Raw genomic sequence first — 115,343 nt, forward strand, 5'->3', positions numbered from 1 at the left:
CATGTATTAGGCACGCCGCCAGCGTTCGTCCTGAGCCAGGATCAAACTCTCCAAAAAGTGTTTGATTGCTCAATTGTCTCTATGTAAGATGACAAGCATCTTACATAGAAGTTTCTTGCTTAAACGTTGACGTTTTTATTGATTTTGTTCAGTTTTCAATGTTCAATTCGTTCTGCCGTCTCTTCGACAGCTATAACATCATACCATTAACTCGATTTGAATGTCAATACTTCTTTCGAAATAATCATTTCGGAAAAGCACTTTATCTTCTCTGTTTCAGATTCAAACATAACTTCTGAATGACAGGCGTTAATCATAGCATCTTTCATAATAACAAGTCAATCATCTTTTCTAAAAATATCCCTGAGAATTTTCCGGTGATTATAACTTGTTGATTAGCACATCACTCTTCTTAATTGTTCTCGAGCGACGCTAAATAATATATCATCTTTTCAAACTTGTTGTCAATTACTTTTTTTATAATAAAATCTCCCCACAGCCTAATTTGACTTTGGGGAGATTTTATTGAAAAGAAGGATCATTTTAAGACCTTTCACCAAACGTGCCATAGCATCTGTTTCCTGCTGCTTTGTTTGTTCTAGATCTTTTATATAAGAAAGCATCTTCTGCTTAACATCGATTTCTTTTGTTCCGTTAAAAAACCCCATCCTCGCTCCCCCTTTTCTTTCATTGTAAAGGGAAGCACGGTTTGGGGCATGTATAAAGTTAAACAGATGCATGAGAATGAACCTCTTTTCTTGATTCCGACGCGTGCAGCATTCTGAAAACTGGCGGAAGCAATAAAATAACAGCGATAATCCGCAGTACTTGAACAGCCACAACAAATGTTGCGTCTGCGTTGAGTACGACAGCCGTTGTCGCCATTTCCGCCACGCCTCCTGGTGCAAAGGCAAGCGCAGCCGTCATAAAAGCAAGCCCAGTTGCTTTGGAAACAATGTATGCACAGCCAAACATCGCCCCAATAAATAAGACAGTACTGACAAATGAGATCGCGATCGTTTGTTTTAACCCAACAAACATTTCTTTACGGAAACGAGAGCCGATCGATGCAGCAATGACGATTTGTGAAAGAATCATCACTTCATGCGGCCAATAAGCTATTACATCGTGTCCAACAGCAGTCGAAGTGCCCGATTGAATAACAGCTGTGAACAGCATACTTCCAAGCAGCCATGGTGCCGGGAACTTTAATTTTTTCCCGATGTGATAACCTGCGTATGCCGTAATAGAAAGAACTGCTGTCCATAGAAGCCCACTCCATCCAAATGCTGGTGCAGCCGCTTGTATGACTGGTTCCACAGACGGATGAAAAACAAGAGCGGAGACGACAATTGGAATGATGAAAATCACGAGGAAGACACGCATCGTCTGTAAAATGCTGACAACTGCCGTATTGGCGCCGACCTCCTCGGCAATTCCCGGCATGGCGGATAAACCGCCTGGCGCTGTGCTAAAAAAGCTAGTCAGCATATCCGTTTTACTGAACTTCCATAAAATCACACCCGATAAAAGTGAAAAAGCAATCGATAGAAGCAGCATAATTAAAATAACCGCCCAATCTTTTTGAAAAACATTGAGTACAGATAAATTTATTTTTTGACCGAGTTCAATGCCTAAAATACATTGTCCGATGTATAGCCAATATTTCGGAATTCCTTTCTCCCCTAAAAAATCTGGCTTTATGAAGGAAAGGAGCATAGCGGCCAGCAGTGTCCCGAGCATCCACCCGATGGATAAGCCCGTCAATGACAGCAGGAAGCCGCCGATTGCACTTATCGCAATAAACAGCCACTTTGTTTCTTTCATTTCTATTCCTTCTTTCTGTTTCCTGTACAATTTACTATAATATACAATAAGAAATAAATAAAATATGGATTTTATATGCTTAATGATAATTTTTTTTTATGTCTAAAAGAGGAGTAATTTAAAATGGATGAAAGAGACTGGCTTATTTTACAAACGCTTTATAATCATAAAAACATCACACACGCAGCACAGGTACTGTACCTTTCACAGCCAGCTTTAACAAATCGGCTGAAGCAGATGGAGAAAGAATTCGGGGTTCAGATTGTCACACGCGGCAGACGCGGCATTCAATTTACGCCCCAAGGAGAGTATTTAGCCAAATGCGCCGAAGATATGATCCATCGCATGCAGCGAATCAAAGAAAATGTGCTCAATATGGAAAAAACAATGTCCGGCACACTGCGTCTCGGCGTCTCAACTTTTTTTACCGATTATAAGCTGCCTGGCATTTTAAAGCTTTTTAAAGAGGAATACCCGAACGTCGAGTTTAAAGTGACGACTGAATGGAGCAGCCATATTACGCATTTAATTTACAATCAAGACGTGCACGTCGGGTTTGTCAAAGGGGATTATGGCTGGAAAGATCAAAAACGGCTTCTCTTTGAGGAAACGATCTGCATCGCGTCAAAAGAAGAAATTGACTTAGCTCATTTGCCTGACATGCCGCGGATTGATTACCGAACCGATCAAAACTTAAAGATGGTTGTAGATCACTGGTGGGCAGAAAATTATGCAAAGCCGCCGTTAATCAGCATCGACGTCGATAAAGCTGGAACATGCAAAAACATGGTTGCGAATGGTCTCGGCTATGCGATCCTGCCGAGCATGATTTTAGATGATTTAGAGGACCTTCATAAAATTGAATTGAAGAATGCAGCCGGCGAACGGATTATTCGAAAAAGCTGGATGTTTTTTCATGAAGAATCGCTGCAGCTTAATATCGTAAAAGCATTTGTCGAATTTATTGAACGAGTTGATTTAATGAGCATCCATTAATATGAAAAGCGCAAGACGTCCGTTTATCAGCGACAAGCATAAGACGAGCACTGTCGGAGGCGTTTTGTGCCTCCAGAAGGGCTGGGCTTAGAGCAAAGGTTAAAAACGCAGCGTCCTGCTGCAACACCTTTGTGACTCACATCCTGTGAACCCTCGAGCTGATGGCGTCTGGAGCTAGACATCCCTCGAAATAGATACTTTGAAAACACTAAACAGCCTTTCCATCGCTGGAAAGGCTGTTTACATTAAATATTTTTCAACGCTTTGCTAATGGTTTGTTCTCCGGAAACTAAATCAAACGAGCGGTTGAACGTATGCGCCGCATCAAGAGCGTGAAAAATCACCGCTGCGACATCCGCGCGGGGAATCGATCCCCGTTCAAGCTGCTGGCCGACTTCTACTTTCCCTGTACCCGGTTCATTTAATAAGCCGCCTGGGCGAACAATGGTATATGTTAATGAGCTTTGTTCAACAGCTCGGTCCGCATAATGCTTCGCCGCATAGTATGGACGCATTTTATCGTTCCAGTTTTCGCGGTTGTTCGCTTGTAGCGCACTGACCATAATAAATCGTTTTACGCCGACTTTTTCCGCCGCTTCCACCGTTTTCACCGCTCCATCTAGGTCGATCAGGAGCGTTTTATCCGGACCCGTGTGACCGCCGGAACCAGCCGTGAAGACAATCGCATCACAGCCTTGAGCAGCATCTGTCAGCTCATCAACGCCGCCTTCAAGATCCGCGATCACCGCTTCAATGCCTTTTTCTTTAAACGCTTCCGCTTGCTCTTCTTTACGTACCATCGCACGCACTTCATGTTTATCGCTACCCTGTAAAAGTTCAATCAGCTTTTGTCCGATTTGTCCGTTTGCTCCAACTACTAACACTTTCATCTTATGAGCACCTCTTTCCAAATCATTTCCTGCTCATTGTTTCAAAAATGGCGTTCGGAAGCAAATAAGACGTCTTATGACTCGGATTTGCCTGTTGTTAAAAAAGCAGCTAATTCTTTACTATGCTTTTTATGTTCTTTCCGCTTTTTTGCCCGCAGTGGTGCCGTTTCATGCAGTTTTTTTTCTTCGTTACTGACTGGAATGACTTCCGGTACAGGTGCTGGACGGCGGTCGTCATCGAGCGCGACAAACGTTAAAAAAGCAGTCGCGGCAATTTTCCGATCACCGGTTTTTAAATCTTCAGACACAATTTTCACAAACACTTCCATCGAGGAACTGCCTGTCCACGTGACAAAAGATTCGAAACAAACGGAATCGCTTGGACGGATCGGGTGTAAAAAGTCAACTGAATCTGTCGAAGCTGTCACGCATTCTTTCCGGCTGTGGCGCGCGGCAGAAATAGACGCCACCTGATCAACATCGCTCATAAGCCGTCCGCCAAATAATGTATTATGATTGTTGACATCATTCGGAAAGACCCGGCTCGTGCGGACAACCCGGGATTCACTGCATTTTTTCGGCTCCATCATTCATCCACCCGCTTATCTATAAATTTAAAATATGCGACTCATTATAATCTGAAGATACTGAAAAACAAAGACTTTTTTTAGAAGATAACGCTTGCTTAAGGAAAATTTACACAAGCTCAACAAAACCCTGCTGTTTAGATAGCAGGGTTTATCTTTTTCTGAATAATGCGTGCCACACCGTGTTCTGTATTTTTCAGTGTCGTTATCATCGCTTTTTCTTTTACTCCATCAGGCGCATTGCCCATCGCAACACTCGTGCCTGCAATTTGAAACATGGAAATGTCGTTGAAATTGTCACCGATCGCCATAATCTCTTCTTTTGAAATATCGAATTGATCCGCTTATGTTCAGAAAAGACTTCATAATAGAATCCCTGCTCTGTGAAATAAGCGAGAATTTCATCAGTGTCTTCTTCGCTGACGGAGATCGCCTATACACATGTACCATTCGGATCGTGAATCGTTGCTCCATTTGCACCGATTATCCATGTCGTCAACCCTGCATCTTTCATCAGCTGGGCTGCATCAAAATAAGCGCGGCCGGTCGCAATAACGACTTCAATTCCGGTCGATTGAGCCTCACGGACTACCTGAATGTTTTCAAGCAGAATTTGGTTTCGGTCGTTCAGAAGCGTCCCATCCATATCAATCGCAATCAGCTTCATTTTGTTTCCTCCAGCAATGCAGCAAGTCCACTTGCCGCCTGCTTTTGTCCAAACATCATATACGGTCCGGCTGTCTCCATCACGCCGCCTGCTTCCGTGACGAGCAGCTGCCCTGCCGCAATGTCGTAAAATGCCGGGTTCATGTAAAGCGCCGCGTCCCATTTTCCAGCCGCGATATACGCCAGAGTGACAGCCGCCGTGCCAATGATTCGGACACGGTATACATCGTTTACTATTTTCGCCAACAGCTCCAAACGCTGGACATTCGCTTCCTTATTACCATCTTTCGCGAAATCACTGTGAGAAATAAACGACTCTGATAAAGGAACATCCCGCACGTGAATCGGCGTGCCGTCCTTAAATGCGCCGCCGCCTTTTGACGCCCAATATGTTTCATTTAATCCTGGCAAATCGATGACGCCAACAATCGGATCCCCTTTATAAGTAAGTGCAATCGACACACCGTATTGCGGCACACCAATGCTGTAATTAATTGTACCGTCGATCGGATCAATCACCCATTTATAATTACTGTCGGCTTCAATCGTTCCCGCTTCTTCACTGAAAATACCATGCTCCGGGTATTTCGCCTGAATACGTTCAATAATGAGTGCTTCCACCTCCACGTCCATCTCTGTCACAAAGTCCTTCGCCGCTTTCATCGTCTGGCCGCCAGCTTTCCCCGCATTCGGCAGCAAAAAAGCGCCTGCTCCTTTCCCAAGCTCAATCGCAAAAGCTAAATAATCCTCGTACATCCAATCGCTCCCATCTTTATATTTATCTACGCATCATATCAAAAAAAGGGCCTGTCCCTCCAGCAGCGGGGGACAGGCACCATTTAATAGACGCCGCGAATATGCTGTTTTACTTCTTTCTCATAAAACTCTTTAATCCGCTTCTGCTCTTCTTGTGTAAAAGAAGGGGTACGAAGCGCCTGCAAATTTTGCTCGACTTGTTTTGCGTTTTTAAATCCAGGGATGATACACGTCACTTCCGGATGATCCAAAATCCACCGAAGAGATGCTTCCGCCATCGATCCCCGTTCCTCAGCGATCCATTTCAGCTCATCTGAGAGTTCCACTCCTTTTTTAAAGCCAAGGCCGGCAAAAGTTTCTCCGACGTTAAATGCATTGCCATCATTATTGAAATTCCGGTGGTCGTCTTCTTCAAACGTATCGCTTTGCTTGAATTTGCCGGTCAACAGGCCGCTCGCGAGCGGCAGACGGACGATGATGCCGACGCCCTGCTTTTTTGCTTTTCGGAATAGCTCTTCTGCCGGCTTTTGACGGAAAAGATTAAAGATCACTTGCAGGCTTTTTACATTGTTATGCTCCAGGCAAATAAGTCCTTCTTCCACACTTTCGACACTGACGCCATAATGACGAACCTTTCCTTCATTTTGCAGTCGGTCGAGCACGTGAAACACGTCGCCCTCTTTTAAAATTTGCGTCGCCGGGCAGTGAATTTGATACAAATCTATCTGTTCGCGTTCCAATCGCTTTAAGCTTGCTTCGCAATATGCACTCACTTGTTCATATGAATACGTTTCGGGCGCGAAAATATCGCCCTGCCGGCAAAATTTTGTGGCAATGTGTATCTCGTCTTCCCTGCCTTTTGTTGCTTTCGCTAGCAGCCGTTCACTGTGGCCGTCGCCGTACACATCGGCTGTATCAAAAAAATTCACACCTTGCTCCATCGCAAAATGCAGCGCTTTTAATGATGCTTCATCTGTCGTTTTCCCCCATGAGCCGCCAATCGCCCACGTGCCAAAGCTGACTTCACTTACGTTCATGCCTGTGCTGCCTAATTCACGGTAATTCATTAAGTCCCCCCCTAAAAAAGTAAACGCATTCATTTAGTAAACATAGTATAGCGGAAAAACAAAGTTAAAAAAAGTTTTAGCACTTGTAAAAAAAATGCCCGTCCCCGCTTCGTTAACGAGCAGGAGACAAGCATCAGGTTTAACCGCCAATATAAGACATTCCGATTTTTTTCCGGCTTGTCGCCGTCTGTTCCGTCCGTTCATCTGAATAGCGGTCGCCTCGTTTTTCCCAAACGTTCCGAATGGCTTCAGCCAGCTGATTGTCTGAAGCGCCGGATCGGATTAAGCTTCTCAAATCAAACCCGTCCGTTGCAAACAGGCACGTGTAAAACTTCCCTTCTGATGAAAGCCGTGCCCGTGTGCAGGATGAGCAAAACGATTCGGAAACAGATGTGATAAAGCCAATCTCCGCATCTGCATCTTTATAACGGTAACGTCCGGCTACTTCTCCGAAATAATCGGCATCGACCGGCTCGAGCTGTTCTGTTTCCTGAAGACGCGCTAAAATTTCTTTTTTCGTTACGACTTGTTTAAAGCTCCAGCCGTTGTCGGTGCCGACATCCATAAATTCAATGAATCTGAGTGTGACGCCTCGTTCTTTAAAGTAAGCGGCCATCGGGACTACATCGTGATCATTGACGCCTTTTTGCACGACCATGTTCACTTTTACTTCAAATCCGAGTGACTTCGCATACTCAATGTTTTCAAGAATCCGCTCCGGTACGATGCCGCGGCCATTCATTTTGCCAAACGTTTCCTTTGATAATGAATCCAGGCTCACATTCAGCCGGCGCAGTCCCGCTTCATATAATGCCTGCCCGTGTTGCTTTAGTAAAAGGGCATTTGTTGTCAGGCCAATATCTTCTAACCCGTCAATCGCCGTCAGCATACCGATCAAGTCCGGCAAATCGCGGCGGAGCAGCGGTTCCCCGCCGGTTAAACGCACTTTTTTTACGCCGAACCCCACAAACAGCTTTGCCAGCCGAGTCATTTCTTCAAATGAAAGCAGCTCATTTTTTGGCATAAACGCGTAATCATCACCGAAGATTTCTTTCGGCATGCAGTACGTACAGCGAAAATTGCACCGGTCCGTTACCGAAATACGCAAATCACGCAATGGACGCTGAAGAGTATCGGTTATGTTCAAAGCGCTCAGTCCTTTTCAAATAGTTTTGGTTATCCTCCGCTTACCGGCGGAATAATTGCAACGTGATCGCCCGGTTTTACAGGCTCTGTCCCCAGTACATATTCTTCGTTCACCGCAATCTGTACGGCTGAAAAATCAAACGCCGGATACGATGTTTTTGCCCATTGTAGCACATCTGCTGCCGTACCGTCTTCCCATGGCAGACTTTCTTCCGCTTTTCCCGCTGCGTCTTTTAAGCCGGCAAAATAATGAAGATGAATCATGCTTGTTCACTCCCTGGTTTATACGATTGGTCTCCAATCCACTCTTCTCCGTCTTCCCACATTTCTTTTTTCCAGATCGGCACGACTTTTTTTATTTGCTCTATCGCATACTCATTTGCCTCATATGCGGCTTTCCGGTGCGGCGATGAAACCGCAATGACAACAGCGATATCTGAAATCACCAGCTCCCCGATCCGATGAACAATTGCCACGCGTGAGCCCGGCCATTTTTCGGTTATCTCGTCCCCGATTTGGGCGAGCTTTTTTTCAGCCATCGGCACGTACGCTTCATACTTTAAATACATCGTTCGCTTTCCGTTCGTCCATTCGCGGACCGTGCCGGCAAATAACGTGACCGCACCTGCTTCCGGATGAGTGACATACTCCATATACAAAGCCGGTTCAAGCGGCTGGTCCGTAACGTGAAAAGGTTTTAATTCAGTTCCCATGATGACACTCCTTCCTCTGATCCTATGATCAAGACATCGACTTCATCGCCTTTTTGAAACCCGCGCGTGCCGCCCGGCAATACAATAAAGGCATTTCCTCTCGCAATCGATGTGACAGAATTTGATTTGTTAAAGCCGGCCGGGCGGACAAGCGAACCGGAGAGTGTTGATTTATATACCGCACGGATAAACCGATTAAACGGATTTGGCTTTGGAAAATCCACATCAAGCACTGCTTTTTCATAAGGCAAAAATGGCTTTTCATTACCCATCATCGCTAAAAAAGCAGGCCGTGCAAACAATTCAAAGCCGACAAAGCAGGCCGATGGGTTCCCCGACAATCCGAAGAGAAATGTATTATGCGCATACGCAACCGTTGTGACACTGCCCGGGCGCATCTGTACTTTATTAAACAAAACGTCTGCACCAAGGCGCGCATACACAGCCGGCAGAAAATCAAAATCACCGACTGACACGCCGCCGGTTGTAATGACGGCATCACATTCATCCACTGCTTTTTTCACAAGCTCAAAGCATGCATCTTCATCGTCCGGCAGAGAACCAAGCAGCCGGCAGCCAATCCCCATCCGTGCCAGCTGCGCGGCAATCATCGGGCCATTTGAATTGCGGATTTTGCCGGGCTCGAGCGGCTCGCTGACATCAACAAGCTCAGTTCCTGTCGCCAGCAGCCCAACGACCGGTTTTTTGGCTGCTTTCACTTGCCCATACCCAAATGTGGCCAGTACGGCAATGACGCCAGGGTGAATAAATGTGCCGGCTTCAACAATTATCTCGCCTTTCTGTGCGTCTTCTCCTTTTAATGAAACATTTTCAAGTGGTTCAAAGGGCTTGCGGATCGTAAATCTATCTCCAGTTATCACTGTCTGTTCCAGCATAACAATCGCATCGGCTCCGTCCGGCAGCGGTGCGCCAGTCATAATCCGGACTGCTTCTCTTGCGCCGACTGTACACGTCGATACTGATCCGGCACCAATATGGTCAATAACGCGAAAGGAAAGACGTGAGTCTCCCGAAGCCCCTTTTGTATCAACAGAGCGTACCGCAAACCCGTCATAAGGAGAGCGATCAAACGGAGGAACATGATGACTCGCCCGAACCGGCTCCGCTAGAATTCGTCCGTATGCCTCTTCAAGCGGCACCATCTCTTTTGATAAATGTGTCACCCGTTTCATGACTCTCTCGATTGCCTCTTTTACGGGAATCGGCTGTCGTTTTTCAACCATTCTCTTTTCCTCGCTTTCTTTTTCCCATGCTATACTAAAATTATCTGTTAATCGAAAGGATGACCTGTATGTCTGAATTCACTCATTTTAATGAACAAGGCCGCGCCAAAATGGTGGACGTCTCTGAAAAAGCGGAAACGGTCCGTCTGGCTGTCGCCCATTCTTCTATTGAAGTAAACCAATCTATTTATGACCAAATTTCAAGCGGTACAAACAAAAAAGGAGACGTGTTCGCTGTCGCTCAAGTTGCCGGCATTATGGCTGCCAAACAAACGTCTGCTATTATCCCGATGTGCCATCCGATTCCTCTGACCGGGGTCAATATTTCATTTGAATGGGATCTAAACGAAAAGATAAGCCGCTACATTATTTTAATCGAAGCAGAAGCAAAAACAAAAGGCGTGACCGGCGTGGAAATGGAAGCATTAACTGCTGCTTCAGCCGCCGCATTAACAATTTATGATATGTGTAAAGCGGCGGGCAAGGAAATGGTCATCGGACCGACCTATTTACAGAAAAAATCCGGCGGTAAAAATGGAGATTACGAACGCGCTCGCGATTAAGCGGCGTGTTTTCGTTTTTCCGCATATGTGACAACATATAAAAACAATGCAGAAATGACGATGCTGATGGTCACATATATCCATGCGGTTATATCTTCCCCTTTTTCAAATGCAGTGTAAACGGCAGTCGGCATCGTCACCGTCACCCCGGGTATGTTGCCAGCAAACATAAACGTCGCGCCAAATTCACCAAGGCCGCGCGCAAAGCTAAGAGTATACCCTGCAATAAGACCGTAGCGGGCAGATGGAATGTATGTATACCGCAGCACATCAATCGGGTTGTTCGTATATTGCTTGGTCACTTCCACGTAGCTTTCCGGCACTGCCTGAAACCCGGCCTTCGCCGCCTGGTACATAAGCGGAAAAGCCACAACAGAAGCCGCCATCACTGCCGCAGTAATTGTGAACATCGGTGAAATATGAAACCATTCATATAAAAAAGTACCCACTACGCCGGTCCGTCCAAACAGCTTGACGAGCAAAAAACCGATGACCGTGGGCGACAGCACGATCGGCAGCATAAACAGCGTTTCCCATAGCCACTTGAGAGGAATCGCCTCGCGTATAAAGAAAAAAGCGAATGAGACTGCTGAAACATATACAATTACAGACGCGGCAGCCGCCACAAAAACAGATAACACGATCGGTTCCATAAACGTCATTTTTCTTCACCACCTGACTGAAACCCGTACGTTTCAAAAATGCGCATCGCTTCCGTTGATGATAAAAACGCTTCAAAGACGTCCGCCTCTGGATGAAGCGATTCTGTGACAATACCCGCATTGTAAACGATCGGATCATGAACAGCAGAAGAAAACACATGCGTGATTCGGACATCATTTGAAGACATCGCATCTGTTTTATAAACAATGCCTGCATCTGCCTCGCCGGACGATACCCACATTAACACGGACGACGCATCTTTTGCGTAAATCCTTATCCCGTCCCATTTCATGCTTTCAAGCACCTGTTCCGCATATGTTCCGACCGGCACGGCGCCCGGTGTTCCCATTACGACTTTTTGCACAGCCGGCCAATGCGCCTTAGAACGATCGGGTTCAATCACAACGAGCCGATTTGTTAAAAAACCGTCCGCCCGTTCCATTTGAATAAGCCCTTTCTCTTCAAGAGAATCGGCTTCTTTTTTGGACGCGAGCATGATAACGTCAATTGGGGCATACGCTTCTACCTGCCGGGCAATCATGCCAGACCCGCCTGTATGAAACCGGACATCTACCTGCGGATATTGCGCCTCAAAAGCCGCTTCAAGCTGATCAAGTACAGGGTTAAAGCTTGCTGCAGCCCCAACGATAAGAATCGACTCGTCTGTTTCTCCTTTGAATGCCTGGACACCCGATCCAACGGCAAGCATCATAATCAGCATACCAGCCCAGCGCTTCTTCATTTTCTTGCTTCATGAAGCAGATGCGCTGCTTCCGGTAAAATCAGTTTCCGCATGGCGAGATCGACCGCACCTCGTGAGCCGGGAAGAGCAAAAAGCAATTTTCCTTCGCCTGCTGTTCCGGCCACAGCCCTTGACAGCATGGCCCGCGTGCCAATGTCTTCTGTTAAGCTTAAGTAACGGAAAAATTCACCAAATCCAGGAATTTCTTTTTTCAAAAACGGCTTTACCGTTTCAATTGTAATATCACGCGGGGCGATCCCTGTACCGCCGGTTGCGATGACAATATCGACTTCTTCATCCGCCAGCCACTTTTGAATCACATGACCGACTGCTTCTTTTTCATCCGGTACGATTGTATATTGAACGGCGTGATGGCCATTTTCTTGAAGAAGCGCCTGAATATGTGCGCCACTTTTATCTGTGGCTGCTGTCCGTGTATCACTTACCGTCAGCACTGCGGCTGAAAATCGGATTTTACTTGAAAAATCAACTGACATCGTTTTCCTCCTGTCAGCTAAACAGCTGGTTATATAATTTCAGTGCCTGATTGACGTCCTGAATGCCATGAAAAAACAAACGGCCATTTTCAAAAAGGACAATCCGGCTTTCATCTGTCGTGATCTGCAGAAAATAAGGCGTTCGCTTTTGTTTTAATTGCAGCTTTTCAGCGATCTTTTCACCGTCTTCAAGCGTCAGCGTCCGACCGGCACCCGGCGTTAGCTGGACAGTATCACGTCCGCACAACAAAGCGGCTTTTGTTTCTTCCGACTGATTCAGCGCCGGATAAATCCGCTCCAGGCCACATGATGGACAGTCGTGCCGCTTCATTTTACGGATGCCAAACGAATGCTGCTCATTTGTCCACGAATCAATTCGGAGCATCTCTCCTCGAACCGCTTCATGATTTCCCGTCAGCCATTTCATCGCTTCCGCACATTGATAAGCGGACGTAATATAGACAGCTGGCGCTATCACACCACTTGTGTCACATGTTTCGTTTGAAGATGGAAGAACTGGAAGCAGGCAGCGAAAGCACGGACCTTCGCCCGGCACAAAAGGCATGACAACGCTTGTTGAGCCGACACAGGCCCCGTATATCCAAGGTGTGTTATGCTTCACGCTGGCATCATTCATAACAAGACGCGTTTCAAAATTATCTGTTCCGTCAATGAGAATGTCGCTTTTTTGCGCCAGCTGTTCGATCAGCGCAGCATCCGCGTGGTCCATCCACGTTTCTATCTGTACTCTGCTGTTAACAGATGACAGCCGTTTTTTCGCCGCCTCAACTTTCGGAATCATGTCACGCGCGTCCGCTTCTGTGTAGAGTGGCTGCCGGTGCAAATTGGACAATTCCACGTAATCCCGGTCAACGAGCAGCAGCCTCCCGACGCCTGCACGCGCCAGTGTATCCGCGGCTGCGGAACCGAGCGCCCCGCAGCCAATGATGGCAGCCGTCGATTGCGCCAGCTGTTCTTGGCCATCCATGCCAATCGGATAAAATTTTTGCTGTTTCGCAAACCGTTTTTCCATTTTCCCACCACTTCTTTCTCAAACCCTGCCTATACGAGCAGTTTTATTTATTTTCTTGAAAATCTGAATCCTGTTTTTTTATTTTACCATACTCTTATTTTCCTGGCGCTGTTAAGCATACAATGAAAAGGGCGCCTCATGGATTATGAGACACCCTTGTTTACCATCAAGCTTTTGACAGTGTAAATTTATCAATCGTCCGCCTCAGCGCTTCCACAACCAGGGAGCTTTGTTCTGAATCAAAGCGGACTTCTTTAATGAGTTCCACCATTTTTCCGGTTGATCCGTCCACCTGCTCGACCGTCCGGGCGTTTTGTTCATTGATCACGGCGATATTTCCGATAATGTCTTTCATTTGATCGGTGACATCGGGCTGTGAATCTGACGTTTGTGCCATCGAAACGAGTACATTTTGAACATTGTGGACGACGTCAACCCCACTTGCCACCTCTTGGCTGCTGTCCCCAATCGCTGAACGGACCCGTGCAGAGCTATGTTCAATTTGGTCAAGTGTGTCACTAATCTCTTTTGTTGCACGCGTTGTTTGATCGGCGAGCTTGCGAATTTCAAGCGCGACGACACCAAATCCTTTGCCATATTCTCCGGCACGTGCCGCTTCAATCGCCGCATTTAGCGCCAGCAGGTTTGTTTGATAGGCAATTTCATTAATCGTGCCGACAATGCTGTTAATGCTGTCGGATAATTCTTTAAACTGATCGGTCATCGTCATCGCTTCATTTACTTTGCCGACGATCACATCCATTTTGTCATTAATGCCGGCCACTTCGTTTTGCGCGTGCTCAATTTGATCTTGGGACTGCTGTTCAAGACCGGACAATGTGCTGCTCACGTGGTCAACCTGCCCCATTGCCTGCTTCACATCTTTTACTTGCTGCTGAATGGCTTCAAGCATTTCGCTCATTTGTTCAATGACGAGAATCGAATCACTTTCGGCAAAGCCTGCTTTTTCACGAAGAGACTGATTTGTTTCTTCTACGTCCAGCGCCGCAGCTTTCACTTTGCCCATCAATTCGTCCTGGCTGTCAATCAAATTGTTCACCCAGCGGCCGAGCGCACCGGTTTCATCGTGAAATAACAACTTCGAATCGAGCCGGCTCGTTAAATCGCCGCCCCCTTCCGCTATTTCCCGGGTAATATCGGTCATTTTGCGCAGCCTTTCAATGATGGGCTGCAAGCTTTTTTTATAAAAAATCGTTGATGCGCCTGCGCCATAGGCAAGCCCAATGATGACATCCGTCCAGACCGGCATAAATGGAAGCATCGTGAAAGATTGCTGAAGAAGAATGCCAATGAATAAAAAAAACATAAATTGCTTAATGAGCCGCCAGCCAATCGACCGCGTACGATACACTTCCTCTAAATCCCCTTCGCACATCATTCCCCATGTGTCAGAAGACCCCGGCATCTGAAACGTCACGCCTTTTCCGATAACCGGAATGTGACGGTAATCGGAGTAGCCCGGAAACTCAACAAACAAATTGCTTCCGTTCCGTATTGTATTGGCCACGCCCGGATGAAGTTCATTTGTTGCAGGATCCGTAAACCGGATTTCGAATTCAGTATGGTTCTGAATACGAACTGATCCCCCATTCTTCGTGTGAATCCCGTCTTTTAAATTCTCACCGTGCGTGAATGTCCGATCTTCAAAACGACTGCGTGATAACGCCGTACCAGGCGCAATTGACGGGTTAAAATTGGATTTTGCCATAAACAAATAATTATCGCCGGAATCCGGATAAATATGGCCCGCTTCACGCTGAATCAAATCACCGAGCACATCATTCGGAATGCGCGCGGCAATCAATCGCTTTACACGTCCGCCCTCCATTACCGGCTGTAAAAATAGAAGTGTGACATCGTCGTGAAAATGTGAAGACCCTGGACCGATTTTCCCTGTATCCGGATCTGTATAAGGACCAAATAAAAAAGGCTTCTGCTGGCGAAATGCCTCAACTGCCGCTTTATAGATTTCCGTACCCGACTGTTTTCCAGCACGTCCAGAAAACGTTGAATAATCAATTGAACATGTGTCGTCTAAGATAAACAGTTCTGTTATATACCGGTTTTTTTTCAGTTTTTTCATTAAATAGGTATTCTTTTCGTTTGGCAAAATATGCAGCCATTCCTGAGACATCTGCTGAAGGAAATACCATTGTTCTTCTGCCCATTCCGTTAAAAGTGTCATCCGGGTACGAGCGATACCTTCAAACACTTCTTCTACGGATTCTTTTGTGCCCCGATTTAAACGATAGGACCACCAGAGAGGAATTCCTTCTTTTACATCTAACCAGCCAAACATCCCCATTTCTCTCACCGCTTTCAATTATGTCACAAAATATTACACTGTTTTGTTATAAAAGTTATTATATTCTGGAATTTTATCAAATTCAAGACTTTATTCCTAAAAAAACGGATATTTTAGCAAAAATTCACTAAATTAAGTATTTTTATTTTTCAAAAGCCAAATTAACCCGTTCTTCCGGAAGAGAAGCTTGACTGCTCATTGCCGTTAATTCCATTTCCCATCTACTATATGGCGATATTTTACTTTTTTTGCGTTTTTTCACAAAAAATAGTTCAGGAATCGGTGCAGATTCGCAACGCTTCCTGAACGATCATTTTGGTGACTATTCATACTCTCCAATAATCTTGACGGCTTTTTCAGTTATGGCAGTATCAATTGCTTCGTCAAAATTGAATTCCCCGCGAATCGCTCCATTTTCTTTATACATTTCGTACTGATCGCGAATGTCGTCAACGAACATTTCGCCGTTCGGATCAAGCCCTGTCACAAAAACATCTTCCCATACGGCCGCTTCTTTTAAAGCCGTATATTGCGTCATAATATCAATGATTTTATCTTTGCCTTCGTCTTTTTTGAAGGCATCATTATAATCACGAACTCCTTTTAAATACGCGGCCATGAAGCGTAATGACACATCTTGTTCTTCTTTTATAAATTGCGGCGATCCAAGCACCATGGCAATTTGTGCTTCCGGGGCGAAATCGGTTGCGTCACCGAAACGAACGTGAATGCCTTCTGCTACACCTTGTGTAATGAGCGGCTCAATTTGCAGCGCCGCGTCAATCGAGCCATTTTCGATCGATGCCAGCATGTTGCCGAAGTCCGGCATAAGGACAAATTCCACATCTGTTTTCTTTAAGCCTGCTTCTTTAAGCATTAGCTGAAAAATGTAATCATCTACTGCATGTTCCGTGGAAACGGCGACTTTTTTCCCTTTTAAATCACTGTACTCTTTTAATTCATCTTGTTTATCAGCGTCAATTACAAACGTGAAATATGATTTTCCTTTTTCGTTATGGCCTTTATCGGCAATGATTTTCACGTCAATGCCCTGGGCAATCGCGTTGAAAAAGGACGCTGAAGAGATCCCTCCCGCAATATCCACTTCACCGGATGCAAGGGCTGGCAGCATATCGTCGCTATTCGCAAATGTCGCGAACTCTACTTTAATATTGTAGTCATCAAAATAGCCTTTTTCATTCGCAATATAAAACCCCGCGCCCGACGCTGAACCATCTTCTGCAATAACCACTTTTGTTTCTTTGCTTAAAGGAGCCAAATCACCGGACGGATTGTCTTTGCTTACGTCGTCATTGACCTTCACCGCTTCTTCTTCCGCACACCCTGCCAACAAGAACAGCATCCCTAACATTCCAATCCACTTTTTCATCGATTCTCCTCCTTTACAATCTTGATCCTTGAACTTCTGTTTGCAAGTGCTGCCAAATATATAAAAAGACATCTGCCATTTCCGGATTCGACCGAATGTCTTCCAGTTTTCTTGGCCGCGGGAGATCGATTTTGATCTCCGCCGTTATCTTCCCGGGCTGTGCACTCATCAGCAGCACCCGGTCGCTTAAGTACAATGCTTCATCTATGCTATGTGTAATAAACAAAACGGTTTTTTTCGTTTCTGCCCAAATGGATAACAGTTCTTCCTGCAAAATATGCCGATTTTGTTCATCCAGCGCTCCAAATGGCTCATCCATTAATAAAATCTCGGGATCGTTCGCAAATGCCCTTGCAATGCTGACCCGCTGCTTCATCCCGCCGGACAGTTCTTTCGGATACATGTGAGCAAATTTAGTAAGTCCTACTTTATTCAAAAAATAGTCCGTTCGTTCTTTCACTTGCGCTTTAGGCAAATGGCGCATATTAAGGCCGAATGCTGCGTTTTCTGCGACTGTCAGCCACGGCAGAATGCCACGCTCTTGAAACACCATCGACTGGTTCGGACGATCCATGTTGCTTTTTTGGATTCGGAAACCGCCTGAACTTTGATTTTCAAGTCCTGCTACTATACGAAGCAGTGTTGTTTTTCCGCAGCCGCTTGGTCCAACGAGGCAAACAAATTCTCCTTCTTCGATATCGATTGAAATGTTTTCAAGCGCAGTGACGCTATTATGTTTTTTATAAAATACTTTCGTCAATTCATGAATCGATATTTTGGGTTTTGGGTTCACGTCGTCACCTCCACGGTATTAGTTTTCGTTGCAGCCACCGTAATAACAGGGAAAAGATATAACCAAAAAACGAAATAAGAATCAGTCCAACAAACATTTCTTTTAATAAAAATGCACTGTAGGACGTCCAAATCAAATAACCGATTCCTGACCGTGCCCCCATCATTTCAGCTGCGACAATCGTAAGCAAAGCAATAGCCTGCCCCATTTGAATTCCTTCGAGCATAACTGGAAGTGAGCCGGGCAAAGCGATTTTTAAGAAGAAATCTCTTCTGCTTGCTCCATAATTTTTTGCTACATCCAAGTAAATGGAGTCGATGGAGATGACACCAGCAACTGTATTGATCACAACGGGGAAAAACACACTTCCCGCAATGGTGACGACTTTTGATACTTCGCCAATTCCAAAAATGATTAAAATAATCGGTAATAAAGCAAGTGTGGGAATGGGCATTAACGCCATAATAAGAGGAGAAAGAAAGTGCCTGATTGGTGCATACAAGCCCATACACAAACCAAGGATGATCCCAGGGATGACACCAAGTAAGAAGCCCGCAAAGATTCGAAACAAGGAAATGTTTATGTGATGAAACAATTGACCACTTGTGAGCAATTCAATAAATGTGGAAATAATAGCGGTGGGCGGTGGGAAAAATCGTGCATCAATCAGCCCGCTTCGTGATAAAACTTCCCAGATGAGCAAGAGAAAAACAGGGGAAAATATGGTGAGCCCCGTCTTTAACCTTTGCTGGTTCTGCCGCTTTCGCCATTCTTGTTTTTCCGTTTCAACTGGATTTTTCAGATCCTTCATGTTCACCACCTCTTATTCAAAATAATATGCGGGCTGCCGAAAATGTGTGTCCAAAACAGACAGCAGCCTTTTGGCAAATCGAGATAAAAAAACAGCCGGCTCGTATAAGAAGCTGGCTGCGTTTTATTTTCACTTTATACGGTTATTAGCCTTGGTCCCCAAATAGTTTTATTATGTCTATCCATTTTTGTTCCAGCTTTTCAAGAGTCCGTTTATTATCAAAAAATCCTGTCTCTGTTTTTTTATTTTTTAAAGAATGTCAAATAGAAACTTTTCAACACTGTTCTGATATATCCATCTCCCTAAACATACTCTTTAAATGTTTATTTACAGATTTATTTTTTTCAATAAAAAAGCCCCCTGATTAATTAAGGGCTGATTCTGCAAGTTGGAATGGCGGCAGCGGGTCTTTAAATCCCGTCCAATCCATTTTCATTTCTTTATCCGTCAGCAAACAACGGTCTAATTCGTTTTCTATTGTTTCACGATGCATCTCCAGGCCGATCATAACGATTTCTGTGACCCGGTCACCGTATGTGTCATCCCATCCGACCAAGAGTTCCGGCTCTTCTTTCAGCGTCTGCTCACGCTCCTGCTCCGGGTAAGAAGCGACCCATTCACCGGCACCCTGGATTATAATGGACGGTCCCGCCTGCGAGATCATCCCCGTTATATTGTTCCGTGTTGCCAGCCAGAAAAAGCCTTTCGCCCGAACCACTTCCACCGGCCAGTTTTCGAGCCAGTTCATCCAGCGCTCCGCATGAAATGGACGACGGCGCCGGTAAACAAACGATGCAATGCCATATTCATCTGTTTCCGGCACATGCTCTTCATTTAATTCTTTGATCCAGCCGGCTCCTTCACTTGCTTTCTCAAAGTCAAATAAGTGCGTGTCCAATACTTGTTCAATTTGCACTTGTCCGAAAGATGTTCGGATAATGCGCGCATCCGGATTCAATTTTCGAAGCACGGCATGAAGTTCCTCAATATCAGCTTCTTGGAGCAAATCTGTTTTATTCAAAAGCAATACATTTGCAAATTCAATTTGGTCAATAAGCAGATCGACCACTTCTCGTGTATCCGCTTCATCTGTTGCTTCTTTCCGGTCAAGCAATGTTTCACCTGAAGCAAAATCATGCCAAAAGCGATTGCCATCCACAACAGTGATCATTGTATCCAAGCGGCAATATTCGGATAAATTAATTCCTATTTTTTCATCAATGTATGTGAATGTCTGAGCCACCGGAATCGGTTCGGCGATGCCTGTTGATTCAATGACGATATAATCGATATCCCCCTTCTTCGCCAGCCGTTCCACTTCAATCATCAAGTCTTCACGAAGTGTGCAGCAAATGCAGCCGTTTTGCAGCTCAACGAGTTTTTCTTCTGTTTTAGAAAATCCGCCCTTTTTCACAAGCGCTGCATCAATGTTGAGCTCACTCATATCATTTACGATGACTGCAATCCGTTTGTTTTGTTCATTCTTTAAAATATGATTCAGCAGCGTTGTTTTTCCCGCACCTAAATAGCCGCTGAGTACTGTAACTGGAATTTGATTCATTTTTCACTTTCCCCCGATTTACTCTTTCTGTTTTTATAAATTTGCCACAATTCGTTCTGCCGCCTGTCTGGCACCTGATATATTTCGCGCGATTGGACCGATTTCAAGCTCAGCTAACGGACCCATAACGAATAAATGCGGGCACCACTCCAATGATTCGTTTACAATCGGATAGCCGCAATGAGCACATTGCAGGTTTTCATTTAAGATCAGTTTTTGCAGCCACGGCTGTGAAGGCAATGAAGACTTGAACCCCGTCGCTAAAATAACAGTTTTCGCCTGAATGTTAGAATGATCCTTCATTGTGATCGTTGTTTCATTCATTTTAACGGGTTCTCCATTTATAATTTGAAGTTCATTTCTTTTTTGAAAACGTGCAAGTTTATAAAACAACTCCTGCGTAATAGATCCTTTATGACGCGCTGCTTTGATCACTTCTCTGCGCTGCTGGTAGTCTTCTATTTTTCGGAATCCGGTTTGATTTTTCGGTCCCAGCCACCCCGGGTCACTATCAAAAAAATGTACACGGAAAGGATGCCGCTTTAAAAGTGTCGTTTTTCCAGGAAATAACTGGCTGACTGCCACAGCTGTATGGGCTGCCGTGATGCCCCCACCTACAATGACAACAGGAGGTTTTAGTTTTTTGAAGTCTGGTATTTGTTCATCAAAAATATGAAAAGCCCGTTTATGTGCCCATTCAGGAATAATAGGTTGTTCATTAACACTGATTGCAACTATAATATTTTCCGCCATTATTTGTTCGCCTGATTCGAGCGTAAGAATCCAGCGTTCATTTCGTTTAACTGAAACGACTTTCCCTTGCTTCCACGCTTTTTGTACGTTTACCTCATACAAAACGTTTTCCGAGTGATCATTGAAAAAATCGAGCTGCGGCCGCTTATAATAACCGTAAAGATTTCTACTCTTTGCCGAGTCACTGTATTTTTGCAAGCTTAATGGATGAACATCGATGTGATGAACAACTGGCGAGCGTAAATATTCCATGCCAATCCGTTTCGTATTTCGCCTCCACCTAGCCATTGGTTTGTCATAAAGATCAATGATTCGAAGACGATCAATTGAAGTCTTTCCACTTTTTATTAAAAAAGTTGCTGCTGTACAGCCATGGATGCCACCGCCGATAATCGCCCACTCAATCAATTCCTTCCCCTCCTTCACAAAACGTAATTGTTACGATTTAAATAGTAAAACGAAATAATTACGATTTAAATCATAATACATCTTACAGTTCAAGTCAACTCAAGAAAAATCTTTAACCGGCTGAATAATTGTATTCAACTTACAAACATTCAGGCGTCTTGTTTCCATCAAACGGGCTGAGTAGCCGGTAAAAATCACCAAACTGAATGAGTGGCCGTATTTTTTTATACTGCGCAACCTGCCGCTTAACTTCTTCTTTTTCATCCTCTGTTAATTTCGTCAAATTCAGCTCGTAGCCAAGGTTCCCTGATGCCGCTATATCCCCACGCATTTTTAGTGATGTGGTTCGGGTTCACCTGGTGATTTGGCACATCTGATACGCGCGCCTATTGAGCTGATGGGATACACAAGACTTAGTTTTCAAGCTGCACCTGTACGATCGGCGCCCGGTAGTCTGTTGTACCATAGACCGGGAACTCCTGAGGCAGCGTATCCAGTGAAAAGGTCCGGTTTTCAGGTGGATGCGGATTGCCAGAGAACGCCCGGTCAGTAAACTGCAGCCGATTTGCAAACCGGTATTCTTTTATCTTTTTCCTCCAATATAAGTGCGTTAAAAAACCCTTATTGACCACTTGCATCACGTAGCTTGAATCGCCCGCCTGCAAATGAAAAGTTTTCTGCGAATCATGATAGTAAATAGTCAATTGTTTTCCTCCCTATTTTAGTATCTTTAATAGATAACGCTTTCAAATATCATAATAGACTATTACCTAAAAAAACAGGTGTTTTATTGGTTACTTTTAGTAAAACATTTTTCTTTTTTGCAAATTGTACGGGTTTTCTATCATATTGTATAGTAGATACAGAGAAGAAATGGAGTGAATAACCATGAAAACGATTGCAGATATTGCCAAGATCGCCGGCGTGGCAAAAAGCACGGTATCACGCTATTTAAACGGCGGTTCGGTAAGTGAAGAAACAAAAAAGAAAATTGAACTGGTTATCGAAGAAACTGGCTACGCGCCAAATGCGTTTGCACAAAGCTTAAAAGCAAAAAAGACAAATATTATTGGCACGATTATTCCTCGCCTCGATTCATATGCCACCTCACGTACACTGATGGGCATCGATGAACGGCTGCGCGAATTGAATTACCACATGCTCGTTTTAAATACCGGCCAGAATTTAAAACGCGAAATTGAAAATATTTATACGCTGGCCAAGCAAAAAGTCGCCGGTATTATTTTGCTGGCAACGGAAGTAACGGACGCCCATTTAAAAGCGTTTCAAGAAATTGATATTCCGGTCCTGCTTGTCGGGCAGCAGCATGATGACGTCTACAGCCTCGTCCATGATGACGAAACAGCTGGTTACGCGATCGGCAAGTATATCGCGCAGCGCGGACATAAAAAAATTGCGTTTCTAGGTGTCGGTGAATACGATGTCGCAGTTGGCTTGAAACGAAAAAAAGGGTTTGCTCAAGCGGTCAGCGAACACACAGCAGATGTGGAAGCACGCTTTTTCGAAACAACCTTCAGCATGAGCGATGCGGCAGAGCAGGCCCGGCAGCTTTTCGACGAATTTTCCCCTTCAGCGGTCGTCTGTGCAACGGACAATATTGCCATTGGTGCTGTAAAAGCGGCGTATCAAAAAAAACTCCGTGTACCAGAAGATGTCTCGATCACTGGATTCGGCGGCTACGAAGTAACAGCGATGATGAACCCCTCTTTAACGACTGTTCATATTTATTTTACAGAAGCAGGGCATACGGCTGCCAATCATATCGTCAAGCTTGTCAAAGGTGAAGAAGTGCCAAGGCTTGCCTATTCCCGCTTTGAAATTATTTTACGGGAAAGTGTTGACATTCGGACAAACCATCTTTTATAATCTAATTGAAACCGGTTTCTATAACCGTTTTCAATTTTTAAATTTTATTTGGAACCGGTTCCTAAAATCCGTTTTTTATTTACTTGTTTGCGGAACCGGTTCCGTTTATTTTATGCATCTATAAAGGAGGAAGTAGTATGAACTACAATGATATTGCCCGTGAAACGCTCCAAGCCATTGGCGGCAAAGAAAATGTCGCTGCTGCTGCACATTGTGCGACTCGGCTTCGTCTCGCTTTGCATGACGAATCACTTGTTGATCAGGAAAAACTAGAGGCGATGGACAGTGTGAAAGGTACGTTCTCTACCGGGGGACAGTATCAAATCATTTTTGGCTCCGGTACAGTGAATAAAGTCTTTGCGGAATTTTCTAAAATGACCGGTACGGACGGCATGTCGACAACGGACGTAAAAAGCGCCGGCGCGAAGAACATGAACCCGCTTCAACGTTTTGTGAAAATGCTGTCAGACATTTTCGTTCCAATTATTCCGGCAATCGTCGCCGGCGGTTTGTTAATGGGAATTAACAACCTGCTTACTGCTCAAGGATTGTTTATCGACGGCCAGTCACTCGTCGAAGCGTATCCGAACATGGCCGATCTCGCGGCGCTTATTAATACATTCGCGAACGCTGCCTTTGTCTTTCTGCCTATTTTAATCGGCTTCTCAGCGACGCAGCGGTTTGGCGGAAATGCGTATCTCGGGGCTGCTCTCGGAATGATTATGGTTCATCCGGATTTACTAAACGGCTGGGGATACGGGGGCGCGCTTGTAAGCGGCGAAATTCCGGTTTGGTCTATTTTCGGATTTGAAATTGAAAAAATCGGCTACCAAGGCACAGTGCTTCCAGTTTTAGCCGCTTCGTTTATATTGGCAAAAGTGGAATTATCATTGCGCAAAGTAGTTCCTTCCGCACTCGATAACTTGCTGACACCTCTTTTGACGATTTTTATTACCGGGATTTTAACATTTACACTTGTTGGACCCCTTACTCGTTCAGCCGGCAATCTGCTTTCTGACGGCATGATTTGGCTGTATGACACAACCGGATTCGTAGGCGGAGCACTTTTTGGTCTTCTTTACGCACCCATCGTTATTACCGGCATGCATCACAGCTTTATTGCAGTTGAAACCCAATTACTTGCCGATATTGCCAAAACAGGCGGTTCGTTTATCTTTGCGGTTGCGACAATGTCGAATGTCGCACAAGGCGGGGCAACACTGGCTGTTTTTACAATGACGAAAAACAAAAAGCTAAAAGGCACCGCATCAGCAGCCGGCATCTCTGCCCTGCTCGGTATTACCGAGCCTGCAATGTTCGGCGTTAACTTGAAGCTTCGTTATCCATTTATTGGCGCCATTATCGGCTCTTCTGTTGCCACAGCTTATGTGACGTTCTTTAAAGTAAAAGCCATCGCGCTTGGAGCGGCCGGTCTTCCCGGCGTTATTTCCATTCAGCATGAAGGACTTGTTCAATACGTGATTGGCATGATCATTGCCATTGCGGTCGCGTTTGTGGTCACCATCGTGCTTGGAAAGCGTGACGAGAAAAAACAAGCGATACAAAATGCTGCATAACAAACTCATGATGGAGGAGCAATCCTCCATCTTATTTTTATATTAACGAGGTGATCGAATTGCAATGGACAACAGAACAGCGTTACACACGCATTGAAGATATAGCTGAAAAAGACTTAACCGCTTTAAAAGAAAAGGTCGATCGTTCTCCCTGGCGCCAAACGTATCATATTCAGCCTGAAACGGGATTGTTAAACGATCCGAACGGCTTTTCTTTTTACAACGGCGAATATCATTTATTTTATCAATGGTTCCCGCTTGGCCCTGTCCACGGAATTAAATATTGGTATCATACAAAGTCAAAAGATCTCGTCCACTGGGAAAATGCCGGCATCGCCATTCGGCCAAACGATGACATTGACAGCCACGGGGCATACTCCGGCAGCGGCATTGAGCATAACGGCCAGCTTTATTTAATGTATACCGGCAATACGCGCGATGATCAATGGGTTCGCCATCCAAAGCAGAATATTGCGGTAATGGATGAAAAGGGCGTCATTGAAAAATGGAAAACACCCGTTATTGATCATGTGCCAGATGATTACACCGATCATTTCCGCGACCCGAAAGTATGGAAAGAAAACGGCACATTTTATGCTATTATCGGGGCTCAGCGGACCGACAAAACCGGCTGTGTCGTGCTATACAGTTCTCCTGATATGGAAAAATGGACATTTGAAGGTGAAATAAAAACCGGTCTCCCCCGCTTCGGCTATATGTGGGAATGCCCGGATTATTTTACCGTGGATGATCAGGGTGTTTTCATTTTTTCACCTCAGGGCATTGCGCCGGACGGCGATCACTATCATAATATTTATCAATCGGGTTATGTACTCGGGAACCTGGATGTTCATACACAAACGATACAGCACAGTGACTTTCATGAACTGGACCGCGGCTTTGACTTCTATGCGCCGCAAACGATGGAAACGCCGGACGGCCGCCGGATTATGGTCGGCTGGATGGGGCTTCCGGAAATAGCTTATCCGACAGATGCACATGGCTGGGCCCACTGCCTGACACTGCCACGCGAGATCACGATCGAAAATGGCCGGCTCATACAGCGGCCGGTGCGGGAGCTGCAAAGCTTGCGCGGCATTCAAATGGAAGCAGCAGCTGAACTGTCAAATGAAACAAAGACGTTTGACAGCTTTAGCGGCACATCGTTTGAACTGATTTGTTCGTTTACTATTCACGACGCCGCATCATGCGGCATTGAAATCCGTGTCAATGAAAACGAAAAAACGGTGATCACTTATGATGCGGTCCAAAAGAAGGTCATTTTGGACCGGACATTTTCTGGCTCTCCCTTCAGTACCGACTATGGAACTGTACGCAGCTGTCATTTAGATGCAGAGTGCGTGACCTTTCAGTTGTTTGTGGACTCCTCTTCATTGGAATTGTTTGTGAACGATGGATTAGACGTATTTACGAGCCGTATTTTTCCGAGCGACGACTGTACTGGAATCCGCTTTTTTGCGAGTGGCGGCCGTGCATCTTGCCGGGCGGTTAAATGGACGATTGGGGGATAAAAATGGGAACGTTATATTCAATTGGAGAAGTGTTAATTGATTTTATTCCGATGCAAAAAGGACAGGCACTCAAGGATGTAGTTTCATTTGAGCGCGCGCCGGGCGGGGCTCCAGCCAACGTAGCGGCTGCTGTGTCAAAGCTCGGTGGAAAATCGGCGATGATAACTAAACTCGGAGCCGACGCGTTTGGCGACTTTTTACTGGAAAAACTGGATGAAGCCGGCGTAGAAACAAAACATGTCATCCGTACAAACGAGGCAAACACTGCTCTCGCTTTCGTTTCGCTTCGTGAGGACGGGGAGCGTGATTTTTCTTTTTACCGAAAGCCTTGTGCTGATTTGCTGATGACGGCAAATGAAGTAGATGAATCATTGTTTACTTCCGGCGATATTTTGCATTTTTGTTCCGTTGATTTAGTCGAAAGCCCGATGAAGCACGCGCACGTCAAAGCCATCGATTCAGCTAAACAGCGCGGTGCTTTAGTGAGCTTCGACCCAAACGTCCGACTGCCGCTTTGGGACAGTCCTGACGCGTGCCGTGAAACGATTTTAGCTTTTATTCCGAAAGCGCACCTTGTGAAGATTTCGGATGAAGAGCTTGGATTTATCACCGGCATTTCAGAAGAAAAAGCTGCGATCGAATCGCTGTTTACCGGCGATGTGCAAGCGGTCGTGTATACGCGTGGTGCGGAAGGAGCAACGCTTTATGTAAATGATACCAAGATCCAGGCTGATGGTTTTTCCGTACAAGTTCAGGATACAACCGGTGCCGGCGACGCGTTTATCGGTGCTCTTCTTTACAGGCTTCTTGATGCGGCCGCCGATCAAGAAAATGTACAAGCCGTTCTCGAACAAAATGGCGAAAACATGCTGAAATTCGCCAACGCTGCCGGCGCCATCACGACGACCGGCAAAGGAGCCATTTCCTCCCTGCCCTCGAAACAACAAATGGATGACATGCTAAAGCCCCGCTAAACACGGGGTTTTTTTATGGTAAAAAACTAGATCTAAAGATAAATACCCCGTATACCAAAGCTTTTTCAAATCGCGAAAATGAATCGCCCCTCTTATCCATTAACCTTCTGGTTATAAAACGACGCCTGGTTTTCCCCATTCTTTTTAGATACATACAGTGCCTGATCTGCCAGCCGAATAACATTAAAAATGTCTTTATCATCTTGCGGCCAAACAGCGCCGCGGACACTCGAGCTAATTAACAGCGTTTCAGTATACAGGGAAAAAGCCCATCTTTTTCACCATAAACAGAACAAAAAAGCAGCGCATCGTTTGCGCTGCTTTTGGACTATTTAGTTTGCATTCATTGCGTTATAAATTGCAACTGTGAATGCTTCACGTGTAGTATTATGTGTTCCATAAAACTTATCGCCTTTGAAAAAGCCTGTTTTATCAATCGATGCCATTGTCACAATGCCTTCATATGCCCAGTGGTCTGCGCTAATGTCCGTATAGCCTACACTTGCGGCTGCCGTCTGTGAAACATTCAAATGAAATGCACGTTGAATAATTGAAGCCATTTCATTTCTAGTCATTTCTGCATCCGGACGGAATGTTTTATCTTCAAATCCATTAATGATGCCAGCTTCGCGAATTGCTGCAATGTCCGCCGCAAAGCGGTTCGTTTTCGGTACATCAGTAAAGTGGCTCATCACTTCCGGTTTTAAGCCAAGCACACGGTTTAAAATCGCCGCTGCCTGTCCGCGTGTTACTTTTTCTTCTGGACGGAATGTGTAATCTTCAAATCCGTTAATAATCTCTTTATCTGTTAATGTTTTAATTGCATTATATGTTGCGGCCACTTCAGTTACATCTACGAACCATTCCGGCGCTTTTTCCGTTTGTACGGTTTGATCAGCTAATACACGTTTTGATCCTGCATATTTCGGACCCCAGTATGAATCATCCATTGAAACAAGCGCAATGCCTTTGCTTGATGTTGCATTTAATACTTGGTTATTGCCTGCGTATACCCCAACGTGAGAAATGCCTTTTTTATATGTATTCGCATAAAACACAAGGTCGCCGACTTGCAAATCACTTTTTGCCACAGCTGTACCAACATTGTATTGCTCGCCTGTTGTACGCGGCAAAGAAATATCAGCAGCGTTTCTGTAAATGTATTGAATGAATCCGGAGCAGTCGAACCCATTTGGTGTCGTTCCGCCAAATACGTACGGTATACCCATGAACTTTTTCCCGTAAGCGACAATCGACTCACCAACAGATGCGGCTTCTGTTTTGACAGATGTCAGCGGGGACATGCTTAAAAACAATATTACAGCTAAAAATGAAAGAACTGCTTTCTTGCAACTGTTCACCCTGTACCTCCCAGATTCTCATTCTTTTTTCTCTCTATATTCCTCATAAATCTTATTTTAGCAAAAATAAACATTACATTGTTTTACGTTAAAGTTACAAATTCGATTATTTTCGTAACAATTGAAACTTAAATTTCCAGAAAAACAAAAAAAGGAGTTCTTTTCAGCTCCTTTTCCGTCTAATTCTTACCTTTTTGACGTAAATTGTATTTCAATCGGTCCGTGCCAGTCACTTATATCCGGTACGGCACGGATGATATTTTTATGCCCTTTTATCAACATCGCGGCACATGCCACTTACTGCGTATGCCTGATTCACTGTATACCATATTAATATTTTTTGTGAAAAAGAGCTGATCGGAATCAGCCCCACTTTATTATGAGTAAATAATTTCACTTTCGTTTTCACGGCTCCATGCACTGAATCCGCCTTTTAAATGTGTAACATCTTCAAATCCTAGATGCTTCATGACACTCGCCGCAATGGCCGAACGGACGCCGGATTGGCAATGAATAAGCACTGGTTTTGTTTTATCAAGCTCTTCACCTGTTTTACGAAGGAGTCCGAGCATTTTGTGCTCTGCGCCTTTCATATGACTTTGCTTCCATTCACTGTCGTTCCTTACGTCAATCACTTGAGTGCTTTCTTTCAGCTGTTCAAATTGAGCCACTTTTACCGTTTCATATGTTTCAGTTGCGGCACTTGCCATTGTATGAGGTGCGGCTAATTTGACGACATCATCGAGGTGAATCGACCGAAGCGCAATCAACGCTTCTTCCGCATCTGCTTTCTCGACAATAATAACTATTTTTTCATCGTAACCAATCAGCCAGCCCGCCCAGTTTGCGAGCATCTTGCCGAACGGAATATTGATGGCGCCTTTTACAAAACCTTTTTCAAATTCTTCAGCCGGACGCGTGTCCAAGAGGACATGTTTGTTTTCTTTTGCCCATTCAATCACTTCATCGGCGCTGCCTGCCCATGCGGGTTCGCCTGCTTCCACAATCGCCGGGCCTGCTTTGTTCACGCGCTTCATTTCTTCGAAGTACACAGGGGCTTCCGGCTGATCTTTCAACAGTTCTGTGACAAACTCTTCTTCATTGTTTATCTCCATCGCCCAGTTAAATTGTTTTTCATATCCAACCGTTGAAGTTGGAACCGCGCCGAGTGATTTTCCGCATGCGCTGCCCGCTCCATGCGCCGGCCATACCATCATGTAATCTGGCAGCTGTTTAAAGCGCTGCACGGATTGAAACATTTGCTTTGCTCCTCCGTCGGCCGTCCCTTGAATCCCTGCTGCTTTTTCCAGCAAATCCGGACGGCCAATGTCTCCGACAAAGACGAAGTCACCGGTAAAAATGCCCATTGGTTTTGACGCACCGCCGCCGATATCGGTTAAGACAAATGAGACGCTCTCCGGGGTATGTCCCGGCGTATGCATGACTTTAAATTCGATGTTTCCGATTTTAAATTTCATTCCGTCTTTCACCAATTCGGCATTAATACCGTCTATATATTGATATTTCCAGTTTTCATCGCCTTCATCTGACAAGTACAGTTTCGCGCCGTGCTTAACCGCTAATTGGCGTGCACCGGAAACGAAGTCTGCATGGATATGTGTCTCAGCAGCTGCTGTGATCGTCATCCCTTCTTTTTTTGCTTCTTTAATAATGTGGTCAACGTGACGTGGTGGGTCGATGATGATTGCTTCTCCTGTGCGCTGACATCCTATCAGGTATGTGTATTGAGCTAACTTTTCATCAAAAATCGAACGAAATAACATGTATATGGTTCTCCTTTCATTTTTGGAGGTTAATATACCCTAAGAGGTATATTTATGCTAACACGGGTATATTCCGTTTGCAACTCTTTTATTTTTAAATTTTTTCAAGAAAAAATAAACGTGACATATAATCCAAACATGAGCATCGTTGCAACTATAATTCCGGTCAGTGCCAGCACACTGTTCCTTTCCGGCTTGAACACTTCATCATCAATCGTTTTAATTTTTGCAAAATAACTATACGTCGAGAACCCAATCACAAAAAGGCCTGATACGACCGCAATAATACCGATCATATTCGCCATTACATCTGCACGTGCAGAATGCTGCGGCAAAAAATTAAAATGAAGGTTAATGACAAGAAACCCGATGCCGATAATCGCAATCGCTGTTCTCACCCAAGCAAGATATGTTCGTTCATTAGCCAAATGCTGTTGAATAAATTTAGAACTTTTTGTTTTTTCCATTTCTTCACCTCTTTTTTTATATACCAAAAAGGGTATATATCGTAAAATGATTTGTTTAGACTATATACAATACCCTTAAAAATGGGGAACATTTCTTAAATAGAGAAAGATGATTAACGAATCCTGTCATATCCTTTATAATAGAAGTGACAATGAGAAAAGGAAGGTGAGCAGCTATCGATGCGCTGCAAATTGCAAACGACTTAAAGAAGAAGATGGATGAACGATTAGTGTATTCACTGTTTCCATTGCGTAAGCATACGTATACGAAAACTGGCGGAACGGCAGATGTTTTCGTTAAGCCTAAACATATAGACGACCTGCAAACTGTTATCCATTATGCGAAAGAAAACAAGATCCCGCTGACGATTCTCGGCAACGGCTCAAACGTGCTCGTGCGCGACAAAGGATTGCGCGGCATCGTGATTGCTCTTGAATATTTTGACCAGATTCATGTTGACGGGCCTTCGATCACAGCCGGAAGTGGAGCGAAAATTATTGATGTTTCCCGCACAGCGCTTGACCATCGTTTAACGGGTCTTGAATTTGCATGCGGCATCCCTGGCTCAGTCGGCGGCGCACTCGTCATGAATGCCGGTGCATACGGTGGTGAAACATCCACTGTGCTTACAAAAGCGATCGTTCTTTCTCATGACGGTGACCTGATTACATTAGGTGAGAATGATTTCCATTTCGGCTACCGAAAAAGTGTGTTTACAGAAAAAGACTATATTATTTTAGAAGCCGTTTTCGAACTGAAGCCAGGCAGCTATGAGGAAATTAAAGAAGCAATGGATACATTCACTGCGCTTCGTGAATCCAAGCAGCCGCTTGAATATCCTTCATGCGGCAGCGTATTTAAACGCCCGACCGGCTACTTTGCCGGGAAATTAATTCAAGACAGCGGCCTTCAGGGAACGCGGATTGGCGGAGCAGAAATTTCCACGAAACATGCCGGCTTTATCGTCAACGTAGATGGCGCTTCCTCAACTGACTATTTAAACCTGATTCGGTATGCGCAGGACTGCGTCCGTGAAAAGTTCGGTGTCGAATTAGAAACAGAAGTAAAAATTATTGGAGAAGAGTAATCGAAAAAGCCGCTTCGTCAAAGGAAGCGGCTTTTTTGTGTGAGGGGATAGTGGATTGTTTACAAGCAAAATGATTGCTTCTTTTAATGAACTTGAAACAGCCATTTACCAATACGTATCGAAAAACGAAAACAACGTTATTTACATGCGCATCCGTGAGCTGGCCGCTGAAACACACGTCCCAACTGCTGCCATTGTTTGAAGAATCAAATATTACAGCACAAGTGTCTGTTATGTATATTCTTCAATCACTCGCCTGGGAGCTGCACGGCTGTCCCAGCAGAAAAAATAAACATACCAGATTGCTTCTAAGGCAATCCGGTATGTTTTTAAAGTTCTTCGCCATTTGTCGTAATAACGTTCTGGTACCAGGCAAAGCTGTCTTTTTTACTTCTTTTTAATGTCCCATTACCGTCATCGTCAAGGTCTACGTAAATGAATCCGTACCGCTTCGACATTTCGGACGTTGAGAAGCTATAGAAGGTTAGTACCATCTATAAATTTATTCAGAAGTGATGTTCATATTTAAATCATTTATTTTATAGAACAAAAAAAGAACTCTCCTTGAGAGTTCGCAGACTGTAGACAAATAAAATTTTTGACGGAATCTCCTTTTGTTTCTTCACATGAGGGCTGTTTTGACGGGAGGCGACGGGCGTGCGGCTTCGCTTTCTTTGGGGCAGGCGCTGAGCTCGTCTCCGCCCGCCGCCTGTGCTTTTAAACGAAACAGCCATGTCTGGCAGGTCCATACATACAGCCTATCAGGACTTGCTTCCTCTTGCTGGTTTTCTAAAACATTTGGTGAAGCTGCATGCACGGACGAAGACTCCTGCGGGACGTACAGTGAGTCGGGAGATCCCGCAGGCGCAGCCGAGGAAGCGCCTGCACTGCCCGCGGAAAGCGAAGTCCGGGTGGTTTCCCCTGCCTGCTCCAGGTAAAAAAACGAGCCTGCTTCTCTCAAAGATACCTGCCTTTTTCGGTAATAGAAATTTTTGTTAAAAAGACGAATGTTGACTTTGTCTACACTCTGAGAACTCTCCTTGAGCGTTCGATTGTTGAATAATAAACGTTTATTCAGCCGCTTTTGTCCAACTATGCAGCTCATACTGTGTGACGAGTTTATCAGGAAACACTGTGTCGAATTCATTATTCGAAAAAAAATAAATGTAAACAACTTTTCCTGATTCTAAATTCTCCTGCTGCTCTCGAACACGGCCAATTGTGGCAAAGCTGCAATGGCTGGATGCTGCTTCACGCTGAATTATTTTCTCCACTTTTTTGTCCAGTGACTCTAATGTAGCTTTAATATTTGAAGGTGTACCGGATTCAAGCGAAAATCTCTCTTTCCTGAAATAAAAATCTTTCCCATTAAAACGTGTACTGGCTTGATTTTTAATCTCCAACGATTTAACAATCTCCCCCATTGTTTTTGTCGGTAAATTGATTTTCATCTAACCACTCCTTTTCGTCAAAAAGTAAGAAAGCACGTTTTTACTCATTCACCCAATAACCTGAACCTTTTATATTTATTTTATTTCCAGCTTATGCACATTATTCGATTAAAAATGCGCTGGCCAGTTTAAAAAGCTTTTCGTTTGATCAGCCGAAGTGGAGCAACCTAGCGTATAGAGTACCAATTAGCGGTGCCGGTCTTGAATTAACGAAACAAGAAAGCTTATTACTCTCTTCATTAAAGAAAAAGAACAGTACGTAATATTTGACTTTGTATAAGAATAATAAGTTAAACTTATTATTAGAAGAAAAAATCTAAATTTTCGATCATTTCCCGAACCATTGCCACAAGACGGATCGATTGATTTTAAATAAGGTAGGAGGAAAAGAATTGACGAACCGAATACATCCTGGGATTGAAAAAATCCTTCAAAATATTGAAAAAGTGATAACAGGAAAACAGGAAGTGGCTAAATTAAGCCTGGTGGCGCTGTTAGCTGATGGCCATGTGCTGCTTGAAGATGTGCCGGGTGTCGGAAAGACGATGGCCGTTCGGGCGCTTGCGAAGTCGATTAGCGCAGAGCTGCGGAGAATTCAATTTACACCTGACTTGCTGCCCTCTGATGTAGTGGGCGTGTCGATTTATAATCCACGGGACATGGATTTTCAGTTTTATCCAGGTCCTATTATGGGAAATATCATTCTCGCCGATGAAATTAACCGGACGTCGCCTAAAACCCAATCCGCCTTGCTCGAAGGAATGGAAGAAAAAAGCATTACAGTTGATGGCGTCACTTACAACCTCGAAAAACCGTTTTTTGTGATGGCTACGCAAAATCCAATTGAATACGAAGGGACCTACCCTCTTCCGGAAGCTCAGCTTGACCGTTTCCTGCTGAAAATGAAAATGGGCTACCCCACTCTGGATGAAGAAATGGAAGTATTACAACGGGCGCAAAAAGTCCCCCCTATTGATGACCTGCAGCCGGTTATCAGCCTTCAAGAACTTCGGCAGCTGCAGCTCGATATAAAAGAAGTGTATGTTGATGAATCAATTAGAAGATATATCGTCGAGCTTTCCAGCCATACCCGTTCACACGAAAATGTATTTTTAGGTGTTAGTCCCCGTGGTTCGATCGCCCTGATGAAAGCGTCACAGGCGCTGGCCTTCATTCATGAAAGAGATTACGTGCTTCCTGATGATATTCAGTATCTTGCCCCGTTTGTTTTTGCCCATAGAATCATCCTAAGACCAGAAGCCCGTTTTGAAGGAGTACAAATAGAAGACGTGATTGAGCAAGTGATCAGCCGGGTGTCTGTGCCAATTCAAAGGCACGTGGCAAAATATGAATAAAGCGTTTTTGAAGATGAAAGAATCTGGCGGATTTATTTTTTTAATCGGATTGACTATTCTTGCTTTCTCGTATGCTATGTTTCAAGGAGGATTTGTCAGCTGGTTTTTATTTTACAGCTCCCTTCCATTTATCATTTATGCGTTCAGCTTGTTTTTTTATCCTTTGTCCTGTACAGCTGAAAGAATGTTATCGAAGCAGGAATTTATTTTTAATGAATCTGTCCGAATTCAATTGACCGTCGTCAGAAAGAGCCGCTTTCCGCTTTTTTACATGATCCTGGAAGAGCAGGCGGAAGAATCTTTCACGCTAAAAGAAAAACAGCAGCAGAAAATACTTTTGCTGCCCGGCTTTAAAAAAACGCTTCAATTCGAATATGAGATTGATCAGCTGCCGAGGGGGGAACACCATTTCACTGGGATTCGTATGAAAACAGGAGATTTATTTGGATTCATTGAAAAAGAAAAGCTGATTCCACTGGAAAATAAAATAGTGGTTTATCCACTTTACGAAGAACTGAGTTACCGTCCGTTTGCCGGCCAGGTTGATCAAGGTACAGCCATTACAAATAGACGAGTTTATCGAGATCAGGATATGGCTATGTCTGTTGGGATTCGCAACTACCTGCCTGGCGACCGCTTATCCTTGATTAACTGGAAAGCGACCGCTAAACGAAATGACCTGATGACAAAAGAGTTTGAGCAGCACCGGTCCCACGATTTGATGATTGTGATGGATTGCACCCCTGCTCCGCAATTTGAAACGGTTGTTTCGTTTACCGCTTCTGCCATCAGAGGCATGATACGGACAGGGACACAAGTTGGCTTGCTGACGGTAAGTGATGAACGGCGCAGTTTCACGATTCGCGGTGGAGACGTGCAGGGGCAGCGGCTTTTTTATCATCTGGCGAAAATTAAGGATAAAAGTGCTGTTTCGTTTGCCCGGGTGCTGGAGAAAGAAACTTTTCTTGCTCAGCAAGGCCGTACACTCATGCTTGTAACATCCCAGCTGACCGAAGAAGTTGTCGAAAGGGCTCGCTATTATTCTCGCAGAAGCCAGTCCGTCATCATCTTTCTGATCAACGGCAAACAAGGGGCTGGGCCAGATATACGAATAACTGCTGCCACTGGAATCCAGATCCGAGTTGTACAAGAAGGCCAATTCGGGAAAACCTTTTCGGAGGTGAATGGCAGATGAATCAAAAGAACACAAAACGGAATATCGATTCTTTTCTTTTATATGTTTTTAGTTTTCTTCTCCTATGGGAATGGTTAAGACCGGTAGAACAGCTAACCGGCACGAGCTCCATCAACATTTTTCTTGGTTTTATTTTTGGATCACTGCTGCTGGCTTTTTTGGGCCTCCCGTTAGTGCCAACTGTTGTTTTAAAGCTGATTTATATTCTTTTGACGATTCAATACATTTACTTTGAAAATGTCGACACATGGATCGACTTGTTTTTAAAGGATTTCTTTCAAAATGCAGGATCGATTTTGAAAGGCCAGTGGACAGAGATGTCAGATTCATTTCGAACGTTGCTGTTCTTTGCCCTCCTGTGGATAACAACGTATTTACTCCGCTATTGGCTGATTGACCGTAAAAATATCTTGTTCTTTTTTCTCGCGACACTCATTTTTATTACGGTATTGGATGCTTTTTCACCATATGAAGCAGATGCAGCCATCATCAGATCGGTCCTGACCGGATTTGCCATGATGGGAATACTGACGTTCCGCCGGCTGGCCGATTCCGAGAACATTCAAAAAAATAGCAGGATCAAGCGGAAATGGATGTTTTCTTTGGCAGCCGTGATTGCCGGGAGCGCAGTCACTGCTTTTGCCGTTCCAAAAGCAGATCCTGTCTGGCCTAATCCTGTTCCTTTCCTTAAGTCACTGAGCGGTTCCGGGAATACAGCTGTAAATGAGACGAAACGAAGCGGATTAAGGTCGGATGATTCCGAACTTGGCGGCCCGTTTTTGCCTGCTAATATGGTCGTGTTTACAGCTGAAGTAGAAGAGCCCCATTACTGGAAAGTGGATACGAGAGATGTGTATACCGGAAAAGGCTGGATTTCTTCCAGTCGAGACGGGCAGCCGCTGAATTTCAGGCGGAACGTCCCGTCTTCTCTTTTCTCCTTTACAGAAAAGGTTCCTTCAGAAGAAAGGACAAGCATCGTATACAACGAAGAAGACCATGCGCATATTCAATATCCGCATGGCTTACAAAGAATTGATGCGACTTCTTCTTACCGTTACCAGCTGAATCAGCAGACAAATGGAATAACGGCGCTCAATGGCGCTGAACAAGAAGCTCCTGCATCGTATTCTGTTCAGTATGAGCACCCCTCTTTTCAGGCCAAGGATCTTGAAGCAAGTTCACCTGAGAAAGCCGATCGCTCTTTTCAGGCTATTGCCGATACGTATACCCAGCTTCCCGAAAACGTGCCGCCGGAGATAAGAGAGCTGGCGTTAGACATTACGCGGGGACAAGAAACATGGTTCGATAAAGCAAAAGCGGTTGAAGCGTATTTCAGCTCCAGCGGCTTCGCCTACGAGCAAGTGGATGTGCCTGTTCCGTCAGAAGACGAGGACTATGTCGCCCAGTTTTTATTTGATACAAAACGTGGATACTGTGACAACTTTTCCACTTCCATGGCTGTCTTGCTGCGAACGCTTGATATCCCCACACGCTGGGTAAAAGGCTACACAGAAGGGACATACCTGGAAACAAATGAAGCCGAAAATAAAATCTATCAGGTAACCAGTGAAAATGCCCATTCATGGGTGGAGGTTTATTTTCCAAACATTGGCTGGGTCCCTTTTGAGCCTACACAAGGGTTTACCAATGAAGACGTGCCTGAATTGGAGGAAACAACAGAGACACTCGTGGAGGAAGAAACAACAGAGAATATAGAAACACCGGTCGAAACGCCAGAGCAGCCTGTAGCAGCAGAGCCGGAACCGGAAGAAGAGGTAAATGATGCTTCTCAGGAAGCGCCGCAGCCGAATGTAGGCTTATTCCTGAAAACAAACTGGAAAAACATCGTTGTCCTCGTTGCTGCAGTTTTCGTCATGGCCGCTTTGAGCCATCGGTCCCGGAGAAAATGGCTGCCTTTCTATTATATTTTCATTTATAAACGAGATCGACAGGATCACCATTTCCCCAAAGCGTATCTCGTTCTTCTCACTCAGCTTGAGCGCTGTGGGTTAAAAAGGAAAGCTGGGCAGACATTGAGAGAATACGCCAAGGAAATTGACTTGCTTTTCTCCAGCAGCTCAATGACCCAGCTTACAGGTTGGTATGAACAATATTTATACAGAGGCAGTCTTCCTAAAGGAACGTGGGAAAATGCAAGGAATGAATGGGAATCCCTTATGAAGAAAACACGCTAAAAAATTTTTTGTTCCATTAGGGCCGATAATATAATTTTCAGATTCTATATAAGTTGAACAAAGATTTTTACTTTAGAAAACAGTGGCTGTTTGAGCTAGTGCGTTTCGTGTAGAGGCAAGGCTGATCACCGATTTGTTCTAGGTCAGCTCTTCCAAATAACACCTTAGTTTTGCAGGCATGGATCGGTCTTGTAGAGAATGTCTGATGTTTTGAAAAGGAGCCGATAGGTGAAGCCTGCGGGATCTGCCGACTCACTGTACATCCCGCAGGAGTCTTCGTCCGTCAGGCCTCACCAAGTAGCTTTGAAGGGCGGCGACTATTCAAGCTGGGAGTTCCGCTTTTATTGGCGCAGCGATTGTCCCCTTTTGTTTTAGAAAGAATCAGGCTAAACCAGCCTTTCCTTTTTTTACATTCACTCATGAAAAAAGCAGAGGCGGCGGGTGTGCGGCGCAGACTCCAGTGGGACTAGCCGGACAGATGAGATCGGTGCAGCCGCAGAGCGGCGGAAACGAGCCCAGCGCCTGCCCTATGGTGCGCGAAGCCGTGCGCCCGCTGCCATTTCGGCTCTCGTTAAAAGAAGCAGGCCAAAACGCTCCTCACACAAAAGAGACCGTAACAGTGGGTATGAAGCTGGTTTTTGTCAGGCAGGCCACTCTTTAGAGGGTGGATCGTTCCCCCGGGTGGCAGAAGGCAAAATGATAAGGTCAACTTACATAGCGTGAAATATTCCAGCACAAATAAAAAGCCGTCCAGAATTTTCATTTCTGGACGGCTAAACCTTTTATTTTTTCTGATTGTAAAACTCCGCTGGAATAGAGGCAAAATGGCGGCGGTGATACAGCATTGGGTCTTTGCCTGAATCGATTTGGATATCTTCCACTTCTCCGATTAAAATCGTATGGTCCCCTGCTTCAACCGTTTTGAAGGTTTTACATTGAAGAACCGCAAATGCGCCTTCAATAAGTGGCAAATTGTGCTCAGGTGAGAAAGACCATTCACATGTGCTGAAGCGGTCTACGCCTTTTGTTGCAAAGGTCATGCAGACATCCTGCTGATTTCCTGCTAAAATATGAACGGCAAATTTTCCGCCTTCCACAAACTCTTGAATCGTTGACACTTTGTGATCAATGGACCACAAAATTAATAGCGGATCGAGTGAAACAGATGCGAATGAATTAACGGTCAACCCAATCGGTTCACCATTAGCGGATGTTGCAGTCACAACTGTAACCCCTGTCGGATAATTGCCCATCGCGTCTTTAAACAATTGCTGTTTTTGTTCGTTTGCCATTCTATTTCCCCCTTTGATTAATAATCCCTTTTATCGTATCGTTCCTTTCTATTCTTTGCCACTTTTAAATTCCAAAAAGCTGCCTCTAAAAATGGAGACAGCTCTGTTTTGGGGCGGAATATTTTATTTTAAGCCGGAATGTACTGCGTCTGGGCCGGTAAAACTTTTTTCCGCCCCAAGCAGAACAGAAACCGGCCTAAATTTGAATAAACCGCCCCAAATACTTGATTGTTATGTTATTTTTCTTACTTCAATCGGGATCAACATTTCTTCAATCTTTTCCCGATGAATTTCGTACTGTGACGGCAGCTTGAGGCTTTCGCCCATTTTATCTACTGATTCATCGATCGCAAAACCGGGCGGATCAGTGGCGATTTCAAACAAAATATGACCTTGTTCTCTAAAATAAATAGCATTAAAGTATTGGCGGTCTGTGACCGGTGTTACCCCGTAGCCTTCATCCGCGACAAGTTTTTGCCATTCCAGCTGATCCTCGTCGTCTTTTGCCCGCCAGGCAATGTGATGAACGGTGCCTGCACCCATTTGTCCACGCCCGGATGGCGTTGTTTTCACATCAATCACGTTGCCGATATCCCCTGCAGCACGGAATCGGATCAAGCCGCTCTCTTCAGCCACCCGCTCCAATCCCATGACGTGTTGAAGCAAATGGGCCGTTTTTTCCGGCTGCGCAGAAAAAAGAATCGCACCTCCAAAACCTTTAATTGCGACATCCGGCGTCACACCATTAAATGCCCAGCTGTTGTGTCGGCCTTCTGCCCGTTCTACAATTTCAAGCTGAAGCCCATGTGGATCATCAAACGCCAAATATTGCTCTGCGAACCGTTCTTGTTTTGAGAAGGGAATGGAAAAGGAATGAAGCCGCTTTTCCCAGAACGAAAGCGCACCAGCTGGTACCACATAGGTTGTTACACCGACCTGTCCGTCTCCGATCATGCCTCTTTGTGCGCCGGGCCATGGGAAAAACGTGATGATGGTTCCTGGACTCCCCGCTTCGTTACCGAAGTACAGATGATACGTGCCGGGATCATCAAAATTGACTGTTTTTTTCACTAAACGCAAGCCGAGAACAGCTGCGTAAAAATCAACGTTTTCCTGCGGATCGCCAACGATCGCCGTAATATGATGGATACCTGCTGTTTGCTTCATGTTTCTCTCTCCTTTTTTACCCTAATAGGGCGTCAAATGCATAACGGCCGGGACCAGTTAAAGCGACACCGATTGCTGCTGCAATCAAAATCAGGTTATACTCATAACCGTTTTGTGTGCTCCAGAATCCATTCGGCGCGTGTACTTTTATAATAGCCATGATCATCGTTACTGCAATCAGAATGCCCGCAAGCGGCGTCAGTAAACCAATGGCAAACAACGCGCCGCCTACAAATTCCGCAAGACCCGCCAAAAGCGCCATCTTAACCCCCGGCTTCATTCCGATCGAATCAAACCAGCCGCCTGTTCCTTTCAATCCATAACCGCCAAACCAGCCGAATAATTTCTGTGCGCCGTGACCGACAAACGCTAAACCAATGACCAACCGAATAAGTAATAAACCTGCATCTAACATATTTTTTTCCTCCTAAGGATTTTATCTTGAATTCGAGATATATAATTAAAAAAAATCGAAATGCTTTTTTGAATTTATTTGTGATTTTATCTTGAATTCGAGATAATAATATCAGCTTTTCAAAAGGTCGTCAACCTGTTTCTTGATACTTTTTATAAATTGGATAAATTAATTCAGGAAAAATAAATCATTCAGCTTAACCTCAAACGCTTTCGCCAATTGAAAAGCTCATTCAATGGGTGGATCATACTTGTTTGTTTTCTATGATTCGCTCTCACTATCCGGTCTTCTTCCCGGCTTCTTTAAAGCAAAAAACCACCTCTATTGAAAGAGATGGTTCATGACATCTTTAAGCGATTGGCTTCTCAGTTCCTGTTCCATTGCGTTTTGTACACGGGTAACTGTGACATTGAGAGACGACTGAATATTTTTTCCAACCGGGCATTCCGCATTCGGTTTTTCATGAACAGCAAATAACTCATCTTTTGGTTCAACTGCTTTGAAAATATCCAAAAGGGTAATGTCTGATGGATCTTTTGTGAGTTCTCCCCTGTTTTTCCCCCACGTGAGGTCAAAAGCCCTCCTTTTGCAGCATTCCCATCATTCGTCGTATAATGACCGGATTTGTATTCACGCTGCCTGCCATCCATCCCGATCAAAAAGTTTCACGAGGATTGGATGCAATTAAAACCATTTATTTCTTTACTTCAATCATTATCGCATCGCCCTGTCCGCTTCCGGAACAGATCGCCGCAATCCCGATGCCACCGCCGCGACGGCGCAATTCATATGCGAGTGTGAGAATAATCCGCGCACCACTTGCACCAATTGGATGGCCAAGCGCTACTGCGCCGCCATTGACGTTTACTTTTTCCGGTTCAATGCCGGCAATTTTACTGCTGGCCAGCGCCACTGCCGCAAATGCTTCGTTAATTTCAAACAAATCAATGTCGCCCACTGATTTCCCTGTTTTCCTTAAAATTTCATTAATAACGAGACCCGGCGTTTGCGGAAATTTCTCGGCTTCGACTGCGATTTCAGCATGTCCAATGACTGTGGCAAGAAAGACCTTTCCTTCTTTTTTGGCTCTTTCATCGCTCATCAATACAAGAGCTGCGGCACCATCATTGATTCCTGGTGCGTTACCCGCTGTAATGGTGCCGTCTTTTCCGAAGGCTGGACGAAGTTTCGTGAGCACGTCTTTTGTTGTGTCTTTGCGTGGTGCTTCATCTGTATCAACAACGATCGGATTCCCTTTTCGCTGCGGTACTTCCACCGGCACGATTTCTTCCGCTAATGTGCCGCTTTCAATCGCCGCAACTGCACGTTCATGGCTGCGGACTGCCCAATCATCCTGCTCCTCGCGGGACAATTCTAATTCTTCCGCTGTGGTGTTTCCATAGGTGCCCATGTGCACACCGGTAAAACTGCATGATAAGCCGTCATGAATCATTAAATCAACCATCGGCACGTCACCCATTCGCGCCCCCCATCGTGCTTTGAACACTGCATACGGCACGTTCGACATCGATTCCATGCCTCCGGCCAAGATTATTTCTTCATCACCGGCGCGGATAATCTGATCAGCCATTGTTACGCTGCGAAGACCGGACGCACACACTTTATTTATCGTTTCCGTTTTTATTTCCCAGGGAATACCGGCCTCGCGTGCTGCCTGGCGTGAAGGAATTTGTCCCTGGCCCGCCTGCAGCACATTCCCGAAAATAACTTCATCCAGCTCTTCCGGTTTTATATCCGCCCGCTTCAAAGCTTCTTTCATCGCAATGCCGCCGAGTTGTGAAGCCGTTAACGATGCGAGAGAACCGCCAAATTTTCCGACCGGCGTACGCGCTCCTTCAATAATGACCGTTTTCACCATTTACTTCACCTCTGCAAGTTCCGGCGCCACTGTAAAAGGCACCTCTATTTTTTCTTTGACTTCATCTTTTTTAACTTGCTTATTTGTCAAAAGGAGCCTAAGCCCCCAGTCATCTACGCAGCAATTGCTTCTGTGAATCGTTAAGTCTTTCATTCCCTGCTCACGCAGCGCTTCGATTGTTTTCCCCTTAGTTTTGTATAAACGAAAGCGTTTACATAAGTAACATCATTACTTTGCTTAAAATACAGTCCCCCTCCTTCATTTTGTTATGTAAGAGTTTACATTGTAACGATCTATAAGTAAAATACATAAAATGAAAAGACCGCTTTTTGACCATAAAAAGCGGTCCGGTTTCTACTTTTCATATTGTTCGTAAAGCGCATCAAGCACTTGATCAACGACATTTTGAATTTCACTTGCAAAGTTAATGAAGATGAACTGCATTGCTTCTGCTTCTTCCATAAACCGCTCACCGTCTGCTCCGTGTACGCTGAAAAATGGAACGTTAAAATAAACGTCAATTTCTTCATTTCCGTCCCCTTCACTAAAGCCTTTGACGATAAAATAAATATCCAGGTCCCCAACATGTTCCTGCTCCCGGTCTTTAAAGCTGACCGTCATCCGATACGTGCTGTTGTGCTGTCCCTGTTCGATGGCTGTTTCGATCGCATCTTTTTCTACAACTGGTTTAATTCCGCTCGCTGAAAGCATTTTTATCCATCCTCATTTCGTTTTTGAATAACCGCTTCCTGTTTTTGATCGACTGTGATTAACAGGTCCACCAAACCTATAAACAGCCCATTTTCCACAACGCCTGGGATCAGATTAAGGTTCAGTTCAAGCTTTTCAGGTGACGATATCGCCGCAAACTCACAATCGAAAATATAGTTTCCATTATCTGTAACAAACGGTTTTCCTTCGTTCATCCGCAGTTTTGGCACTCCTCCGATAGACTGTATTTTCTTCCCGGTCAATGGATATCCGAACATTTCGACTTCAACCGGGATAGGGAACCGACCGAGTTGTTTTACCATTTTAGAAGAGTCCGCAACGATGATAAATTCCTGAGCAGAAGAAGCAATGATTTTCTCCCGAAGCAAAGCCCCTCCCCCACCTTTGATCAGATTGAATACGGCATCGACTTCATCGGCACCATCGATGGCCACGTCAATGACATCAATATCGGCCAGATTTACAAGCGGAATGCCGCATTCCTTCGCCAGCTGTTCCGTTTGAATCGATGTCGCGACCGCTGTAATGGATAGGCCATCTTTGACTCGTTCACCGATTTTTTTAATCGTATAGAGTACAGTCGATCCCGTCCCAAGTCCAACAACCATGCCATCTTTAACAAACTCTGCTGCTTTTTCCCCGGCGATCTGCTTCTCGTTTTTCATCGTCCAATCAATTCCAGACTGAAATCACCTACTGCCCCTTCTTCATACAAGTTGGTCACAGACGTGGAGTATGCATGAATTGTCGCGGGAAAGTCTAGATTTTTTTCCGGTACCTTCACCTGAAAATCCATTTCATAAAGAAGCGTTGTAATATCATGATACGCTTCATTGGTCACTTTAAATTGAAACTTAATTTTCGGTACAGATTTGCCTGTTTCTTCATTGATGATCATTTCTTCATGGTAATCTGTCACCCGGATCGGTGTATCATTTAGAATAACGGTTTGCACCATTTTCATTCAGCTCCATTCTTTTATTTGTTTTAGAGCAATTATATCTTTATTTTCCGATACATCAATTATTTTAACCTGCAAAAATAAACCGGAGACTTCTTAAGATCTCCAGCTTTCTGGTTATTTTATGCTTCAACGGCTGGCGGCCAGCGCTTCCGCAAATCTGGCAATGCCTTCATTGATCACATCCGTCTCTTCCCGGCCAAATGTGAACCGGATATATCCTTTTTGTGAACCAAAGACACTGCCCGGTACAAATGAAACGCCGCGCTTCATTGATTCTTCGAGCAGCTGCTGTTCATTGACAGGCTGTTTTAATCGGCACCAAACATGAATACCGCCTTCAGGGATAAAATAGTCAACGTCCTTTTTTAAAAAGCGATCAAGACTTGCAACAATCGCATCACGCCGCTCTTTTAATTCTTTGCGGATCATGTGAATATGGTTGTTAAATGATGCAGATTTTAAAAATTCATTGGCGGCCCATTGCGGGAAAATACTGTGCCCGAAATCCACCTGCTGTTTTGCATCAGCCAGTCGTTCAATGACATTGGAAGGGCCGATCACCCAGCCGATCCGAAGTCCTGAAGCGACGATTTTTGATAGCGAACTTATGTACAAAACATTTCCGTTTTCGTCCATTGATTTAAGCGTGCTGCTTACTTCTCCATTAAATGACGTTAGAGAATACGGGTCATCTTCAATAATTGGTATCCCAAGATTTGATGAAATTTCAAGTATTCGTTTTCTGCGGACCAGGCTCATTTTCACTCCAGTCGGATTTTGATAGTCCGGATTTAAAAACAGCATGCGAATGCGGTGCTTTTTATGAAATTCGATTACATCATCCGGATTGACGCCATGCTCATCGACCGGCAAAAGCAGCGTCTTTAAGCCCGCAGACTGAAAGACCGGCAATGAATAGCAGTACGATGGATCTTCAATAGCGATCGTATCACCCGGTTTCAGCAGGCACTGAATAATAAGATGCAGCGCCTGCTGGGCACCGGACGTAATCAAAATCGAATCCGCTGACACATGGATGTTTTTGTATTGATGCACATGTTTCGTAATGGTTTCCCGCAGTGCCTCGTTTCCATGCGGATGATCGTAGCCGAGATGATCCAAAAATGGTATATCCGCCATGATCGACTGAAACTGTTTACGCGGTAAAAGAGCGGGTGCCAATTCACCGCTTGATAAATTAATGACATGCTGATTTTGATTTTCGTTCCGAATACGCTGCACGAGCGGCAAATTCGGCAAAAAGGAGCCATCTTCCATGTAACGGCCCCAATTCGGTATGCGCTTATGCGAAATACCCCAAATATCGGTACTGACGCGTGTGCCGCTCCCTTTTCTTCGCTCCACAATCCCGAGCGACTGCAGTTCATCGTATGCCGCTACAATTGTGCTTCGATTGACACCGAGCTCTTTTGCCAGCAGCCGTTCCGACGGCAGCACGCTTTCCGGGGAAAACAGACCAGTGGAAATCCCTTTTTCAATGTAATCTGCAATTTGCTTATACACCGCTTTTTTCGCGGTCCGATCCGGTTTCCACTCCATTTTCCATCACCTTCTTTTACGATGTAGCCGACACGATAAACCACACTGTGCCAACCGCAAGCAGAAAAAACGTAATAGCATAAATAATGGTTAAATTCATTGTGTTTCGCTTCGTCGACTCTCCGTATTTTGCATCCTCACTTTTCATTACAAACAGCGTACCACCCACCGCGCAGAGCAGTATAAGCACAACAAGTCCAATCGCAAAATTCATCCGGGTCCCCTCCAATTCCTCATTATTTCCTCATCCTTTAATCATAAAAAAGATCCTTGAAAAAGGACCATCCAATTCTACTCTATTTTACTCATCCAATCCAAAAACCCTTTCCTCTATCATAGCAGGAAAGGGTTTTTGAAGTATTACAGATTTCCGAACTGTGCTTCATGAAGACGGCGGTAATGACCGTTTTGTTCCAGAAGTTCGTGGTGACTACCCTGCTCTTCAATGCCTGATGGTGTCACAACAATAATCCGGTCCGCATGCTTAATCGTTGCCAGCCTATGGGCAATAACAAGCGTTGTCCGTCCAACTGAAAGTTCTGCCAGCGCCTGCTGAATGGCAAGCTCTGTTTCTGTATCAAGTGCGGACGTTGCTTCATCTAAAATTAAAATCGGCGGGTTCTTTAGGAAAATCCGCGCAATGGCCAGGCGCTGCTTTTGCCCGCCGGACAATTTCACACCGCGCTCGCCGATGACGGTTTCAAGCCCGTCCGGCAATGAATAAACAAATTCTTCAAGACGCGCGCGTTTTAATGCATCCATAATCGCTTCATCTGACGCGCCGAGATCGCCGTATAAAATGTTCTCCCGAATTGTTCCGGAGAATAAGAAAACATCCTGCTGAACGATCCCAATTTGGCTTCTGAGGGACGCGAGGGTCATGTTTTTTGTATCGATTCCGTCAATCGAAATATAGCCTTCTTCTGCATCATAAAAACGCGGCAGCAAACTGCACATCGTCGTTTTCCCCGCACCGGACGGCCCGACAAACGCCACTGTTTCACCCGCTTGAATCGATAAGCTAATGTTTTTCAGTACCGGTTTTTTCCCTTCGTATCCGAACGTGACATTATTGTAGCGAATGTTGCCATTTACGGCGTCCACTTCAATTGCATCCGGCGCATCCGCCACATCCGGCTCCGTATTGAGAAGCTCCATATACCGCTTAAAGCCCGCGATACCTTTCGGGTAGCTTTCAATAATCGCATTGATTTTTTCAATTGGCCGGAAGAAAATGTTCGACAGCAAAATAAATCCGACAAATTCACCATACGTCAGCTCGCCCTGCATCACAAAATACGTTCCGCAAATAAGGACGAATAATGTGACGATACGCATCAGCATATAGCTGATCGACATATTTTGCGCCATAATTTTGTAAGAGACAAGTTTCGTCAAACGAAATCTTCCATTGTTTTCTTCAAACTGCTGTTGCTCATGCGTTTCATTGGCAAACGCCTGCACAACGCGAATACCGCCCATGCTGTCTTCAATGCGGGCATTAAAGTCGGCAATATCGCCAAATAAACGATGAAAAGCACCAGTCATTTTTTTATTAAAGAAGACCGCCATCCATAACACGCCCGGCACGATAATAAACGTTAACACAGCCAGCTGCCAGTTGATTGTCATCATAATGGCAAATGCACCTGTTAAGGTCATGAGCGCGATAAATAAATCTTCTGGTCCGTGATGCGCCATCTCACCGATTTCCATTAAGTCGCTTGTCATCCGAGAAATAAGGTGTCCCGTTTTTGTATTGTCAAAAAAGCGAAACGACAGCTTTTGTACATGGGCAAACAGCTTGCTGCGCATATCGGTTTCAATGTTAATGCCCAGCATATGTCCCCAGTACGTTACAATGTACTGCAGGCCGGCATTGATAACATAAATGAGCAATAAGCCAATGCCTGCAGCCAAGATTAAATTCCATTCTCCCTCCGGTAAAAGGGTATCAATAAAGTAATTTACAACGAGCGGGAATGCGAGCTCTAACAGCCCGGCCAGCACCGCACAAAAAAAGTCCAAGAAAAATAGCTTCTTATATGGACGATAATAAGAAAAAAATTGCTTAATCACACAGTCACCCGCTTTATCTATTTACATTTACCGGCTGCCTGCCAGCGCAAGCTCCGGCGCTTTTATTAAATCATATGTTAAACAAACCGGTTTTCCGGAGCGCGGATCCCGCACAATGTCGGCATCAATTTGGAAAACATCGCGCAAGTTTTCCTTCGTCATCACGGCTTCCGGCGTTCCTTCACATATGATGTCGCCGCTTCTCATCGCGACAAGGTAGTCGGCAAAGCGGGCTGCATGGTTTAAATCGTGCAGCACCATCACGATTGTCCGGCCTTCACGCTCGTTTAATTCCTGTAATAGCTCCAACACTTCGAGCTGGTGCGCTAAATCCAAATACGTCGTCGGCTCATCGAGTAAAATTAAATCCGTTTCCTGCGCGAGCGCCATGGCGATCCAGACGCGCTGGCGCTGGCCGCCGGACAGAGCATCAATTTCGCGGTTGCGGAAATTCTCTGTTCCCGTGACACGCATCGCCCACTCAATCACTTCTTTATCGTGTGTATTTAATGTACCGAATCCTTTTTGATGCGGAAAGCGGCCATAGGAAATGAGTTCGTAAACGGTCAAACCGGCCGGTGCTTCCGGTGTTTGCGGCAAAATTGCCATCTGTTTTGCAATTTCTTTCGTAGACAGCCGCTGAATATCAGCCCCATTTAAATAAATCGCGCCGCTTTTTTGATTTAACAGGCGGGCCATTGTTTTTAATAGTGTAGACTTTCCGCAGCCATTGGGCCCAATAATAGTCGTCACTTTTCCGGCTGGGATATCAACCGTTAAATTTTCCACAATCGTTGCTGCCCCGTAGCCGATGTTTACTTGTTCCGCGCGTAGTTTGCTCATTCTTTCCACCTCATTTACATTTTTATCTATAGGCGTCCGTTGCAATTGATAATCAGTTTCAATTAAAAGTTACCATAAATTCGCCGCTTATGTCCATACTTTCACGAAAAAAGCCTTGAACGAATTCAAGGCTTCAGGCTGTCGTAAAAGTCGTCAGTCTTTTTTTGAAAGGGCCGATAGGTGAAGCAAAAAGGACTTCGCTTTCCGCGGGCAGTACGTGAGCCTCCTCGTCGCTCCCGCTCCTGCGGGGTCTCACGTTCACTGCTGTTCCCGCAGGAGTCTGCGTCCTTTTTGCTTCACCCCGTTTTTTTGGAAGAGCAGTGAATGTTCGTGCCGCATATCGGCTCCAATCAGAAAGCCATAAACCGTCATCACCAAAGAACAAGGATGAAGAAGAAAAATCAAATGTGCTGACAAAAGGTTTTATTTGTCTACACTCTGAAGCCTTGAACGAATTCAAGGCTTCATCTGTTTCATCCATTGCTCCAGCAAAAAAGGAAGCTGTTCAAATGCATGTTTGATATGAAGGCGTTCGGTCCGTTTATGAGCGTCTTTTCCGAATGGCCCGATGTTTATAACAGGTGCCTGAAGCTCCGCCATTTCCGCAAACGGGACGGAATACACATCCTTCCAAACCGGTGTATTACGCTCAAACGACTGCCATCCCTCTCCTTCTCCGCTTCCATTTACGTAGCTTAAATCACAAATGCCGTTAAAATAATGAATACGTTCAATCGGCATTGCATATTCCTTTTCGGCAAGTTCTGTGAGAAAAACAACGGCTTTTTCTACCAGTTCATCTCCGGATGAATTCACGGCTGGATAAAAAGGCGGCGCAAATAATAAAATAATTGCCGGCGCGAGTTCCTGTGACTGGATAATTAATTTATCGGCAACCCGGAATGACTTTTCCCGGTCATCCCATTCTTCGTTTGCGTAGACATCCGCTTTGACTTCTTCGACAAACGCTTCGCCGAATTTTTCAATTGAATGGCGCAGCAGTTCTTCGTAGCGGAGGACACGTACCTTTCCAACCGCCTGAACACGATTCGCCCTGCAGATGGACTGATACGCTTTGCTGCATTCTTCAGCGGCAATTTTTGCCGTCTGTTCAAAGGTCTCCATAATCTCCTGTGCCGTCTGCTTCATCGTAAACACATTATAAAGTGCGGATGAACGATACGGTGTCTGGGTCGAATATTCAAGGCGAAGATCTTTTTGCTGCAGTGTGACCGGCAACGGGGTCGTTTCCCCGAGAACCGTTTCCTGAAATAACGGATTCCATTCCATTTTCCTCGTTAAAAAAGACGCAATATAGGGAGACGTCAGCCCGCTAAACGGCTCACCCGCATGTGTTTCCCTGCCATAAAACAGCGCACCTGGCATAATTTTGCCGATTGTGCCGGAGTACACTTTGAATGTTGTATCCCCCGGTTTCTGTGTAAACACCGGTTCGCTGTTCAAAAACAGGCTGTATGTAAGGCCAAATTCTTGCTGAATACCCAAAAGCTTTGGTACAGCGGCGCGCATCCCGGCTGAATTCACTTCTTCATCCGGCACCGTCAGAAGAAGCAAATTAACCGGCCACTTTTCCACACTTGCTTTTTCCAACAGCTGCATATGCAAAGCCAGCCCCATTTTCATATCCATCGTGCCACGTCCGAATAAATACTCGCCGGACTGCAAGTCTTCTAGCGCATCTTCCGGCAAATCATTCGGCCGCTCCATCCAATACGCCGTCAGCTCTTCCGGCTGCGTCGCAAGCGGCTCTAGTTCCCCGTATTCTTCTGTGCTGACTGTATCAAAATGGCTAATTAAACAAATGGTTTTCACAGCGGCCGGATGCTTGTAAAGCGCCGTTAAAAATTTCCGGCGCATATCGGCTGCATGAAGGGATAAGTGCTCAGGATTATTTTGGAAATAGTCAAGACCGAGCAATTTCGATTGAAGCTTCATCGGAAATTGCCGTTCATCGTCTGTCAGCGTCATACTTTTCCAGCTGACGAGCTCACCAAGCAATGCGCGAAGTTTTTCAGATGAATCCCATAATAATGTAGACATAGCGGTCATTTCCCTTCATTGTAAAATAAAAAAAAGAATGTCTCTCCATTGTGAGACATTCTTTCCAAAAATTCAATTTTACAGGTAAAAAGAATGAACCATTCATTTCCCCTACAAAAGCTGTGTTAAAATTTTTGTTTCATTCATTTTTTCAAACCGCTTCTTTGCTTCTGCTTCATTGTCAAACTCAAACATTTGAATACGTTTGTATAAAAAAACAGTAATGACCCACATACTTTTTACACCCACCCTCTGAATGTTGCTGCTTCCGCTACGCGCTTAACCCCGACAATGTAAGCGGCCAGCCGCATATCGACTTGGTGAACCTGTGCCGTTTCGTAAATCATCTCAAAAGACTCTACCATGCCTTTTTGCAATTTTTTCTTCACTTCTTCTTCTTCCCAGTAGTAGCCCTGGTTGTTTTGTACCCATTCAAAATAAGAAACTGTTACACCGCCGGAGCTTGCCAGAATATCTGGCACAAGCAGCACACCACGCTCTGTCAACATTCGCGTCGCTTCAAGCGTTGTCGGCCCATTGGCTGCTTCAACAACGATCGCCGCCTTGATCTGATCCGCATTTTCTTCTGTGATTTGGTTCGAAATCGCCGCTGGAACGAGAATATCACAATCAAGCTCTAACAATTCCTGATTAGAAATCGTTTCGTCGAACAGGTTCGTCACCATACCAAAGCTGTCACGACGGTCCAGCAGGTAAGGAATATCCAATCCATTCGGGTTATAGATGCCGCCAAGCACATCCGATATGCCGATGATTCTGGCCCCTTCATCGTGCAAAAACTTAGCAAGGAAGCTGCCTGCGTTGCCAAAACCTTGAATGACAATTCGCGCTCCTTCAAGCTGCATGTCTTTTTTCTTTACCGCTTCTTTTAAGCACATCGTCACCCCTTGTGCTGTCGCTGTTTCACGGCCATGCGAACCACCAAGTACAATCGGTTTACCGGTAATAAAAGCCGGTGAATCAAACTCACGAATATGGCTGTATTCATCCATCATCCACGCCATAATTTGCGCGTTCGTGTATACATCCGGTGCCGGGATATCTTTTGTCGGCCCGACAACCTGGCTGATCGCGCGTACGTAGCCACGGCTGAGTCGTTCCAGTTCGCCCAATGACATTTTTTGAGGATCACAAATGATGCCGCCTTTTCCGCCGCCATAGGGCAAGCTGGCAATGCCGCACTTTAACGTCATCCAAATGGATAGTGCTTTTACTTCTTCTTCTGTCACATTTGGATGAAAACGAACACCGCCTTTTGTTGGTCCGACCGCGTCACAGTGCTGCGAGCGAAAGCCGGTAAACACTTTGACATGCCCATCATCCATTCTCACTGGAATACGGACCGTCAGCACGCGCATCGGTTCTTTTAAAAGTTCATATACACTTTCCGAATAACCGAGTGTATCGAGTGCTTTTTTAATAATCTTTTGAGTGGACTGAAATAAGCTGGATACTTGTTTTTGTTCCTGTTCTTTCGGAAGGGCTGCTGTTTTTTTGACAAGCGGCATTTTTTTCACCTCATTTTTCAACATTGGCTTCACTATCACCTTTCTTATTTGGTTTTCTCTTTTTTTATAGATGCAAATAGTGTGCCAAACATGAAAACCCTTTATTTAGCGTTTTTTTGAATACATTCTTAAAAACGGAAAAGAAATTTTGCATTCAATCGCCAAATTTCTTTTCTTTGAGCAAACAAAAAAGCCAGCGGGTGCTCCGCCGGCTTTGTGTCACGCAAATATCTTTTCAATTTTTTCAATCGCCCAATCCAACTCTTCTTTTGAAATGATTAAAGGAGGCGCGAAACGAATGACTGTTTCATGTGTTTCTTTACAAAGCAGGCCTTCCTGCTTTAGTTGCTCGCAATATGGACGAGCCGCTTCTGTGAGTTCGACACCGATAAACAAGCCGCGGCCGCGCACTTCTTTAATGGATGGATGCTTGATTTCAGAAAGTCTTTCTTTAAAATACGTTCCAAGTTCAAGTGAACGGCTGACGAGCTGTTCTTCTTCAATCACTTTAAGAGAAGCAAGTGAAACAGCACATGCCAGCGGGTTGCCGCCAAACGTGGAGCCGTGCGATCCGGGATTAAAAACACCTAATACGTCTTTGTCCGCGACAACGCATGAAATCGGGAATACCCCGCCGCCAAGCGCTTTTCCGAGAATGAGCATATCTGGATTCACGTCTTCCCATTCGCAGGCAAACAGTTTGCCGGTACGCGCAAGGCCCACCTGGATTTCATCTGCAATAAACAACACATTTTGCTCTTTGCAAAGTGTTGACGCCGCTTTTAGAAATCCTTCGGGTGGAATAACAATTCCTGCTTCGCCTTGAATCGGCTCGATTAAAAATGCGGCTGTATTTGGTGTGATCGCCGCTTGGAGAGCGTCAATGTCACCGTATGGGATCAGCTTAATGCCAGGAAGCATCGGACCGAATCCGCGTTTATATTCCGCTTCAGATGAAAGAGAGACAGCCGTCATCGTCCGGCCGTGGAAGTTGCCGATGCAGGCGATGATTTCCGCTCCATTTTCCACCACTCCTTTTACATCATAAGCCCAGCGGCGGGCTGCTTTAACGGCTGTTTCCACCGCTTCTGCTCCTGTATTCATCGGCAGCGCCATTTCTTTGCCGGTCAATTCGCAGATTTTTTCATACCACGGGCCAAGCTGGTCGTTATGAAACGCACGCGATGTCAATGTCACACGATCAGCCTGGTCTTTCAGCGCCTGAATAATTTTCGGATGGCGATGCCCCTGGTTCACAGCAGAATACGCACTGAGCATATCCATGTACCGGCCGCCTTCCGGATCTTTCACCCATACACCTTCTGCTTCTGATACAACGATTGGCAGCGGATGATAGTTATGCGCCCCAAATTGTTCTGTTTGCTCAATGATTTTTTCTGATGCATTCGTTGCTGCTGTCATCTCGGTCTCCCCCTTTATCAATTAAAACATTTCTGAAATGGTTTTCCCCTGCATATGGTGAATCAAGTAATCCGGGCTGCCCGCTTTGGAGTCCGTACCCGACATGTTAAAGCCGCCAAATGGCTGGTAGCCGACAATCGCGCCTGTACAGCCGCGGTTAAAGTACAAGTTTCCGACATGGAATTCCTTCCGAGCCCGATTAATATGGTCACGATTGTTTGATACGAGCGCCCCTGTCAGCCCGTAATCTGTATTATTGGCAATTTGGAGCATATGATCAAAATCTTTCGCTTTGCAAAATGCGACGACCGGACCGAAAATTTCTTCCTGCATTAAGCGGTCTTTTTCTTTTACATCTGCGATAATTGTTGGCTCGATAAAGTAGCCTGTTTCGTCGCTTCCCCTGCCGCCTGTCGCAATACATCCTTCCCCTTTGCCAATTTCAATGTAGTCCATAATCTTTTTAAACGCCCGGTCATCAATCACAGGTCCCATGTACGTCTCCGCTGCTTCTGGATTATCCATTTTCAGTGTTTTTGTCAGCTCCACAGCTTTTTCGAGGACTTCATCGTACACATCTTCATGGATAACGGCACGCGAGCCCGCTGAACATTTTTGACCAGAGAAGCCGAATGCTGAATACACGATCGAAGAAGCCGCCAGATCAAGATCTGCATCGCTGTCGACAAGCATTGTATCTTTCCCGCCCATTTCTGCGATGACGCGTTTCAGCCAAATCTGGCCTTCCTGCACTTTCGCCGCACGTTCGTAAATGCGGCAGCCGACTGCACGGGAGCCTGTGAATGACACGAAGCGTGTTTTCGGATGTTCAGTCAAATAATCACCGATTTCCGCGCCGCTGCCTGGAATGTAGTTTAAAACGCCTGCCGGCAGACCCGCTTCTTCCATCACCTCAACAAATTTAGCCGCGACAACCGGTGTTGGTTCAGCTGGTTTCAGCAATACTGTATTTCCTGTCACAATGGCCGCAACCGTTGTTCCTGCCATAATCGCAAGCGGGAAATTAAATGGTGAAATCACAATGCCCACGCCAAGCGGGATGTAGCCAAATTCGTTGTACTCCCCCGCGCGGCTTTCTACTGGCGATCCATTTTTCAGCTCATTCATCTGGCGTGCGTAATATTCAAGAAAATCGATTGCTTCTGCCGTATCCGCATCCGCTTCCCTCCACGGTTTTGCGGCTTCTTTTACGAGCCAGGCAGAGAATTCATGCTTTCTGCGGCGAATGATCGCTGCTGCACGGAATAAAATTTGAGCGCGTGCGGATGGGTCTGTATACTGCCATGTGTCAAACGCTTTAAGTGCCGCCTGCATCGCCTGCTCTGCTTCCGCTTTTCCCGCCATTGATACTGTGCCAATTGCCTCTTCTTTACGTGCTGGGTTTATTGACGTTGTTTTTGTTTCTGTCGTTACTCTTTCTCCGTTGATGACAAGCGGATATTCGCTGCCAAGCTGTGTATTCACGTAATTAAGCGCCTCTTGAAACGCTTTTTTGTTTCCTTCTTTTGAAAAATCCGTGAATGGTTCGTGTTTGTATGCAATCACCATGTTTATCCCTCCAGCAAAATAAATTTTGTTATAAATCTAATTGCAAGAAGCATGCCAACTTTTAAGAAGCGTTATTTCCAGCCTTTCAAAATAAAAACGATCCATCCCGCAAAAATATTTTGCGCCAACTGCAATTTTTTTGCCTTTCCAGCCGAATTTTTTTGCCTTATAGTGAATGGGAGCAACGTATCTGAAACGGAGGTGTCCTATATTGAAACAGAATCAGCTGCATTTTATGAATGCCCTTCATGAATATATTATGAATCAAGTAGATGTTGGGATTCATGCAATTGACGAAGAAGGAAAAACAATCATTTATAATAAAAAAATGCGTGAGATTGAAGCGATGGATACACATGATGTACTGCATAAAAATGTGCTGGATGTTTTTATGTTTCAGGAAAATCAAAACAGCACGCTCGTCCGCGCCCTTCAGCATGGCAAGGAAACCGTCAACGTAAAGCAAACGTATTTTAACAATAAAGGGACGGAAATTACGACGATCAACCATACATTTCCGTTCAGTGTAGATGATCAAATTCAAGGCGCAGTTGAAATTGCCAAGGATGTCACAAAAATTGAACGGCTCATGCGCAGCAGCACTCGAAAAGAAGACACCCGCTTCACATTTGAAAGCATTATTGGTAAAAGTGACGCCATCCAGGAAGTAATTGAGCTGTCTAAACGTGCCACCCGCACATCGTCTTACGTACTCGTTGTTGGCGAAACAGGTACAGGTAAAGAATTGTTTGCCCAAAGCATTCATAACGGCAGCGCGCGTGCAGCCGCACCGTATATTTCTCAAAATTGTGCCGCGCTTCCTGATAATTTGATTGAAGGCCTCCTGTTCGGCACCACAAAAGGAGCCTTCACCGGAGCGATTGACAGCGCCGGCCTTTTTGAGCAGGCGGAAGGCGGTACACTTCTCTTAGATGAAATCAATTCTATGAACGTTCACTTGCAGGCAAAGCTGCTGCGCGCTTTGCAGGAGAGAAAAGTGAAACGGATCGGCGGTACAAAAGAAATTCCGGTCGATGTCCGGATCATTGCCACGATCAATGAGGACCCGATTGATGCGATCGCAAACGACCATCTCCGCAAGGATTTATATTACCGGCTTGGGGTCGTGACGATTTTTATTCCGCCGCTGCGAGAGCGTCCGGATGACATTCCGCTCCTCATTGAGCAATTTACCGCCAAATACAATGCGCTGTTTCAAATGAACGTGTTAGGTGTAGAGCCTGAAGTCCTTGACGCTTTTTACGCTTATCACTGGCCTGGAAATGTTCGGGAGCTTGAGCATGTGATTGAAGCATCGATGAACTTGCTTCTGGATGAAGAATGGATTGAATATAATCATCTTCCCTACCATTTCCGCAACAAATCAACAGGACAAGACCCGACCGCATCATCGTCGCGGCTGGCTTCATTTTTGAGCAGCGACGAAGAAGGCACCACTCATTTGAAAGATCAGCTCGAAAAATTCGAACAGTATTACATTGAACATTATTTGCATAAAAATAATTTCAGTGTTTCCAAGACCGCGAAACAGCTCGGACTAAGCAGACAAAGCCTTCAATACCGATTGAAAAAAGTTGGAATCACTTCAAAAACTGAATAAAATAGTATAAATATTCAAAAAAATGTCTACTTGAACCATTTCCTTTTTTATGTTTTTAATTAAAGGGCGAATTAATTACGATACAAGGGGGTCTTTCACATGGAAAAGAAACAAGTATCAATCATTGGTGTACCAATGGATTTAGGGCAAATGCGCCGGGGAGTCGACATGGGACCAAGCGCCATTCGCTATGGTGGACTGTATGAACGGCTGACGGATCTTGGATATGCAGTGCACGACAAAGGGGACATTACCGTTGATATCCTTGAAAACGCAGAGCAATCAGATGCAAGCAACTTAAAAAATTTAGAATCTGTCACTGAAGCGAGTGAATGTTTGGCAGGGAAAATCGAACAAACCATTACGGACGGCCATTTCCCGCTCGTATTAGGCGGCGATCACAGCATCGCGCTCGGAACACTTGCGGGCGTGGCGAAAAAACATAAAAACCTCGGTGTTATCTGGTATGACGCGCATGGTGACTTAAATACCGCCGCTACATCTCCTTCCGGCAATATTCACGGCATGCCGCTTGCTGCAAGTATTGGAATCGGTCATCCCGCTTTAACAAACATCGGCGGCTTTTCACCAAAAGTAAAGCCGGAACATGTCGTCATTATTGGGGCGCGCGACCTTGACGCGGGAGAGCGTGAACTCATCAAAGAAAAAGGAATAAAAGTATACACAATGCACGAAATCGACCGTCTTGGCATGACAACGGTGATGAAAGAAACGATTGATTATTTGCGCGAACGAACCGAATACGTCCATCTGTCATTGGATCTTGATGGGCTGGATCCGACAGAAGCACCAGGTGTCGGTACACCGGTCGCTGGCGGCATCAGCTACCGGGAAAGTCATTTAGCGATGGAAATGCTTGAAGAATCGAACATTATTACATCAGCCGAGTTTGTGGAAGTGAACCCAATTTTGGACGAGAAAAACAAAACAGGCGACGCTGCTGTCGCACTCATCGCTTCCCTGCTTGGCGAGAAACTGCTTTAATCTGAAAAAAGCCGCACATAATTGTGCGGCTTTTACTTTTTTAAGTGGAAGCGTGGGTCACTGCCATTTTGTTTTTACGAATACGTTCCTATTATAAAAATAAAGCTAAAAAGCCCTGAATACGAATTCCGGAACTTTATCAAAGAGTATTTAACTTACTAATTATTCAGTGGTCCTTATCCAATCATGATTTTTTCTTCTGCATAACGGAAAGAGTCTGGACGGCGATTCAACGTAAGCGCAATGGCCAGCGTTAAGGGCCCTAATCTCCCAACAAACATCGTCATAATGATGATGACTTTTCCAACAGGGGATAAATCTGGGGTGAGCCCCATCGATAATCCTGTTGTCGCAAAAGCAGAGGTCGCTTCAAACAGAATCATTAAAAACCCCTTGCCCGGTTCTGTGACCGTTAAGATCATCGTTACGATGATGACAACAAACAGGCTGATCAAAATAACGGTTAAGGATTTATAAATCAGCTTATGGTCAATTCTTCTTTTGAAAAAAACAACATCTTCTTTTCCTTTAATTTGGGACAGCATTGCTCCGACCAGCGTCGCAAACGTCGTGGTTTTAATTCCTCCTCCTGTAGAACCGGGAGAAGCACCGATGAACATTAAAAAGATAATCAAAAACAATGTCGTATCCGTTAAGTCAGGAATGTTCAGTGTATTTGAACCAGCTGTACGGGCCGTGACAGACTGGTATAAAGACCCAAGAAATTTTCCCATCCAGGACAATGGCTCCAGCGTTTTTGGGTTATGGAATTCTAGAAGAAAAATTAAGATTGTTCCCATGCCAACTAATACAGCAGTAGTCAGCAAAACGACTTTCGTATGTAGAGATACTCTTTTCATTTTTCGATATTCATATATCTCATTAATGACGACAAACCCGATTCCCCCAACAATAATTAATGCACAAATTACTACTACCACCAAAGGATCATCTACATAATCAGTCATGCTTCTATATTCGCCCATAAGATCAAATCCGGCATTATTAAAGTTGGAAACCGCATGGAAAAATCCGTAATAAACTGCCTTTCCGATCGGCATATCGAAAGAGAAACGAATGGCCAGCAGGGTGCCGCCAATTACTTCACAGACTAAGGTGAAGAGCACGACTCTTTTGACCATCCGGACCACGCCTTCTATCGTTAAATAATTAAAGGCTTCCTGCAGAATAAGACGCTCTTTTAAGGAAACTTTTTTTCTAAATAAAAAAGCAAAAAGGGTTGCAAACGTCATAAACCCCAGCCCGCCAATTTGAATAAGGTTCAAAATAACCAGCTGGCCAAAGGTAGTAAAGGTTGTCCCCGTATCGACGACAACCAGGCCGGTTACACAGGTCGCGGATGTAGACGTAAATAGAGCATTCAAGAAAGAAAGACCTTCTCCATCTCTTGTGGCGACAGGGAGCGTCAAAAGATAAGCACCTAAGAAAATAACAAAGGCAAAGCCACTAACTAATATTTTTGGAGGATCTTTTGGATAGCTGAATTTACGTTTCACCATTATCTCTCCCTCGCCTGCTCAACATAATGAGGGATAGCTCTACATGATGTAAAGCTACCCTAGAACTCTTTTTTATGGTTTTATTTCTTCAAATGGTAAGGTACCGTTGTGACAACTACATTCCTCCGGTAAAGCAAGAATGCGCGAATCAGTAAACTGGATTGGTTATGAAGAAAGTTATGCCAGCCTTTTTTCGGAATAAACTGCGGGATAAGTACCGTGACCCGATAGTTCGACTCGCTTGCTTTATGTTCAACTGTATCCACAAATTTTGTTAATGGCTGGATGATGCTTCGGTAATGTGAGTGCAATGTCACAAGCCTAATATCAGGCTGCCATTGTTTCCACTTCTCTTCAAACTTCTTTTCGTCGCCTCTTTCGAAAGCGACGTACACGGCAATAATCCGTTCTGGGTTCAAGGATTTCGCATAGTTTAGCGAATTTTCTACTACATGGGTAATCCCGGAAACGGGTACAACAATCACATTTCCTTCAATCGGTACAGAAGGCTCACACGTTGTAATCCGCAGCTGGTCGCCTACTGCATCATAATGCTTTCTGATTCGGTGAAAGATATAAATGATGATCGGTAAAAACACTAAAACCGACCAAACCTGTGCGAATTTAGTTAAAAAGAACACGATGGTAACGACAAAGCTAATCAAAGCACCGGTTGAATTAATGATTAACTTTGTGACCCATCCTTTCGGCTTTTCACGAATCCACTTCACCATCATCCCTGTCTGGGACAGCGTAAATGGAATAAATACACCAACAGCATAAAGTGGAATCAGCTGTTCCGTATGTCCTTTAAATGCAACAATGAGGAGAATGGAAGAAATCCCCAGCGCGATAATTCCATTGGAATAGCCCAGCCGGTCTCCTCTAAATGTAAACATTCTTGGTATGAACTTATCATTGGCCAGGTTAACCGCCAGCAAAGGAAACGCCGAATATCCTGTATTGGCAGCCAGGATTAAAATCAACGCTGTTGTTCCCTGAATAAAGAAATACATCGCATTCCGACCAAATGTTTCTTCCGCAATCTGTGAGACAACCGTTACTTCTGCAAGAGGTGTAATACCATAATAATAAGCAAGATAAACGATGCCGGAAAATAATAAAGCAAGCAAGATCCCCATTGCTGTCAGCGTTTTAGCTGCATTGTTAGGAGCCGGATCTTTAAAGTTTGGAATGGCATTGGAAATGGCTTCAATCCCTGTTAGGGCAGAGCTTCCGGATGCAAAGGCTCTTAAAAGTATAAATAAGCTGATTCCCGCTATTGGTGTGCCAACTGGTGTATGCAAGTTAGGTGGAACCTCACCTGTTGCAATGTTGTATATGCCTACACCAATTAGAATAAATAACGCTAAAACAAATAAATAGACCGGATAAGCCAAAACAGCAGCCGACTCGGTTACCCCCCGCAGGTTCAAGATGGTCAGAAAGATCACAAATATAATGGCAATAACCACATTGTAATCATGTAAACCTGGAAAAGCTGATGTAATGGCATCTGTACCGGCAGATACACTTACTGCCACAGTTAAAATGTAATCCACCAACAAAGACCCTCCAGCGATTAACCCAGGGTTTATACCAAGGTTTGTCTTTGAGACGATATAGGCGCCACCACCGTGAGGATATGCAAAGATAATTTGCCGGTAGGATAAAATCAGAGCCGTCAACAGAATTAGTACACCAACCGCGATAGGAATGGAATACCAAAACGCCGCGGCACTCACGGTAATGAGAATAATTAATATCTGCTCCGGGCCATAGGCAACGGATGATAAAGCATCGGAAGAAAGAATGGCTAACGCTTTCGTTTTGTTTAGTTTCTGTTCCCCTAGCGCATCTGATTTTAATGGTCGCCCAATTAAAAATCGTTTTATGGAAGAAAACACTGATTTTCACCGTCCAATAGTTTATTTATATACTTCCCTGCTAACGAAAACTTCATTATCCATACGAAAACCTTTCTTTTTAGAATAAAAAAGACCAATGACGTTTTTCTCCGCACAAAAACAAGGAAAGATGCTTCCTGTTTTGTTAAAGAAAAAGACATCATTGGTCTACGTAACGCCCAGCAAGCATTTCTGCTCTCTTTGCGTTCAGTCTTCCAAGCTGTTTTTCTAAAGATAGGCACAATAAAAAGACCTGATTTTTTGCTCAAGCTGCTTCTTTTCGCCGCAATATACTGCCACAAAAAAAAGCCCCCTGAATAAAGGTGGTCTTTAGACCTCCTTCGCTTTAGCCGACGAAGTTAGCTGACGGGCAGGATGGCGAAAGAGTTGCTCTCATCCTTTCTACTTAAACTGTAGAATTAGCCCCAAAAAATTGGTTCCTCCGTTCCCGCTGACGGGACTAGGCCGAGGTATATAGTTGTTGATGAAGTTATTCTACTCTGCTTATTTTTTTGAGTCAACACTATTTTATTCAGCAGCGAATAATTTTTCCAAATTGCGGTCCATAATAAATACTTCGATGTGCTCTCCTGTTTTTGTGCTCATATCACTATGACTGGAAATAACTTTACAGTTTGTATGCTTTTCCACAATTTCTTCAAATTGAGCACTGTACATTTCCCGGAGTACCTGGCGCATTTCTTTCACTAGCTTCCTTCCGTCTTGGTGGCCGGCTAAATGCTTTTCTTCCACCGTCATGACTCCTTTGAAACGGGCAATGACCATATCCTGGACAATATGCGTTTTTGTTTCCTGGGGGCCCCGGCCAATCAATTCACGCTGTAATTTAATGAACGCCTCACTCAGTTCTGCTTCAAGCTTTCTTTTCTGTCCCGCCACTGCTGCCCCTCCATTTGTGAAAATCAACCAGGTCCTATCATACGTTGAACAATAAGCGCCTGTAAAGAGGGCCGGATATTTATTATACGAGTGTTTGCATGCCGGCTAGAACAAGGCCAATGACAAAACCGCAGACAGCACCATTTACCCGAATCCATTGAAGGTCTTTACCGATATGGTTTTCCATCATGTTGACAAGCGTTTCATTATCTAGTTTGTTTAAATTTTCTTCTACCAGCTTGCCTATTTTCGAATGATTTTCTTCCACGAGAACGGCGATTTGTTTTTGAATCCAATTTTCCATACGGCTGATTTTATCCGGATTTTCTGCCACATTCGCCAGCGTTCGTGTCATAAATGGAAGAATGTAAAGATTCATACATTCACCGCTTTGAACGAAGGCCGACGCTTTTTGCTGAATCCCGATCAGAATTTCTGTTATTTTCCCAGACAGATCCCACTCGGCAACTGCTTTCTGTTTTCTCTCTTCAATGACATTCATCCATTCTTCCCGTTCTGTGATGCTCTGCATTTCTTCCCGTACTTTTATTAAAAACGCCTGTCTGTTTAAGTCATCAGACTGATTTAGATTCATAAGCGCGTTCCGCAAAAGATTTTGCAAGAGGTTTCCAAGCTTTTCTTCGCTCAGCATTTGCTGAAACGACTTTAGGGCAAACTGCATAAACCCGTCCATTTCCAATCCTTCGATTGCTTTTAACGCTGTTCGGCCAAGCTGGCGGCTGGTTTCACTTTTGCTGATCCAATTTTCAGCGCGGCCAAGCAAATAATCGAAGGCTTTTTCATCGTATTTGTGGTCGATCAGTTTTTGAACCGCTGCTTCAATCACGCTGCTGGCATTAATGGATGAAAGTGCTGCTTTTAACTCTTTTTCGATGAGCGGCGTTATTGTTTCCACGTCAACGGAACGGATGAGTTGGTCGAGAATCGCGTTGATTTCTTTTTGAACCGGCTCTGACTGAAGTTCTTTTTGGATAACAGGCAGCAGTTTTTCAATCACCTGCACGCTCTCAAGCTTCGTTTGAATGCTTTCTTTCGAGAGCCAGTCGTTTTCAAGCGTCGTGACGAGCGCGCCAACTATTTTTTTCCGGTTTTTCGGCAAAAGAGCGGTATGCGGGATTGGAATTCCCGCCGGATGGCGAAATAAAGCCGTCACGGCAAACCAGTCGGCAAGCCCGCCGACAAGCCCTGCTTCAAATCCCCCATGCAAAATCCCGCCCCAGACCGGTCCCTGAAAAGGAATGGTCGCAGCGAAACCGCCGCCCATTACGGCAAGCGATAAACTGGCTAAATGTTTTGATTGTTTTGGTTGTTTAGTTTTCATGTTTTATTCACCTTTTACACATAATTTTCACTCTATTATAACAATAAAAGAAAAGATTTTAATGTGAAGCAACTTTTTGCCATACTATATTGACATAACTAATTATTATTTGTTATTCTCAAGTTTGTAAAAATTGAATAATAAAATCCTCATGGCTGTCTCAATGAGGTAGAGGTTGCGATAATTAAAAGTAGTGCACTGGAAGCCTGATGGGGCTCGTGATGGTGTTTGAAAGGAATTGTTGCCGAAGCTCAAAGGATCCATTTTATCTTTTGAGCTGGGTTTGCATCGAACAGGTGTAAAACTGTCACAGGACTATTCTGTGGAGAACTATAAAGAGACAGAGGATGAGGGTTATTTTAAAACACAAGTGTCCCGTACATTTGTGTTTTTTATTTAGGAGGAAAAGAAATGGAGAAAAAATGGGGATTGTGGCTTCTGACAGCCATTGTTGTTGGGAATATGGTCGGTTCCGGCATTTTTATGCTTCCAACTACGCTGGCGCAAATGGCCAGCCCTTTAGGAGTAGCACTTGCCTGGCTTCTGACCGGCTTTGGCGTTTTAATGATTGCGCTCGTTTTTAACGCATTGTCCGTCCGCCAGCCTGACTTAACCGGCGGGCCGCAAAGCTATGCACAGGCGCTGTTTCAGTCACCGAAGTATGGAAAAACAGCCGGTTTTTCTATGGTGTGGGGTTACTGGGTGGCCAACTGGATTAGCAATGTAGCCATTATCACCAGCTTTGCCGGCTACTTGTCTGCATTCTTCCCTGTGATGAGAAGTGAGCACATTCTTTTTTCAGCAGGCTCTCAGGAAATTGCACTCGGACGGGTTTTGACATTTGTTGTTTGCAGCTTATTGCTTTGGGGCACTCATCTTATCTTGATCACAAGCATTAAAAGTGCTGGTAAATTAAACTTTATCGCAACCGCCTCAAAAGTGATTGGATTTATGCTGTTTATTACAGCCGCTTTGTTTGTTTTTCAGTTATCAAATTTTGGGGATTTATATACGCCGATAGTGGATAGTGAAGGCGTGTCCCACGGATTGTTCAGCCAGATGAACCTAGCCGCGATTTCTACATTATGGGCTTTTGTCGGCATCGAATCTGCCGTCATCCTGTCAGGACGCGCCCAGTCTCAGCGTGATGTCGGACGCGCTACGGTGTTGGGCCTTTTGATTGCACTTGTTATTTATATGGCGCTTACGCTCATCATTATGGGTGTATTGCCTCAGGAAGTATTAAAAACATCTGACAAGCCGTTTGTTGATGCTCTTTCTGTTTTAATTGGGGACACCGGGGCGACTGTAATGGCTCTCCTGGCGGTAATCTCCTTATTCGGTTCAACAATCGGATGGATTTTGCTTAGTTCAGAGGTGCCTTACAACGCAGCCAAAACGGGCATCTTCCCTGCTTATTTTGCCAAGTTAAATAAAAAAGGAAGTCCGGCCCGGGCTTTAACGGCCACAAATATGATGTCGCAAATTTTTATTTTCTCAACAATTTCTGGCACAATCAGTGAAGCGTATACGTTTTTAACGACATCCGCCACACTTGCTTACTTGATTCCTTACTTAGTATCAGCGTTGTTCCTTTTAAAGCTTTCACTAAAAGGAGATATTTACGAACCGGGAGACAAGTCGCGTTTGTCCCACGGAATAATAGCGGCACTCGCTTTTATTTACTCTATATGGGTGATCAAGTCCGGTACGGCTGATTGGACAACTTTTTCGTTAGGCATGGGATTGTTTTTATTAGGGGTTGTTCTCTACCCTCTTCTCATACGTCTTCAATTGGTTAAATAATGCGCTTCGGCGAGTATAATAAAAAACCCGTCCCGGTTTTCGGGACGGATTTTTTATTACTGATTTAATTTAGAGCGTTTTTTTGAATAAGCACAGTAAATGACTACGCCGATCACCAGCCAGATAGCAAAGCGAATCCATGTTTCCGCGCCAAGCCGCAGAATTAAGAACCCGCAGAACAAAATGGCCAAAATAGGCACAAGCGGCACGGCCGGACAACGAAAAGCACGCGGCAGATCAGGCGGTTTAACCCGTAACACAATAACGGCCACTGACACTAAAATAAACGCGGACAAAGTTCCGGTGTTAATAAGTTTTGCCAGTTCATCAAGAGAAATAAACGCGCCCAGCAGCCCGGCAATTAATCCGAAAAACCATGTAGCAACATAAGGTGTTTGATACTTTTTATGCACTTTCGACAAAATCGGCGGCATTAACCCGTCTCTTGACATAGAAAACATAACCCGTGTTTGTCCATATAACATAACGAGCATGACCGTTGTCATGCCGAGGATTGCTCCAAGATCGATCACACCGGCTACCCAGTTTTGACCGGAAACCTGTAAAGGCAGCGAAATCGGATGAGCGACCCCTTCAAATTGCATGAAAGGAACAACACCCGTCATAATAGCTGAAACAGTAACGTAAAGCAGGGTACAAACAAATAAGGACGAAAGAATCCCGATCGGCAAATCTCTTTTTGGATTTTTTGTTTCTTCCGCAGCAGATGCGACGGCATCAAACCCGATAAAAGCAAAAAAGACGAGCGTCGCAGCCGCAAAAACGCCATCAAAACCAAATGGCATAAACGGGTCCCAGTTAGCGGGCTTTACATATCCAGCCGCAGCCACAATAAACAGCAGCACAACCGCAATTTTAATGATAACCATGATATTATTGACCCGCTTCGATTGCTTAACGCCAATCGAAAGCAAAAACGTAATCAGCATAACAATTAAAAATGCCGGAAGATTAAAATACGTTGTCGTTCCTTCAATCGTGCCCGGAGCTGCTGTTAAAGCAGCCGGGATATGCAGCCCGAACCCTGCAAGCAATGACTGGAAATAGCCGGACCATCCAACTGATACAGCACTTACCGCCAGTAAATACTCAAGTACTAAATCCCACCCGATTATAAAAGCGATAAATTCGCCAAGCGTCAAGTAGTTGTATGTGTAAACAGAACCGGAAACGGGAACTGTTGACGCAAATTCCGCCTAAGACTAAGCGGCAGGCAAGAGCGGCAATGACAAATGATATAATAAGCGCCGGCCCCGCTGTTAAGGCACCTGTGCCCGTTAAAACAAAAATACCTGTTCCGATAATGGCACCGATTCCGAGCATCGTTAAATCAAATGCACCCAGTTCTTTCTTTAATGCACTGCCTTTAGACGGTCCATTTATTAAATCTTTAATACTTTTTTTGCGAACAAAGAATTACTCATATTTTTTCCTCACTTTCTGAAAATTTATTATATTAGAGTAACAGTATAATTAGTAACAAAAAAACCAAAATTATTTCTTGAAAATTTAACTAAAAAAATTACGTTTGATTAGTTCGATTTATATAAGTCTTTATCCCCTCTTTTATCCGTGTCTACACCGGAGTAATTTAATGTTTTGTAAAGATTCAATTGCATGTCTTGAAGGAATTTAAAAATTTATGCTACTTTTAATTTAGGAATAAAAAAACAGGTGAACTGGTTAAGAAAGTAACGACTAAAGGAGATGACGATGCAAAAAATCAATTTCAGCACGCTAATGGAAATCTTTCTTGTTTCAACCCGGCTTGGGTTTACGTCTTTTGGAGGCCCGGTAGCCCATTTAGGTTATTTTCATGAAGAATATGTACGCAGGCGCAAATGGATGGATGAAAAAAGCTACGCTGACTTAGTCGCGCTGTGCCAATTTCTCCCTGGTCCGGCAAGCAGCCAGGTTGGGATCGGTATTGGTGTGATGCGTGGCGGCGTTCTTGGCGGCATTTTGGCGTTTCTAGGTTTTACAATGCCCTCTATGATTGCGTTGATTGTTTTTGCACTTGTACTTCAGGAGGTGGATATTGCCGACGCCGGCTGGATTCATGGGCTGAAAATTGTGGCCGTGGCGGTTGTCGCCCATGCGATTCTTGGCATGGCTGGGAAATTGGCGCCGGATTTAAAACGAAAAGCGATTGTACTCGCCGGGTTGGGAATTGTTCTATTATGGCAGACTGCCTTTACGCAGATCGGTGTCATTGTGATCGCCGGACTCATTGGCTTTCTCCTGTACAAAGATCATAAAACGGATTCGGTGCCTTCGTTTTCTTTTCCACTTTCCCGTACGTTTGGCGTGATGTGCCTCTCCCTCTTTTTCGGATTGCTCGTTCTTTTGCCGATTTTGCGGGAAGCAACATCATTAAACTGGGTTGCCCTGTGCGACAGCTTTTATCGAAGCGGCGCGCTCGTTTTTGGCGGCGGCCATGTGGTGCTTCCGCTGTTAGAGCGTGAATTTGTATCTGCCGGCTGGCTGACAGCTGAGCAATTTTTAGCCGGCTACGGAGCCGCTCAGGCAGTACCAGGACCGCTTTTTACATTTGCTGCTTATATCGGTGCGGTTATTAATGGCTGGCAGGGTGGATTATTAGCAACATTTGCGGTTTTTCTTCCGGCATTTCTGTTGATTCTCGGCGCTCTCCCTTTTTGGGACACACTTCGCCGTAATCCAAATATTCAAGGTGCGCTTATGGGGGTAAATGCAGCCGTTGTCGGTATCTTGATTGCTGCATTTTACACACCGATTTGGACAAGCACAATTGTCGATGCGATTGATTTTGTGTTCGCTGCTATCTTGTTTAGTATGCTTGTGTATTGGAAACTTCCCCCGTGGGTAGTGGTCATTGTTGGTGCTCTTGGCGGAGCGCTAATTAGTTTGTTTATGTAAAGAAAAAGGACTGTCTCGGCATGAAAAGAGACAGTCCTTCTCTATAATTGGACATTCACTGCTTTTTATCAATATACTTTCCATAGTCGGGAATGGCTATGTTGTTGAATTCTTGAACTAATTTTCCCAGCCCTTCTGACAACTCTTCTCCTATCACCGGCAATCCATGTCCCGTAACGGCCACAGCTGGTTTCAGGCTTGCTAACTCCTGCACAGATTCCTTCGCAGCTTTCCAATCAGTAGTAAAGTATCTTGGCGGTCCATTCACTTCCTGTTTCTGTGTTAAGACTTTATAAAGAGAATCTTGTTTAACTGTTACAAACGCGTCCCCCGCCAGTAGAGTCCTGTCTTTTTCTCTAAACAAAGAAACGTGTCCCGGTGAATGCCCCGGGGTATGAATCCAGCGAAAATCCGGCAGGTGCGGCACCGTTTCATCCATTGGCAGCTTCAGTACATTGCTTCCTAAATCGATCGGTTCATATGGAAACAGCGGAGACATTTTGGCGACCATGCCTCCTTCTACAGTTGGGTCTGGTTTAGGATAACTCGTTTGCCCTGTTAAAAAAGGGAGTTCCAATTCATGCGCATAAACAGGAACTTCCCAATGTTTCACTAATTCAATAATTGCCCCTACATGGTCGAAGTGACCATGTGTCAGGATAATGGCTTTCGGGCGGCTGTTTGCGCCGAAATATTTTTCGGAAACTGAAACGATCTCGTCTGCAGAACCAGGCATTCCGGCATCAATTAATACAAATTCCTTTGTTTCCGGATTTCCAGCTAAGCAAATATTGACGATTTGAATCGTATGACAGAATAAATCCGGCAGTACTTCAATCGATTGGCCGCTTTTTATAGAGGTGGCAGGAACAGGTTTATAATCACTGCCATATTTCATATTTTGGTCCATTTTTCATCCTCCGTTATCACAAATGACTATAGATATTATTCCTCTTTTTAGATGAACTATTTACGGGAAATTCACAAGTTCATTCTTCAAATAATCGGATAGGACCAATCATATCTTGGATTACAGTAATAAGGGGGCCTCGAACCCACTTTAGGCACTTGATAGGTGGAAGGATTCGCCGTATAGACGATCTCTTCTTTTTCATCTGATTCGTTTACCAGCAATAGCTTTACTTCATAATTAACTTGACCAGAATGCATGATACCGCCTCCCTCGTCTTTTCTTACTTTATTCAAATACCCTCCAGCTTTGCGTCTATACCGAAAAATTTCACTTTTATCAAAATCTTTTATTAAAGCTGCGATGATGCATCGACAGCAGACATCCATCAGACATAAAGTGATGTTAGCTCTTATGTATGGTGAGGAGGGGATTACCATTTCAAGTAATAAAAAAGAGATGAACAAGAAACAACACCATCAGACATATCCTCTTTACCCTAATTACGGAAAAATAACACAATATCAAGACGTTTCACTTACCGTACCCGAACAGCGCCAGCTTCGTCAGCCAGGCTTAGAAAAATTGATGGTTCCCCAGCCTATCATTGAAAATCCAAATTATAAAGGAAGTGAAAAACTAAAAGGAAAGGTTGCGCTTATCACAGGGGGAGACAGTGGGATTGGCGCGGCGGTCGCGATCGCTTTTGCAAAGGAAGGGGCCCATATTGCGATTTCTTATTTAGATGAGCATGAAGATGCGGAACGAACAAAGACAAGAATTGAAGCATTGGGACAACGTTGTTTATTGTTACCGGGTGATGTAAGAAAGAAACAGCAATGCACCGACATTGTAGAAAAAGTCATTCAAAAATTCGGAAAACTTGATATTCTATGTAACCACGTCGAGATCCAGTTTCAGCAGCTAAGCCTGCTTGATATTACGGATGAACAATTTGATGACACCTTTAAAGTGAACATTTATTCCCACTTCTACACAACCCGGGCCGCCCTTCCATACTTAGAGGAAGGTAGTTCGATCATTAACACATCCTCCGTTGTCACGTTTATTGGACATAAAGAATTGATTGACTACACAGCTACAAAAGGAGCAAATATTGGGTTTACACGCGCATTAGCCAACAACCTATCAGCAAGGGCATCCGTGTGAATGCAGCTGCTCCTGGACGAGTATGGACGCCGCTTATTCCCGCCAGCTTTTCAGCAGACCAAGTGCCACTTGTCGAAAACCCGATGGAGCGTCAAGGGCAGCCGTTTGAACTGGCCCCCACCTACGTCTACCTCGCTTCTGACGACTCACGTTTCGTCACTGGACAGACGCTTCATGTAAATGAAGGAGAGTGGACATCTTCTTGATTAGCAAGATTCCTTTTACAAGGCAAAATGAGTTTTACGGTATGCAGAGTAAAAGCCGTGAGTATGTCTCACGGCTTTAATCCAATTATTCTCCTGTTTTGGCAAAGCGTTCAATCCGTTCGCCAATTTCATCGCGAACACGCTGGAACACAGCCCATTTTTCTTCTTCCGTTCCCTGCGCTTTGGCCGGATCGTCAAAGCCCCAATGCTCGCGTCGGACAGAAGGGGGTGTCACCGGGCATTTGTCTGCTGCGTCGCCGCATAATGTCACAGCAAGCGTTGCGTTATTTAAAATGTCCGAATCGATAATATCCGATGTTTGATTTGAGATGTCGATACTGACTTCATTCATTGCTTTTACGGCATTTGGATTTAATCCGTGCGCTTCAATACCTGCGCTTTTCACCACCCATTCATCGCCCAAATGTTTTTTCGCCCAGCCTTCCGCCATCTGGCTCCGGCATGAGTTTCCAGTGCATAAAAAGTATATTGTTTTCTTTGACATGTAAATCGTCTCCTTTTATGAAATAATGTGCAGCCATATATACAAACCGACAAGTGTGATAAACAGCGTCGGGATAGTTAAAATAATGCCTGTTTTAAAATATGTGCCCCACGAGATTTTCACCCCTTTTAAGCTTAATACGTGCAGCCATAAAAGCGTGGCAAGAGAACCAATTGGGGTGATTTTCGGCCCTAAATCCGAACCGATCACATTCGCGTAAATAAGCGCTTCGCGAATCGTCCCGGTCGTATTCGTATCGGCAATTGCCAGCGCATCGATCATGACAGTCGGCATGTTGTTCATCACCGATGATAAAATCGCGGCGATAAAGCCCATGCCAATTGTGGCGGCAAATAACCCTTGATCTGCCGTTGCTTGAATCACATCCGACAAAATCGTTGTTAAGCCCGCATTACGCAGCCCATATACGACGACATACATGCCAATGGAGAAAAAGACAATAGCCCACGGTGCGCCCTTAACGACGGATTTCGTGTGAACAGCCGGACTTTTTCTTGCTATCACCAAAAAGAAAATCGCCACGACGCCGGCAATAATCGAAACCGGAATCCCAAGCGGTTCGCTCACAAAATAGCCGACAAGAAGCACGCCAAGCACGTACCAGGACAAGTGAAACATTTTAATGTCCTTAATGGCGGCTGTTGGTTCCTTCAAGTCAGACAAACTGTAGTTTTTCGGAATGCTTTTACGGAAAAACAAGTACAGCACAAGGATGCTTGCCCCTAATGAGAAAAAGTTTGGAACAATCATCCGCGATGCATATTCAACAAAACCGATGCCGAAGAAATCCGCTGACACAATGTTGACGAGGTTGCTGACAACGAGCGGCAGCGACGTCGTATCGGCGATAAATCCGCTTGCCATAATAAACGGGAAAACCATTTTTTCTTCAAATTGCAAATTCCGCACCATCGCCAAAACGATTGGCGTTAAAATAAGCGCCGCACCGTCATTGGCGAAAAGTGCCGCGACAACTGCACCAAGCAGAATGACGTATACAAACATTTTGACACCATTCCCGCCGGCGGCTCTCGCCATATGTAGGGCTGCCCATTCAAAAAAGCCGATTTCGTCTAAAATAAGCGAAATTAATATAAGGGCGACAAACGTTAACGTGGCGTTCCATACAATAGATGTCACATCGATGACATCGCCAAAATCAACAACGCCCACAATCAAAGCAATGGCTGCTCCGATGCAGGCTGACCAGCCGATCGACAAATTTCTCGGCTGCCAGATGACAAATAGGAGTGTCACCAAAAAAATAAGAGATGCTGCGATAACTGAAAACAAATTTCTTTCTCCTTTCTATTCGCAGGAAATGCGCCGTCCCTGCGCTTCCAGCTCTACAAACCGTTCCTGTTGATCCGGCAGGTGATTCAATAAATTCTCAATAAGCTGCGCGTATTCGCTATGCGGATTCAGCGAATAAAAAATCCACTGGCCCCGGCGTGTTTCCTGGACGATGCCCGCATCCTTCATTTTACGTAAATGCTGGCTGATGGCGGGCTGGGTCATATCAAATAGTGCCGTAAACTCACAGACGCAGCACTCATGTGACTGAAGCAGCTTCATCATTGTCAAGCGGGTTTTGTCGCCCAGCAATTTCAATACGTGCGCTGTTTTTTGAATATCCAATTGTTTATCGGCGTTCATGATCATTCCTCCTGTCTCGAATCATCATATAATAATGTGCTTATATAAGCAATTACGAATATGAAAAGCCCATTCAAAATAACTGAATGGGTTTTTCATGAAATCAATCATCATCATCGTCTTGAGCATCGTCCCCGTCGTCCTGATCATCCTCGTCATCCTGTACTGGAGCGGATGGTTTGGAGACTGGGGCTGGTTCCGGATCTGGTTCTGCTTTTGGCGCAGCAGCCGGGGCTGATGGAGCATTAACGGGTTTTGATTCTGGTTCAACAGGCGCTTCCTTTTTTACATGGTTAAATCGCGAAATAGACGACACTTTTGCGGTAGCAGCCTGGACATATACGTGAGCGCCTCCATCATCATTTTCCACTGTCACTTTGTAATGATCGCCTGAGTTTGTTTCAACCGTTTCAATCCTGGTGACATTTCCATCCACTTCACGAGCGGCAGCCTCTTTCGCAGTTAGTTCTGAAACAACAAATGGTTTTGCTTCCTGGGGGACCGTCATCGCGTCCGCGACTTTGATTTCATCAGATGAGACTGTTTCTCCTGTTTCCAAATTGAAGACAAACCGGTAGTTCGTTCCATTTTTATCCACAATCGCTTCAGCTCTCGGTTCTCCATCACCCGTTATATCACTGATTGATGTAACTATACCATTTGAATCCCCCCTAATTTGTTCTCTTGCTTCTTCAAGTGTCAATGTGGTTTGGCTCTTCTCAAGCAGCTTTACATTGCTGACTTTTTTCGACTGTCCGTCAACAGACAACGCGTATGTACCTTTATCATTTTCAAGCACAATTTCATATGCCTGCCTGTCTTTGTTCCATTCGATCGACTGGACTTCACCGTCATAGGTTGATACGGCGAGCGATTCCGCTTCTGCTTCCGACACCGCTGCCGGACGTTCGACGATATATCCTTTATATAAAACAACAACAAGACCAATAAAAATAAACGCAGTCAAAAATAACTTCATCTTCATTCTTTACGCCTCCGATTTGGGCAAAAGCACAGTAAAGACAGACCCTTCCTGTTCCGTGCTGCTCATCTTAATCATGCCGCCGTGCTGCTCGGCAATGCGTTTCGCGATTGACAACCCAAGCCCGGAGCCACCCGTTTTTCTGCCTCTTACTTTATCTACCCGGTACAGCCGGTCAAATATATATGGCTGCGCTTCTTTCGGAATGCCAATGCCGTAGTCCTTTACTTGAAGCTGAATGATCTCATTATCCTGAGCGAGTGACACGTGAATTACGTCGTCGCTGTATTTCCTCGCATTATCAAGCAAGATCACAAGCAATTGTACGAAGCTTTGTTCATGCACATCCGCCATGATGACCGACCGTTGAATGGTATACTGAATGTCATTTTCATACATGACTCGAAGCCGTTTTATCGTCTGTTTAACAAGCGGTGAAATGTTCATTTTTCCCCGTTCGTTTTCAATCAGCTCTTCCGACACCGCTAACTGCAAAAGCTGCTCCGTTAAATAACGCATTCGACCTGACTCCGATTCAATTGCTGACAGCGCTTCTTCCATCACGTCCGGCCGGGTTGTTCCCCATCGCCGGAGAAGCTTTACATAGCTGAAAATAACGGTGAGGGGCGTTTTCAGCTCATGAGAAGCATCCGAAACAAATTGCTCCTGCTTTATGTAGCTTGCTTCAAGCCGATCAATCATCCGGTTAAACGTTGACGCTAAAATTGCCAGCTCATCCTTTGTTTCTCTTTTCACATCAATTCGTTCGTATGATTCATTTTCTTCAATCGTTTTCATCGTGTACGTCAGCTCTTGAATCGGCCGTGAAATCCACTTGCTGAGAAACCAGCTTACTAAAAACAATATGAATGCCAAAACAATAGACGTCACGATCAGCACCCATCTCAAATCGTCGATTGTTTCATAGAGACGGTCGATATTTTCGACGATCTGCAAATTGATAACCGCTCCGTCATCGCCAATGACCGGTACAGATACGAGAGCAAAACGGGCGTCACGAAATGTGATCACCTGCTCGAATTGATCATCTTTAAACGCTGTTTGAATAAAGAAAAAATCATTGTCGGTTGACACCTGATCAACCGGCGTGCCGTCTTCAAGCACAATGCGAATGAGTCCGTTGCTGATTAAGTACGTTTGAAGCACCTGCTCGGTGGTCTGGTCTTCACGTGAATTCAGTTTTTCAATCACCGTTTCAGCAATGCCAATCAGCCGGTCCTGCTCTGATGAAATGCTGCGGCTTTCAAACAGCAAATAAATAGCAGTGTTTGCGGTCAGCAAAAGCAATACAATAAGCCCTGTAATCGACAGCTGTATGCGTGTACCGAGTTTCATCTGCTCAATCCTTTATCATGTAGCCGACGCTGCGAACGGTTTGAATAAACGGTTCGTTTTCTGTGTGATGCAGCTTTTTGCGAAGATAGCGGATGTAGACATCGACCACATTTGTGTCGCCAAAATAGTCATACCCCCATACCTCATTCAAAATTTGGGCGCGTTCAAGCGCATGATTTTTATTGAGAGCTAAATAAAGCAGCAAATCATATTCACGCGGCGTTAACTCGACAGCTTTGTCATTTGCAAATACTTCACGCGTATTTGGATAAATGGTTACATGCCGGACAGACAGCACATTTTCTTCTGCTTGTTTCACATGAAACCGCAAATGTGAGCGGATTCTCGCCAGCAGTTCCTCAATTTCAAATGGCTTAGTCATATAATCATTTGCTCCAGCATCAAGACCACTTACTTTATCAAAAACCGAATTGCGTGCTGTCAGCATAATAATAATTAATGCGTCATTGATCGATCGAATGCGACGGAGCACTTCCATGCCATTCAACTCTGGAATCATAACGTCCAGCAAGACAAGGTCTATCGCTTCTTGCTCAACGATAGCCAAGGCGTCACGACCGTTGTAAGCTGTACTTGTCTGAAACCCTTCGTATTCAAGCTCCAGCTGAATGACACGCGCAATTTGTTCATCATCTTCTACGATTAAAATATGACCGCTCATTTTTTCACTCCATTCAAATTGACAGACCCGTCCAGCTCCAATACGTAAAGTAAAATAGCAGCATGACCGCGATGTAAAGCGGCAGCAAATACAAGCTCATTTTCAATAAATCTTTTGCTTCATAAGAAAGGTCTCCTTCTTCATAAAAAAGCAGCAGCGCCTTAGAGCTTACCGGAAACGTCACACAATAATTCATGCCAATTAAACTTAAAAACACAATACTGGATACATCGCCATCAATCGCTTGTCCAAACAAAATGAGACTCGGAATAAACACGATCGCACGCGTCGTGTGTGATGTGATGTATAGATGACTCGTTGTTGTCACGAGTAAAATCACTATTACGATAAGCCATTCCGGCATTTGTGTAAATACGCCTAAAATCCCCATTATTTCCCGGTCCAGCCACTCTACGACTCCTGAGGTCACAAGCAACGTGCCTAAAGCGGCAGCCGCTGCGACAAATAAAATCAAATTCCACGATACTGATTGGACACCCTGCTTCCATGTCATAACACCATAGCGCGGCAGCATAAATAACAGAGCGCCGACAATAGTGGTAAAACCCAGTTCGTATCCATGAAGGCTTTCGGTCATCCAAGCAGCCACAATGATGCCAACCAGCCAGGCTGTTTTTTTCTCTTTTTCCGAAAGCGGTTCAGATCCTGTTTCTTCTATTGATATTTTTTCTTCATGTGCCTCTTTTTTGGGCCATAACCGCCATTTCATCATATAAAAGGACAGGAATGTAATAGTCACTGTAAATGGGACACTCCATACAAGCCATTGAACGAATGAAATGGTTTCACCAACTGCTGTTTCTAATAATCCTACCCCAATAACATGCGAACCGGCACCTATCAATGCAGCCGATGTGCTCATTAAAATAATAACCGGTGCCATTATCGCTAACGCCTCATTTTCCTTTTGGGAAAACGAGAAACGAATCTGCTTCATCATAGGCATTGATAAAGCGGCACGGCCGGATGTGGATGGAATAAAAAAAGCGGACAGCAATAAAATCGATGTGAAGCGGCTCAAAACAGAACGTCCGCTGCGAAGCACCATCCTGCTAAATCGCTCTGCCAGCCCCGACCGTTTAACCGCTTCACCAATCATAAAAGAACCGATCATCAGCCAGACCACTTCTTCCGATAAGGATGCATACAGCAGCTCAGGAGTTGACGCTTTCATTAAAATAACAAAAACGAGAATGCCAGTAGCCACCAATCCTGCCGGTATCTTTGTCGCTACCCATAGGGTCATCGCGGACAAAAAGGCAAATAACGCTATTTTTCCGCTGTACGTAAGCGAATCAATAAATGTAATAATTAACGCGTATAAAACAATTAAAGCCAAGATGGACAGCGCCCTTGTTGAGCACATATCAAGCTGTTCCATCAGCCATGGCTTGCGCTTTGCGCGCAGGGCGGATCGCTGCATCATGCTTTCTCCTCCTTATGTACCGGTTTGCTTAACGCCAATTTTCATGCCGATCGACACTTGGCGTAATATACAATCCACACTTTCTTCAATCCATTGCGGTGCTTTAAAAATTGCTTTTTCAAGTGTTGACGGCTTTTGAATAATGCTTATATACGCATCAATTCCCGCTTCGTAATTGAGCTCGGCTCCACGGCCAATCGTGCCCGTAATGACAATGACCGGAATGCCGTATTTTTTTGCAACACGGGCGACTTCACATGGAATTTTGCCTTGCGGAGTTTGAAAGTCGATGCTCCCTTCCGCTGTAATCACAAGGTCTGCGCCTGCGATTTTTTCCTCTATTTGAATAAAGTCCCTAATCAAGTCAAAGCGCGGATACAGAATTGCGGGTGTAAAAGCAAGAAGTGCCGCCCCGAGCCCCCCGGACGCACCACTCCCCGGCATATGGCCTACTTGGATGCCCACTGTATTCTCAATTAGCTTTGTGTAATGATCAAATGCATCACTTAACAGCTGTACTTGTTCGGGAGATGCCCCTTTTTGCGGTCCAAACACACGTGCAACCCCTTTTTCTCCGCATAAAACGTTCGTCCAGTTGCACGCTACATCAATTGGGGTATCTTTCAGACGGGGATCCACCATAGACAGGTCGATAGAATGAACGTGAAGCAAATCTTCTCCCCCAGCCACATGAACGACTTCACGTTGTTTATTTAAAAAACGGACTCCGAGCGCCTGCGCCATGCCTGCTCCGCCATCGGACGTTCCTGAATCCCCGCATCCGATCATAATTCGATCCACTCCGAGACAAAGCGCGTCCCGAATAAGCTCTCCAACACCGTATGTCGTTGTTTTCAGCGGATTGCGCGCATTTCTCGGTACAAGCTTTAGCCCGGCAGCCGCGGCCATTTCAATAACGGCGATTTGTTCATTTTCTTCTACATAAACTCCGTAATGGCTGACAATCTGTTTTCCGGTCGGATCAGTTATCCTTTTATGAATTAATTCACCGTTCTTAATGGCCACTATCGCTTTCGCAAAACCCTCCCCGCCATCAATCATCGGCACGAGCTCCGTTTGAATGCACGGATCAAATCGCTTTGCCCCTGCTTCCATTGCTACAGCTACTTCATCCGCATCCATACACTCTTTAAATCCTGATGGAATCATAACTACCTTCATCGTATTTCCTCCTCGTTTTCTTCGTTACGATTACAATAGCCAACAATTCCTAATGCTTTCTAAGAAAATCATTAAGATTTAATGAGAAAAGTAGTTTGATAAAAATATTAAATCAGAAAATATTTTTATTAATAATTATTATAAATAAATATTGACTTTCGTTTGAGAAATGTTATCATTACAATATAAGCAAGACATTAACTGATGAGGTGATTCATGTGATCGAAAAAAACAATCGTTTGACGACTAGCTGGGGTGCTCCTGTTGGCGATAACCAAAACTCACAAACAGCCGGACAACGCGGACCAACATTAATTCAAGACGTTCATTTGCTTGAAAAATTGGCGCATTTTAACCGGGAACGTGTACCTGAGCGCGTTGTTCATGCGAAAGGTGCCGGCGCACACGGCTATCTGGAAGTAACAAACAGTGAAATCTCAAAATATACTAAAGCGGACTTCTTGTCAGAAGCAGGAAAACGCACACCGATGTTTATCCGTTTTTCAACTGTAGCAGGCGAGCTTGGTTCTGCGGACACAGTACGTGACCCGCGCGGCTTCGCAGTGAAGTTCTATACAGAAGAAGGAAACTATGATTTGGTCGGAAATAACACACCTGTGTTTTTTATTCGCGACGCGATTAAATTCCCTGACTTCATTCATACACAAAAACGCGATCCGCAAACTCACTTAAAGAACCCAACAGCGGTTTGGGATTTCTGGTCATTGTCACCTGAATCCCTTCATCAAGTAACGATTTTGATGTCTGATCGCGGCATTCCAGCAACACTTCGCCATCAGCACGGCTTCGGAAGCCACACATTTAAATGGGTCAATGAGCAAGGACAAGCCGTTTGGGTGAAATACCACTTTAAAACAGACCAAGGCGTTAAAAACCTTGACGTAGACTTAGCTGCAAAACTAGCAGGTGAGAATCCTGATTATCATACAGAAGATTTATTTAACGCAATTGAGAATGGCGATTTCCCTTCATGGACGCTTCATGTTCAGATTATGCCAGTGGAAGACGCAGACACATACAAATGGGATCCGTTTGATGTCACAAAAGTTTGGTCTCAAAAAGATTATCCATTAATCGAAGTTGGTAAAATGGTGCTGGACCGTAACCCTGAAAACTACTTTGCGGAAGTAGAGCAGGCTACGTTCTCACCAGGTGCATTCGTTCCTGGTGTCGAGGCATCACCGGACAAAATGCTTCAAGGCCGTTTGTTTGCATATTCTGATGCGGCTCGTTACCGCGTCGGTGCGAACCATAACGCACTGCCAATCAATGCGCCAAAAGCGCCAGTAAACAACCACCAGCGCGATGGACAAATGCGCTTTGACGGAAACGGCGGCAAGTCGGTTTACTACGAGCCAAACAGCTTTGATGGACCAACTGAAACACCAGAAACAAACGTAACGCCATTTGATATTCATGGACAAGCCGGCACACATGCTTACAGCCATGATGATCATTACACACAAGCCGGCGACCTTTACCGTCTGCTTTCAGAAGACGAGCGTACGCGCCTTGTGAATAACATTGTCGGCGCAATGAAGCCGGTTGAACGCGCTGATATTAAGCTTCGCCAGATCAGCCACTTCCACAAAGCGGATCCAGAATATGGAGCACGCGTTGCCGAAGGACTTGGCCTCGCTGTACCTGCTGAGTAAAAAGCGTAAGGCGCCCGTTAATCGGCGACAAGCATAAGACGAGGACTGGCGGAGGCGTTTTTTGCCTCCAGAAGGGATTGGCTTATGATCTCGAGCCGACGGCGCCTGGAGCTGGACAATGTCCAAAATTATATCCTATTTATTTTGTGCAAATAAAAAAGAGGTATCCTGCGCGATCGCCGGATACCTCTTTCATTTTTAACATAAGGAGCGAAAACAGATGAAAAACAAATTAATTTGCCCGAATTGCCAAACTCCCATGAAAAAACTTAAACATAGCACATTGTGCGGATGCGGCAATAAACTGACAACCATTAACCGGTCAAAACGTTAACGAAACCGTTCTGGAAAATCAGTAATTATCGCCTCAATCGGTACACCGCTTTCGTTAATCCGGTTCCATTCCTTCACTTCATTAATCGTATAAAGGCGAAGGAGCATCCCGCTGTCTATCGCTTCTTTCCCGTATTCACTGAGCGCAAATGAGACCTGCGTATGAAGCGCCGTCAGCCCAAGATCTTTCGCTTTATCCAGCACATCACGCCGCATTTTCCAAACGAGCCCGGCCACCGCAATATACGGATCAAGTTCAACGACCCGTTTGATGCTGTCAAAGTTAAAAGAGGAAATAATGACTCTTCCCCGCATGTTATAGTGCTCAATCAAATCCAGCACTTTTTTTTCAATCCCATGATAGGGCACTTTATTTGTTTTTAATTCCACATTGATTTGCAGGCTGTTGCCCGATGCCCATGCAAAAAATTCATCCAGCGTCGGGATTTTTTCCCCTGCAAATTTTTCGTGGAACCAGCTTCCTGCATCAAGTGATGCTACTTCTTCTGCTGTCATCTGTTCAATCGCACCTTTTCCATCTGTTGTCCGGTTTACCGTTTCATCATGAATAACGACCATTTCCCCATCGCTTGTCAATTGCACGTCAAGCTCAATGCCGTCCGCTCCTTTTTCTACGGCTGCTTGAAAGGCCGTCATCGTATTTTCCGGATGCGTTCCACTTGCGCCGCGGTGAGCAAAAATGACCGGCTGCTGATTCATGTAAATCTCTCCTTTACTAACATCGTCCCTCTTATCTTATGTCAGAAAGGCGAAGAAACGCCACTTTCACTTGATATTCTCCTCTGATTCATCCAAATGAAATTCAGAAAATAGCGGGGTAAAGGTTTCTTAATGAAGTCGTTTTCCTTTTTGTTTCTCTCAAAATCAGTTACAATAATAAAACCATCACGTGACAGTTTGGAGGGGTTAACAATGCAATTGGGAAGGTGAAAATCGGCGAATTTGCTGAATTGGCCGGTGTATCCAAACGAACCGTTGACCATTACACGAACATAGGTTTACTGGAACCAGAACGTTCCGCTTCCGGCTATCGATTTTATGGAAAAGCTGATCTGGAAAAAATAGCGCTGATCGAGCAGAAAAAAACGGAAGGTCTGGCGCTTGAAGAGATTAAAGCCGAACTCGGTGCCACGCCCCTGCAGACAGACAGTGCGGAATTAATCGGCAAAAAAATGGAGACCATTCAAAAGGAATTAGACGAAGTATTACATTTATTGAAGAAAACAGACCTTGATCAGGCCGCAATCAAGCTGGAAATCAGCCATGAAAAGCTGGCAATGCTTCAGTCAATTCTTCATTTATTTTCTTAATTACTGGAGGAACCAAATCAATTGGAAGACATATTAAACTTATTTTTAGTTGCATTACTAATCGCATTAACCGGCTTTTTCGTCGCGACCGAGTTCGCTGTCGTCAAAGTTAGAAGTACAAGAATTGATCAGCTTGTAGAACAAGGGAAACCGGGTGCACAAGCAGCCAAGCACGTCACGAGCCACCTGGATGAATATTTATCCGCCTGCCAGCTTGGTATTACTATTACCGCACTCGGCCTTGGCTGGCTTGGAGAACCAACTGTTGAACGATTGTTAGGCCCATTGTTTACACGTTTGGATTTAAGCGAATCAACATCTCACATTCTTGCGTTTATTATCGCGTTTGCGTCTGTCACATTTTTACACGTAGTCGTCGGTGAACTGGCGCCAAAAACCGTCGCCATTCAAAAAGCAGAAGCAGTGACACTTTTGTTTGCCAAACCGATTATTTGGTTTTACCGAATTATGTACCCTTTTATTTTTGTCTTGAACGGATCGGCTCGTCTTTTAGTGGGCCTTTTCGGTATAAAGCCGGCTTCAGAGCACGACTCTTCCCACTCAGAAGAAGAACTGCGCCTCATTTTATCGGAAAGCTATGAAAGCGGTGAAATCAATCAGTCTGAGTACAGCTACGTCAACCGGATTTTCAAATTTGACGAGCGAATCGCGAAAGAAATTATGGTGCCGCGTACGAGCATGGTCACGCTTGATTACCATGCGACGCTTGCCGAAAGCCTTCCCCTTATGCAGGAAGAACAGTATACGCGCTACCCGGTCATTGACGGCAATAAAGACAATATCGCCGGTGCTGTACATATTAAAGAAATGATGACGAAAGCATACAGTGGGTTAAATCCAGAGGCACTTACTGTTAAGGAATTAACACGTCCTGTTATTCGGGTCATTGAAACGATTCCCATTCACGATTTACTTTTAAAAATGCAAAAAGAACGTACACAAATTGCGGTTCTCGTGGATGAATACGGCGGCACATCCGGTTTGGTAACAATTGAAGACATTTTAGAGGAAATCGTCGGCGACATTCGGGATGAGTTTGACGAAGATGAAGTAAAAGAAATTCAAAAAATGTCCGATGATCATTACACATTTGATTCCCGGGTGCTCATTTCTGAAGTGAATGACCTGATTGGCGTTCATTTGCCTGAGGAAGACGTCGATACAATCGGCGGCTGGTTTATGACTAACAATTTCGACATCACGATTCACGATCCGATCGAAATAGGCGGCTGGCTTTTTGCCGTCATCGAATACGATGATGAACAGATTGGCCGCATTGAAGCGCGCCGAGTATAAACAGAAGATTAAAAAATGAAAACCAGCTTCCGAATTCGGAAGCTGGTTTTCATTTTTTCATAACCTTCACGAAAAAGACTTTCAGGTAATTGCCTTCAGGGAAAGCAGCAATCGTCCGGAAATCATCCGGCAGCGCGTATTGTTCCAAAATATCATACGCGACACCTTTTTCTTTACAGGCTGTTTTAATAAACTGTTTGAATGTTTTCACATCAACGGCGCTGCTGTTTGTGGAAGCGACAATCACTCCGTTGTGTTTCGTTAACTCAATCGTTTCTTTCAACAGCTTCGTGTAGTCCTTCGCTGCACTGAACGTACGCTTTTTCGTTTTGGCAAAACTCGGCGGATCGACAACAACTAAATCAAATGTCCGTTCCTTTCTTGCCGCGTATTTAAAATATTGAAAGACGTCATCCACGATGATTTCTTGCTGTGACGCATCTAAATCATTGGCCTCAAACTGCTGAATCGTTTTTGGCTTGCTTCGATTGGCAACATCAACACTCGTCGTTTTTTTCGCCCCGCCAAGCGCTGAACAGACTGAAAAGGCACCCGTGTAGGAAAACATATTGAGCATTCCCGCTCCGCTTGAGTACCGCTCGCGAATCGCTTTTCGCACCTCACGCTGGTCGAGAAAAATACCAGTCATCGCTCCATCATTTAAATCTACTGCAAATCGGACCCCATTTTCTTTCACGATCATTGGAAATTCGCCACGTTCTCCTTCCACAAAATCATCGTCTTCAATGTACTGTCCTTTTTGATCAAACCGTTTTTTCTCATAAATCCCTTTAAAATCAAGCTTTTCACGCACCGCTTTTAAGACGTCCTCACGGAACGAATAAATGCCTTCACTATACCAATGAATTACATAAAAACCATCATAATAATCGATGATCAAGCCGCCAATACCGTCTCCTTCACCGTTGAATATCCGGAATGCGGTCGTATTCGGATCATTCATCAGCTCTTTTCGATGCTGGACGGCTGTTTCGATTTTTTTCGCAAAAAATGCGGCATCGATGTATTCTTCCGGCTCCCGTGTAACGATCCATCCGACTCCTTTATTTTGCACACCGTAGTAGCCCGTCCCAATGTAATTCTTTTTATCGTCTAAAATCCGGAGAATAGCGCCTTCTTCTTTCAGCACTTTCGGGTTCTCGATCGCTTCTTTTTCAATAAGCGGATACCCAGTACGGAGCTTTGCCGCTGCTTTTTTGTTCACCTTTACGTTTATCAGTGTTTTCATTACGGCCCCCAGAAGTTTTTTTCTTTATCTTATCAAAATCCAGAGGTAAACGGTATGTTTTTAAGTGTATGGTACAATGAGAAAAAAAGGATATTGAAGGGATTTTAACATAATGATGAGAATGACAGCGGGTTCATTGCAATGGGCCGTTTTTTTAATTGCTTCATCCATTGCTGCACCGGTTGCCATCGCGGCGCTTTTCCATTTAGACGCGGCGGGCACCGCGGACTTTATTCAGCGCACAATGCTTGTACTCGGCATTGCGGGTATTTTGCAAAGCTTATGCGGACATAAGCTGCCAATCAATGAAGGGCCCGCTGGATTATGGTGGGGCGTTTTTACTATTTACGCCGGATTCTCCGGTATTTTGTATGTGAATGACGAGGCAGCACTTCAAGTGCTGCAAAGCGGAATGCTGTATGCTGGTGTGTTATTTGTTCTCTTCGCCGCGTCAGGACTGATGGACCGGATGAAGGGTCTGTTTACACCAACGATTACATTTGTTTATTTGCTGCTCCTTGTTTTGCAGCTGAGCGGTACATTTGTAAAAGGGATGATGGGACTGCCTAATGAAGACGGCCATGTGGATAGCGTCGTTATTTTCGGCAGCCTGCTGACACTTGGTTTTACCTTTTGGATCAGTGGACATCGAAGTCCGCTTTTGCGGCGTTATTCCGTTTTAATTGCTATTTGCGCCGGCTGGCTTGTTTTCGTTTTGCTTGGAAAAGGCAGTTTACCAGTTGCAGGTGAGATTCCCCTCTTTTCACTGCCGGACATATTTGCATTCGGTCCGCCAATTTTGGATAGCGGCATGATAATTACGGCGTTTTTTATTACACTTTTGCTTATTGCGAATATGATGGCGTCTATACGTGTGATGGAAGGAACGCTGCACCGGGAATTCCGAGAAAATGTGCCGAATCGAATACGACAGGCCGGCTTTTTCGCCGGTATAAATCATTTTATTGCCGGCGCGTTTTCCGCTGTTGGTCCTGTACCGATATCTGGTGCAGCCGGATTTGTTTCCGCCACGAAAATGCGCTCAATCTGGCCGTTCATCGCTGGATGTACACTGATCGTCATCGTCACGTTTTTTCCGGCAGCAATGCTTGTGCTATCTTCACTGCCCGCTCCTGTCGCGTATGCAGTAACGTTCGTTATTTTTACCGGCATGGTGCGAATGGCTTTTCACGAACTGAGCAGCACAAGTGATTTAGAGCGCTCGCTTAAAGTAGCCGCGATCGGACTCATGACCGGCGTCGGCTTTATGTTTCTTCCGCCGGACAGCGTTTCGGAGCTGCCAGTCGCGATTGCGGTGACGTTGTCGAACGGTCTCGTCACCGGCACCGTTATCGCACTTTTGTATGAACAATGGCTTCTCTGGCGTGCGCGTTCCTGATTGGATTGAGTGTACATAAACAGCGGTCTCTGCCTTTTAGGCAGGACCGCTATTCACCGTTTCTTATTTTGTTTTTGACGATTTAAATTCAAATTGAACAGTACCGTCGTTTTTATCCTTCCAAATAAGATAGGCGTCAAAAGGACGCTTTCCTTTGAACCCCTTAATCAAATTTGTTTTTCCTTTGTCGAGCAATTTTTTCACGTTTGCTGCACTGATTGATTTTCCAAGCATTTTTTTGCCAAGCGTAAAATCACACTTTGATGATTGGTAAGCAGAGCAGCCATAAAATTTAATTTTCTCTACGACCGGACTGCCGCATTTCGGACATGGACCAAGCGGCTGATTGGATGGCGGTGTGGATTTGGACGGTGCATCAAATGTCCATCCGGCAGAATGCTGCACAGCGTCCCGAACGATTTTCTCAGCAAGCCGCTTTGACTGTTCAATAAACACATTCGCCTGCGCTTCTCCTTTACCGATTTCTTTTAAGCGCTGCTCCCATCTTCCCGTCAGCTCAGGCGAAGCAAGCAGCGTATGTTCAACCGCGTCAATTAAAATAAACGCTTTGGCCGTTGGAGCAACCCGATGCTGCTCAATATTCATATAGTCCAGCTGCTTCAACCGCTCAATAATGTTTGAACGTGTGCTTTCCTCCCCTAGGCCAGATACGGATTTCAACACGCTGCCGATCTCTTTATCTTCCATCGCGTACCCGACATTTTTCATCGCGGTAATCAGTTCACCTTCTGTATATCGTTTCGGTGGAACGGTCTTCCCTTCTGTAACCTTTACATCTTCCGCAATGCCATGCTGTCCTTCTTTCACGTCCGGCAGCAGCACGTCGTCTTTTTCGGCTTCAAACAAAACCGGGCGCCAGCCCGGCTGCAGCAGCCGTTTGCCGTTTGTCATAAACATGTGCGGGCCAATGTCCGTTTGAATGCTCGAGTGCGCAAAAACAGCCGGTCCATAGTGGGCGGCGATCAGCGAACGAGCGATCATGTCATAGATTTTCTGTTCGTCGCTGCTTAACGAATGAAGGGACGGCACTTTTTCCGTCGGAATGATTGCATAATGGTCACTCACTTTTTTCGCATCCACATAGCGCTTGTCCGCCATGATTGAGCGCGTCGTTTCAGAAGCGAACTTTTCATATGGCGAAAGGGCAGCAAGCTTTTTTAAAATACCCGGAAATGCTTCGGCTTCTTCCGGGTTTACATGATTGCTGTCCGTGCGAGGATATGTTACATAAGACCGGTCATATAAAGACTGCGTAACTTCCAGCGTTTTCTTAGGAGAAAAATTAAATCGTTTATTTGCCAGCGCCTGTAATGTGGATAAGCTGTGGAGAGTGGGCGGCGGAATATGTTTATTTTCGGTTTTCACTTTGACAACATCCGCTTCTTTCCCAACACATTCCTCGCGAATCACTTCAGCGTCTTCTTTTTGATTAAACCGGGTTTCTTTATCTTTCGTATATTTGCCTTCGTAGACAGCTCCGTCTATGTTAAAAGTTGCTGTCACTTCATAAAATGGCTTGGACACAAAATCAAGAATTTCCCGTTCCCGCTTGACGATAAGAGCCAGCGTAGGCGTCTGGACACGCCCAACTGCGTATACGTCGCGCCCCGCTCCTTTTGTCTTGGATTGAATAAGCAGCGTGTATGCACGGCTCGCGTTCATGCCGATCAGCCAGTCTGCGTAGCTGCGCGCCATTGCCTCATGATAGAGCGGCATCGTTTCCTCAATTGGACGCAAATTTAAAAAAGCCTGTTCAACCGCTCTCGGTGTCAGGCTGCTTACCCAAAGACGCCGCATCGGCTTATTAATGCCGGACATACGGACGACGAGCTGTACAATCAATTCTCCCTCGCGAGCCGGATCGCCTGCAGCAATAATTTCCGTTACACCCGGGTTTTTAATAATATCTTTTACCGCCTTAAAACGGCTTATTTTCGATGGGATTACTTTATATTTAAACGTTTCCGGAATCATTGGAAGCGTTTCAAGATGCCACCGCTTTAATTTCGGGTCCATTTCATGCGGCGGCACAATTTCAAACAAATGACCGCTGCACCACGCGAGCAGCGCTCCATCCCGAAATGTATCGCAAGGCGCAATTTCAATATGCGTACCCTTTTTCACGTGCCGAAAAGGGGCGGCAAGCGCTTGTGCCTGTGATGCTTTTTCTGCAATAATCGCCTGCATATTTTCCCCTCCGATCAATAAAACAAACGTTCGATACATATATTATAAAGGGGCTTCGCTTATTTAGCAAACATGAAAAAAGCAAAGCCTCAACGGACTTCGCCTACTGCTTTTTATTAATCTTTCTTTCTGCTTCTCCAATCGCCTGCAGAATCAAGCTTTCAGGTTCACGAATCATGTTTCCATGTCCGACAACAAGCAGTCTCGGCTGAAGTGATTGAATCCGTTTCGCACTTTCAATCGCTGACTGTTTATCCCATGTGGCAAGTGCCGGAAAAGGAAACAACGGCTTAACGGTCCCACTCACAGCCACACCGCCTTTTGTTTGAAATGCATCGCCAGCTATAAGAGACCCATTCTGCGCGTCAAAAAAAGACATCGATCCCGGTGTATGTCCTGGTGTGAAAACCGCCTCAAGAGAGCCAACGCGGTCTCCTTCTTTCAATAGTACATCCGGACGCGTTTTCATTCTTTTCGGTACGCCGCCTTTGATCGGCTTTTGTGGTTCATCTGCATCAATTGATAAATCGCCTTCAAGCAGCCTTGTATCGCGTGCAGACAAATAAACGGGCACGTCCGGCAAAAACTGCTTCAGCGCATCAACGGCTCCAATATGATCCTCATGCGCATGCGTTAACACAATATGCTCAATCGGCTTGTCCAGTTGTCTTACCATATTCATAATCGCTTTAACACTGTACGGCAGCGCTGCGTCGACCAATGTTAAGGATGTTTCTTCTTCAACAATGTAGCAATTAACCGGAAAAAAGGACGGCATGAATGATAATTGATACAAGCGGCCTGCTTTTTGAATACGAACCATTAAAATCTCCTTCCGATGAAAAATAGCCCCCATACGTGATGGAGGCCATTTTTTATTTGTAGTACGGGTTCACACTGTACCCTTTTGCTTTGTAGTAATCAAGGATGCCATTGTAAATTGCGGTCGACATTTTATTCATTTGTGCATCAGACGCCATTTTGGCGGCGTCTCCCGAATTTGAGATGAAACCCAATTCCAGAAGCGCTGCGGGCATCGTGTTTTCACGAAGAACAGATAAGTTTCCGGATTTTGTGTCCCGGTCGCGAAGGTTCCAAGCGGCCAGCATACGCGCTTGAATCTTTTCACCAAGCAGCTTGCTGTCAGCCACGTGTGGATTAGCCGCCGAATAATAGTACGTCTCGGTACCAGTCGCCGAGGCCGAGGCCGAATTGGCGTGAATGCTGACGAAAATATCGCCGCCCTGATTTTTCGCAAATTTTGAACGGTCTTTCAATTCAATAAAAACATCGGTAGAACGTGTCATTTTAACGTTAAACGGTGTTTGTTTTAATAAGTTGTTCACTTGAAGACCCGTTTTTAAAACAATATCTTTTTCTTTCAGGCCGTTGCCCACTGCACCGGAGTCTTTGCCGCCATGACCCGGATCTAAAATAATCGTCTGCCCGGCAAGTCTTGAATCACTGCTTTCCGTTACTGGAGGCGTTGTAACGGTACCTGTAGATGTACGTAAATAATAGGTGCTGATAAAGCCTGTTACCGAACCGGATTTTACATACGTCCAGCCGCCAATTGAATGTGCGCCGGCTACTGCTGTATTCGCCCCAATCTTTCCAACAGTGGCATAATCTGTTGAAGGACCGGAGCGAATATTCAAGTTACTTGTCGTGGAGACAAGTTTCGAATTAAAAGACGTCGTTGATTTCAAACGGTAAGATGGATTCACTGCGCGAGCAAGAAACACTGCAAAATCAGCACGAGTAATCGTTTCGTCCGAACCAAAGGTACCATCCCCCATTCCGCTTGCAATTCCAAGGTTCAAGAGCGCCTGCTCAGGATTACCGGAATAACCGAATGCTTTTGACAGAATAACTGCCATTTCGCCGCGCGTAACAGCTTTAGAAGGAAGAAATTTATTGTCGGACGTACCGGACATAATGCCTTTGCTTACGACAGACTCTACGAAGCCAGAGGCAGCATTTCCTTTTCCTAAATCTGAAAATCTCGTATCACGTTGATCACCATTCACTTGCAATGTACGCCCAATAAAGGTCGCCACCTGCCCTCTTGTGAGAGTCGCTTCCGGGACAAATGACGTGGACGTGACACCATAAATAATTTTTCCTTCGTTTAAATAATTTACTTCCTTTGCTGCACGCGACGGAACATCGTTAAAGCCTGCTGCCTGAACTGGCCCCTGAATTCCTAAAAAGGAAAGAACCATGCAAAATGCTAAGACGAAAGTCATCCACTTTTTCACTTTGTTGCCTCCATTCGAAAAATATGCCGCTTTTACCTATTACATCGGTATCGTTGGTTTCATTTTAACGTGTTTTTCGAGTCAATTGTATTTCATTTGTGTTACAGACCTTTTATTCGACGTTTAAATGAAGCGGCATATAAATCGCGGCGGGCATGTAAAACAGGGTCATCCGGACATTCAATTCCAGCTGGAACAACGGTCGGATCAAACATAACCTGATCATTCGGATGCTGTATTCTTCCGCTTATCTCAAGACGGCCGATGGCGAAGGTTGTTCGTTCTTTCGGCCATGATGCTGTCGAATCCTCGACGGCATCACCTTCTTCTCCCAGTGTAATGTACAGTGTAAAACCAACCGGCAGCTGCTCATTCAGCTCCTTTTCTAAGTAGTCCATTGCATGGATCGCTGCTTCTTTTTTAGCTCCCAAGCTAAACGTTTCATCCGGTACCCATTCATATTTGACCGCCTGCCGTCCCCCTTGTCCATTCACAAAGTAAAAGGCGTGAATCGGGTAATAGCGGCTTGTTGAGTAGCTGAGAAAAGGTTTCGTATGCTGAATAATGCGAAATGCCGCTCTGCTTTCAGGATACTTTATGAACATTTTCACTAAATCCCGTGGACCCGGTTTTTGGGCCGCCAGCCGGATGATTTCGACAAATGCTTCCGGTGTTTTTGTTAAAAAAACAGGCACGGTTACACCGACTAAATACGTCACCTCTTCGTTTGGCAAATGGAACTGAACAGACATTCCTTTCACTGGTGACAGCCCGTCAATCATTTTTGGGTTTGGCGAGCTGTCTGAAAAACGGACAATCGCTTTCACCGACTCTTGCTGCAAGTGAGCCGCTGTTGTGTACGGAATTGCTTGTCCATTTGGTATAAAAACAGCTTCATAATAGCTTCCTTTCGCGTGCGCACGTCGATAGCCCGGGTGTGTCCCTGCTATTTTCTCAATGGACTCAATCGCTGTTTCGGCTAAATCCGAATAATTCTTTTCCATATGATTGCCTCCTTCTCGTATTCATCCATACCCCAAAAAACCTTCATTGATCCAAATTCGACCAACAAAGGCTTTCCATTTTTCTGCAAACTCTTTAATTGATATTAACTTTTTAAAAACACTAGCAGCTCTTGATTGAATGTTTCCCGTTCGTCATAAAATGAACCATGTCCACTGTTTTCAAACGGAACGATCCGCGAATTTGCAATGCCTTTATTCATCTCACCAGCGAATTCGTATGGACAGACCTGATCTTTTTTCCTATGAAAGATGACAGTTGGCACAAGCACTTTATCTAAATCACCGCGTAAGTCTTCTTCCCGAAGCGCAACAGCTGACTTAATCGTTGAATGTCCGCCCGCCTGAGGTGCATCACAAACATTTCGTTTTCCTGTATACTGTTAATGGCTTTAAACAAAAAAGAAGGTGATTTTGCATGATTCGAACTGCAGCAATTACAACCGATCAAACCGTTTTATATAATGTGCCGCTTGAAGACTTACGCGGTGGAAACATTCTCTGGTATTGGGTAGATCTTGATCAGCCTACCAATGAAGAAACGATGATCCTGCAAGACTTTTTTGCATTTCATCCGCTTGCGATCGAAGACTGCCTGCAATTTATTCAACGTCCAAAGCTTGATTATTACGACAATCACAGCTTCATGATCATTCAGTCCGTTAACCTGAAAACACTCGATCCAGAAGAGATAGATATTTTTTGGTGCGCCAATTTCATCGTGACATTTCACCACAAAAAATCCGTTGAAGTCGATACGGTCTGGGAACGGCTGCTTGATGCGAAAAAAATAAAAAGCTTAAATCCGGTTCAGATTTTATATCACCTTCTCGATAAAGTCGTCGATTATTTTTTCCCGAGTGTGTATCAAATCGAAGACAGCTTAATTCAGCTTGAAGCGGAAGATGCGGATCAGCTCAAAACAGATGACTTATTTGATATTCGAAAAGAATTGCTGAAGCTGCGCCGAATTATTTTTCCAATGCGAGAGCTTTTGTATCGTGTTCTTAACTCAGAGCGTATTCAACTAACGAAAAAAAACAAAGTGTATTTTAAAGATATCTATGATCATTTGCTTATGCTGACAGAAATTGTTGAGTCAAACCGGGAATTGACGAAAGACATGCGGGACAGCTACTTGTCTGTTAACTCGAACAGGATGAACAGCATCATGATGACATTAACCGTGATCACGACGATTTTTATGCCGCTCACGTTCATCGCCGGGGTTTACGGAATGAACTTCGATAATATGCCCGAGCTGCACTGGAGTTATGGCTACTTTATTATCCTTGGCGTTATGGCGGGCATATCATTGTCGATGTTTGTTTTTTTCTGGCGCAAGGGCTGGTTTCGACAGGATCATTGATAAGCCGGTTTCTTTACAGCGGTATCTTCACGCCAATTTCATACAGACGCTATTAATCTTCTTTAAAAAGCATCGGGTTTTAAACCGATGCTTTTTCCATTTTCCAAAACTTTTTTTCGAAACATGCCGGTTACATCCTCCATCAATCAGGTAAAAAAACAGATCCTGCTGCTTAAAAATTTCTTTCACTTTTTGTTTTTATACCCAAATAACACAAAAAAGTTTTGTTTTTCCTACAAACATTTTTTTTACAAATTAGTGTTAGAATTAGCACGAGCATGAATATGAAAGCGTTAACAATTCAAGCGCCTTCTGGCATTAGCCGTTTTGATGTTCATTTAAGAGCCATTCTGTGCGTTGAATACAGTGAAGGTTACTGCTTTTTTCCTTGCAAATCAAAACTGCTCAACGCTAAAATGAGTAGGTGTTTTAATTTCTTGGAGCAGCACAAAATACTTATTTCCATTTTTAGTTCTATTTTAAGGAAAGGAAGAACATCATGACACAACAACTAGACTCAAAGAAACTAACACCTAAACAAAACGGGCAAACGGAATTGCACCGTGGATTGGAAGAAAGACATATTACGCTGATGTCACTCGGGGCTGCTATCGGAGTCGGTCTGTTTTTAGGCTCTGCTACCGCCATTCAGCTGGCTGGTCCCGGCATTTTATTCGCGTACGCATTCAGCGGTATGATTATGTTCTTTATTATGAGGGCACTTGGCGAAATGGCCATTCAAAACCCGGTCGCTGGTTCATTCAGCAAATATGCCCGTGATTACCTGGGGCCTCTTGCTGGTTACATAACAGGCTGGAATTATTGGTTTTTATGGGTTGTTACATGTATGGCGGAAATCACAGCAGTCGGCGTTTATATGGGCCTTTGGTTCCCTGATGTTCCCGCCTGGATTTGGGCATTAAGCGCACTCATCATTATGACAACAGTTAATTTTCTAGCTGTAAAAGCGTACGGAGAACTAGAATTTTGGTTTGCACTTATCAAAATTGTAGCCATTCTTTCTATGATCTTAATCGGTGTCTTGATGATTGTATTTGGCATCGGAAATGGCGGTGTCGCAACCGGAATTAGCAATTTATGGGACCACGGCGGCTTTTTCCCGAACGGCATCGAAGGAATTCTTTTGTCGCTGCAAATGGTTATGTTTGCTTATCTAGGCATTGAAATGATTGGGGTTACAGCCGGTGAGGTGAAAAACCCGGAGAAATCTTTATCGAGAGCGATTGACTCTGTTTTTTGGCGGATTTTGATCTTTTATGTGGGTGCTTTATTTGTCATCATGTCCATTTATCCATGGACTGAAATTGGCACACAGGGAAGTCCTTTTGTGCTGACATTTGAAAAAATCGGTATTCCTGCTGCTGCCGGAATCATCAATTTTGTCGTACTGACAGCCGCTCTTTCTTCCTGCAACAGTGGTATTTTCAGTACAGGACGGATGCTTTTTAATCTCGCAGAGCATGAAGAAGCGCCCGCTTCTTACAAAACACTGACAGGAAATGGGGTCCCGGGCAAAGCGGTTTTAGCTTCTGCTTCTGTTTTATTGATCGGGGTTCTTCTGAATTATCTGGTGCCTGCCAAAGTCTTTACTTGGGTAACAAGTATTGCAACATTCGGGGCCATCTGGACATGGTCTATTATCTTGCTTTCTCAAATCCGTTACCGGAAAAGCCTGCAGCCCCACGAGCAAAAGAAGTTAAAGTATAAAATCCCGTTTTTCCCATATACATCTTACCTGTCGCTTGCTTTCCTTGCAGGAGTAATTGTTGTGATGGGATTTAGTCCAGATACTAGAATAGCGCTGTTTATCGGCCCGCTCTGGCTTATCTCTTTAACAGTTGTTTACTATGCAAAAGGGTTCCATCGAAAAAACAGCCAGTAATCATTCATTCAAAGCACAAGGATAACAAAACAATGGCCGGCTTTCTTTTGAAGCCGGTCATTTCTTTTCAGAAATCGCCTGTTTACAGAATATTTTATTGCCAAAATCCTTTATCTTATCCAGAGTGTAGACAAATAAGAAATTCTTGTAGATCCTTCTTTTTTTCTTGTTCACTGTGGTGCGCGGTATGTGTATGAATGATGTCTCTTTGATGATTTTGTATAGGAGCCGATAGGGCGGCGGGCACGCGGCTTCGCGTTCCGCGGGGCAGGCGATGAGCCCGTTTCCGCCGCTTTGCGCCTCCACCGATCTCATCCGGCCCGCTAGTCCCGCAGGAGTCTACGCCGCGCGCCCGCCACCATTGCTTTTAGAAGAACAGAACGTATAAGAGGCAGTACGATGCCCCATCGTTTTTCGTGAATAAACTCCTGACAAAAAACGGCGTGAAAGCTCGCTGCTCTTCCCAAAAACGGAGTGAAGCAAAATGGACGCAGACTCCCCAGCTGTGCGAGACCCTGCAGGCGCATAAGCGACGAAGCGGCTCGCTGGTGGCCCGCGGAAAGCGGAGTCCATTTTGCTTCACCTATCGGCTCTTTTCATAAAAAGATTCTTCCCGTCACTATGCTAGTTCGTTTACGGCAATAGACACTTTCTTCAAAAAAAGAGTGATGATTTTGTCGACAGTCTCTATCTTATCTCCTTGTGAAACAAAAAAATTTCAGCCATACTTTTTCTGATGCACTTTTTTCAGCTTTAAATAATCCTCATCTTCGCGTGCCATTTTCCATTTCACTTCAAAAATGGCCGCGGATTTTGCTTTTTCCTCGTCAATGTTCCGCTCGTTCACATTCCCGTCTTTATCGTACTTCCGACCGCCTTTATAATTTGTGTAACGGCGGGCGCGCGTATACCCCATCTGCAAAAACTTCCGGGCCATATCCATGCCGACAAAATCATCCTTTTCCTTATATTCCAGAAACATATCGTATATTTTCTCGGACGATTCTTTTGCAATGGCCGGCGTTTTAAAACGCCAGTGCGGCAGAATTTCACTTTTATACGGTTCTACCATCAGCACTCCCTGCTCCCCGCGTCCCACACGGTATTTCTCCGATTCTTCCCGAAAGTCAATGTTGTCAAAATCAAGCGAATAGTCAAATGACATAACGTCTCCCTCCTTTTCTCTATTTTTACCCGTCCCTTAAGTGACCAAACAGTGGAAAAATTATGTTTAAAACTGTTTCATTCGTCAATATTAGTAAGAAAAGAACACAAAGGAGAGTTATTATGAAAAAACCCTATTATGCTGCGGCTTCTTTTTTATTGACAGGAATGCTGGCTGCTGGCTGCGGAACTGACGAAAGTGAACAGCCTGTTTTAGATACGGAAACGGATACGATTGAGGAGACAGCACGTGATATGCCAAGTAAAATCCAGAACGTGCAAAATACATTGGTTGAGTTGAATACGCATATTGATGCTTCTGAAAGCATTGAAGAAATTCAAACGACCGGGAAAAGCCTGGAGGAGCATTGGGATTTAGCGGAAGCTGAAATTGAAGAACAGTATCCGGAGGACTATGCTGCGATTGAAGAAAGCCTGTACCCGCTGATCGATGAAACAAAAAAAGACAGTCCGGACACGGAAAAAATGAAACCGTGGGTGGAAGATTCAAATAAAAAGTTGACGGCTCTTTTAGAAAAAGCAACGGAACCGAAAAAAGAAGAAAATGAAGTAGAGTTAGACCTTGACCAAGGAAATAAGTAAACCGTTAATGGCTGCGGAAAGGAGCTTTATGGATTGCCTTTAGAATTTAAAGAAACAAACCAACGCCCTTTTCCGCTTCCTGCTTCTCCATGGGTAATGAAGCAGCGCTGGGATTACATGCTTTTTCTTCATTGGCCAGTTTCTGCAAATCTTTTGGCGTCCCATATCCCGGCTGCTTTTTCACTCGATTTGTTTCAAGGAAGATCCTGGATCAGTATTGTTCCTTTTTGGGCTCGGAATACCCGGCTGCACGGTCTGCCGCCCTTTCCTTTTTACCATTCATATTTGGAATTAAATATACGGACCTATATCACGTACAATGGCGTCCCTGGTATTTATTTTTTTAGTCTTGGTGCGGATAAATGGCCGGTTGTGATTGGAGCAGGAGCGGCCTCTTTTCTTCCGTATTACCATGCACAAATGAACATGTACGTACACAATAAAACGGTTCACTTTCAGTCCAATCGCATTCAGTCTGGAAACAGACCAGAAAGGTTTCAAGCATCTTACTCTCCTTCTTCATCGATTTTCCTGCCAAAAGAAGGGACCTTGGACTGGTGGCTGCTGGAACGCTACTGCTTTTGGGTCCAAAAAGGCAGCCATGTTTTCCGCGGAGATATACATCATAACCGCTGGCGTGTGACAGAAGCCGCATGTGTTATTTATGATCAAACAGCACCTTCCTTTTTGCCGCATCACGTTTTCAGCGAAAAACCATTAGCTCATTTTTCCCATCAAAAAAACGTGTTTACCTGGCCCTTAAAAAAAGAGCGGTAAACACGTTTTTCTTATTCTGCTTCTGCCGCAAAAACAATATTATTTTGCTTTCGGGCTTCTTCTGTAATGTGAATAACAATTTCACTGATATTCCGATAATGCTTGTACATTTCCCGGTTATTTGACTTGATGGCCGATGCAACGGCTTCTGCCTCATACATCATATCGTTTTCTTCTTCCTGTACGGCCAATTGTTCTTTTTGACCCGAACGGCGTTCTGTAAATTCGATGCTGGAAATTGGCGCAACATGGTCAAGAGTGATCGTCCCGTTTTCGCCACTAATTTCACCTGGCAAATAGGAATCAGTGATTTTTGAAAACATTGTTGTACATGTATGTGTTCCATAATCAAGAATAACCGAGCCGCTTCCATCCACACCCGTTGGCAGCATAGTCATATGGGCAGTAACTTTTTCCGGCTTTCCGAATAATGAAACAGCCAGGCTGATCGGGTATACGCCTAAATCGACCAAAGCACCGCCTGAGAACTTTGGAGAAAAAATATTTGGTTCTTCTCCCGCCAGCACGTTGTCGTAGCGTGATGAATATTTCATGTACTGTAAAAATGAATGGCGGAGGGGACCGACTTTCGCGATCGCATTCTTTAACCGCTCGTGATTTGGCGTATAAAGATTGCGGAACGCTTCAAATAAAAAGACGCCGTTATCATCCGCTGTTTTAAAAGCTTCCGCCAGTTCTAAAGACGTTGAAAACATTGGTTTTTCGCAAATAATATGCTTTTTATGCTTCATCAGCAAAAGCGCCTGCTCAAAGTGAAGCGAATTGGGCGAAGCGATGTAGACAACGTCGATCGACGCATCATCAGCCAGTTCGTTAAAATCAGTGAAGATTCGCGGGGCGCCCAGTTTTTCCGCTTTGTCGGCAGTGCGTGAATAGGCCCCGGCAAACGTCAACACATCTGTTTTTCCAATCGCGTCCACAAATCGCTCAGTAATGGTACTCGTTCCAATTGTTGCAATGTTCATATGATTCGTCCTCTCTTTTCACAAAAGTTGGTTCATTTACAAACTCAAATGCAGATAAAACCTGATAATATATTTTGTCATTCATCATTCTACCGTACTTGCCAGTAAAATGAACAGAATGAAAACAAAAAAGCCGTTCTGAATCTGAAGAACGGCTTTATATTTATGTGACTGCTTTTTCTGTACTGTGGCCGCCAAATTCATTTCGCAGAGCAGCAACCACTTTTCCGGTAAATGTGTCTGTTTCCATCGAACGATAGCGCATCAGCAGCGACATCGCGATGACAGGTGTGGCTGTTTGTAAATCCATCGCGGTTTCAACCGTCCACTTGCCTTCACCGGAAGAATGCATCACGCCTTTAATTTCATCTAACTTCGCATCCTTGGAAAAAGCATTCTCTGTTAACTCCATTAGCCATGATCGAATGACCGAGCCGTTATTCCAAACCCTGGCTACTTGTTCATAGTCAAAATCAAAATCACTTTTTTCCAAAACGTCAAAACCTTCACCGATTGCTGCCATCATCCCATATTCGATTCCATTGTGAATCATTTTCAAGAAATGGCCGCTGCCTGATTTCCCTGCATAGTAGTATCCTTTTTCCACCGCCGTATCCTGAAAAAGTGGTTCGACCGTTTTCCAGGCTTCCGGATCCCCTCCGACCATATAACAAGCTCCATTTCTGGCTCCGGCCATACCGCCGGATGTCCCAACATCCATAAAATAGACTCCCGCTTCTTTTAACTGTTCAGAACGCCGTATGGATTCTTTATAATGTGAATTCCCGGCTTCAATCACGATGTCCCCTTTATGCAGCAAAGGTGTAATATCACTCAAGACAGAGTCAACAACCGAGTGTGGAACCATGATCCAAAGAACCCTTGGCTGCGGCAATGATTGGATAAGTGCAGCTAAACTGGATATTCCCTCAGCTCCATATTTTTTCATTTCTTCAACCGCATGTTCATTCAGATCGAACGCGGCCACATCGTAGTGATGATCGATTAAATTTCTTCCTATATTCAAGCCCATTTTTCCTAAACCAACTAATCCGACTTTCATGGCATTCGTCTCCTGTCTACTTGTTTTGTTCATATACGTGATCCCACCAGCTAAACCCATCTTCTTTTAATAATTGTTGAGACGCATCCGGTCCCATTGATCCCGCCGGGTAAACATGTAGAGGAATCTTGTCTTCTCCGAACGCATCTAAAATGGGCTGAATCCATTCCCATGACAATTCAACTTCTTTCCAATGCGCAAAAAATGTCGGGTTGCCGCGCAAAGCGTCGGACAATAAAAGTTCGTATGCTTCCGGCACGTCTTTTGAATTGGCTGAAAAATCGATGACTACAGGCTCAATTTGATTATTAAATGGGTTTTTCATATTTAATTGAAATGAAACGCCCTCAAATGGATTAATATCTATTGTTAACAAGTTAGGGGCGGCATCCGCTTTTCCCGAATGTTTAAATTCAATCACGATTCGTGTCGATTTATCCTTCATTCTTTTTCCTGTACGGATATAAAACGGGACACCCGCCCAAAAATCATTATCCACCCATAAACGGGCCGCGATAAATGTATCGTTTCTTGAAGACGTGTCTACCCCCGGCTCTTCAAGGTAACCACCTGCAGGCACATTTAAAATTTCCCCAGGTCCATATTGGCCTCGGATCACATTTGCCTCAACATCTTCTTTTTGCAGCGGACGAAGATATTCCATTACCTTTCTTTTTTCCGCTCTGACCTTTTCCGCATCGCTATCTTCAGGCAAATGCATGGCTGTCATCATGAGCAGCTGCAGCAAATGATTTTGAACCATATCCCGTATAGCACCAGCTCGATCATAATAACCGGCTCTTTCTTCAACACCAACCGTTTCGCTGGCCGTAATCTGTACATTGGTTATATGGTCCCTATTCCACAAAGCCTCAAGAGCTGGATTAGCAGATACCAGTGCTTCAAGATTTTGAACCATTGGCTTCCCGAGATAATGATCAATTCTGTAAATTTCATTTTCTTCAAATGATTCACTGAGTTTTGCGTTTAAGGTCCGCGCAGATGCAAGGTCATGTCCGAATGGTTTTTCGATAATGAGCCGCTTCCATCCATTTACAGAACCAAGTCCGCTGCTCTTAATATTTGCTGTAATGGTATCTACAAGATCAGGTGCAACCGATAAGTAAAACAGCCGGTTTTCAGGGATGCTTAACTCGTTCTCCTGTTTTTGGATATCATTCAGCAGCGTTGTATATGCCTGCTGGTCTGTTACATCCACAGCACTGTAATGAAATGCATGGAGAAATTGATTCATTTTTGGGTTATTTTCCATAATACGTCTGGAAAAAGATCGAATCGATTCCTCTACATGTGTTTGAAATTTCTGATCAGACCATTCTCTTCTCCCGAGACCAACAATTGAAAAAGAATCAGGCATCTTTCCGTCCAGAAATAAATTATATAATGCAGGGAAAATTTTTCTTTTTGCCAAATCACCTGTTGCCCCAAACAAAACAAATATCATCGGGCTCACTTTCAATGTTACTGGATCAGTAAAAGCAGTGTTCTCACGATTATGATGATTGGAAATCGTCATGTTATTCATTACATCTTCCTCCTGCTGTTTTTTAACGACTTTATAATAGGACCCTCGTTAGTATTGGCTTTCTTGTGTACATTCATGATTATATTTCGTATGATTAATAAAAGTAAGTACGCATTTATAATTCATATAGTATCAAAAAATATACTGTTAAAATTTTTGGAGGCGGTAATATGGGACATGTTTGCGCAAAGGAATTTAATTGTGAAAAAGAATTAACGCTTGCTGTAATTGGCGGCAAATGGAAAATGCTGATTCTTTGGCATTTAGGCAAGGAAGGAACGAAGCGATTTAATGAGCTGAAGTCGCTTATGCCGGGCATTACACAGCGGATGCTTGTCAATCAGCTTCGTGAACTGGAATCCGATTTTATTGTTCACCGGGAAGTCTATGCGGTTGTGCCGCCAAAAGTGGAATATTCCCTAACCGATCAAGGACGGACGTTGATGCCCATTTTGGAATCGATGTATGACTGGGGCAAGAAATATAAGGGTTTTATTGAAAAACAAGTAGATGAACCTTCTGTCAAAATCGGACATACTAAATAATCAGAAGAGCGTACTGGGACACGTTCTTTTTTGTTCCACAGTATACTTTTTAGCACTATATGAATTAAAAGTGCGTACTTCTTTTTTTTGCGACAATATTCTACAATGAACTGGAGACAAAACAAAAAGGAGAGACATCATGAAATTACAATTAGCACTTGATTTAGTAAACATTCCAGAAGGCATCGAGCTTGTGAAAGAAGTACAAGAACACATTGACATCGTTGAAATCGGTACGCCGGTTGTCATTAACGAAGGTCTTCACGCAGTGAAAGCAATGAAAGAAGCGTTCCCGAACTTAGAGGTTCTTGCGGATCTTAAAATTATGGACGCGGCAGGCTATGAAGTATCACAAGCAGCAGCGGCAGGCGCTGACATCGTCACAATCCTTGGCCAGGCAGAAGATGCATCCATTAAAGGCGCTGTAGAAGAAGCGAAAAAACAAGGCAAACAAATTCTTGTTGATATGATCGCGGTTAAAGACATTAAAACACGTGCGCAAGAGCTTGACGCACTTGGCGTTGATTACATTTGCGTGCATACTGGCTACGATTTACAGGCAGTTGGCCAAAACTCCTTTGAAGATTTACACACAATTAAAAGCGTTGTGAAAAATGCAAAAACAGCAATTGCTGGCGGCATTAAGCTTGAAACACTTCCTGAAGTCATTAAAGAACAGCCTGATCTTGTCATCGTTGGCGGTGGCATCACAAGCAAAGACGACAAAAAAGCAGCTGCTGCCCAGATGCAAAAATTGATCAAAGAAGCGGTTCACGCTTAATGACAAAGCAGCTGGAACGCATTTTACAAGAGCTTCAAGCGATCTCTGACCTGATCCGTGATGAGGACGCTGCACAGCTTGTGAATCGCATTCTCGAAGCGAAAAAGATATTTGTGGCCGGCGCAGGGCGCTCGGGGTTCATGGCGAAATCGTTTGCGATGCGCATGATGCACGTCGGCTTAGATCCGTACGTCGTTGGCGAAACCGTAACACCGAATGTAGAAGAAGGCGATTTATTTATTGTCGGCTCTGGTTCTGGTGAAACGAAAAGCCTGGTCGCGATGGCGGAGAAAGCCAAGTCGATCGGCGCATCGGTAGCAGCTGTTACGATTGTGCCGGATTCATCTATCGGCCGGCTTGCTGACATCGTTATTGAGATTCCGGCCCAGACGAAAGCCGACACAAGCAATAAATCGATTCAGCCGATGGGCTCTTTGTTTGAACAAAGCCTGCTGTTGTTTTATGATTCGCTTATTTTGCAAATCATGGAGAAACGCGGAATGGACTCCGGCAATATGTACGGACGCCATGCAAATTTAGAATAGATACAAAAAGAGGACTGCCTAATGCTATGGCAGTCCTCTTCTTCATTATTTATGTTGAAATGGACATTTCCCTAAAATCGGTTCGCTGTCATCTCCAATAAAAAACTGCTTCCATTCATTATGCGTCGGATCACCGAAGTGGCTAATATCCGGATGTTTCGGAAGCCTGTCCCATTTTTCAACCCGTTCTCGCACTTTTTCACGTGACATAATTCCGCCTGGCTCCGTTCCAGTTAGTCCCTTGAAAATTTTTCGCGGCTGAAAACCGAGTACCATGGCATTGCCTAAATCTCTTGTTTTCCGTTGTTTATAAGCCGGAGTGTTTCCAAAAACAAAGACTGGCTCGCCGTGGAAATGAAAATCCCACAAATAATGATCCGGATCTTTTGGGCTTTCAGCAGGCCACTCCTGATCATCCTGTTCATGTAAATATTGAAGAATGGACCAAAATTGTTCCCGGTACTGTTCAAGATCCCCTTCTTGCTCAAAAGGCTCAACAAATAAAAATAAACCGTGCCGAACAAATGGAGGCTCTTTAAACAGTTCGAGAAATGAACCAACAATTTCAGGTAACCTTGACCAATCCTTTTGGGTGATATACCCATATCTCAATTCGCCTTTTCGTTCACCATTCATGCCAAAATAACAAGGAAACGTGGGATCCATCACTGTCCGGTGAAACGCTGCGTATTCGTTCTTCAGCCATAAAGGCAGATCTTCACGTGTTTCCATATCCTCTTTCGTCAATAAAGCCGTTCGGGTTTTCAGCAAGGTTCCGCCTCCAGTCATTGTCATTAGACTTATTTCCCTCTTTTTACCCTTTCCAGCCACTTTAAAACGCTCTCATGTTTGAATGATGACGAAAAAGGATACATAAGGTGTATCTGTCTGCTGAAAGGATGTGTCCATATGAGAGGACTATTATTTATTATCATTGGTATCGTTATCGTATTCGCTGTTTACAAATTACTGAAAAATTTTAAAAACCGCCGCTAAAAACAGAGCCTGATTGGATCAGGCTCTGTTTTTTATAAGTCTCGCAAAAAATAAATGTAGTCGGTCGGACAGCTTCTGTACCCCGCTTCTCTAAGCATGACCACTACATTTCCACGATGAGATGTCCCATGATTCACAACGTGTGTTACAAGCTCAGACAATGTATTTTGAAACGACGCTCCTTCTGTGTTTTCATAGTGAATCATTCTATTTCTATCTGTTTCAAGTGTTAAAAACTGGCTCATTTCTTTATGCAAAGCAGTAAACGCTTCTTTTGCTTCCTGTACATCGGAAAATTCCGTCTTACCTATTGCTAATAAACTTGTCCCTTTCATACGGGTAAACCAAAGTCGGTCTACATCGTATATATGGCCAAATGTTCGCGCAATCGTTGAAAAAGGGCCGGCAGATGGCTTCCTAAACACGTCCGGAAATTGAAGGATATGATTGAGCATTCGTTCATTCGCCCAAACATGGTAATGATGAAGGTGTTTCATTCGTTTTCCCCCTCTACTATTGTATTTAATCCAAAAATCGCGACCTTCCTTTTTTCAAATATAGCAGACAAAAATGGAATATAACTGAAAATGAGAGAAAAGGCTGACTCTTTTTTAGAATAATATCTTTCATTTCGGGTAATAGAAGACTATCCCAAAGCAGGAGGTTTTTTCATGCGAGCAGTCACGTATCAAGGTGTTAAAAACATGCAGGTGAAAAATGTAGCCGATCCAACGATTCAAAAACGGGAAGATATTATTGTCCGAATTACTTCCACAGCCATTTGCGGTTCTGATTTGCACATTTATCAGGGCGCGCTCCCACCGGCGGAAGAAGATTATGTCATCGGTCATGAGCCGATGGGTATTGTGGAAGAAGTCGGACCGGACGTGACAAAAGTAAAAAAAGGGGACCGCGTCGTTTTGCCGTTTAATGTTTCTTGCGGCCACTGCTTCTACTGTGAAAATGATCTGGAAAGCCAATGCGACAATTCCAATGCGAACCCTCATATCGATACAGGCGGCTACTTCGGCTTTACGGAACGCTACGGGAACTTCCCTGGCGGCCAGGCGGAGTTTTTGCGTGTACCATTTGGGAATTTTATGCCATTCGTTATTCCTGAGTCATGCGAGCTTGAAGATGAAGCCCTTCTGTTTATGTCGGACGTTCTTCCTACGGCTTACTGGAGCGTTGAAAATTCCGGTGTGAAAGCAGGAGATACTGTTATCGTGCTTGGCTGCGGACCGATCGGCTTAATGACCCAAAAATTCGCCTGGATGAAAGGCGCTAAACGGGTCATCGCGGTTGACCACGTTCCATATCGCCTCGCGCATGCGAAACAGATGAATAATGTTGAAACCTTTAACTTCTCGGAATACAAAAATATGGGCGATCATTTAAAAGAAATCACAAACGGCGGCGCGGATGTTGTCATCGACTGTGTCGGCATGGACGGTAAAAAGTCACCAGTTGAAGCAATTGAACAAAAGCTGAAATTGCAGGGTGGTACGTTAAGCGCGATCCAAATCGCTATTAAATCAGTGCGCAAATTCGGTACGATTCAATTGACAGGTGTTTACGGATCAATGTATAACATGTTCCCACTTGGTAACTTGTTTGAACGGAACATTACGGTTAAAATGGGCCAGGCACCGGTTATTCACTACATGCCGGAGCTGTTTAAGAAAATTACTGCTGGCGAATTTGATCCAACAGAAATCGTAACGCATAAAGTGCCTCTTGAGCAGGCTGCAGAAGCGTATCAAACGTTCAACGATCATGCGGATGAATGCATTAAAGTCGTCTTGAAGCCATAATGACGTAAAAAAACGGACTGATTGAAAACACTTATCTTTACTTCCCAATATATATTTGAAGAAGTTCGGCAATTTTTGGATCATCTTCTACAATCATCTTTTTTTGCATTCGGATTACCCCACGTTTATCATGGAAGAAAGCTGGAGTTTTTCCGAAGCATCGTTTTGTTCAGCAAGTTCGGTGAATGACTAAATAAAAGGGGCTGACTCAAAAATTGAGTCAGCCCCTTTTATGCTAATTTACTTCCACTGAAATATGAAAGTCCCGAAATACTTGAACCATATCTTGCTTTGCCTGCTCTTCATCCGGTCCATGAATTTCAAGCTGAAACGCTTTTGACGTAAGAACAGAATGCGTTAATCCTAAAATACTTTTCACATCGATGCTGCGGCTGTCTGTTTTTAATACAATACTGGATTGAAAAGGCTGAGCCGTTTTATTTAATTCAACGACAAAACGCGCAAATGTAGGTCCGAGCTCCATTTCTTTTCCCCCTTAATCTTCTTCATTAATAATGACCGAACGGCCGCGCATTTTCATAATGAGCGGAACGCTGATCCAAAGAGCGCCAATGACAAGGAAAAGCAATGAAACAGGGCTTGTGACGAATATCGAAAAATCTCCGTTTGAAGACGTAAGCGCGCGGCGCATATTATTTTCGATCATCGGTCCAAGCACAAGCGCGAGAACGAGCGGTGCGACCGGGTAATCATTTTTCGTTAAATAGTAGCCGAGCAGTCCGCAGATGAGCAGCAGCGCTAAGTCAAATGTATTAAATTGAACGGCATATACGCCGAATATTGAAATAGCAATAATAATCGGCAGCAAGTATTTAGCCGGTGTTTCAATGACTTTGGCAAATACTTTCACAAGCGGCATGTTCAGCACAAGAAGCATAACATTCCCGATAAACATACTGGCAATCAGTCCCCACGCTACTTCCGGATTATCTTCAAATAAAAGCGGACCTGGCTGCACATTGTACATAATGAGCGCGCCCATCAAGATAGCCGTAGTTCCTGAACCCGGAATACCCATTGTTAAAAGTGGAATCATCGCACCGCCTGATGCACCATTATTGGCTGATTCCGGAGCGGCCACCCCCGCGATAGCCCCTTGTCCAAATTTTTCCGGATTTTTGCTTATTTTCTTTTCTGCAATGTAAGAGAAAAAAGAAGCAAGCGTAGCACCTGCCCCTGGAAGCACGCCGATAAAAAAGCCGAGCAGGGAACCGCGAACGATGGGTGCGGCGCTGTCTTTCATATCCTGCTTTGTCGGCAAAATGCGTCCAACCTTGGCAATATTTCCGTCATCTTTGTCCCGGTCCAAAATGGTCCGAAATACTTCACCAAGCGCAAATAGTCCAACTGCTACCGTTAAAAATTCAAGTCCGGAATACAAATAAGCATTATTGTATGTAAACCGTGAAACACCCGAAACGTTATCCATGCCGATTGTAGCCAAAAGCAGACCGGCAACCGTCATGATTAGCGCCTTTGTAATCGAGCTCCCCGCCAAGCCGCTGACTGCACACAAACCGAGCAACATTAACGAAAAATACTCAGCCGGGCCAAATGAAAGGGCTAATTCAGAAAGCGGCTTTGCCAGTAATGTCAAACCGAGGAGTGACACGATCCCTGCGACAAACGAACCGATTGCGGAAATAGATAACGCTGCTCCGGCTCTTCCTTGTCTGGCCATCTGATATCCATCCAGTGCGGTCACAACAGAAGACGATTCACCCGGTGTATTTAATAAAATCGATGTCGTTGAGCCTCCGTACATAGCGCCGTAATAAACACCTGCAAGCAAGATAATCGAACTCGCTGCCGCACTTTGCGGATCAAGCCCTGACGTAAGTGTCGCTGTAATCGGAATAAGCAGCGCCACCCCACTCATCGGACCGATGCCGGGAAGCACGCCCACTGCAGTGCCAATCAATACACCAAAAAAAGCAAATAATAAATTTTGCCACTGCATTGCAATACCAAACCCGTTTGCGAGAAACTGTAATGTTTCCATCTTTCCACCTCCTACATAAATTAAATCGGAAATCCTGGCAATGACCCCTGCAAGACTTCAACGAATAAGTAATAAACACCAAATGAAAACACTGACGCAATGATAATTGTTTTCAACCATCCACCCTTTTCCAAAACCTGAAAACCGATCACTAAAAAGAAAAAAGTTGTAATCACATAACCAAGTGGCTCCAGCAGCAATACATAAAGAACAGCTGCCGCAAAAATAATCAAAAACCGTTTATAGTCAGGCTTATCTCCCTTGGTTTCTTGTCTTTTAATCTTCATTGTTTCAATGAACAGTTTGATACTTAACAAGATTAACAGCACACCAAGCCCAATCGGGAAAACATCCGGTCCTACATTGCTGCCGTATGAACTTGCCGAAATTTTCCGGCTTTCAAAAATGAAAAGCACGCCTATTAATAAAAAGATAATACTTGCGTAGCGATCGAACGTTTTGCTCACTTCATCCACCTCCATAATAATCGAAAAAATAATGATGTAACCGCTTTCTAAAAAATAGCAGGAATTTCGTTTTGATAGAAGTTTTACAGCATAACTTCAATAATCTTCATATTTTTTATGAAATGTTCGACATCTCGTGAAAAATATGACGTTAATGTTTATTTATGAGCTTTATGAGATGAATGAGTATAATCTATTCAGGCAAAAACCGGAATGATACGATGCACACATGAAAGCGTTATCAAATTTCGAGGGGGTACAAATATGATTACTACATTCAACGTGAAAAAGTGGGGAAGTATGATTACGGCCGGAGCGCTGGCACTCAGCTTAGCAGCCTGCAGCGGTTCCGGGTCGTCTTCAGAAGGAAATAATGAGGAAGCAGGGGCATCTTACCCGGAAAAACCGATTGTTATTAATGCTCCATCTGGTGCTGGCGGCGGTCTTGATACAACAGCCCGCGCGTTAACAAAAGTTTTAAGTGACACAGGATTAAATGAGCAGTCGATGACAGTTGAAAACAAGCCGGGCGGCGGACAGGCAGTCGGCCTTGCTGACTTTATCAGCCAGGATCCTCAAGATCCGTACCGATTGTTCCTTCCTTCTGTTCCACTACTGATTAATAATTTGAAAAAAGAAGGCAACAGTCCCCATTCGTATAGAGATTTAACACCTATCGCTCAGCTGACAAAAGATTACGGCGCCATTGTTGTCCCGGCTGATTCCAAATATACCGATTTGCAGTCGTTATTTAATGACTTAAAAGCAAAACCGGACAGCCTTACATTGGCTGGCGGTTCCGCTCCCGGCTCACAGGATCACTTAGTGGCGATGCTGCCGGCTGTCAAAGCAGGTGTTGATGCAGCGAAAATTAAATATGTATCCTACGATGGCGGCGGAGAAGCGATGACAGCGTTAATCGGCGGCAATGCTGACGTGCTCGCAACGGATATTTCCGGTACAGGTGAATATTTAAAAGCAGGAAAAATCCGCGTGCTTGGCGTATCTTCTCCGGAAAGACTGAAAGGCACATATGCTGATATTCCAACATACAAAGAAGGAGGAATCGATGCAGAGTTTACGATCTGGCGCGGTTTGTTCGGTCCAAAGGAAATGCCGGATTATGCGGTTGACTACTGGAATAAAACACTTGACGAAATGGTTCAAACACCGGAATGGCAAGAAGTTCTGCAAACAAATGGGTGGGAACACGGCTATAAAAATTCTGAGGAATTCACAGCTTTCCTAGAAGAGCAGGAAGTGCTTGTGCAGGAAATTCTCGAATCGCTAAATATGCAAAAATAAGATTACTTGAAGGGATTGTATGATTTGAATGATCAATCTGAATCAGCAAAACAAAAAGTAAAGCAGCAGTTTGGAAAAACAGCAGAAAAGTATGTGACAAGCAGTACGCATTCCACCGGAACCGATCTCGCTCTTATTCCCGAATGGCTTCAGCTTCACACTCATTCAGTTGTCCTTGATGTCGCAACCGGAGGCGGACATGTGTCAAAAACGCTGGCACCGCATGTCGCACATATTTTTTCAACGGATTTAACCGTTGAAATGCTGGAAGCAGCTAAACGGCATTTGGATCAATCAGCCGACAATATTTTTTATGTCGCGGCGGATGCGGAGTCGCTTCCTTTTTTATCAAACACGTTTGACTCTGTAACGTGCCGTATTGCCGCCCATCATTTTCCGAACCCAGAAAAATTTGTGACAGAAGCCGCACGTGTGCTAAAACCTGGTGGACATTTTCTCCTCATTGATAATATTGCACCTGAAGATGAGGTATATGATAACTTTGTGAACCGCCTGGAAAAATTACGAGATGACAGCCATGTGCGCAGTTATTCTATTTCAGAATGGAAAGAATGGTTCGATGCGGCTGGACTTGACCTTGTAAAAGATGAAATCCGTAAAAAAACACTTGGCTATCCGGAATGGGTCAGCCGGACAACTTCTTCACAGGAACAAATAAAACAAGTGGATGCTCACCTTCTTTCTGCGGCTAAAGCGGTAATAGACTATTTTTCTATTACAACAAAAAATGATGCCATTCTCTCGTTTACGATCGATGAGTGGATGGTGCTTGCTAAAAAAGCGGAATGATCAAAAGAAACCCGGAGGTCAGCGGCAAGAGCTGACCTTCGGGTTATTTTTTACGGTATCTTCGCTCCGGACGGCCGATTGTTCCATACATAATATCCACTTCGATCTCTTCTTTTGAAACCAGATATTCCAAATAACGTCTAACGGTAGAATTGCTCGCTCCGATGGCTTTCGCTGTCTCTTCCGCATTGATGCTTTCCGTTATTTTCTTCATCTGTGTGCGGACTTTCTTTAATGTGTGTTTATCAATCCCCTTTGGAAGCTCATCCGGATGTTCTTCTTTTTTCACAGAATCCCTTTGGCTTTTCATGCCAAAAAAACGATTCACATCATTTTGCTCAACGGTCGCTGAATGAAATAATTTCTCTCTCGTTTCTTTATACTGCTCAAGTGTCGATAAAAACTGATCAATCATAATCGGTTTCATCATATAGCTGAATGCGCCGCCTCTGATGGCTTCACTTACCGTATGAACATCGTTTGCGGCGGTAATCATAATAACGTCGACACCGCGGACCTCCTTCCTGATTTCCCATAGTAAATCGGTTCCTTTCATATCTGGAAGAAACACATCAAGTAAAATTAACTCCGGCGTAAACACATGTAATAAGTCCAGCGCTTGCTTTCCATTACTCGCAGAAGCCATGATTTGAAAACCTTCCAGCTTTTGTATGAATTTTTTATAAATATTGATCGTCGTTTCATCATCTTCAATGATCATTATGTTAATAATTTGGTCGGACATCTTAACCATTCCCCTTTTCATATCTTACTTCGGTATCGCAATAGTGAATTGTGCACCGCCTGAATTTGAAGCGGAAATATAAATTTCACCATTCAGTTTTTTTAGCGTATTTTTCACAATAGCCAGTCCAAGTCCATGGTTTTCCCCATCTTTTGTTGTAAAGCCTTCTTTAAAAATTCGTTCCTGATATTCTTCCAGAATGCCAGGTCCGTTGTCTTCAATGTCAAAAATAAGATCGCTTCCAAAATCAGTAAAGGAAACACTCACACGTGCCTGTTCTCCTTTTAAGCGGCTCGCTGCTTCCATTGCATTGTCAATTACATTTCCCAAAACGGTGACGAATAACTTTGTGTCAAAAGACGGCGGTATATAAGAAAGGTTGCTGTTTTCATCAATATAGAGCTGCACTTTTAACTCTTTAGAGCGATGAATTTTTCCGAGCAGGCATGCCGCAATAAATGGATCTTTGACAGAAGACGTTAGGAAGACAACAGTGTCTTGCCGCTCCTTCACTTCATCAGATATGAAGGATCTCGCTTCATCGTATTGTTCTAGTGTCATCAATCCATAAATGGTATTTAATTTATTTAAATACTCATGATTTTGCGCACGAATATTATCGCTAATGCTTTTAATCGCTGAAACTTCCTCTTCTATTTTTTCAATTTCCGAAACAGGGCGTACTGTTAAGACGGCGCCTCTGGTTTTCTGCTTCTGCAAAATAGGAGAACCGTCCACCACATAAAGCTGATGGCCGAATAAAAACTTTTGATTCACTACACTCTGTTTTGATTTAATGACCGATTCCATCATATGGATAAGCCGGTCATTAACGATTTTCCCGTCGAGTTCAATTTGATCTTTCAACAGTTCTCTTGCCCGTTTATTGATGGAAGTTACTTGATAATCGTTGTTTACAGCCACAGTCGCATCCCGGATCGATTCGATTGTCGCTTCTTTTTCTTTAAATAGAAAAGAAATTTCCTCTGGTTCCAGGTTAAAAATCAGTTTCTTCACTCGTTTAGCAATAATGACCGCGCCCGTTACACCAAGGAGAATTATAAAAAGGGAAAAGAAAAATAATTTAAATTGATATTCGCCAATTCTCTTCTTAGCTTCATTTGTTAAAAACCCGACCGACGATACACCAATAATCTCCCCATCATCGTTGTAAATAGGCGTTTTTGCTTTTATAGCCGATCCGGATATTCCTGTTCCTTCGTATATAACGGATTCTCCGTTATGAATAGACTGGCTGCTGCTCGTTCCCATCGTTTTTCCGATATTTTCTTCGATGTGATGTGAATATCGAATATTTTCTCTATTGCCAATCACCACATAACCGGCACCGGTCGATTTCCGGATTTCTTCTGCGATAGGCTGAATGACGACGGACGGATCTGGATCATCAAACGCTTGAATAATTCTGTATTTTTGCGCAGCCATTTTCGCAACAGTCATTGCTTGATTTCCTAAAGCTTCTTCTGTCATATCATCAATTATCGAATAAGAGATAGCGCTTACAAAAATGACTGTGAAACAGACAACAATTGAAATAAGGCCAATCATTTGTGTAAGCAGCTTTGGTTGTTTAAAAGTTTTCTTCATTCGTCTGGCCCGCTTTCTAATTTCCTTCACTAAAGCAATCCTTGCTTGTCCTATCCTTATTAATTCTTCATACACTTCGCAATGTCAACATTTTGTGCATTTTGTTCATAAAAATTCATCGTTTAAATTTTTTCAAAAAGGGAAAAATCAATGTATCTATGTGTCCGCAATTATCAGTCTAGTGGAGGAAACTGTAATGAATAATGAACTGCGTGTTCTTGGTGAAAAACTGATTGAGCAAAAATATGAAATTGCCTGGAATATTTACAAAAATCGCCTTAAAACAGAAGGGAGTTATGAAAAAGACGAATCGGACACACAAGAAGCACGGGAGTATCGGGCCAACTTTATTCAAATGTTTGGGGATATTCTTGTTGAACAGCCGAAAACAGATTTCGCCATGGAAAGGTTCAACCAATGGGGGAGGAAAACAGGAGAAATAGCCTGCAGCATGGATCTTCCAATGGATGAAGCGCTTCGCACCACAAGTATATTTCGCGCTGCTATATGGGACGCTTTAAAGCTTGAAGTAACGCAGCAGCAAATGTCGGTAGATACAGTCTTTGAGATGATCGCCATTTTAGATCCCTTGCTGGACGAGGCTGTCTATGCCTTCAGCCTTTCTTATGTGCATTTTCATCAGGAAACGCTTGAGAAATCCAATCAGGCGTTTTTGGAGCTATCGGCACCAGTCGTTCCAATCACAAAAGGTGTGGCAGTGCTTCCTCTGATCGGCAGCATGAACACAGAGCGGGCAAAATTTTTAATGGAAGAAGTGCTTCAAAAAGCGGCGCACTTGCAGCTTTCACATTTGCTTCTTGATTTGTCCGGTGTTGTCACCGTCGATACAATGGTCGCGGATCAAATTTTTAAAGTGATTAATGCGCTGTCCCTGCTTGGCGTTGAAGCTTCATTAATCGGGATTCGTCCGGAAGTGGCTCAAACGATGATCACAATCGGTATTAATATTGGTGAAATGGATGTAAAAGCAAATTTGGAGACCGCTTTAAAAGATTTACAGCAATCTTCTTATTTATTTTCATAATGAAAAGGCTTTGTCAAAAGACATTTACTTCTTTTGACAAAGCCTTTTTGCTATTCTTCTACAATGTTCTGAAGCTTTTTCATTATGCTTCAACTGGATCTTTCACTGCCGGCTTCATGTAGCAGTCGAGCGCTGCCTGAACCGCTTCCCCCCGATGAACCTGAACGCCGTGGCGAATCAAGGCTGCTTCTAATGCACCGAGCACCGCAAGCACATTTTCACGACGGCAGCTATAGCCCATCGTGCCGATCCGCCAAATTTTCCCGTGAAGCGGCCCGAATGAGCTGGCAATTTCAATGCCGAATTCCGTTAAAAGCATATTGCGGACGGAATCCGCCTCAACTCCCTCAGGCACCTTAATACACGTGACCGTCGGCAGTTTTACATCTCTCCTGCCAAATAATTCGAGACCCATTGCTTCGATTCCTGCCATAAGCGCTTTTTCATGAAAAACGTGGCGGGCAAATCGTTCTTCCAACCCTTCTTCAAGTAAAATCCGCAGCCCTTCACGAAGCGCGTACAGCATGGATGTTGCTTCTGTATGATGGTTCAGCCGGCGCGGCCCCCAATAGTCCTGAAGCATGCCGAGATCAAAATAATTACTGCGGATAAACGTTGTATTCTGCTGCTTCAGCTCTTCTTCTGTCGCGATGCCGCGCTCCACTTTTTTCCGGCTTGCGATTCGTCTTTCAATGCGGTCATTATATGTGAGCGGCGCCATGCCTGATGGAATGGACAAACATTTTTGTGTGCCGGCGATTAATCCGTCGATGCACCATTCGTCCACCCGTACATCTGTACCGCCAATTGATGCAACCGCATCCACAATAAACAGAACATCCATTTCACGGCACACTTGTCCGATTTCTTTCAGCGGCTGCATACATCCGGTTGATGTTTCCGCATGAACCATTGCTACAATATCTGGTTTTGTTTCCGTTATTTTTTGAATGACCTCTGCCGGGTCAAAAACCGTGCCCCATTCTGCATACATTGCGTCTACTTCTGCACCGTACCGTTCACAAATTTCCATTAGTAAATGACCAAATCGTCCGTAAACTGGTACGAGTACGCGATCCCCCGGCCGGATCACACTTGCCAGCATTGCTTCAATGCCGGATCGTGACGTACCGTCTACTGGAAACGCCCATTTGTTTTCTGTTTTAAATAAGACTCTGAGCATCTCCATCACTTCATTCATTATGTGAGTAAATGCCGGATCAAACTGACCGACAATCGGGGTTGTCATTGCGCGCAGCACACGCGGGTCTACTTCCACCGGTCCAGGTGTCATGATTGTCCGAATGGGTGTGTTTAAATCTGTATACGTCATCTTGTTTTCCTCCTTACACATAAGCGAGGGCGTAAAGCTCGCCCATCAGCATTTGAATGCCTTTTTCAAGATCGTCCGGCTCCGTCCATTCATCAGGTGAATGGCTAATGCCATGTCGGCTCGGCACAAATAACAGCATTGTCGGGCAATATTCGCCAAACACTTGTGAATC

At 44.4% G+C, this 115,343-nt stretch carries 110 protein-coding genes, 6 pseudogenes and 2 riboswitches (1 of these 118 running past the window's edge); of the genes and pseudogenes, 31 read left to right on the forward strand and 85 right to left on the reverse strand.

Annotated features, from left to right (window positions below):
• Positions 1 to 500: 500 nt before the first annotated feature.
• Positions 501 to 668 (reverse strand): hypothetical protein, encoded by a 168-nt coding sequence (locus tag NLX67_RS14000; protein ID WP_254312166.1) that lies wholly within the window; start codon positions 666 to 668, stop codon positions 501 to 503.
• A 58-nt stretch (positions 669 to 726) separates the two neighbouring features.
• On the reverse strand, positions 727 to 1,827 hold the full coding sequence (locus tag NLX67_RS14005) for an AbrB family transcriptional regulator (protein WP_254312167.1): 1,101 nt from the start codon (positions 1,825 to 1,827) through the stop codon (positions 727 to 729).
• A gap of 123 nt (positions 1,828 to 1,950) precedes the next feature.
• On the opposite strand from NLX67_RS14005, the gene NLX67_RS14010 reads away from it, so the two are divergent.
• Positions 1,951 to 2,823: a LysR family transcriptional regulator gene (locus NLX67_RS14010; protein ID WP_046180833.1), complete on the forward strand. Its 873-nt coding sequence runs from the start codon at positions 1,951 to 1,953 to the stop codon at positions 2,821 to 2,823.
• A gap of 245 nt (positions 2,824 to 3,068) precedes the next feature.
• Here NLX67_RS14010 and NLX67_RS14015 read toward each other — a convergent pair whose 3' ends face one another.
• From NLX67_RS14015 to NLX67_RS14060, 10 genes are all read right to left on the reverse strand, one after another.
• Positions 3,069 to 3,713, reverse strand: a complete 645-nt coding sequence (locus tag NLX67_RS14015) for an SDR family oxidoreductase (protein WP_254312168.1) — start codon at positions 3,711 to 3,713, stop codon at positions 3,069 to 3,071.
• A gap of 74 nt (positions 3,714 to 3,787) precedes the next feature.
• On the reverse strand, positions 3,788 to 4,300 hold the full coding sequence (locus NLX67_RS14020; protein WP_046180831.1) for an acyl-CoA thioesterase: 513 nt from the start codon (positions 4,298 to 4,300) through the stop codon (positions 3,788 to 3,790).
• A gap of 137 nt (positions 4,301 to 4,437) precedes the next feature.
• Positions 4,438 to 4,611 (reverse strand): HAD hydrolase family protein, encoded by a 174-nt coding sequence (locus NLX67_RS14025; RefSeq protein WP_305882033.1) that lies wholly within the window; start codon positions 4,609 to 4,611, stop codon positions 4,438 to 4,440.
• A 122-nt stretch (positions 4,612 to 4,733) separates the two neighbouring features.
• Positions 4,734 to 4,967: an HAD family hydrolase gene (locus NLX67_RS14030; RefSeq protein WP_254312169.1), complete on the reverse strand. Its 234-nt coding sequence runs from the start codon at positions 4,965 to 4,967 to the stop codon at positions 4,734 to 4,736.
• The gene (locus tag NLX67_RS14035; RefSeq protein ID WP_052728560.1) at positions 4,964 to 5,722 is read right to left on the reverse strand and encodes an inositol monophosphatase family protein; all 759 of its coding nucleotides are present in this window, start codon (positions 5,720 to 5,722) and stop codon (positions 4,964 to 4,966) included. Before NLX67_RS14035 ends, NLX67_RS14030 begins: the two co-directional genes overlap by 4 nt.
• Positions 5,723 to 5,805: 83 nt before the next feature.
• Positions 5,806 to 6,789, reverse strand: coding sequence for an aldo/keto reductase (locus NLX67_RS14040; protein WP_254312170.1), 984 nt, complete (start codon positions 6,787 to 6,789; stop codon positions 5,806 to 5,808).
• 139 nt (positions 6,790 to 6,928) lie between these two features.
• Positions 6,929 to 7,936 carry a GTP 3',8-cyclase MoaA gene (gene moaA / locus NLX67_RS14045; protein WP_375143385.1) on the reverse strand — a complete coding sequence of 336 codons (1,008 nt, stop codon included), beginning with the start codon at positions 7,934 to 7,936 and terminating at the stop codon, positions 6,929 to 6,931.
• A 29-nt stretch (positions 7,937 to 7,965) separates the two neighbouring features.
• Positions 7,966 to 8,199: a molybdopterin converting factor subunit 1 gene (gene moaD, locus NLX67_RS14050; RefSeq protein WP_254312171.1), complete on the reverse strand. Its 234-nt coding sequence runs from the start codon at positions 8,197 to 8,199 to the stop codon at positions 7,966 to 7,968.
• Positions 8,196 to 8,648 carry a molybdenum cofactor biosynthesis protein MoaE gene (locus tag NLX67_RS14055; protein ID WP_256519872.1) on the reverse strand — a complete coding sequence of 151 codons (453 nt, stop codon included), beginning with the start codon at positions 8,646 to 8,648 and terminating at the stop codon, positions 8,196 to 8,198. Before NLX67_RS14055 ends, moaD begins: the two co-directional genes overlap by 4 nt.
• Entirely contained in the window at positions 8,633 to 9,892 is a 1,260-nt protein-coding gene (locus NLX67_RS14060) for a molybdopterin molybdotransferase MoeA (protein WP_254312172.1), read from the reverse strand. Before NLX67_RS14060 ends, NLX67_RS14055 begins: the two co-directional genes overlap by 16 nt.
• Positions 9,893 to 9,960: 68 nt before the next feature.
• Here NLX67_RS14060 and moaC point away from each other — a divergent pair, with 68 nt between their 5' ends.
• Positions 9,961 to 10,455, forward strand: a complete 495-nt coding sequence (moaC, locus tag NLX67_RS14065; RefSeq protein WP_254312173.1) for a cyclic pyranopterin monophosphate synthase MoaC — start codon at positions 9,961 to 9,963, stop codon at positions 10,453 to 10,455.
• On the opposite strand, the gene NLX67_RS14070 is transcribed toward moaC, so the two are convergent.
• The 12 genes and pseudogenes from NLX67_RS14070 to NLX67_RS14125 all read right to left on the reverse strand — a co-directional run bounded on the left by NLX67_RS14070 (position 10,452) and on the right by NLX67_RS14125 (position 22,136).
• Positions 10,452 to 11,117, reverse strand: a complete 666-nt coding sequence (locus NLX67_RS14070; protein WP_254312174.1) for a molybdate ABC transporter permease subunit — start codon at positions 11,115 to 11,117, stop codon at positions 10,452 to 10,454. The two genes, moaC and NLX67_RS14070, sit on opposite strands and share 4 nt — an antisense overlap.
• The gene (modA, locus tag NLX67_RS14075) at positions 11,114 to 11,860 is read right to left on the reverse strand and encodes a molybdate ABC transporter substrate-binding protein (protein ID WP_254312175.1); all 747 of its coding nucleotides are present in this window, start codon (positions 11,858 to 11,860) and stop codon (positions 11,114 to 11,116) included. The genes NLX67_RS14070 and modA overlap by 4 nt, the downstream gene beginning before the upstream one ends.
• On the reverse strand, positions 11,857 to 12,357 hold the full coding sequence (locus NLX67_RS14080; RefSeq protein WP_254312176.1) for a MogA/MoaB family molybdenum cofactor biosynthesis protein: 501 nt from the start codon (positions 12,355 to 12,357) through the stop codon (positions 11,857 to 11,859). The genes modA and NLX67_RS14080 overlap by 4 nt, the downstream gene beginning before the upstream one ends.
• A gap of 13 nt (positions 12,358 to 12,370) precedes the next feature.
• Entirely contained in the window at positions 12,371 to 13,390 is a 1,020-nt protein-coding gene (locus NLX67_RS14085) for a ThiF family adenylyltransferase (protein ID WP_046180821.1), read from the reverse strand.
• A 166-nt stretch (positions 13,391 to 13,556) separates the two neighbouring features.
• Complete coding sequence (locus NLX67_RS14090; protein ID WP_254312177.1) at positions 13,557 to 15,710, reverse strand: methyl-accepting chemotaxis protein; 2,154 nt, start codon at positions 15,708 to 15,710, stop codon at positions 13,557 to 13,559.
• Positions 15,711 to 16,038: 328 nt separating this feature from the next.
• A complete protein-coding gene (locus NLX67_RS14095) occupies positions 16,039 to 17,106 on the reverse strand; it encodes an ABC transporter substrate-binding protein (RefSeq protein ID WP_254312178.1) in 1,068 nt (355 codons plus the stop codon).
• A gap of 13 nt (positions 17,107 to 17,119) precedes the next feature.
• Positions 17,120 to 17,899 (reverse strand): ABC transporter ATP-binding protein, encoded by a 780-nt coding sequence (locus tag NLX67_RS14100; protein ID WP_254312179.1) that lies wholly within the window; start codon positions 17,897 to 17,899, stop codon positions 17,120 to 17,122.
• A gap of 4 nt (positions 17,900 to 17,903) precedes the next feature.
• Positions 17,904 to 18,710, reverse strand: a complete 807-nt coding sequence (locus tag NLX67_RS14105; RefSeq protein ID WP_254312180.1) for an ABC transporter permease — start codon at positions 18,708 to 18,710, stop codon at positions 17,904 to 17,906.
• Between the two features lie 364 nt (positions 18,711 to 19,074).
• Complete coding sequence (locus tag NLX67_RS14110; protein WP_254312181.1) at positions 19,075 to 20,271, reverse strand: GTP-binding protein; 1,197 nt, start codon at positions 20,269 to 20,271, stop codon at positions 19,075 to 19,077.
• Between the two features lie 33 nt (positions 20,272 to 20,304).
• Positions 20,305 to 21,432: an FAD-dependent oxidoreductase gene (locus NLX67_RS14115; protein WP_254312182.1), complete on the reverse strand. Its 1,128-nt coding sequence runs from the start codon at positions 21,430 to 21,432 to the stop codon at positions 20,305 to 20,307.
• Between the two features lie 157 nt (positions 21,433 to 21,589).
• A pseudogene (locus tag NLX67_RS14120) lies at positions 21,590 to 21,846 on the reverse strand (alpha-galactosidase); the annotation flags it as partial.
• The gene (locus NLX67_RS14125; protein WP_254312184.1) at positions 21,846 to 22,136 is read right to left on the reverse strand and encodes a glycoside hydrolase family 36 N-terminal domain-containing protein; all 291 of its coding nucleotides are present in this window, start codon (positions 22,134 to 22,136) and stop codon (positions 21,846 to 21,848) included. The gene NLX67_RS14125 and the pseudogene NLX67_RS14120, both read right to left, overlap by 1 nt.
• Positions 22,137 to 22,320: 184 nt before the next feature.
• Between NLX67_RS14125 and NLX67_RS14130 the strand changes: the two genes are divergently transcribed.
• From NLX67_RS14130 to NLX67_RS14145, 4 genes are all read left to right on the forward strand, one after another.
• Positions 22,321 to 23,319, forward strand: a complete 999-nt coding sequence (locus NLX67_RS14130) for a LacI family DNA-binding transcriptional regulator (RefSeq protein ID WP_254312185.1) — start codon at positions 22,321 to 22,323, stop codon at positions 23,317 to 23,319.
• Between the two features lie 137 nt (positions 23,320 to 23,456).
• Positions 23,457 to 24,896 carry a sucrose-specific PTS transporter subunit IIBC gene (locus NLX67_RS14135; RefSeq protein ID WP_254312186.1) on the forward strand — a complete coding sequence of 480 codons (1,440 nt, stop codon included), beginning with the start codon at positions 23,457 to 23,459 and terminating at the stop codon, positions 24,894 to 24,896.
• A 59-nt stretch (positions 24,897 to 24,955) separates the two neighbouring features.
• Positions 24,956 to 26,428 carry a glycoside hydrolase family 32 protein gene (locus NLX67_RS14140; RefSeq protein WP_254312187.1) on the forward strand — a complete coding sequence of 491 codons (1,473 nt, stop codon included), beginning with the start codon at positions 24,956 to 24,958 and terminating at the stop codon, positions 26,426 to 26,428.
• Positions 26,429 to 26,430: 2 nt separating this feature from the next.
• Positions 26,431 to 27,402 carry a carbohydrate kinase family protein gene (locus NLX67_RS14145; RefSeq protein WP_254312188.1) on the forward strand — a complete coding sequence of 324 codons (972 nt, stop codon included), beginning with the start codon at positions 26,431 to 26,433 and terminating at the stop codon, positions 27,400 to 27,402.
• 332 nt (positions 27,403 to 27,734) lie between these two features.
• On the opposite strand, the gene NLX67_RS14150 is transcribed toward NLX67_RS14145, so the two are convergent.
• The 3 genes from NLX67_RS14150 to NLX67_RS14160 all read right to left on the reverse strand — a co-directional run bounded on the left by NLX67_RS14150 (position 27,735) and on the right by NLX67_RS14160 (position 31,014).
• Positions 27,735 to 28,763: a C40 family peptidase gene (locus tag NLX67_RS14150; RefSeq protein WP_254312189.1), complete on the reverse strand. Its 1,029-nt coding sequence runs from the start codon at positions 28,761 to 28,763 to the stop codon at positions 27,735 to 27,737.
• 377 nt (positions 28,764 to 29,140) lie between these two features.
• Complete coding sequence (locus NLX67_RS14155; protein WP_254312190.1) at positions 29,141 to 30,547, reverse strand: MBL fold metallo-hydrolase; 1,407 nt, start codon at positions 30,545 to 30,547, stop codon at positions 29,141 to 29,143.
• 104 nt (positions 30,548 to 30,651) lie between these two features.
• Positions 30,652 to 31,014, reverse strand: coding sequence for a YidH family protein (locus tag NLX67_RS14160; protein ID WP_046180807.1), 363 nt, complete (start codon positions 31,012 to 31,014; stop codon positions 30,652 to 30,654).
• Positions 31,015 to 31,229: 215 nt separating this feature from the next.
• Between NLX67_RS14160 and murB the strand changes: the two genes are divergently transcribed.
• Together murB and NLX67_RS14170 are read left to right on the forward strand one after the other, a co-directional pair.
• Positions 31,230 to 32,102, forward strand: a complete 873-nt coding sequence (gene murB, locus NLX67_RS14165; protein WP_254312191.1) for a UDP-N-acetylmuramate dehydrogenase — start codon at positions 31,230 to 31,232, stop codon at positions 32,100 to 32,102.
• A 55-nt stretch (positions 32,103 to 32,157) separates the two neighbouring features.
• Positions 32,158 to 32,301 (forward strand): annotated as a pseudogene (locus NLX67_RS14170) (RpiR family transcriptional regulator); the annotation flags it as partial.
• A 130-nt stretch (positions 32,302 to 32,431) separates the two neighbouring features.
• Here NLX67_RS14170 and NLX67_RS14175 read toward each other — a convergent pair.
• The 3 genes and pseudogenes from NLX67_RS14175 to NLX67_RS14185 all read right to left on the reverse strand — a co-directional run.
• A pseudogene (locus NLX67_RS14175) lies at positions 32,432 to 32,578 on the reverse strand (family 1 glycosylhydrolase); the annotation flags it as partial.
• Positions 32,579 to 32,724: 146 nt separating this feature from the next.
• Positions 32,725 to 32,919, reverse strand: a complete 195-nt coding sequence (locus NLX67_RS14180) for a hypothetical protein (protein WP_254312192.1) — start codon at positions 32,917 to 32,919, stop codon at positions 32,725 to 32,727.
• A 253-nt stretch (positions 32,920 to 33,172) separates the two neighbouring features.
• A complete protein-coding gene (locus tag NLX67_RS14185) occupies positions 33,173 to 33,553 on the reverse strand; it encodes a hypothetical protein (RefSeq protein WP_254312193.1) in 381 nt (126 codons plus the stop codon).
• Positions 33,554 to 33,945: 392 nt separating this feature from the next.
• On the opposite strand from NLX67_RS14185, the gene NLX67_RS14190 reads away from it, so the two are divergent.
• The 3 genes from NLX67_RS14190 to NLX67_RS14200 are packed head-to-tail and all read left to right on the forward strand — an operon-like array spanning position 33,946 to position 38,298.
• Positions 33,946 to 34,908: an AAA family ATPase gene (locus tag NLX67_RS14190; RefSeq protein WP_254312194.1), complete on the forward strand. Its 963-nt coding sequence runs from the start codon at positions 33,946 to 33,948 to the stop codon at positions 34,906 to 34,908.
• Positions 34,901 to 36,103, forward strand: a complete 1,203-nt coding sequence (locus tag NLX67_RS14195) for a DUF58 domain-containing protein (RefSeq protein WP_254312195.1) — start codon at positions 34,901 to 34,903, stop codon at positions 36,101 to 36,103. The genes NLX67_RS14190 and NLX67_RS14195 overlap by 8 nt, the downstream gene beginning before the upstream one ends.
• Positions 36,100 to 38,298 (forward strand): transglutaminase TgpA family protein, encoded by a 2,199-nt coding sequence (locus NLX67_RS14200; protein ID WP_254312196.1) that lies wholly within the window; start codon positions 36,100 to 36,102, stop codon positions 38,296 to 38,298. Before NLX67_RS14195 ends, NLX67_RS14200 begins: the two co-directional genes overlap by 4 nt.
• 782 nt (positions 38,299 to 39,080) lie before the next feature.
• Here the strand turns inward: NLX67_RS14200 and NLX67_RS14205 are convergent.
• From NLX67_RS14205 to pruA, 19 genes and pseudogenes are all read right to left on the reverse strand, one after another.
• Entirely contained in the window at positions 39,081 to 39,590 is a 510-nt protein-coding gene (locus NLX67_RS14205) for a flavin reductase family protein (RefSeq protein ID WP_254312197.1), read from the reverse strand.
• Positions 39,591 to 39,821: 231 nt separating this feature from the next.
• Positions 39,822 to 40,757 (reverse strand): ring-cleaving dioxygenase, encoded by a 936-nt coding sequence (locus NLX67_RS14210; protein WP_254312198.1) that lies wholly within the window; start codon positions 40,755 to 40,757, stop codon positions 39,822 to 39,824.
• A gap of 16 nt (positions 40,758 to 40,773) precedes the next feature.
• Positions 40,774 to 41,172: a DoxX family protein gene (locus tag NLX67_RS14215; RefSeq protein WP_254312199.1), complete on the reverse strand. Its 399-nt coding sequence runs from the start codon at positions 41,170 to 41,172 to the stop codon at positions 40,774 to 40,776.
• A gap of 321 nt (positions 41,173 to 41,493) precedes the next feature.
• Positions 41,494 to 41,866, reverse strand: a pseudogene (locus NLX67_RS14220) (Rrf2 family transcriptional regulator).
• A complete protein-coding gene (locus tag NLX67_RS14225; protein ID WP_254312200.1) occupies positions 41,867 to 43,051 on the reverse strand; it encodes an acetyl-CoA C-acetyltransferase in 1,185 nt (394 codons plus the stop codon).
• Positions 43,052 to 43,204 (reverse strand): hypothetical protein, encoded by a 153-nt coding sequence (locus tag NLX67_RS23240; RefSeq protein WP_375143386.1) that lies wholly within the window; start codon positions 43,202 to 43,204, stop codon positions 43,052 to 43,054.
• Positions 43,205 to 43,405: 201 nt separating this feature from the next.
• Positions 43,406 to 43,762, reverse strand: a complete 357-nt coding sequence (locus NLX67_RS14235) for a hypothetical protein (protein WP_046180796.1) — start codon at positions 43,760 to 43,762, stop codon at positions 43,406 to 43,408.
• A gap of 2 nt (positions 43,763 to 43,764) precedes the next feature.
• Positions 43,765 to 44,448 (reverse strand): ribose-5-phosphate isomerase RpiA, encoded by a 684-nt coding sequence (gene rpiA, locus NLX67_RS14240; protein ID WP_254312201.1) that lies wholly within the window; start codon positions 44,446 to 44,448, stop codon positions 43,765 to 43,767.
• Positions 44,445 to 44,747: a DUF3219 family protein gene (locus NLX67_RS14245; protein WP_309143138.1), complete on the reverse strand. Its 303-nt coding sequence runs from the start codon at positions 44,745 to 44,747 to the stop codon at positions 44,445 to 44,447. The genes rpiA and NLX67_RS14245 overlap by 4 nt, the downstream gene beginning before the upstream one ends.
• Before the next feature lie 126 nt (positions 44,748 to 44,873).
• A complete protein-coding gene (gene pdxR, locus NLX67_RS14250) occupies positions 44,874 to 46,307 on the reverse strand; it encodes a MocR-like pyridoxine biosynthesis transcription factor PdxR (RefSeq protein WP_254312202.1) in 1,434 nt (477 codons plus the stop codon).
• 16 nt (positions 46,308 to 46,323) lie between these two features.
• A complete protein-coding gene (locus NLX67_RS14255) occupies positions 46,324 to 46,521 on the reverse strand; it encodes a hypothetical protein (protein WP_046180792.1) in 198 nt (65 codons plus the stop codon).
• A gap of 146 nt (positions 46,522 to 46,667) precedes the next feature.
• Positions 46,668 to 48,386, reverse strand: coding sequence for an ABC transporter ATP-binding protein (locus NLX67_RS14260; protein WP_254312203.1), 1,719 nt, complete (start codon positions 48,384 to 48,386; stop codon positions 46,668 to 46,670).
• A 27-nt stretch (positions 48,387 to 48,413) separates the two neighbouring features.
• Positions 48,414 to 49,229: an ABC transporter ATP-binding protein gene (locus tag NLX67_RS14265; RefSeq protein WP_254312204.1), complete on the reverse strand. Its 816-nt coding sequence runs from the start codon at positions 49,227 to 49,229 to the stop codon at positions 48,414 to 48,416.
• Between the two features lie 133 nt (positions 49,230 to 49,362).
• The gene (locus NLX67_RS14270) at positions 49,363 to 49,710 is read right to left on the reverse strand and encodes a hypothetical protein (RefSeq protein ID WP_254312205.1); all 348 of its coding nucleotides are present in this window, start codon (positions 49,708 to 49,710) and stop codon (positions 49,363 to 49,365) included.
• Positions 49,686 to 51,290 (reverse strand): M20/M25/M40 family metallo-hydrolase, encoded by a 1,605-nt coding sequence (locus tag NLX67_RS14275; protein ID WP_254312206.1) that lies wholly within the window; start codon positions 51,288 to 51,290, stop codon positions 49,686 to 49,688. Before NLX67_RS14275 ends, NLX67_RS14270 begins: the two co-directional genes overlap by 25 nt.
• 111 nt (positions 51,291 to 51,401) lie before the next feature.
• Entirely contained in the window at positions 51,402 to 51,524 is a 123-nt protein-coding gene (locus NLX67_RS22830; protein WP_256519876.1) for a hypothetical protein, read from the reverse strand.
• A gap of 5 nt (positions 51,525 to 51,529) precedes the next feature.
• Positions 51,530 to 52,819, reverse strand: coding sequence for a Glu/Leu/Phe/Val family dehydrogenase (locus NLX67_RS14280; RefSeq protein ID WP_254312273.1), 1,290 nt, complete (start codon positions 52,817 to 52,819; stop codon positions 51,530 to 51,532).
• A gap of 219 nt (positions 52,820 to 53,038) precedes the next feature.
• Entirely contained in the window at positions 53,039 to 54,241 is a 1,203-nt protein-coding gene (locus NLX67_RS14285; protein WP_046180788.1) for an ornithine--oxo-acid transaminase, read from the reverse strand.
• 21 nt (positions 54,242 to 54,262) lie between these two features.
• Positions 54,263 to 55,810, reverse strand: coding sequence for an L-glutamate gamma-semialdehyde dehydrogenase (gene pruA / locus NLX67_RS14290; protein ID WP_254312207.1), 1,548 nt, complete (start codon positions 55,808 to 55,810; stop codon positions 54,263 to 54,265).
• Positions 55,811 to 56,045: 235 nt separating this feature from the next.
• Here pruA and NLX67_RS14295 point away from each other — a divergent pair, with 235 nt between their 5' ends.
• Both NLX67_RS14295 and rocF read left to right on the forward strand, forming a co-directional pair.
• A complete protein-coding gene (locus NLX67_RS14295; RefSeq protein WP_256519886.1) occupies positions 56,046 to 57,431 on the forward strand; it encodes a sigma-54 interaction domain-containing protein in 1,386 nt (461 codons plus the stop codon).
• 99 nt (positions 57,432 to 57,530) lie between these two features.
• Positions 57,531 to 58,436 (forward strand): arginase, encoded by a 906-nt coding sequence (gene rocF / locus NLX67_RS14300; protein ID WP_254312208.1) that lies wholly within the window; start codon positions 57,531 to 57,533, stop codon positions 58,434 to 58,436.
• 176 nt (positions 58,437 to 58,612) lie between these two features.
• Here rocF and NLX67_RS14305 read toward each other — a convergent pair whose 3' ends face one another.
• From NLX67_RS14305 to NLX67_RS14325, 5 genes are all read right to left on the reverse strand, one after another.
• Positions 58,613 to 59,956, reverse strand: a complete 1,344-nt coding sequence (locus tag NLX67_RS14305; protein ID WP_254312209.1) for a TrkH family potassium uptake protein — start codon at positions 59,954 to 59,956, stop codon at positions 58,613 to 58,615.
• 80 nt (positions 59,957 to 60,036) lie between these two features.
• A complete protein-coding gene (locus tag NLX67_RS14310; protein ID WP_254312210.1) occupies positions 60,037 to 61,863 on the reverse strand; it encodes an APC family permease in 1,827 nt (608 codons plus the stop codon).
• Positions 61,848 to 62,165: a hypothetical protein gene (locus NLX67_RS14315; protein WP_254312211.1), complete on the reverse strand. Its 318-nt coding sequence runs from the start codon at positions 62,163 to 62,165 to the stop codon at positions 61,848 to 61,850. Before NLX67_RS14315 ends, NLX67_RS14310 begins: the two co-directional genes overlap by 16 nt.
• A 31-nt stretch (positions 62,166 to 62,196) precedes the next feature.
• A riboswitch (cyclic di-AMP (ydaO/yuaA leader) is annotated at positions 62,197 to 62,340 on the reverse strand.
• Positions 62,341 to 62,391: 51 nt separating this feature from the next.
• Positions 62,392 to 62,763: a Na-translocating system protein MpsC family protein gene (locus tag NLX67_RS14320; protein ID WP_046180783.1), complete on the reverse strand. Its 372-nt coding sequence runs from the start codon at positions 62,761 to 62,763 to the stop codon at positions 62,392 to 62,394.
• Between the two features lie 82 nt (positions 62,764 to 62,845).
• Positions 62,846 to 64,105 carry a DUF445 domain-containing protein gene (locus NLX67_RS14325; RefSeq protein ID WP_254312212.1) on the reverse strand — a complete coding sequence of 420 codons (1,260 nt, stop codon included), beginning with the start codon at positions 64,103 to 64,105 and terminating at the stop codon, positions 62,846 to 62,848.
• Between the two features lie 161 nt (positions 64,106 to 64,266).
• Positions 64,267 to 64,446: riboswitch (Lysine riboswitch) on the forward strand.
• Positions 64,447 to 64,516: 70 nt separating this feature from the next.
• Between NLX67_RS14325 and NLX67_RS14330 the strand changes: the two genes are divergently transcribed.
• A complete protein-coding gene (locus NLX67_RS14330; protein ID WP_254312213.1) occupies positions 64,517 to 65,911 on the forward strand; it encodes an amino acid permease in 1,395 nt (464 codons plus the stop codon).
• 56 nt (positions 65,912 to 65,967) lie between these two features.
• Here the strand turns inward: NLX67_RS14330 and bcaP are convergent.
• Positions 65,968 to 67,356: pseudogene (bcaP, locus tag NLX67_RS14335) on the reverse strand (branched-chain amino acid transporter BcaP).
• 289 nt (positions 67,357 to 67,645) lie between these two features.
• On the opposite strand from bcaP, the gene NLX67_RS14340 reads away from it, so the two are divergent.
• Complete coding sequence (locus tag NLX67_RS14340) at positions 67,646 to 68,830, forward strand: chromate transporter (protein ID WP_254312214.1); 1,185 nt, start codon at positions 67,646 to 67,648, stop codon at positions 68,828 to 68,830.
• 55 nt (positions 68,831 to 68,885) lie between these two features.
• Here NLX67_RS14340 and NLX67_RS14345 read toward each other — a convergent pair whose 3' ends face one another.
• Together NLX67_RS14345 and NLX67_RS14350 are read right to left on the reverse strand one after the other, a co-directional pair.
• Positions 68,886 to 69,740, reverse strand: a complete 855-nt coding sequence (locus tag NLX67_RS14345) for an MBL fold metallo-hydrolase (protein WP_254312215.1) — start codon at positions 69,738 to 69,740, stop codon at positions 68,886 to 68,888.
• An 86-nt stretch (positions 69,741 to 69,826) separates the two neighbouring features.
• Entirely contained in the window at positions 69,827 to 70,000 is a 174-nt protein-coding gene (locus tag NLX67_RS14350; protein ID WP_254312216.1) for a hypothetical protein, read from the reverse strand.
• Between the two features lie 199 nt (positions 70,001 to 70,199).
• Between NLX67_RS14350 and NLX67_RS14355 the strand changes: the two are divergent.
• Positions 70,200 to 71,116 (forward strand): annotated as a pseudogene (locus tag NLX67_RS14355) (SDR family oxidoreductase).
• 85 nt (positions 71,117 to 71,201) lie between these two features.
• On the opposite strand, the gene arsC reads toward NLX67_RS14355, so the two are convergent.
• The 8 genes from arsC to NLX67_RS14395 form a co-directional block, all read right to left on the reverse strand.
• Positions 71,202 to 71,621 (reverse strand): arsenate reductase (thioredoxin), encoded by a 420-nt coding sequence (arsC, locus tag NLX67_RS14360; protein WP_254312217.1) that lies wholly within the window; start codon positions 71,619 to 71,621, stop codon positions 71,202 to 71,204.
• Between the two features lie 15 nt (positions 71,622 to 71,636).
• Positions 71,637 to 72,935 (reverse strand): arsenic transporter, encoded by a 1,299-nt coding sequence (locus NLX67_RS14365; protein WP_254312218.1) that lies wholly within the window; start codon positions 72,933 to 72,935, stop codon positions 71,637 to 71,639.
• 15 nt (positions 72,936 to 72,950) lie between these two features.
• Positions 72,951 to 73,298 carry an ArsR/SmtB family transcription factor gene (locus NLX67_RS14370; RefSeq protein WP_254312219.1) on the reverse strand — a complete coding sequence of 116 codons (348 nt, stop codon included), beginning with the start codon at positions 73,296 to 73,298 and terminating at the stop codon, positions 72,951 to 72,953.
• 103 nt (positions 73,299 to 73,401) lie between these two features.
• A complete protein-coding gene (locus NLX67_RS14375) occupies positions 73,402 to 74,283 on the reverse strand; it encodes a PepSY domain-containing protein (protein WP_254312220.1) in 882 nt (293 codons plus the stop codon).
• 3 nt (positions 74,284 to 74,286) lie between these two features.
• The gene (locus NLX67_RS14380; protein ID WP_254312221.1) at positions 74,287 to 75,636 is read right to left on the reverse strand and encodes a sensor histidine kinase; all 1,350 of its coding nucleotides are present in this window, start codon (positions 75,634 to 75,636) and stop codon (positions 74,287 to 74,289) included.
• Between the two features lie 4 nt (positions 75,637 to 75,640).
• Complete coding sequence (locus NLX67_RS14385) at positions 75,641 to 76,318, reverse strand: response regulator transcription factor (protein ID WP_254312222.1); 678 nt, start codon at positions 76,316 to 76,318, stop codon at positions 75,641 to 75,643.
• A gap of 13 nt (positions 76,319 to 76,331) precedes the next feature.
• Positions 76,332 to 77,765 (reverse strand): SLC13 family permease, encoded by a 1,434-nt coding sequence (locus NLX67_RS14390; protein WP_254312223.1) that lies wholly within the window; start codon positions 77,763 to 77,765, stop codon positions 76,332 to 76,334.
• A 12-nt stretch (positions 77,766 to 77,777) separates the two neighbouring features.
• Positions 77,778 to 78,947 carry a glycerate kinase family protein gene (locus tag NLX67_RS14395; RefSeq protein ID WP_254312224.1) on the reverse strand — a complete coding sequence of 390 codons (1,170 nt, stop codon included), beginning with the start codon at positions 78,945 to 78,947 and terminating at the stop codon, positions 77,778 to 77,780.
• 221 nt (positions 78,948 to 79,168) lie between these two features.
• Between NLX67_RS14395 and katA the strand changes: the two genes are divergently transcribed.
• A complete protein-coding gene (gene katA / locus NLX67_RS14400) occupies positions 79,169 to 80,623 on the forward strand; it encodes a catalase KatA (protein ID WP_254312275.1) in 1,455 nt (484 codons plus the stop codon).
• Positions 80,624 to 80,953: 330 nt separating this feature from the next.
• On the opposite strand, the gene NLX67_RS14405 is transcribed toward katA, so the two are convergent.
• Positions 80,954 to 81,676, reverse strand: coding sequence for a glycerophosphodiester phosphodiesterase (locus tag NLX67_RS14405; RefSeq protein ID WP_254312225.1), 723 nt, complete (start codon positions 81,674 to 81,676; stop codon positions 80,954 to 80,956).
• A gap of 227 nt (positions 81,677 to 81,903) precedes the next feature.
• Here NLX67_RS14405 and NLX67_RS14410 point away from each other — a divergent pair, with 227 nt between their 5' ends.
• Entirely contained in the window at positions 81,904 to 82,287 is a 384-nt protein-coding gene (locus NLX67_RS14410; RefSeq protein WP_254312226.1) for a MerR family transcriptional regulator, read from the forward strand.
• Positions 82,288 to 82,308: 21 nt separating this feature from the next.
• Positions 82,309 to 83,604, forward strand: coding sequence for a hemolysin family protein (locus NLX67_RS14415; protein ID WP_046180766.1), 1,296 nt, complete (start codon positions 82,309 to 82,311; stop codon positions 83,602 to 83,604).
• A 49-nt stretch (positions 83,605 to 83,653) separates the two neighbouring features.
• Here NLX67_RS14415 and NLX67_RS14420 read toward each other — a convergent pair whose 3' ends face one another.
• Positions 83,654 to 84,853, reverse strand: coding sequence for a class I SAM-dependent rRNA methyltransferase (locus NLX67_RS14420; protein WP_046180765.1), 1,200 nt, complete (start codon positions 84,851 to 84,853; stop codon positions 83,654 to 83,656).
• Between the two features lie 112 nt (positions 84,854 to 84,965).
• Between NLX67_RS14420 and NLX67_RS14425 the strand changes: the two genes are divergently transcribed.
• Positions 84,966 to 86,252 carry a purine/pyrimidine permease gene (locus NLX67_RS14425; RefSeq protein WP_082091578.1) on the forward strand — a complete coding sequence of 429 codons (1,287 nt, stop codon included), beginning with the start codon at positions 84,966 to 84,968 and terminating at the stop codon, positions 86,250 to 86,252.
• A gap of 63 nt (positions 86,253 to 86,315) precedes the next feature.
• Here the strand turns inward: NLX67_RS14425 and NLX67_RS14430 are convergent, their stop codons facing one another.
• The 5 genes from NLX67_RS14430 to NLX67_RS14450 form a co-directional block, all read right to left on the reverse strand.
• On the reverse strand, positions 86,316 to 88,460 hold the full coding sequence (locus NLX67_RS14430; protein WP_254312227.1) for a type IA DNA topoisomerase: 2,145 nt from the start codon (positions 88,458 to 88,460) through the stop codon (positions 86,316 to 86,318).
• 103 nt (positions 88,461 to 88,563) lie between these two features.
• Positions 88,564 to 89,283: an MBL fold metallo-hydrolase gene (locus NLX67_RS14435; protein ID WP_046180763.1), complete on the reverse strand. Its 720-nt coding sequence runs from the start codon at positions 89,281 to 89,283 to the stop codon at positions 88,564 to 88,566.
• A gap of 52 nt (positions 89,284 to 89,335) precedes the next feature.
• A complete protein-coding gene (locus NLX67_RS14440; RefSeq protein ID WP_254312228.1) occupies positions 89,336 to 90,721 on the reverse strand; it encodes an N-acetylmuramoyl-L-alanine amidase in 1,386 nt (461 codons plus the stop codon).
• Positions 90,722 to 90,822: 101 nt separating this feature from the next.
• Entirely contained in the window at positions 90,823 to 91,725 is a 903-nt protein-coding gene (locus NLX67_RS14445) for a catalase family peroxidase (protein ID WP_254312229.1), read from the reverse strand.
• Between the two features lie 104 nt (positions 91,726 to 91,829).
• Positions 91,830 to 92,015 carry an alpha/beta fold hydrolase gene (locus NLX67_RS14450; RefSeq protein WP_309143139.1) on the reverse strand — a complete coding sequence of 62 codons (186 nt, stop codon included), beginning with the start codon at positions 92,013 to 92,015 and terminating at the stop codon, positions 91,830 to 91,832.
• 146 nt (positions 92,016 to 92,161) lie between these two features.
• On the opposite strand from NLX67_RS14450, the gene corA reads away from it, so the two are divergent.
• Entirely contained in the window at positions 92,162 to 93,112 is a 951-nt protein-coding gene (gene corA / locus NLX67_RS14455) for a magnesium/cobalt transporter CorA (RefSeq protein ID WP_254312230.1), read from the forward strand.
• Positions 93,113 to 93,611: 499 nt separating this feature from the next.
• Positions 93,612 to 95,015: an alanine permease AlaP gene (gene alaP / locus NLX67_RS14460; protein ID WP_254312231.1), complete on the forward strand. Its 1,404-nt coding sequence runs from the start codon at positions 93,612 to 93,614 to the stop codon at positions 95,013 to 95,015.
• A 718-nt stretch (positions 95,016 to 95,733) separates the two neighbouring features.
• Here alaP and NLX67_RS14465 read toward each other — a convergent pair.
• Positions 95,734 to 96,180 (reverse strand): DUF4385 domain-containing protein, encoded by a 447-nt coding sequence (locus NLX67_RS14465; RefSeq protein ID WP_254312232.1) that lies wholly within the window; start codon positions 96,178 to 96,180, stop codon positions 95,734 to 95,736.
• Between the two features lie 122 nt (positions 96,181 to 96,302).
• Between NLX67_RS14465 and NLX67_RS14470 the strand changes: the two genes are divergently transcribed.
• Positions 96,303 to 96,782 (forward strand): hypothetical protein, encoded by a 480-nt coding sequence (locus NLX67_RS14470; RefSeq protein WP_052728555.1) that lies wholly within the window; start codon positions 96,303 to 96,305, stop codon positions 96,780 to 96,782.
• Positions 96,783 to 96,815: 33 nt separating this feature from the next.
• Positions 96,816 to 97,559 carry a YqjF family protein gene (locus tag NLX67_RS14475; protein ID WP_254312233.1) on the forward strand — a complete coding sequence of 248 codons (744 nt, stop codon included), beginning with the start codon at positions 96,816 to 96,818 and terminating at the stop codon, positions 97,557 to 97,559.
• Between the two features lie 11 nt (positions 97,560 to 97,570).
• On the opposite strand, the gene NLX67_RS14480 is transcribed toward NLX67_RS14475, so the two are convergent.
• The 3 genes from NLX67_RS14480 to zwf form a co-directional block, all read right to left on the reverse strand.
• The gene (locus NLX67_RS14480) at positions 97,571 to 98,545 is read right to left on the reverse strand and encodes a Gfo/Idh/MocA family protein (protein ID WP_046180756.1); all 975 of its coding nucleotides are present in this window, start codon (positions 98,543 to 98,545) and stop codon (positions 97,571 to 97,573) included.
• A gap of 163 nt (positions 98,546 to 98,708) precedes the next feature.
• On the reverse strand, positions 98,709 to 99,608 hold the full coding sequence (gene gnd, locus NLX67_RS14485) for a phosphogluconate dehydrogenase (NAD(+)-dependent, decarboxylating) (protein ID WP_254312234.1): 900 nt from the start codon (positions 99,606 to 99,608) through the stop codon (positions 98,709 to 98,711).
• A 16-nt stretch (positions 99,609 to 99,624) separates the two neighbouring features.
• Positions 99,625 to 101,082, reverse strand: coding sequence for a glucose-6-phosphate dehydrogenase (zwf, locus tag NLX67_RS14490; protein WP_254312277.1), 1,458 nt, complete (start codon positions 101,080 to 101,082; stop codon positions 99,625 to 99,627).
• 242 nt (positions 101,083 to 101,324) lie between these two features.
• Here zwf and NLX67_RS14495 point away from each other — a divergent pair, with 242 nt between their 5' ends.
• The 3 genes from NLX67_RS14495 (at position 101,325) to hxlB (ending at position 103,025) form a co-directional block, all read left to right on the forward strand.
• Positions 101,325 to 101,699, forward strand: a complete 375-nt coding sequence (locus NLX67_RS14495; RefSeq protein ID WP_254312235.1) for a winged helix-turn-helix transcriptional regulator — start codon at positions 101,325 to 101,327, stop codon at positions 101,697 to 101,699.
• A gap of 139 nt (positions 101,700 to 101,838) precedes the next feature.
• Complete coding sequence (gene hxlA, locus NLX67_RS14500) at positions 101,839 to 102,480, forward strand: 3-hexulose-6-phosphate synthase (protein WP_254312236.1); 642 nt, start codon at positions 101,839 to 101,841, stop codon at positions 102,478 to 102,480.
• Positions 102,480 to 103,025, forward strand: a complete 546-nt coding sequence (hxlB, locus tag NLX67_RS14505) for a 6-phospho-3-hexuloisomerase (RefSeq protein ID WP_254312237.1) — start codon at positions 102,480 to 102,482, stop codon at positions 103,023 to 103,025. The genes hxlA and hxlB overlap by 1 nt, the downstream gene beginning before the upstream one ends.
• Positions 103,026 to 103,070: 45 nt before the next feature.
• On the opposite strand, the gene NLX67_RS14510 is transcribed toward hxlB, so the two are convergent.
• Positions 103,071 to 103,820, reverse strand: coding sequence for a YqcI/YcgG family protein (locus tag NLX67_RS14510; protein WP_254312238.1), 750 nt, complete (start codon positions 103,818 to 103,820; stop codon positions 103,071 to 103,073).
• A 233-nt stretch (positions 103,821 to 104,053) separates the two neighbouring features.
• Positions 104,054 to 104,518 carry a DinB family protein gene (locus NLX67_RS14515; protein WP_254312239.1) on the reverse strand — a complete coding sequence of 155 codons (465 nt, stop codon included), beginning with the start codon at positions 104,516 to 104,518 and terminating at the stop codon, positions 104,054 to 104,056.
• A 174-nt stretch (positions 104,519 to 104,692) separates the two neighbouring features.
• Between NLX67_RS14515 and NLX67_RS14520 the strand changes: the two genes are divergently transcribed.
• Positions 104,693 to 105,835 carry a zinc-dependent alcohol dehydrogenase gene (locus tag NLX67_RS14520; protein WP_046180750.1) on the forward strand — a complete coding sequence of 381 codons (1,143 nt, stop codon included), beginning with the start codon at positions 104,693 to 104,695 and terminating at the stop codon, positions 105,833 to 105,835.
• A 235-nt stretch (positions 105,836 to 106,070) separates the two neighbouring features.
• On the opposite strand, the gene NLX67_RS14525 is transcribed toward NLX67_RS14520, so the two are convergent.
• From NLX67_RS14525 to NLX67_RS14535, 3 genes are read right to left on the reverse strand one after another with little or no spacing between them, the layout of a single operon-like run.
• On the reverse strand, positions 106,071 to 106,319 hold the full coding sequence (locus tag NLX67_RS14525) for an HPr family phosphocarrier protein (RefSeq protein ID WP_046180749.1): 249 nt from the start codon (positions 106,317 to 106,319) through the stop codon (positions 106,071 to 106,073).
• A gap of 12 nt (positions 106,320 to 106,331) precedes the next feature.
• Positions 106,332 to 107,858, reverse strand: coding sequence for a tripartite tricarboxylate transporter permease (locus NLX67_RS14530; protein WP_254312240.1), 1,527 nt, complete (start codon positions 107,856 to 107,858; stop codon positions 106,332 to 106,334).
• Between the two features lie 20 nt (positions 107,859 to 107,878).
• On the reverse strand, positions 107,879 to 108,325 hold the full coding sequence (locus NLX67_RS14535; RefSeq protein WP_254312241.1) for a tripartite tricarboxylate transporter TctB family protein: 447 nt from the start codon (positions 108,323 to 108,325) through the stop codon (positions 107,879 to 107,881).
• A gap of 264 nt (positions 108,326 to 108,589) precedes the next feature.
• Here NLX67_RS14535 and NLX67_RS14540 point away from each other — a divergent pair, with 264 nt between their 5' ends.
• Together NLX67_RS14540 and NLX67_RS14545 are read left to right on the forward strand one after the other, a co-directional pair.
• Positions 108,590 to 109,630 carry a tripartite tricarboxylate transporter substrate binding protein gene (locus NLX67_RS14540; RefSeq protein ID WP_254312242.1) on the forward strand — a complete coding sequence of 347 codons (1,041 nt, stop codon included), beginning with the start codon at positions 108,590 to 108,592 and terminating at the stop codon, positions 109,628 to 109,630.
• A 24-nt stretch (positions 109,631 to 109,654) separates the two neighbouring features.
• Positions 109,655 to 110,440: a class I SAM-dependent methyltransferase gene (locus NLX67_RS14545; protein ID WP_254312243.1), complete on the forward strand. Its 786-nt coding sequence runs from the start codon at positions 109,655 to 109,657 to the stop codon at positions 110,438 to 110,440.
• 43 nt (positions 110,441 to 110,483) lie between these two features.
• On the opposite strand, the gene NLX67_RS14550 is transcribed toward NLX67_RS14545, so the two are convergent.
• On the reverse strand, positions 110,484 to 111,185 hold the full coding sequence (locus NLX67_RS14550) for a response regulator (RefSeq protein ID WP_254312244.1): 702 nt from the start codon (positions 111,183 to 111,185) through the stop codon (positions 110,484 to 110,486).
• A 24-nt stretch (positions 111,186 to 111,209) separates the two neighbouring features.
• On the reverse strand, positions 111,210 to 112,793 hold the full coding sequence (locus NLX67_RS14555; RefSeq protein WP_254312245.1) for an ATP-binding protein: 1,584 nt from the start codon (positions 112,791 to 112,793) through the stop codon (positions 111,210 to 111,212).
• A gap of 196 nt (positions 112,794 to 112,989) precedes the next feature.
• On the opposite strand from NLX67_RS14555, the gene NLX67_RS14560 reads away from it, so the two are divergent.
• Entirely contained in the window at positions 112,990 to 113,838 is an 849-nt protein-coding gene (locus NLX67_RS14560; protein ID WP_254312246.1) for an STAS domain-containing protein, read from the forward strand.
• A gap of 82 nt (positions 113,839 to 113,920) precedes the next feature.
• Here the strand turns inward: NLX67_RS14560 and NLX67_RS14565 are convergent, their stop codons facing one another.
• Positions 113,921 to 115,171, reverse strand: coding sequence for a pyridoxal-phosphate-dependent aminotransferase family protein (locus tag NLX67_RS14565; RefSeq protein WP_254312247.1), 1,251 nt, complete (start codon positions 115,169 to 115,171; stop codon positions 113,921 to 113,923).
• 13 nt (positions 115,172 to 115,184) lie between these two features.
• Positions 115,185 to 115,343, reverse strand: the final stretch of a protein-coding gene (allC, locus tag NLX67_RS14570; protein WP_254312248.1) for an allantoate deiminase. 1,086 nt of this gene lie beyond the right edge of the window; 159 of the gene's 1,245 nt are visible here — the last part of the coding sequence; the start codon falls outside the window, past its right edge; the stop codon is at positions 115,185 to 115,187.

Origin of the sequence: Domibacillus sp. A3M-37 (genome assembly GCF_024213455.1) — a bacterium.
GTDB classification, from domain to species: domain Bacteria; phylum Bacillota; class Bacilli; order Bacillales; family Domibacillaceae; genus Domibacillus; species Domibacillus tundrae.

What these genes read in the sequence shown, in the direction of transcription:
- NLX67_RS14000 (WP_254312166.1), bottom strand. Translation starts at nt 668, where the DNA reads ATGGGGTTTTTTAACGGAACAAAAGAAATCGATGTTAAGCAGAAGATG.
- NLX67_RS14005 (WP_254312167.1), bottom strand. Translation starts at nt 1,827, where the DNA reads ATGAAAGAAACAAAGTGGCTGTTTATTGCGATAAGTGCAATCGGCGGC.
- NLX67_RS14010 (WP_046180833.1), top strand. Translation starts at nt 1,951, where the DNA reads ATGGATGAAAGAGACTGGCTTATTTTACAAACGCTTTATAATCATAAA.
- NLX67_RS14015 (WP_254312168.1), bottom strand. Translation starts at nt 3,713, where the DNA reads ATGAAAGTGTTAGTAGTTGGAGCAAACGGACAAATCGGACAAAAGCTG.
- NLX67_RS14020 (WP_046180831.1), bottom strand. Translation starts at nt 4,300, where the DNA reads ATGGAGCCGAAAAAATGCAGTGAATCCCGGGTTGTCCGCACGAGCCGG.
- NLX67_RS14025 (WP_305882033.1), bottom strand. Translation starts at nt 4,611, where the DNA reads ATGGCGATCGGTGACAATTTCAACGACATTTCCATGTTTCAAATTGCA.
- NLX67_RS14030 (WP_254312169.1), bottom strand. Translation starts at nt 4,967, where the DNA reads ATGAAGCTGATTGCGATTGATATGGATGGGACGCTTCTGAACGACCGA.
- NLX67_RS14035 (WP_052728560.1), bottom strand. Translation starts at nt 5,722, where the DNA reads ATGTACGAGGATTATTTAGCTTTTGCGATTGAGCTTGGGAAAGGAGCA.
- NLX67_RS14040 (WP_254312170.1), bottom strand. Translation starts at nt 6,789, where the DNA reads ATGAATTACCGTGAATTAGGCAGCACAGGCATGAACGTAAGTGAAGTC.
- moaD (WP_254312171.1), bottom strand. Translation starts at nt 8,199, where the DNA reads ATGATTCATCTTCATTATTTTGCCGGCTTAAAAGACGCAGCGGGAAAA.
- NLX67_RS14055 (WP_256519872.1), bottom strand. Translation starts at nt 8,648, where the DNA reads ATGGGAACTGAATTAAAACCTTTTCACGTTACGGACCAGCCGCTTGAA.
- NLX67_RS14060 (WP_254312172.1), bottom strand. Translation starts at nt 9,892, where the DNA reads ATGGTTGAAAAACGACAGCCGATTCCCGTAAAAGAGGCAATCGAGAGA.
- moaC (WP_254312173.1), top strand. Translation starts at nt 9,961, where the DNA reads ATGTCTGAATTCACTCATTTTAATGAACAAGGCCGCGCCAAAATGGTG.
- NLX67_RS14070 (WP_254312174.1), bottom strand. Translation starts at nt 11,117, where the DNA reads ATGACGTTTATGGAACCGATCGTGTTATCTGTTTTTGTGGCGGCTGCC.
- modA (WP_254312175.1), bottom strand. Translation starts at nt 11,860, where the DNA reads ATGAAGAAGCGCTGGGCTGGTATGCTGATTATGATGCTTGCCGTTGGA.
- NLX67_RS14080 (WP_254312176.1), bottom strand. Translation starts at nt 12,357, where the DNA reads ATGTCAGTTGATTTTTCAAGTAAAATCCGATTTTCAGCCGCAGTGCTG.
- NLX67_RS14085 (WP_046180821.1), bottom strand. Translation starts at nt 13,390, where the DNA reads ATGGAAAAACGGTTTGCGAAACAGCAAAAATTTTATCCGATTGGCATG.
- NLX67_RS14090 (WP_254312177.1), bottom strand. Translation starts at nt 15,710, where the DNA reads ATGTTTGGCTGGTTAGATGTAAAAGAAGGAATTCCTCTCTGGTGGTCC.
- NLX67_RS14095 (WP_254312178.1), bottom strand. Translation starts at nt 17,106, where the DNA reads ATGAAAAAGTGGATTGGAATGTTAGGGATGCTGTTCTTGTTGGCAGGG.
- NLX67_RS14105 (WP_254312180.1), bottom strand. Translation starts at nt 18,710, where the DNA reads ATGAAGGATCTGAAAAATCCAGTTGAAACGGAAAAACAAGAATGGCGA.
- NLX67_RS14110 (WP_254312181.1), bottom strand. Translation starts at nt 20,271, where the DNA reads ATGAATCAAATTCCAGTTACAGTACTCAGCGGCTATTTAGGTGCGGGA.
- NLX67_RS14130 (WP_254312185.1), top strand. Translation starts at nt 22,321, where the DNA reads ATGAAAACGATTGCAGATATTGCCAAGATCGCCGGCGTGGCAAAAAGC.
- NLX67_RS14135 (WP_254312186.1), top strand. Translation starts at nt 23,457, where the DNA reads ATGAACTACAATGATATTGCCCGTGAAACGCTCCAAGCCATTGGCGGC.
- NLX67_RS14145 (WP_254312188.1), top strand. Translation starts at nt 26,431, where the DNA reads ATGGGAACGTTATATTCAATTGGAGAAGTGTTAATTGATTTTATTCCG.
- NLX67_RS14155 (WP_254312190.1), bottom strand. Translation starts at nt 30,547, where the DNA reads ATGTTATTTCGTTCGATTTTTGATGAAAAGTTAGCTCAATACACATAC.
- NLX67_RS14160 (WP_046180807.1), bottom strand. Translation starts at nt 31,014, where the DNA reads ATGGAAAAAACAAAAAGTTCTAAATTTATTCAACAGCATTTGGCTAAT.
- murB (WP_254312191.1), top strand. Translation starts at nt 31,230, where the DNA reads ATGGATGAACGATTAGTGTATTCACTGTTTCCATTGCGTAAGCATACG.
- NLX67_RS14185 (WP_254312193.1), bottom strand. Translation starts at nt 33,553, where the DNA reads ATGAAAATCAATTTACCGACAAAAACAATGGGGGAGATTGTTAAATCG.
- NLX67_RS14195 (WP_254312195.1), top strand. Translation starts at nt 34,901, where the DNA reads ATGAATAAAGCGTTTTTGAAGATGAAAGAATCTGGCGGATTTATTTTT.
- NLX67_RS14200 (WP_254312196.1), top strand. Translation starts at nt 36,100, where the DNA reads ATGAATCAAAAGAACACAAAACGGAATATCGATTCTTTTCTTTTATAT.
- NLX67_RS14205 (WP_254312197.1), bottom strand. Translation starts at nt 39,590, where the DNA reads ATGGCAAACGAACAAAAACAGCAATTGTTTAAAGACGCGATGGGCAAT.
- NLX67_RS14210 (WP_254312198.1), bottom strand. Translation starts at nt 40,757, where the DNA reads ATGAAGCAAACAGCAGGTATCCATCATATTACGGCGATCGTTGGCGAT.
- NLX67_RS14215 (WP_254312199.1), bottom strand. Translation starts at nt 41,172, where the DNA reads ATGTTAGATGCAGGTTTATTACTTATTCGGTTGGTCATTGGTTTAGCG.
- NLX67_RS14225 (WP_254312200.1), bottom strand. Translation starts at nt 43,051, where the DNA reads ATGGTGAAAACGGTCATTATTGAAGGAGCGCGTACGCCGGTCGGAAAA.
- NLX67_RS23240 (WP_375143386.1), bottom strand. Translation starts at nt 43,204, where the DNA reads ATGAAAGACTTAACGATTCACAGAAGCAATTGCTGCGTAGATGACTGG.
- NLX67_RS14235 (WP_046180796.1), bottom strand. Translation starts at nt 43,762, where the DNA reads ATGCTTTCAGCGAGCGGAATTAAACCAGTTGTAGAAAAAGATGCGATC.
- rpiA (WP_254312201.1), bottom strand. Translation starts at nt 44,448, where the DNA reads ATGAAAAACGAGAAGCAGATCGCCGGGGAAAAAGCAGCAGAGTTTGTT.
- NLX67_RS14245 (WP_309143138.1), bottom strand. Translation starts at nt 44,747, where the DNA reads ATGAAAATGGTGCAAACCGTTATTCTAAATGATACACCGATCCGGGTG.
- pdxR (WP_254312202.1), bottom strand. Translation starts at nt 46,307, where the DNA reads ATGGAGTGGAAACCGGATCGGACCGCGAAAAAAGCGGTGTATAAGCAA.
- NLX67_RS14255 (WP_046180792.1), bottom strand. Translation starts at nt 46,521, where the DNA reads ATGAATTTTGCGATTGGACTTGTTGTGCTTATACTGCTCTGCGCGGTG.
- NLX67_RS14265 (WP_254312204.1), bottom strand. Translation starts at nt 49,229, where the DNA reads ATGAGCAAACTACGCGCGGAACAAGTAAACATCGGCTACGGGGCAGCA.
- NLX67_RS14270 (WP_254312205.1), bottom strand. Translation starts at nt 49,710, where the DNA reads ATGGATGAAACAGATGAAGCCTTGAATTCGTTCAAGGCTTCAGAGTGT.
- NLX67_RS14275 (WP_254312206.1), bottom strand. Translation starts at nt 51,290, where the DNA reads ATGTCTACATTATTATGGGATTCATCTGAAAAACTTCGCGCATTGCTT.
- NLX67_RS22830 (WP_256519876.1), bottom strand. Translation starts at nt 51,524, where the DNA reads ATGTGGGTCATTACTGTTTTTTTATACAAACGTATTCAAATGTTTGAG.
- NLX67_RS14280 (WP_254312273.1), bottom strand. Translation starts at nt 52,819, where the DNA reads ATGCCGCTTGTCAAAAAAACAGCAGCCCTTCCGAAAGAACAGGAACAA.
- NLX67_RS14285 (WP_046180788.1), bottom strand. Translation starts at nt 54,241, where the DNA reads ATGACAGCAGCAACGAATGCATCAGAAAAAATCATTGAGCAAACAGAA.
- pruA (WP_254312207.1), bottom strand. Translation starts at nt 55,810, where the DNA reads ATGGTGATTGCATACAAACACGAACCATTCACGGATTTTTCAAAAGAA.
- NLX67_RS14295 (WP_256519886.1), top strand. Translation starts at nt 56,046, where the DNA reads ATGAATGCCCTTCATGAATATATTATGAATCAAGTAGATGTTGGGATT.
- rocF (WP_254312208.1), top strand. Translation starts at nt 57,531, where the DNA reads ATGGAAAAGAAACAAGTATCAATCATTGGTGTACCAATGGATTTAGGG.
- NLX67_RS14305 (WP_254312209.1), bottom strand. Translation starts at nt 59,956, where the DNA reads ATGGTGAAACGTAAATTCAGCTATCCAAAAGATCCTCCAAAAATATTA.
- NLX67_RS14325 (WP_254312212.1), bottom strand. Translation starts at nt 64,105, where the DNA reads ATGAAAACTAAACAACCAAAACAATCAAAACATTTAGCCAGTTTATCG.
- NLX67_RS14330 (WP_254312213.1), top strand. Translation starts at nt 64,517, where the DNA reads ATGGAGAAAAAATGGGGATTGTGGCTTCTGACAGCCATTGTTGTTGGG.
- NLX67_RS14340 (WP_254312214.1), top strand. Translation starts at nt 67,646, where the DNA reads ATGCAAAAAATCAATTTCAGCACGCTAATGGAAATCTTTCTTGTTTCA.
- NLX67_RS14345 (WP_254312215.1), bottom strand. Translation starts at nt 69,740, where the DNA reads ATGGACCAAAATATGAAATATGGCAGTGATTATAAACCTGTTCCTGCC.
- NLX67_RS14350 (WP_254312216.1), bottom strand. Translation starts at nt 70,000, where the DNA reads ATGCATTCTGGTCAAGTTAATTATGAAGTAAAGCTATTGCTGGTAAAC.
- arsC (WP_254312217.1), bottom strand. Translation starts at nt 71,621, where the DNA reads ATGTCAAAGAAAACAATATACTTTTTATGCACTGGAAACTCATGCCGG.
- NLX67_RS14370 (WP_254312219.1), bottom strand. Translation starts at nt 73,298, where the DNA reads ATGAACGCCGATAAACAATTGGATATTCAAAAAACAGCGCACGTATTG.
- NLX67_RS14375 (WP_254312220.1), bottom strand. Translation starts at nt 74,283, where the DNA reads ATGAAGATGAAGTTATTTTTGACTGCGTTTATTTTTATTGGTCTTGTT.
- NLX67_RS14380 (WP_254312221.1), bottom strand. Translation starts at nt 75,636, where the DNA reads ATGAAACTCGGTACACGCATACAGCTGTCGATTACAGGGCTTATTGTA.
- NLX67_RS14385 (WP_254312222.1), bottom strand. Translation starts at nt 76,318, where the DNA reads ATGAGCGGTCATATTTTAATCGTAGAAGATGATGAACAAATTGCGCGT.
- NLX67_RS14390 (WP_254312223.1), bottom strand. Translation starts at nt 77,765, where the DNA reads ATGATGCAGCGATCCGCCCTGCGCGCAAAGCGCAAGCCATGGCTGATG.
- NLX67_RS14395 (WP_254312224.1), bottom strand. Translation starts at nt 78,947, where the DNA reads ATGAAGGTAGTTATGATTCCATCAGGATTTAAAGAGTGTATGGATGCG.
- NLX67_RS14405 (WP_254312225.1), bottom strand. Translation starts at nt 81,676, where the DNA reads ATGAATCAGCAGCCGGTCATTTTTGCTCACCGCGGCGCAAGTGGAACG.
- NLX67_RS14420 (WP_046180765.1), bottom strand. Translation starts at nt 84,853, where the DNA reads ATGAAAACACTGATAAACGTAAAGGTGAACAAAAAAGCAGCGGCAAAG.
- NLX67_RS14425 (WP_082091578.1), top strand. Translation starts at nt 84,966, where the DNA reads ATGATGAGAATGACAGCGGGTTCATTGCAATGGGCCGTTTTTTTAATT.
- NLX67_RS14430 (WP_254312227.1), bottom strand. Translation starts at nt 88,460, where the DNA reads ATGCAGGCGATTATTGCAGAAAAAGCATCACAGGCACAAGCGCTTGCC.
- NLX67_RS14435 (WP_046180763.1), bottom strand. Translation starts at nt 89,283, where the DNA reads ATGGTTCGTATTCAAAAAGCAGGCCGCTTGTATCAATTATCATTCATG.
- NLX67_RS14445 (WP_254312229.1), bottom strand. Translation starts at nt 91,725, where the DNA reads ATGGAAAAGAATTATTCGGATTTAGCCGAAACAGCGATTGAGTCCATT.
- corA (WP_254312230.1), top strand. Translation starts at nt 92,162, where the DNA reads ATGATTCGAACTGCAGCAATTACAACCGATCAAACCGTTTTATATAAT.
- alaP (WP_254312231.1), top strand. Translation starts at nt 93,612, where the DNA reads ATGACACAACAACTAGACTCAAAGAAACTAACACCTAAACAAAACGGG.
- NLX67_RS14465 (WP_254312232.1), bottom strand. Translation starts at nt 96,180, where the DNA reads ATGTCATTTGACTATTCGCTTGATTTTGACAACATTGACTTTCGGGAA.
- NLX67_RS14470 (WP_052728555.1), top strand. Translation starts at nt 96,303, where the DNA reads ATGAAAAAACCCTATTATGCTGCGGCTTCTTTTTTATTGACAGGAATG.
- NLX67_RS14480 (WP_046180756.1), bottom strand. Translation starts at nt 98,545, where the DNA reads ATGAACATTGCAACAATTGGAACGAGTACCATTACTGAGCGATTTGTG.
- gnd (WP_254312234.1), bottom strand. Translation starts at nt 99,608, where the DNA reads ATGAAAGTCGGATTAGTTGGTTTAGGAAAAATGGGCTTGAATATAGGA.
- NLX67_RS14495 (WP_254312235.1), top strand. Translation starts at nt 101,325, where the DNA reads ATGGGACATGTTTGCGCAAAGGAATTTAATTGTGAAAAAGAATTAACG.
- hxlA (WP_254312236.1), top strand. Translation starts at nt 101,839, where the DNA reads ATGAAATTACAATTAGCACTTGATTTAGTAAACATTCCAGAAGGCATC.
- hxlB (WP_254312237.1), top strand. Translation starts at nt 102,480, where the DNA reads ATGACAAAGCAGCTGGAACGCATTTTACAAGAGCTTCAAGCGATCTCT.
- NLX67_RS14510 (WP_254312238.1), bottom strand. Translation starts at nt 103,820, where the DNA reads ATGACAATGACTGGAGGCGGAACCTTGCTGAAAACCCGAACGGCTTTA.
- NLX67_RS14515 (WP_254312239.1), bottom strand. Translation starts at nt 104,518, where the DNA reads ATGAAACACCTTCATCATTACCATGTTTGGGCGAATGAACGAATGCTC.
- NLX67_RS14520 (WP_046180750.1), top strand. Translation starts at nt 104,693, where the DNA reads ATGCGAGCAGTCACGTATCAAGGTGTTAAAAACATGCAGGTGAAAAAT.
- NLX67_RS14525 (WP_046180749.1), bottom strand. Translation starts at nt 106,319, where the DNA reads ATGGAGCTCGGACCTACATTTGCGCGTTTTGTCGTTGAATTAAATAAA.
- NLX67_RS14530 (WP_254312240.1), bottom strand. Translation starts at nt 107,858, where the DNA reads ATGGAAACATTACAGTTTCTCGCAAACGGGTTTGGTATTGCAATGCAG.
- NLX67_RS14540 (WP_254312242.1), top strand. Translation starts at nt 108,590, where the DNA reads ATGATTACTACATTCAACGTGAAAAAGTGGGGAAGTATGATTACGGCC.
- NLX67_RS14550 (WP_254312244.1), bottom strand. Translation starts at nt 111,185, where the DNA reads ATGTCCGACCAAATTATTAACATAATGATCATTGAAGATGATGAAACG.
- NLX67_RS14555 (WP_254312245.1), bottom strand. Translation starts at nt 112,793, where the DNA reads ATGAAGAAAACTTTTAAACAACCAAAGCTGCTTACACAAATGATTGGC.
- NLX67_RS14560 (WP_254312246.1), top strand. Translation starts at nt 112,990, where the DNA reads ATGAATAATGAACTGCGTGTTCTTGGTGAAAAACTGATTGAGCAAAAA.
- NLX67_RS14565 (WP_254312247.1), bottom strand. Translation starts at nt 115,171, where the DNA reads ATGACGTATACAGATTTAAACACACCCATTCGGACAATCATGACACCT.